Origin of the sequence: Streptomyces sp. NBC_00448 (assembly GCF_036014115.1) — a bacterium.
GTDB lineage: Bacteria > Actinomycetota > Actinomycetes > Streptomycetales > Streptomycetaceae > Actinacidiphila.
This window is the reverse complement of the sequence record NZ_CP107913.1, coordinates 9110858-9226200: the sequence shown is the minus strand read 5'-3', so window position 1 is coordinate 9226200 and position 115343 is coordinate 9110858. Positions and strand designations below refer to the sequence as shown.

The following is a 115343-nucleotide window of genomic DNA, read 5'->3' as shown; positions in this document are numbered from 1 at the left end:
GGCACCCAGCGCTGGCCGGCCGTGCACGCGCTCGACGCGGCGGTCCTGTTCCGCCTGGCCCTCGAGTCCGCGCCGGCCGGGACGTCCTGGCACGCCGTCGGCGACGAGGGAGACGCGGTGCGGGACATCGCCGCAGTCATCGGGCGGCGACTGGGCCTGCCGGTCGAGGAGGTTCCGCAGGAGAACTTCGGCCCGTTCGGCCCGATCTTCGCCATGGACCAGCCGGCGTCCAGCGCCCACACCCGCGAGGCGCTCGGCTGGCAGCCGACCCACTCCGGCCTCCTCGAGGACCTGGAGACCATTCAGCCCTGAACCACGCCGGTTCGAGGGGACCGCCCGGCTCGTCCACCAGCCCGCCCGACGGCGCGGCCCCCGGCGCCCCCGCCAGGGCCCCGGGGCCGAATCGCCGTGTTCGATCCGGTGGACGAGCCGGGCGGGTCGGGTGACTTCGCCCGGAGGGCGCGGCCACCGGCAGGGGTGAGGGCGAGCGCCTTGCGCAGGAAGCCGAACCCGACCCGGCGCGCCTGGTGGTCGACGGCGAGGATGCCGAGGCGCACACGCTGGTCGACCACGCCGTCAAGGGCGTTGACCGGTGCCGATCGGGCTCGGCGGTCGTGACGCGTCGCGCTGACGGCGCCGCCGGGTCAGGCTCCTTCGGAGGAGGCCCGCAGGGCGAGGACGACCTCGTCGATCTCGGCGCTCCGCGCGTTCGCGTAACCCCGTTCGGTGCCGGTGACCACGAACCCGCACTTCTCCAGCACCCGGATCGAGCCGGCGTTGTCCGCGGCCGCGCGTGCGTGCAGGGGGCGTTCCGGCACCTCGGCGAGCAGTGCGCGCAGCGCGGCGGTGGCCACCCCGCGACCCCAGTGCTCCCGGCCGATCCAGTAGGTCACCTCGCGCTCCTCCGGCGGCCCGAACGCGCCCGCGTGCCCGACGACTTCGCCACCCGCACCGACCACCGTCCGGGTGACGACCGCCGGGTCCCGGCGGATTCGCTCCCAGTGGGCCTCGAACCGGCCGCGGTCCGCCGGGTCCTCGGAGGTGAACGCCGCCATCCACACCCCCTCGGGGTCCGTCATCTGCGCGAAGAAGACGGGCAGATCACCGTCCTCCACCGCACGCAGCACCACGTCCATCGAGCCCTCCCGGCAAGTGATCGTCGGCGCCGGACCCCATGGCCCAGGCGCCCGAGCAAGCGTGGTCGGACCGGCCGCGCGTCGCCGTGGGCGAGCGTACCGACCGGCCGCGCCGCGACCGTACGACCCAGCCGTACGCGCCCTGACGCCCGGAGGCCGCAGCGGTCGCCCGACACCCGGTCCACCACCCTAATCGCACAGTCGTTCGAACATGTGCCAGAATCCAGCCATGCCCCACTCCTTTCCCGACGAACTCGTCCAGGCCCAGCGCGACTGGTACACCACTTACCGCGAGTTGGCGGCGAGCGCGGGCGCGGGCTCGCGCACCACGGTGCTGCGCCGGCGCCTGGTCCGGCTCTCCGTCCGCATCAGCGCCCACCCCTACTGGGCCACCCTCCCCGGCACGGCGCCCGCCGCGCGGATGGAGCTGAAGCAGATGACCTGGGACGCGCGCGCCCCGCGCCGGGCGCCCCACCACAGCCCCGACCAGACCCCCTGACCCCCGGCCGCCGATCCCCGACGGGCCCCGCCCCCTCGGCACTCCGGCCCCGGCAACGGCCCGGCCCTGCCCGGCCACCGCACCGTCGCCCGCCGCAACACCCCCACCCGGCAACGCCCCGCCCCACCCCCGGCCCTTGACCGGACCGTCACCGGCCCGTGACCTCACCCACCCCACCCGCACCAGAGGCCGCCGGTTGCCGCGGATCGGGGAGAGCGCTCTCTCAACGCCTTGACACGGCGCCCCCGGCCCTCCAAGGTACGTCCCAGAGAGCGCTCTCACAGCGGGGCTCACCGCTCGCGCACAAGCGCCCCCGCCCGCCCGCGCACACCGCCCGGGCGTCGCGGTGCCGCCGGGCCGTCCGGACAGAGGTAGGTCGTACGTATGTCATCAAGCAGGGCCGCAGGAAGTGAAGCCCCGGCAGCCGCGCACAGACCCGGGGGCGGGACGGACACCCTGGTCGGGGACACGCTCGGCCGCCGTACGTTCATGACCACCGCGGCCCTGCCCGGCGCCGTACCGGTGACCGGCGCCGCCACTTCCGCGTCCGCGCCCGCTTCCACACCGGCGCCCCCGCCGGGGTCCGCGCGCGACCGCAGCGGGCAGCGGCCCCCGTACGCCCGCCAGTCGCCGCCCGCGGAGCCGGACTTCGGCCCGCACGTGAAGGTCTTCGGCCCGGACACGCCGGTCGGGCAGGTCCAGGCCGCCCTGGACGCGGCCGCGGTCGGCGGCGGCCGGAGCGCCTTGCTGTTCAGGCCGGGCCGCTACGCCGTGGACGTACGGCTCGGGCCCCGCACGTCCGTGGCCGGCCTCGGCGCGCACCCGGACGACGTGACGATCGACGGCACGGTGCGGGCCGCGGACCAGCGCGGGCCGGGCTGCGGCGACCGCGCGGCCACCGACTCGTGGCGCGCCGCGGAGAACCTCGCGATCCTGCCCGCCGGCGGCACCCAGCGGTGGGAGGTCTCCCCCGCCGCGCCGCTGCGCCGGGTGCACGTCCGCGGCCGGCTCCTGCTCTGCCCGGGGCCGGGCGGCGCCTCCGATGACGGGTTCATCGCCGACTCGGTGGTGGACGGGGAGGTGCTCGACACCGCGCGGCAGTGCTCGCTCACCCGGGACAGCCGGGTCGGCGGCTGGACGGACCCGGCCGGGCGGCAGGTCTTCGCCGGCGTCGAGGGAGCGCCCGCGCCGACCTCCCCCGGCCCGCCGCACACGCTGGGCACGACTCCGCAGGTCACGCCGCCGGGCGGCCCGCTCAGTCGCGAGAAGCCGTTCCTCTACGTCGACGAGGGTGGCCGGTACCGGGTGTTCCTGCCGGCGCTGCGGCACGGCGCGGTCGGCGCGAGCTGGGCCGGCGGCAGCACCCCGGGCTCGTCGGTGCCGATCGACCGGTTCTTCGTGGCCCGGCCCTCCGACTCGGTGCGCACCCTCAACAAGGAGCTGTCGCAAGGACGTCACCTGCTGCTGACGCCCGGCTGCTACGAACTGGGCGACACCCTCAAGGTCAAGTGGGCCGGCACGGTGGTGCTGGGGCTCGGCCATGTGACGCTCACCCCGCGCCAGGGCGTGGTGTCGATGACGGTCGCGGACGCGCGCAGGGTGCGGATCGCGGGGCTACGGTTCGACGCGGACGCGGCCGACGCGGACGCGGCCGACGCGGACGCGGCCGACGCGATCGTGCTGCTGGAGATCGGCGCCCGGCGGGGCGGACGCAGCGACCCGCGCGACCCGGCGTCCGTGCAGGACGTGTGCTTCCGGATCGGCGACGCCGGCCGGGCGGCCACCGCGCTCGTCGTGAACAGCGACCATGTGCTGCTCGACCACGTCCGGGTGTGGCGCGCCGGACCCGGCGCCGGCGAGGACCGGGTCACCGGCGGCGCGGCGGCCGACGTGGTGGTCAACGGCGACGACGTGCGGGCCACCGGCCTGTTCGTGGCGCGTTTCCGGACGTCCGGCGTGGCGTGGAACGGCGAGGGTGGGCGCTCGCTCACGGGTACCGGCTGACCGGCGGCCCGCCGGACGGGCCGATGTGATCGACCACGTGATCAACGGTGCCGTGGCCCACCCGGGCACCGGCACCCGCGCCGGTGAACCTGGTGAGGTGCCCGGCGCGTTGACACGTGGCCCATGGGGGTGAGGGGGCCGTTGCCCGGGTGGGCCACGGCCCCCTCACGGTTGTACGGCGAAGGCCGCGCCCGCGGTTCGGGCGGCCGGACGTGACGGCGCTCCGCCCGTACCGACGATCTGACGTTCCGACGGTCTGCCGTTCCGACGAGCCGTCGTTGCGACGATCGGATGTTCTGAAGCGCCGGCATTTCGACAAGCCGCTGTTCCGACGATCCGAACTTCCCATGATGCGAAGGGTTCTCCGGCAGGCGATCGACGGCGGCACTCATCCCACGTAGGATGTCCGATGTTCGGCGATCACGTGGCGGCGGTGTCGCGCGCACGCCGGCCCGGACCCCGGGGAGGGATCGGTGGACGCACTCACCTCGCGGACGCTGCGCGGCATCTGGTCGCCGACGCTGCTGCCGCTCGACGCGGACGACGCGATCGACTTCGGCCGCCTGGAGGAATCGCTGGAGGCGGTGCTCGGCTCGGGCGTGCACGGCGTCTACACCAACGGCACCGCGGGCGAGTTCCACACCCTGGACGAGGGCGAGTACGACCGCCTGCACGCGCTGGTGGCCGCGCGCTGCGCCGCGGCCGGGGTGCCGTACCAGCTCGGCGCGAGCCACCCCGGCGGGCGGCTGTCGCTGGACCGGGTTCGCCGGGCGGCGGCGCTGCGGCCGGGCGCGATCCAGGTGGTGCTGCCGGACTGGCTGCCGCTCCGGCCCGGTGAAGTGGTCGCCGCGCTGCGCGGGTTCGCCGCCGCCGCGGACGGGGTGCCGCTGGTGCTGTACAACCCGCCGTACGCGAAGACGCAGGTCACGCCGGCGCTGCTGGCGCGGATCGGCGAAGAGGTACCGCAGGTGGTCGGGTTGAAGGTGCCAGCGGTGGAGGTCGCTCAGGGCCTGACCGACCGCTTCGCGGTGTTCGTGGCGGGCCACACGCTGGCGTCCGGCCGCCGCGGCGGCGCCGCCGGGTCGTACTCGAACGTCGCCTGCATGAGTCCGGCCGGTGCGGTGCGCTGGTATGCGCAGATGGCCGCGGACCCGCGGGGCGCGGCGGACGTGGAGGCGCGGCTGCGCGGCTTCCTCGACCGCCATGTGGCGCCGCTCGCGGCCGACGGCTACAGCGATCCGGCGCTGGACAAGACGCTGTGCGCAGTGGGCGGTTGGTCCCGCACCGGCACCCGGGTGCGGTGGCCGCACCGCTGGGTGCCGGCGGAGCAAGTGCCCGCGCTGCGGGAGGCGGCGCTGGCCACGGTGCCCGAACTCCTCGCCCACCCGCTGGACGCGAGATGAGCCCAACCGCCCTCGGCACGCGCGCAACGCGGCCAGGCGGTCACGACGTTCACGCCCCGACCCGGAGCGCGTACGTCAACGCGCCGTCGCGGATGGCGAATCGGCCGCACCGCTGGGTGCCGGCGGAGCAAGTGCCCGCGCTGCGGGAGGCGGCGCTGGCCACGGTGCCCGAACTCCTCGCCCACCCGCTGGACGCGAGATGAGCCCAACCGCCCTCGGCACGCGCGCAACGCGGCCAGGCGGTCGCAACGTTCACGCCCCGACCCGGAGCGCGTACGTCAACAGGCCGCCGTGGAAGGCGAGTCGGCCGTATGAAGCACTGACGCGCGGAAGGGCTGCGTTTTCCGCGGCCATCCAGCGGCCACCGGCGATCCCGTACGCCTGGTGGACGGCGGGGCCGGACCGCCCGCGTACCGCCACCACCGCCTCGGCATCCGGCGCGGCACCCGCTCCGGTGCCCCTCCTTCGGCTCGGCCGCCTTGTCACGCGGAGCGGCGTCCTGCACGGGCGGCCCGGCGCCCGGCATCCCCGGACGGTCAAGTGAAGGTAAAATCACGGCAATTGGTCTAGTCCCTTTTCATCTGCGGCAACGCGCGCGGCCCTGCCCGCCGCGCGCCGATTGGTACAGTCCAATTGTTCGTCCGACCCATTGCCGCTCGACAGCGGCCTCGGCTGTCCTGGCTGTGCGATACCCCGACAGTGCGGTGCGGAACGGGAGTCACGCCGTTCCACGCCGCCCTGGGCATCCCCCCACCCCCAAGGAGAGCCGTGTTCACAGGACTCAGAACGCCCAGACCTGTCCGCCGGGCGGCGCGGTTACGCGCCCGGCTGGTCACCGGACTCACCGCCCTGGCCCTCTCGATGGCCGGGCTCGTCGGGCTCAACACCCCCGCCGCGCACGCCGCCGGCGCGCTCACCGCGGAGTTCAGCAGCACCGGCAGCGGCTCGTCGTGGTCCGGCAGCTATGTCGTCAAGAACGGCTCCTCGGCCGCGGTCAACGGCTGGAGCCTGGAGTTCGACCTCCCGGCCGGTGTCACGATCACCGGCGAGACCAACGGCACCAGTTCGGTCACCGGTTCCCATGTCGTCGTCACGCCCGCCTACTACAACGCGACGATCCCGGCGAACGGGTCCACGTATCCGTACAGCTACACGTTCCAGGCCTCGGGCCCGCTCGGCACGCCGACGGGGTGCCTGATCAACGGCGACAAGTGCGACGGCAGCCCGGCGGTGCCCCCGAAGGCGCCGACCGGGGTCGCGGTCGCCGACGCCACCGCGCACACGGTGAGCCTGAAGTGGACCGCGGCGGCCACCGGAGACTTCCCCGTGGCGTCCTACGACGTGCTGCGAGGCAACACCGTCGTGGCCTCCAGCGCCACCACCACGGCGACCGTGCCGAACCTGTCCCCGGCGACGTCGTACCAGTTCACGGTGCGGGCGAAGGACTCCCGCGGCAACACCGGGCCGGCCAGCGACCCGGTCACCGCGACCACCTTCGACCCGTCCACCGACACCGTCCCGCCGACCGCTCCGGGCAACCTGCGGGCCGGCACCGTCACCTCCAGCACCGTCCAGCTGTCCTGGGACGCGGCGACCGACAACATCCGCGTCGCCGCCTACGACGTCTACCAGGGCTCGACGCTCGCCGCGACCGTGCCCGCCGACACCCGCACCACCACCCTGGTCGGGCTCGCGCCCGCCACCGCCTACACCTTCACCGTGAAGGCCCGTGACCTGGCCGACAACGTCTCGCCGGCCGGCAACGCGGTCACCGTCACCACCCTGGAGGCCGTGGGCAACGGCGGTTACGCCAAGGTCGGTTACTTCGTGCAGTGGGGCATCTACGGCCGCCAGTACTTCGTGAAGAACCTCGACACCTCGGGCGCCGCCGGCAAGCTCGACGTCATCAACTACGCGTTCGGCAACATCGACCCGACCAACCTCACCTGCCTCAACGGCGTGACCAAGGGCACCACTGCCGACCCGGAGGACCCGAACCAGGGTGACGGCGCCGGGGACGCGGACGCCGACTACGGCCGGGCGTTCCCCGCCTCGCAGTCCGTCAACGGCCAGGCGGACGACGGCTGGGGCAAGCTGCGCGGCAACTTCAACCAGCTCAAGGAGCTCAAGGCCAAGTACCCGAACCTGAAGGTGGTGATGTCGCTCGGCGGCTGGACGTACTCCAAGTACTTCTCCGACGTGGCCGCCACCGACGCCTCCCGCAAGAAGTTCGTCCAGTCCTGCATCGACATGTACATCAAGGGCAACCTGCCGGAGACCGAGGGCGCCGGCGGCCCGGGCGTCGCCGCGGGCATCTTCGACGGCTTCGACCTCGACTGGGAGTGGCCCGGTTCCCCGGACGGCCACCCCGGCAACCACTGGAGCACCGCCGACAAGGCCAACTTCACCGCGCTGATCGCCGAGTTCCGCACCGAACTCGACGCGCTCGGCGGCGACCACAAACTGCTCACCGCCTTCACCCCGGCCGACCCCAAGAAGATCGACGCCGGCTGGGACCTGCCGCAGGTGTCGAAGAACCTGGACATCGAGAACATCCAGGGCTACGACTTCCACGGCTCGGGCAGCGACAACTCGTGGGAGCCGAACCGCACCGGTGACCAGGCCAACCTCTACCCCGACCCCAACTCGCCCTACCCGAACGACTTCAGCGTCGACAGCGCGGTGCAGACGTACCTCGACGCCGGCGTCAGCCCGCGCAAGCTCACCATCGGCCTCCCCTTCTACGGCAGAGGCTGGCAACAGGTGACCGGCGGCGGCGCGAACGGCGAGTGGCAGAGCGCCAACGGCGCCGCGCCCGGCCAGTTCGCCGAGGAGGCCGGCACCCGCGGCTACAACAACCTGGTCACCAGCGTGCCGGGGCTGACCGTCCACCACAACGACCAGACCGTGGCGACCTACGGCTACACCGGCGAGGGCGGCCAGTGGTGGTCCTTCGACGACGCCTGGTCGATCGGCAAGAAGGCCGCGTACATCAAGTCCAAACACCTCCTGGGCGCGATGATCTGGGAGATGTCCGGCGACACCCCCGACGGTTCGCTGCTCAACACCCTCAACACGGGGCTGCAGAACTGACGGCGGCACCCTGAACGGAGCGCACACCTGCTGGGGCCGTCCGGGAGCGCACCCGGGCGGCCCCGGCGGCTGGAGCCTCCGCCACCGGGCAGAAACTGGCAGGACTGCCAATTGACACGGCCGACACGTTCGCTAGGCTGGGCGCCGTGTCCGCCGCACCCACCGAAGCCGCGTCCGAACCCGGACTGCGGGAGCGCAAGAAGGAGCAGACCCGCCACGAGCTGCGCCGGAGCGCGGCCCGGCTCTTCGCCGTGCACGGATTCGCGGGCACCACGATCGCCGACATCGCCGCGGCCGCCAACGTCTCCGAGCGCACCTTCTTCCGCTACTTCGACAGCAAGGAGGCGCTCCTGCTGCCCGACGGGGTGGAACTGCTCGCCCGGGTGGAGGCGGAGCTGGCGGACCGGCCGGTCGAGGAGCCGCCGCTCGACGCGGTGTGCGGGGCGCTGCTGGCGGCGGCCGACGCCTTCGGCGCCAGCGGCCTGAGCGCGCTCACCCACCCGCTGGAGGGCACCGAGTCCCTGGTGATGGCGCGGCTGGTGCAGGAGTTCGTCCACTTCGAGGACCGGCTCGCCGCGCTCGTCGAGCGGCGGCTGCCGGCCGGCCTGCCTGATCGCGATCTGCGCGCGGCCGTTCTGGCCGGCGCCGCGCTGTCCGCCGCCCGCGCGGTGCTGCGTACCCAGCGCGGCCGGCGTGCGGCCGGCACCGCGGAACCCACCACAGCCAGGCTGCTGCCCGAGGCCCTGGCCCTGCTCGCCCACCTCCCCCGGATCGGAACCGCCGACGCATGACGCCCAGCGACGAGCCCCAAGTACGGCGCGCGGACGCCGAGGACGCGCCCGCGGGTGCGGAAGACGGCATATCCGGTGCGCCCGGTGCGCCTGGCGCACCCGAGGCGGCCATCGAACCCGGCAGCGCGCCCGCCGCGTCCACGGCACCGGATACGGGTGCCGATACGGATGCGGGCGACGCCGACCGCAACCCCGCAGACCGCAACCCCGACCCCGACCCCGACCCCGACGCGACGAAGCTGTGCGAGCCGGCCCCCGCCCTGCCGCGCCGCCGGTTCGGGCCGCGCCGCAAACCGCTGATCGTGGCCACCGCGGTGGTGGCAGGGCTGGCGTTGCTCGCCAGCGCCGCCGACCTGGTCCTCGCGCACACCGCGCGGGAGCGGATCGCCCGCGCGGCCGGCTGCAAGCTCAAGCCGACCGGCCCGGTGTCGGCGGACCTGTCCGGGAGCCTGGCCGGGCTGCGGCTGCTGACCGGCGACGTCGGCACCGTGCACATCCGCGCCGAGGACGTACGGCGTGACGGCCTGGACCTGTCCGTCGCCGCCGACCTGCACGAGGTGACCACCAAGGGCACCATGAGCGGCGGCACCGCCACGGCCACCATCTCCTACGACGAGTTGGGCAAGCGGCTGAACCGCAAGGGGGCCGGGCTGCGGCCGGAGTCCGACGGCCACGGCGGGCTGGTGCTCACCGGCACCCTCGTGGGCATCCCGCTGCCGGTGACCGTGCACACCTCCATCAGCACCAGCAAGGACGCGATCACCGTCACGCCCACCGACGTCGACGTGCTCGGCCGTACCCTCCCCGTCTCGCAGATGACGGGTGGTCAGGGCGGCTCCGCGCTCGCCGCGAAGCTCGCCCCGCGCACCGTCAAGGCCCCCGAACTTCCGCCGGGCGTCGCCCTGACCGGGGCGCGTACGGACTCCCACGGCCTCGGGTTGATGCTGGCCCTGCCGGCGAGCGTGTCCTCGGGTGCCTCGAAAGGGTGCGCCGCGTAACGACCTTGACACGTCACTCGACCGGCCGATCGCCGCTGCCTAGGATGGCGGCTGCCCCCGATGTCGCTCGGCGGCGGTAGTTGCGCAGGGATCAGCAATGTCGTGAGGGGCCCATGCCATCCGGAGACGTGTCGCCCAGTCCCCCGATCGATGTGACGGTGCCGAGTGTCGCCCGCATGTACGACTACCTCCTGGACGGCAAGGACAACTACCCTGCTGACCGCGGCGCCACCGAGGAGCTGCTGGAGCAGGTGCCGAGCATGAAGGTGCTCGCGCTGAACAACCGTCAGTTCCTGCGCCGCGTGGTGCGGGTGCTCGCCGAGGACTACGGCATAAGGCAGTTCGTCGACCACGGCTCCGGGCTGCCCACCCAGGACAACGTGCACGAGATCGCCCAGCGCGTCCACCCCGACGCCCGCGTGGTCTACGCGGACAACGACCCGATCGTGCTGGCGCACGGCCGGGTGCTGCTGGAGCAGAACGAGAACACCGCGGTCCTCCAGGCCGACTTCCGCGACACCGACAGCATCTGGGACAGCCCGGAGGTGCATCGGCTGATCGACCTGGCCGAGCCGGTCGCGGCGCTGTTCGTGTCGGTGCTGCACTGCGTGAAGGCCGTCGAGGACCCGGCCGGCATGGTGCACCGGGTGCGCGACCGGCTGCCTGCCGGCAGCTGCCTGGTGGTGTGCCAGCTGGTCAGCGACGACCCCGACGTACGGTGCGGCGTCAGCGAGTTCATGGACGAGTCGACCGGCGGCAACTGGGGCGAGGTGCGCGAGGAGAGCGACCTGCTGCGCTACCTGGACGGCACCGAGATCCTGCCGCCCGGGCTGGTGGAGGTCTCCACCTGGCGCGCCGACAACGAACTCGCGCTGGTCCAACCCAGCTACGAGTGGATCGAGTTCGGCGGCGTCGGCCGGGTGCGCTGACCGCTACTCGTAGCGGGTCAGTGCCTCCTCCAGCAGCAGCCGGCTCTCCGCCGGGGTCGCCGCCACCGCGCTGAGTTCGTCGAGTGCGGCCCGGTAGCGGTCCAGGTCCTCCAGCCGGTCGAGGTAGACCGCGCTGGTCATGTGCTCCAGGTAGACCACGTCCGGCAGGAAGCCCTGGGCGAAGCGCAGGTAGGTCACGGCCGCGCCCGGGGTCGCGGCGGCGCTCGCCTCGTAGGAGGCGACCTGGAGCCGCACCCCCGGCTGCCGCAACACTTCGAGCAGGTAGACGAGTTGGTCGCGCATCACCTGCCGCCCGCCGACCGGGCGGTGGAGCACGCCCTCGTCGATCAGCGCCCACAGCACCGGCGCGCCCGGCGCGTGCATCCGGCGCTGCCGCTCCAGCCGCAACTGGACCCGCTGCTCGACCTCGTCGGCCGGCGCCAGCCGATGGCCGCTGAGCACGACGGCCTGCGCGTAGGCGGGGGTCTGGAGCAGCCCGGGCACGAACTGGTTCTCGTAGGTGCGGATCACATGCGCGTCGCGCTCCAGGCCGATGAGCTGCTGCAGCCAGTCCGGCACCACCTCGCCGTAGGGCTGCCACCAGTCCGGGCGGGCGGAGCGCTCCACCATCGCGATGATCTGCCGCTGCTCGACCGGGTCGGCGCCGTACAGGGCCAACAGCTCTTCCACGTCACGGGACTTGAGGTTGACGTGGGCGGTCTCCATCCGGCTGATCTTGGAGGCGTGCGCGCGGATGTGGCGGCCGGCGACGACAGGGCTGATGGATTGGCTCTCCCGCAGCGCCCGCAGGTAGTTGCCGAGCACGCGGGCCATCGCCTTGGCACCCATGTCGGGGCGGCGTTCGAGAAGCTGTATGGGCGAGACGAGCTGCGGCGCGGCAGGCATACAGGCTCCCAACACAGTTACTGGACGGACCAGTATTGCACCGGATGGGCATTCGGGGCTGCCCGCCGGCGGCTACCGGCGCGCAGTTCCGTAGGTCACCGTCGCGGGCCGCCGGCCTCAGCCGATGTACCCGTCGAAGTCGCCGTCCTTGGCGCCCTCGACGAACGCGGTGATCTCCGCGCGGGTGTAGACGAGCGCGGGCCCGTCCGGATGGCGCGAGTTGCGCATCGCCACGCTGCCGTCCGGTAGCGCGGCCACCTCGACGCAATTGCCGCTCTGGTTGCTGCGCGCGCTCTTGGTCCAGCGGACCCCGGAAATCGAACTGGCCTGCACACCGTTCTCGAATTGCTGCACTTGGCATCGCTCCTTCGTCGGCCGGGCGGCACTTGGCTACGCTGGCGCACCAGGGGCCACGGCAGTTGCCGAAACACCCTGGGTGCACGTGCTGTTGCAATTTCCGATGCAATTGCAACGGTGTCACTCAAGTCACGGTACTGTCGGTCCGACGCGGTGTCGACACATGCGTGAGCGGCTCCCCCTCGGGGTATGGATTACTGCCGTTTTCGAGACGTTGCAGCTCAGGGGGCCGCAATGTCCCGATCGCCATCGGCCCGCGCGTGCGCGGCAGTTGCACGACCGTACGGGGGTCGTACAACTGCCGCGCATCAACCGCTCGCTCGCGTCCGGTCGGCTCCGGATCTCCGGTTACACTCACGCGCCCCGGCACCCCGGCGGCTCAGGCGTCCCAGGAACTCGGACGACCCGGACGACCCCGACCGCCGCGCGTTTCACGCGGCCCGACGCACCTCGATCAGCAGCGCCTGGCCGGGGTTGAGCGTCGGCATCGGCACTCCGGCCCGCACGAGCACCGCACCCGGCATCCGCACCCAGTCCGTCAGCGCCTCGGTCAGCCAGGCGGGCCCGGACGTCTGGTGCAGCGACGGCAGGCCGAGCTCGGTCCGCACCCGAACCTGGTAACTCCCGTCGGCGGCCAGCCCGGGCAACGGCACCCGGCCGTACTGGCCTTCGGCGGACGTGGCGGTACGCGCCCAGCAGTACAGCGCCGCCGAGCCGTCGAGCGCGACGACGCCGTGCAGCAGCCGCGCCTCGCGGTCCGGGTCGTCCGGCGCGGTCAGGTCCGCGCGGACGCTGCGACCGCCGTGCAGCAGCGGCCGCAACTCCCGGTACATCGCCGTCCACGCGGTGATCCGCGCCAACTCCTCGTCCGTGCACGCCGTCAGGTCCTGCTCGATGCCGGCATGCCCGAACAGCGCCGTCGCCAGCCGGAACGAGTCCGCCGTCGCCCGGTGCGTGGTGTGCGCGGGCGAGGGACCCAGGTGCGCGCCGACCAGCTCCGGCGGCAGCAACTGCCCCGTCCACCGCTGGATCGCCTGCCGCTCCACCGGGTCGTTGCAGTCCGACGCCCACACCCGGTCCGTCCGCGCGAGGATGCCCAGATCCACCCGGCCGCCGCCACTGGCGCAGCTCTCGATCTCCACCCCGGGATGACGCTCCTTCAGCTCGTCCAACAGCCGGTAGAGCGCCGTGACTTGGGCGTGCGCGACCGGGCGGTCATCCCGTCCGTGCACCGCCTCGTGCAGCTCGCGGTTGTGGTCCCACTTCAGGTACGCGATGGCGTTCTGCGACAGCAGCGCGTCCAACTTGCCCAGCAGATACGCCCACGCGTCGGGGTTGGTGATGTCCAGGACGTACTGGTTGCGGGCCGACGGGCCCAGCCCGGCCTTGGGGCCGAGCACCCAGTCCGGGTGCTCCCGGGCCAGATCGGAGTCGGGATTGACCATCTCCGGCTCGACCCACAGCCCGAACTCCAGCCCGCGCGCGCGGACATGGTCGATCAGCGGGGTCAGCCCCCGCGGCCACACCACCGGGTCGACCCACCAGTCCCCCAGGCCGGCGTTGTCCGAGCGGCGGCCGGCGAACCAGCCGTCGTCCAGCACGAACCGCTCGACCCCGACCTCGGCGGCCTTGTCGACCAGCCGCAGCAGCCGCTCCAGATCGTGGTCGAAGTACACCGCCTCCCAGCTGTTGAGCACCAGCGGACGCGGCGCGACCGGATGCTGCGGGCGCGCCCGCAGCAGGGTGTGGAACCGGTCGGCCAGACCGTCAAGACCGTCGGCGGACCAGGCGTACCAGCTCACCGGCGTGCGATACGCCTCCCCCGGCGCGAGCCGGACCTCGCCCGCCCGCAGCAGCTCGCCGCCGCCCAGCGCGGCCGCGTGCACGCCCGCGCCCTCCGGCAACTGCTCCACCAGGAACCGCTGGTCACCGCTCCACCCCACGTGCACCCCCCACACCTCGCCGGACCGGAACCCGAACCCGGGCGTCCCCACCGTCAGCAGATACGGCGAGTCCAGCCCCGGCTTGCCCCGCCGCACCTCCCGCGCATACGTGCCATGCCCCAACGGGCGCCGCTGCGGGCTCCGTTCACGGCTCCACTTACCGGTGAAGTCGAGGATCTCGGCCGCCCGCCGGGGCACCGGCAGCAGCGTCACCGCCTGCGCGAGGTCGTACGGCGCCGCCTCGGCGCCACCGTCGGACGCGCCGGCACGGCGGGTCAGCTCCGCATGGACCCCCAGCACCCCCGACGGCTCCAGGCGATACGTCACCGCCACGTCGAGGCCGGCCCCCGCGTCCGCCAGCGCGATCCGCACCTCGCCCCCGCCGTCCGGGTCCTCGCGGTGCTCGACACCGGACAGGGCCAGCCGCGGCGCACCCGCGCCCCCGGCCAGGTGGCCGTGGTGCGCCGGCGTACCCGACCACCCGTCCGCCTCGGTCGGCCACACCGTGAAGCGCCGCTCCACATCCAGCGCGTTGTTCAGGATCGCGGGCTCGGCCGTCAGGCTCAACGCCGCCCAGTCCGCGCCGCTCAGCTCACCGAGGTCGGCCCCCCAGTGCAGAACTCGGGGCACCGGCTCCGTCAGCTCCACGACAAAACTCGTACCGGCAGCGCGCAGGGCGACGATCCGCGCCGAAGTGCTGGGCATACAAAGGTCCTTCCGGAAACCGGGGTTCAAGGGTCGGGGGTCGGAGGTTCGGGCACCCGGAACTCCGGGAGCCGGGGTTCCGGGAGCCGGGGTTCCGGGAGCCGGGGTTCCGGGAGCCGAACCGCCGCGATGGCCCGGCCGGGCGGCCGGGCCATCGCTCGTTCGTATCAGACGCCGCTGTACGGACCGGGTACGGCACGGCTCAGCCGGTCCGTCCGTGGCTCAGAGCGTGATCTTGTCGATGTCGGAGGAGTAGTCGGTGGGGTTGCCGAAGCCGATGGTGTTCGTGCCCGCCTTGAGGTGCACCGGGACCGTCACGGACTGCGCGGCGCCCCAGTCGTTGTCGTTGGTGCCGGCCAGCGGGAGCTGGAAGGAGGCGCCGTTGACGGTGATCACGGCCGTGCGGCCCGAGGAGCCGTCGACGTAGTCGACCCGCATCAGGTAGGTGCCGTCGGCGGGCGCGGTCACGCCGTTGAAGGTCAGCGTGTTGCCGGTGCCGCCGAGGTTGCCGACCTTCTTGCCGCCGGAGCAGCCCGCGCAGTCCGCGACGCTCGCGCCGCCCGCGAGGGTGTTGCCGGGCGCCTCGGCCTCGTAGGCCACCGGTCCGGCGGCGGACGGCGTGGTGACCGCGACCGCCTTGCTGGGCGCGGAGGTTCGGCCGTGCGCGTCGTGGGCGACGACGGTGAAGGAGTGGCCGCTGCCGGCCGCGAGACCGCGGACGGTCGCGGTGGTGGCGCCGGCGCCGCTGGTGGTGGCGGCCTTCCGGCCGTCGGCGTAGACGGTGTAGCCGGTCGCGGCGGAGCGGCCCGCGTTCACCGCGTCCCAGGAGAGCGAGACGCTGGTCGCCGTGGAGGCGGTGCCGTGCACGGCGAGCGGGGTGCCCGGGCCGTTGCCGGCGTTCTTCGGGGTGATCGTGAACAGCCGCGAGCCGTGCGCGGGCAGGTGCTCGGTGAGCCGGCCGGCGGCGGAGCCGAGGTCGCGGTGGCTCCACAGGTCGCGGACGGACGCCGTGCCGCCGATGCCCAGGTCGGAGAAGTCGGCGGTCACGTCGGCCGCGGCCGAGCCGAGGTTGAACAGCGCGACCGTGACACTGCCGTCGGCGTTGCGGACGTACCAGGTCTGCTGGTCGGTGGCCTGGCTGACCGGCTTGGCCGGGCGGCCGGCCTGGTCGACGGCGATGACCTCGTCGTTGGTGAGCAGCGACAGGCCGTACGAGTCGAGCTTGGTCAGGTCGTCACCGGTGTAGAGCGGCGCGGACTCGATCGCCCACAGCGTGGCGTAGCTCTGCCGTTCGGCGTCGGTGAGGCCGTCGAGCGCGCCGTCGCCGACGTCGAGGGAGTCGAGGTTGTTCCAGTGCCCGGGCCCGGCGTCGGGTATCCACTGCACGACGTCGTTCCAGCGCTGCTTGACCGAGTTGTTCCAGGTGGCGAGGGTGTCGCAGTAGCACTCGACGTCGGTGTCCACCCGCCAGCCGTTGGCGTTCTGCGTCCAGGTCGCGACATGGGGGTGGCTCAGCGACCAGGAGAGGGTGAGCTGGATGGGGCGGCCGGTGCGCTGGAGCGCGGCGTGCCACGCCTGGACGTCGGGGATGTTGTCGTGGGCGGCGTCGCCCTGCCCGGAGCCCGGGCCGACGCCGTCGATCTTGAGGAAGTCCACGCCCCAGGAGGCGAGTTCGTCGGCGACGGAGTCGATGTACTTCTCCGCGCAGGGGGTGGCGAAGTCCATCTGGTAGGACACGTTGTCCCAGCCGCTGGTCTTGCGCAGGTCCGGATAGACCAGGTCCTTGGTGGTGCAGCCGGGGGCGCCGTAGACCGGCGTCTTCCCGTCGTTGTACGCGTCGATGTACAGGCCGACCGCCAGGTAGACGCCGAACTTCAGCCCCTTCTTGTGGAGTTGGTCGCCGACGTACTTCATGCCGTGCGGGAACTTCGTGGCGTCGCCGACCGGACGGCCGTACGCGTCCGAGGTGTTGTGGCCGTCCGCGTCGACGTTCCAGCCGGCGTCCAGGTTGACGAAGTCGTAGCCGTGCGGCTTCAGCTTCGACGCCACCACGTCGGCCTGCTGCAGGACATGGGCCTCGGTCAGCCACGCCTCGCCGCCGTAGCCCGGCGCGCTGGTCGACTCCAGGCTCCAACTGCTCCATCCCATGTAGGGCTTGGCGGCGAGCACGGGTGCGGGCGCGGGCGCGGGCCGGGAAGCGGGCGCGGACGGGGACGCTGACGCGCTGGCGGGTACGGCGACGGCTGCCGCGAGGGCGGTGGCCGCGGTGACGGCGAGCAGCGGAAGAACGCGAGCGCGGGTGCGGGTGCCGCGGGTGCCCGAGCGCCGTGGGGGTCTTGCCGGACGGGTCATCGGTGTACTCCATCCCGGCCTCGCCGCGCGCGGGCGCGGTCGGCCGCCTCAAAGCGGAGAAGGGTTGGCCCGCGCCCGGAGCAGGTCCCACCGCCCGGGGCGCGGAGTGCGGCGAATCTAGCGATGGTTTCCTTCCGCCGTCAACATATTCGGCACCCCGCCTGCGGGGCGCCCTCCCCCCGGGCTGCCCCCCCTGCCGGTTCAGGGACCATCCGCCGGCGATGGGTTGCGCGCGCAGTTCCCCGCGCCCCTTGAGGGTTGCCCCTCTTCCACGGAAGGAGCCGCACGTACTCAGGGGCGCGTGGGGGTAGCTCCCAGGCCGAGTTCTGGGGGAGGACGGAGCGCGCAACAGGCCACCGGCCGGAGAGTCGGGAATCCGCCCCAACCACAACAGCGCGTAGCCGAAGGGACGCGGGGACCCACCGCCTCCGCAGGCCCACCGGGGGAACCCCGGACCCGCTCAAGCCCCGCAGGGACCTTCCTTCGTTTCCTTCGGAAATGTATCGTCTCGGTATGACGCTCGCCGACCAGCCGCCCGCGGCGTCCCTGGTCTTCCAGACCCTCCTGATCCACGGCCCGCTGACCCGCGCCGAAGTCGGCCGCAGGACCGGCCTGTCGCCGGGCGCGGTCACGAAGGTCGCCACCCCCCTGCTGGCCGACGGCTGGATCACGGAACTCGGCAGCCCGGCGGCAGCCGCTGAGCGTGGTTCCGGCCGCCCCGCCGTGCCGATCGCGGTCCGCGCGGGCCGGGCCCGCTTCGTCGGGGTGAAGGTCACCGGGGACGAGTTGATCGGCGTGCTCGCCGACCTGACCGCGCGGCCGCTGGCCAGCGGCCGCGCCGCGCTGCGCTCCCGCGACGTGGGCACCGTGGTCCTCGCGATCGCCCGCCTCGTCGCCCGGCTGCGCACCGACGCGGGCGCCGCGCGGGACGGTGACGTGCACAGCATCGGCGTCACCATCGCCGGGGACGTCGACGGCCGGACCGGCACCGTGCAGTACTCCCCCTTCCTCGACTGGCGCCGGGTGCCGCTCGCCCAGCTGGTGGAGACCGCGACGGGCACGCCGACCGTGATCGAGAACGACGTCCGCGCCCTCACCGTCGCCGAGCAGTGGTTCGGCGCGGGTGTCGGGCTCTCCTCGTTCGCGCTGGTCACCGTCGGCGCGGGTATCGGCTGCGGCCTGTCGATCGGCGGGCGGGTGGTGTCCGGGGCGCACGGGGTGTCGGGCGAGGTCGGCCACCTTCCGGTCGGTGGCACCGACCGGGTGTGCACCTGCGGCAACACCGGCTGCGTGGAGGCGGTCGCCTCCAGCCACGCGATCACCGAGCAGGCCCGGGAGGCGGCCGGCGACCCGGACCTCGGCCTGGCCGGCGCGGTGCGGCTCGCCCACGGCGGCCACCGCGAGGTACGCGCGGTCTTCGCCCGGGCCGGGCACGCGATGGGGCTCGCCCTCGCCTCGGTCGCCAACCTCGTCGGCCCCGAGCGGATCATCATCTCGGGCGAGGGCGTCTCCTCCTACGACCTGTACGAGGAGCAGATCCGGCAGACCTTCGCCGCCCACGCGTTCGGCGCCGCCGCCGACTGCGACCTCCTGGTCCGCCCGCTCCCCTTCGAGGAGTGGGCCCGCGGCGGCGCGGCGGTCGCCGCCCAACGCCTCTTCGCCCCGTCCAAGTAACGCGCACCCGCCCGACCAACCGACTGCCCGACCAACCGACCGATCACCCGACCGCCCCGGCTCAGGACGCGTTCGGCTCGGCCCGCAGCTCGCCCACCACGCGGAAGCGCTCCAGCACCGCCGGCGTCGCGTCGTCCACCGTGAAGCCGGGGTCGTCCAGGGCCGCCCGCATCTCCGCGCTGTGCCAGAACCGTTCGTGGCCGGCCCGCCATTGGGCGACGCTGGTGTACCCCTCCCCCTCGTCCATGGCGTGCGCGAGGTCGGTCCGCCCGAGCGGGACGACCCGTACGCCGGTCACCTCGATGACCGCGACCGGCCGGTCGTCCGAGTCGACGACCACCGCACGGTCCCCGACCTCCGGCAGCGCCTCCCCCTCGTGCGCGTAGTCGACGACCAGCCCGGTCGTCGAGGTCTTGGAGCCGTCGAGGATCGCCGCGACGAGCTGGTCGCGCAGCGGCCCGGGAAAGCCGAACTCGGCCTTCGGCATCGTCGCGAGGTCTGCGGGCGGCACGAAGTCGGGGGTCATACGGCCACGGTAGCGGCCGGTTCCGGGGACCGCGGCAGGGACGGCGCGGCCCCTCCCGGACGTCCGGGAGGGGCCGTAGTACGGGCGGGCGCCGGCGGAGGGTTACGCCTCGTCGCTGCGGACCAGCAGGACGGATACGTGCGCGGTCTTCGCGACGCCACGGCTCACGCTCGGGTGGAGCAGGGCGGAGATGCCGCTGTAGTGGCCGGGGCCTACCGCGATGAGGTCGCTGCCGAGCTCCTCGGCGCGCTCGGTGAGGATCGCGGCCAGCTCCTCGCGCAGGCCCTCGTCGACCTCGCCGTCCGCGGTGATCCCGTCGCCGCGCAGCCGCGCGACCGCCTCGTCCACGACGCGGCGGCTCTCCTCCTGCTCCTCGACCGGCACCACGGTGCTGGCGATCGCGCCGCCGATGACCTGCGAGGGACGGACGTGTATCACCTGGACCGCCGCACCGGTGAGCTTGGCGAGGGATGCCACGGCCTCGACCACGGCGGTGCCGTGGGACGAGCCGTCGACAGCGGCGAGGATGTTCTTGTACATGGGGTCCAACTTCCTTGTCCGTACGGGGTCTCGCGGTTCGGCGGGCCCTCCGCTTGGTTGAGCGGCCGGGTCCCTTGATCCATTCCCGTTCCCGGAGTGGCGTCGGCCACTCCTTGCGCGCGGCCAGACCGGTGGTCCCGGTCCTGACCGGAGAAGCCCGAGAGGCCCCCCGGGAAGCCCGCGAGAATCCCGCGAAGCCCTCGAACCGTCGGTTTTCGTCCGCGGGGCTCGACGGAGCGGCGGCGCACCCCTTGAATGAGAGGCGGGCCCGACCCGGCCCGGCAGGACGACGGTCGAACGACGACGAAGTCGGGATGACGATGGCGGAGATGGGTGCGCTCAAGCGGCGCCGGACGCTGCTGGAGCACGAATGGGCCCGGGTGGTGCCGCAGTTGCGGTCCGCCGGGCGCGGCTCGGCGGGCGGGCCGCCGGTGCGGGCGGAGGTCACGGAGTCGTGGGCGCGCTCGCTGCCGACCGTGGACCCGGGCCTGGAGAGCGCGCCGCCCGCCGCGGGCGGGGGCACCGCCGGGTGGCCGCGCTCCCCGCTGTACCGGCCGGTCACGGACCTGACCGACGAGCTGGTGAGCATCGCCGAGGACGCCGGTTTCGTCGCCGCGGTCACCGACGAGGCGGGCACCATCCTGTGGACCTGCGGCGGCCGGGTGATGCGGCGCCGCGCGGAACGGGTCAACTTCGCGCCCGGCGGCCGGTGGGACGAAGGCGCGATGGGCACGAACGCGCTGTCGCTGGCGCTGCGCAACGGCCACCCCAGCACCGTGTTCTCCGCCGAGCACCTGGTCGCGGCCCTGCACGGCTGGGTCTGCTACTGCGCGCCGATCCACGGCCCGGACGGCCGGGTGCTCGGCGTGCTCGACCTGTCCACCACCTGGGACCGTTCGCACCCGCTGGCGCTGCCGACCGTACGCACCCTGGCCACCGCGATCGAGGCGCGGCTGCGGGACAGGGCGGAGGCCGGGCAGGCGCCGCCGGGCGTGGAGCTGCGCTGCCTGGGCCCGGCGCGGGTGTCCCGGGCGGGCGCGCGGCTGCACCTGCCGCCACGGCAGGTGGAGATCCTGGCGCTGCTGGCGCTGGAGCCGGGAGGCTTCACCCCGGAGCGGCTGCGCGCGTCGCTGTACGGCGACCGGCCGGTGACCGCGTCCACCTTCAAGGCCGAGGTCTCGCATCTGCGACGCGCCCTGGACGGCGCGGTCGCCACGCGGACGTACGCGCTGACCGCGCCGGTGGTGTGCGACGCCGTCGAGGTGCTGGCGGCGCTGGACCGCGGTGACACCGGGACCGCGGTGGAGCGCTACCGCGGCCCGCTGCTGCCGCTGTCGGAGGCGCCGGGCGTGGTGGCCTGGCGCGAGCACCTGGAGGTGGTGGTACGCGAGGCGGTGCTGGCCGCGGCCCGCCCGGAGTACGCGCTGCGCTACGGCGAGCGGGCACCGTACGACACGGAGGTGCACGAGCACGCGCTGCGGCTGCTCGGACCGGGCGACGTGCGCCGCGGTATCGCGGTGAGCCGGATCGGCGCGTCCCGCCACTGACGGAGTACCGGCCGCCCGCGGGTGGGCGACACCGCCCCGGTCCACGCAGGCCGCCCGCCGACGAGCGCCGCGCCGTGTGAACGGCCGGTCCTACTTGAGCCGGGCCCGTTCGTCCCGCTCCCGACGCAGCCGCCGGACCCGGTCCTCGCGGCGCGGGTCGCTGAACCACCACCACGTGTACGCGGTCGTCGCGGCGGTCAGCACCATCAGGATCGCGACCCAGATGCCGAGCCTGGACCACGACTCGTGCCAGCGCCACCGCGAGTAGGCCAGGAACAACACGTCGAAGACGAGCGAACGCCCGCCTATGGAAAGCGACTTGCGCCATCTCAAAGACACCGGCGCACACTAGGCGGATTCAACTGGTCGTCGCAACACCTTGTACGCATGGAGGTGTTGGATGGTGCGTCGTCAGCAGGCAGCGGACCGGGCTCTGCGTCCAAAGCTGAGGTCTCCGGGGCATCCGAGGTATCAGCGTCATGTCGAGGCGGCGTTCTGGACGGAGATCGCCAAGGGCCTGCTGTCTGAGGAGGCCGCCGCCGTCATCGGCGTGGCGCCGGCGGTCGCGACGCGCTGGTACCGCCAGTGTGGCGGCATGCGACCGTTCGATTCGAAGCCGCCCTCGGGCAGGTACCTGTCGTTTTCCGAGCGGGAGGAGATCGCGTTGCTCAGGGCCCAGGGCAAGGGAGTGCGCGAGATCGCTCGAGACGTCGATCGTCATCCGGGCACGATCTCCCGGGAGTTGCGGCGCAACGCCGCCACAAGAAGTGGGAAGCTCGACTACCGGGCGTCGGTGGCGCAGTGGAAAGCAGCTATGGCGGCCCGGCGTCCGAAGACAGCGAAGTTGGCCGCCAATCCGAAGCTGCACGCCTACGTCCAGGAGAGGCTGTCCGGCCAGGTCACCACATCTGGCGGCATGCCGATCGCGGGACCTGTGACGGATTCGTGGACGGGGCGGAACAAGCCGCATCGCAAGGATCGTGCGTGGGTTCAGGCATGGAGTCCAGAGCAGATCGCGAACCGGATCAAGCTTGATTTCCCGGATGATGAATCCATGCGCATCAGTCACGAGGCGATCTACCAGGCCCTCTACATTCAGGGCCGCGGAGCGCTGAAACGCGAGCTCATCTTGTGTCTTCGGACCGGTCGCGCTCTGCGTGCGCCGCGGGCACGTTCACGGCGGAAGACCTGGGCGCACGTCACGCCAGAGGCGTTGATCAGCCAGAGGCCCGCCGAGGCCGAGGACCGCGCTGTCCCCGGCCACTGGGAAGGGGATTTGATCATCGGGCTGGGGCGTTCCGCGATCGGCACCGTTGTCGAGCGGTCGACCCGGTTCACCATGCTGGTTCATCTGCCCCGCGAAGAGGGATACGGCACGATCCCTCGAACGAAGAATGGCCCCGCACTTGCCGGCTACGGAGCGATCTCCATGAAGAAGGCACTCGCCAACACGATGTCGACGCTTCCCGAGCAGCTGACGCGGTCGCTGACATGGGACCGCGGCAAGGAAATGTCGGCACACACGCAGTTCAGGGTCGAGACCGGTATCCCCGTGTTCTTCGCCGATCCGCGCAGCCCATGGCAGCGAGGCACGAACGAGAATACCAACGGGCTCCTGCGCCAGTACTTTCCGAAGGGCACCGACCTCTCGCGCTGGTCCGCCGAAGAAATCGAAGCCGTTGCTCACGCGCTGAACACCAGACCCCGCAAGACACTTGGTTGGAGGACACCAGCCGAGGCGTTCAACGAGCAGGTACGGTTGCTCCAACAGACCGGTGTTGCAACGACCGGTTGAGTCCAGCCTATCCCTTCACTGCCTCTCCACGCCGCCTTTTCTTCGAACGCGGGGACGAAAGCGGTGGGAGCCCACGGAAGCCGGGCCCTGGCCTCTCCCGAGTCGACGGAGCGGGGGGCGGCCGTACGGCGGGGCCGGCCGTGCCAACCTTTCGCCAACCTCGGGCGGCCACAGTGGTCACGTCGTACCTCTGCGTACTCTCAGGAGCCCCGCCATGGTCTACGCGCAACCCGGCACCGAAGGCAGCATCGTCAACTACGCCGCACGTTATGACAACTTCATCGGGGGCGACTGGGTCGCGCCCGTCGAGGGCCAGTACTTCGACAACCCGTCACCGGTGACGGGGGAGACCTTCTGCCAGGTCGCCCGCTCCACCGCGCCGGACATCGAGGCCGCGCTGGACGCGGCGCACGCGGCGGCCGGCCCGTGGGGCCGTACGTCCACGACCGAGCGCGCGGTGATCCTCAACAAGATCGCCGACCGTATCGAGGAGAACCTGGAGAAGCTGGCGGTCGCCGAGACCTGGGAGAACGGCAAGCCGGTCCGGGAGACGCTCGCCGCGGACCTGCCGCTGGCGGTGGACCACTTCCGCTACTTCGCCGGCGCCATCCGGGCCCAGGAGGGCTCGATCGGCGAGATCGACGCGGACACGGTGGCGTACCACTACCACGAGCCGCTGGGCGTGGTCGGGCAGATCATCCCGTGGAACTTCCCCATCCTGATGGCGACCTGGAAGCTGGCACCGGCGCTGGCCGCGGGCAACTGCGTGGTGATCAAGCCGGCCGAGCAGACCCCTGCGAGCCTGCTGCTGGTGATGGAGCTGATCGCGGACCTGCTCCCGCCGGGCGTGATCAACGTCGTCAACGGCTTCGGCGTGGAGGCCGGCAAGCCGCTGGCGTCCAGCCCGCGGGTGGCGAAGGTGGCGTTCACCGGCGAGACCACCACCGGGCGGCTGATCATGCAGTACGCCAGCGAGAACATCATCCCGGTGACCCTGGAACTGGGCGGCAAGAGCCCCAACATCTTCCTGCCGGACGTGACGGCCGCCGACGACGACTACCTGGACAAGGCGGTCGAGGGCTTCGTGATGTTCGCGCTGAACCAGGGCGAGGTGTGCACCTGCCCGTCGCGCGCGCTGATCCACGCCGGGATCTACGACGAGTTCATGGCCCGCTGCCTGGAGCGCACCCGGGCGATCAAGGGCGGCGACCCGCTCGACCCGGCCACCATGCTCGGCGCGCAGGCCAGCAACGACCAGTACGAGAAGATCCTCTCCTACATCGACATCGGCCGGCAGGAAGGCGCGGAGGTACTGACCGGCGGCACCAAGCGCACCGTCGAGGGGCTGGAGAGCGGCTACTACATCGAGCCGACGATCTTCCGCGGCACCAACGACATGCGGATCTTCCAGGAGGAGATCTTCGGCCCGGTGGTGTCGGTGACCACCTTCGACTCCGTCGACGAGGCGCTGAAGCTCGCGAACGACACGCTCTACGGCCTCGGCGCCGGGGTGTGGACCCGCGACGGCAACACCGCCTACCGGATGGGCCGGGAGATCAAGGCCGGCCGGGTGTGGACCAACTGCTACCACGCGTATCCGGCGCACGCGGCGTTCGGCGGCTACAAGAACTCCGGGATCGGCCGGGAGAACCACAAGATGATGCTGGAGCACTACCAGCAGACGAAGAATCTTCTGGTGTCGTATTCGCCGAAGGCGCAGGGCTTCTTCTAACCCCCACGCGAAGGCCGCCCGACCTGGGCATATCCCAGGTCAGGCGGCCATGCAGAAGATCATCGCCGCCAGGGCGGGATAGTGCCTGTCCTCCCGAAATCTCCCACCGGTATCCCACCTCCGACCAGCCGTTCCGGACCGTTCCCGGTCCAAGACGGCTGGGAGTGAGGCACCTCGGCTTCCCTCCGCGCGCCCCACCGACCCATGGAATCTTCGATCAGACCGTTGGCATGGTCTTGCGCTCCGGTGATGAACTCGGCGTAGTAGCGGAACATGACCTCGATTCCCTGTCCTGCCCGACGGGCGCATTCAGCAGGGTCCACACCCTGAGAAGCCAGCCAGAACGAGATCCCGGCCGAGCGCAGATCGTAGGGGCGCTTCGCCCGAAGGACGGCATGCTCGTCGAGGTCCAGGGCTGCCTCTCGTGCTCTCGCCCACGTCAGTCCGTAGGCGCTGGGACCGATGTAACCGCCCGCCTCGTTGCGGGGACAGCGCCGTTGTCCGTCCATCCCTTCCCGGGGGCGCACAGGGGCCAGCCGTAAAAGCGCAAGGGCACTGCGGCTCGGGCCTACCCGTTCGTGCTTTTGCCCGTGCGGCCGGCGACGGTCGCTTAGGGTCTGCCTTGGCCGGGTACGACCAGCTGCCGCGCCTCGATCTCGGCGAACAGCGTCTCCACCTTGGCCCGGGCGTCCAACAGCCGGGCCGCGCGGGTGGTTTCGTCGGTCACACCGCCCACCGTAGGAGCAGCGCCCGGTCCCGGCAACCGCGTGGACGGAGCCGGGACCGGCACGGCTCAGCCCTTACGGGCGACGCCGCCGTAGAAGCCTATGTGCGCAAGCTGCTCCGGGTCCGGCAGCGGGCCGTCGGGGCGCCACAACGGGGCCTGGACCAGCCCGGGTTCGAGCAGTTCGAGGCCGTCGAAGAACCGCAGCACCTGCTCGTGCGGGCGCAGGGTCAGCGGGGCGGTCGCGCCCTTGGTCCGGTAGATGTCCCGGGCCTCGGCCCAGTTCGCGTCCGCGGGGTGGAAGTCGGCGGTGGAGTGGGTGAGGATCAGGTGGCTGCCGGCCGGCAGCGCGTCCAGGTAGGCGTCGACCAGCGCGGCCGGGTCCTCGTCGTCCTCGACGAAGTGCAGGATCGCCAGGAGCATCAGGGCCACCGGCTGGTCGAAGTCGATCAGCTCGCCGATGGTCGGGTGGCTCAGGATGCTCTGCGGGTCCCGCAGGTCGCCCAGGAAGAACCCGGTGCGGCCCGCCCCCACCAGATGGGCGCCGGCGTGCGTGGCCACGATCGGGTCGTTGTCCACGTATGCCACCCGCACGTCCGGCGCCGCCTCCTGCGCCACCTGGTGCGTGTTCGGCGACGTGGGGATGCCCGTGCCGATGTCGACGATCTGCCGGACACCGCTCTCCACCACGAACCGCACCGCCCGGTGCATGAACGCCCGGTTCTCCTGGGCCATGGGCACGAGTTCGGGGGCCAGGTCGATCACCCGCTGTGCGGCGTCGCGATCTACCTCGTAGTTGTCTCTGCCGCCGAGGTAGTAGTTGTACATGCGGGCCGGGTGCGGCCGGCTGGTGTCGATCTCGTCGGCGGTGAATCCCTGGTCGGCCATGGCCGTGTTCCTCCGGTGTGCTCTCTTGCTGGGCGGTGCGCGTGGCGTGCGGCGGGCACTGGGTCAGTTCTTCACGCCGACACCGCCGTATCCACCGATGCGGGCGAGCTCCCGCCGACCCGGCACCGGGCCGTCGGGCCGCCACAGCGGCGCCTGGACCAGCCCGGGGTCCACCAGGTCGAAGCCGTCGAAGAAGGGCACCAGTTCGGCATGTGTCCTGAGGTTGAAGGTGGCTGCGGAACCTGTCAACGTGATCAAGGCAGGTAGTTCGATCTATTGCTGGGCCGGGATCGTTTGATCGTGGTGTCGGAGGTCGGCCGGTTTGTTGATCCAGGCAGCCTCGGGAAGTTTTGGGGGCTCGGGTGGTCTGCGGACGAACCGCTCGGGGTGTTGTTGATAGGCGCTCGCGAGGACGTCGGCGCGCATCTCGCGGAGCTGGTCGGCGAGACCGAAGTGCACGTCGTAGGGAGCGTGCATCGCTATCCCCGAGTGTCGGTGGGTGAGGTTGTACCAGTCGAAGAAGCCGGTGCACCAGGTGCGGGCGTCCTCGATGCAGCCGAACCGGTCAGGGAAATCGTGCCGATATTTTAGGGTTTTGTACTGACTTTCCGAGTACGGGTTGTCATTCGACGTCTTCGGTCTCGAGTGAGACTTGGTGACACCCATATTGCTGAGCATCTGCGCGACGTTGTGGGCGATCATCGGCGATCCCCGGTCGGAGTGGATCGTCAACTTCCCCCGTTCAACGGGGTACTTGGAGATAGTGGAGGACAGAAACTGCTCGGCGAGCTCCTTGTTCTCGGATGCGGCGATCATCCAGCCGACGGTGTAGCGGCTGTAGATATCAATGATCGTGTAGAGGCAGAAATAGCTGCCCGGATACGGGCCCTTCAGCTTGGTGATGTCCCACGACCACACCCGGTTCGGCGCGGTCGCGATCAACTCGGGCTTCTTGCGCGGCGGATGGACGGCCTGGCGCCGACGCTCACGGACCTCGCCGTGCCGGCGCAGGATCCGGTACATCGTCGCCTCCGCACACAGGTAGGTGCCCCGGTCCAGCAACACCGCGTAGATCTCGGCCGGTGCCATGTCGACGAACTCCCCCGACCGCAACACCGCCAACACCTCCGCTTCCTCGGCCTCGCTCAGGGCCCGCGGATCGCGCTTACGCTCCCGGGTCGGCTTCACCGGCGGTGGGGACGTGCGGTGGTGGCGATACCAGGTCGCCCGGCTCATGCCGAGCGCGGCGCACGCCTTCACCCGGCCGACCAGATGGGACAGCTTGTCCAGGGCAGCCGCGCGGGCCGCCTCGAAGGCCGACCCGCCCAGGTCGCCGGCCACCTCAGCGGCCGCCGCTTCCACCGGGGTCACGTGTTCTCGCCGTTGTTCGTCGTGGCGCTGTCCGTGGCGAACTGGTCGAGCAGCGCGGAGAGTTTTGACTGCACCTCGATGACGGTGCGGGCCTTGCCCAACTCGGCTTGCAGCTTGGCATTTTCGGTCTCGAGCCGGGCGATCTCCTTGTCCCGCGGATCGGCCTTCGGCCGACCCGCCGGCGCGGCCAACGCCTCCTTTGCACCCTTGTCCCGCTGCTGGCGCCAGGTTGTGATCAGTGACGAGTACAGGCCCTCGCGCCGCAGCAAGGCACCCTTGGCCTGCTTGTCGAGCCCCTCATACTCGGCCAAGATCTTTGCCTTGTACGCCGCCGAGTACCGGCGATGACCCGCCGAGCGGGGTGTCACCTGCGGATCCGAGGTCCCGTGGTCGTTGGTACTGGCCACCAAGCACTTCTCCTTCTCCACCCTCGGCTCAATGAATCATCCAGTATGCCTGACTCGACCTACGTTGCCAGAGAGGGGTCCGCCGAGGCCGGAGTTCTGGTCCATCTGCTGACGGGTGCGGCGCTGTATCTCCCGCCCCACGCGGACCCAGGGCACGATGAATATCGGAATCAGCGCCAGCGAGATGACGGCGACAAGCCATGATAGGTAGAACAGCTCAGCGAGAACCATCACGACCACGACCGCGCTGGTGGCCGCCATCAGCATGCCGCTGAACTGCTGCTGTGCCATGACCAGTTCGGTGTGCAACCGCCCGACCAGTACCCCCGTCTGCGTGCGGGTGAAGAACGCGAGCGGCAGACGCCGGACGTGGTCGAGCGCCTGGATGCGAAGGTCGTAGGTGACCTCCTGCCCGATCCGCCCGGAGATGTAGGCGGACACCAGTGACAACGCCGCGCCCAGCAGGGCCAGCGCGGCGGTCAGGCACGCCATCCAGATCACGACCCCTCGGTCGTTCTCGGCGATGCCGTTGTCGACGAGTTCCCGCAGCAGCAACGGACTTGCAGCGACGGCCAGCGCCTCCATCGTGGCGACGACCACGAAGAGCGCCACCATGCGGATATGCGGGCGAAAATAGGTGAGCACTCTGCGCACCGTTCCCGGGTGGATCGTGGTCTGCCAGGGATCGGGATCGTCATCGCCCTTTCTCACCCCCTGGAAGCGCATCACTATCTCCACGCGGGTCCCCTCTCGCACGGCTCACACAGTCAGCGATCTCCATCGTGCTGAATCGCGTCGATGTCCACGAGTGAGTCCAACTGAGGACTTCGGGCACTTGGACGCCTCTGCTCGGTGTCGGTGCCACCTGCGCCGCGGCGCCAGGTGTCAGCGCGATCACCCTGGCGGCCCGGGACTCGTCCGCTTGCCGCCGTGAAGGAACTGCGCGAGGCGGACACCGAGTTCGTCCTGCTCGACGGCACCCTCGCGGAGTGCGACCGGGTCGGCGACAGACGGGCCGGCTACTCGGCCAAGCACCGCCGACACGGCGTGGACGTCCAGGTCGTCACCGACCCGGACGGCCATCTGCCGTTCGCCTGCGCGTGCGGCCGTCAGGGGCAGGGCCGCGGTGGAGGCGGACCGGACAACGGTCACCGGTGCCGAACCTCGCGGCCAACCCGCCGAGGGCGGACCGAGGTTCAGCTCGCCGGGAGACAGTACGCCATCGACGACATCGGTGTCCTGTTCCCCGGCCTGGACGTCGTCCGCGCCCACCGGATCATCCACATCGGCGAGCGCCAGGGTGGCCCGGTGCCGGCCGCCGACCGCGCCTTGACCGGCGCCGGGCCGTGGGTGACGACACTCCTCCCGCGCCTGCCCGGACGCGGGCTGTCGCCGACTCGGCGGACCTTCGAGCTCGCGCTGTCGGTGGCGCGCGGTGCCGATCCGCCCGGGCTCACGGTGTGGCGCTGACCAGGATTCCTCGTCCTGCGTGGAAGCCCTCGAATACGTGCATGGGAAGCGACGCGGAGTCCGCGTTGTGGGAGTAGCCCGACGGATTATGGAACCGTACCGTCTCGCCGTGGACCTCATGAATCAGCACGAGATGCCCTCCCCGTCGCGGTTCGTGGGTGTCGGGGTCCCGGATCTCAGGAGACACGGAAGCGATCAGGGCCTGCCCGGGTCGTACCGCTCGGGCGGATTCCTGGATCGGCGTGTTCTCGACCAGATGGCATGTGAAACCGAATTGTGAGCCGACCCAGTCCATGAACGGCCGGTAGATCATCCCCTGGACCCCTCCCTGGGGTTCCACCACATAGCAGCCCCGGTCGAGGGCCAGCGAAAGGAGTGCACGCATCGGCAATCGGACGTCGGTCCAGCCGTGAAGCAGGGACTGGAGGCATGCCAGGCCGCAGATTTTGCGGGACCAGAAGAGGTACTCCTCGTACGAATGGTATCCGTCGGAGGCCCAGTCGAGAGGGTGCGAGGGATCGGTACGTCCCAGGAAGACGTCCAGCCTCGACGAGGCGGCACGCCGTATGACGACCTCGTCGTTCCGGTCCAGGCTTCCCCATTGCGAGACAAACGGGAGGGTTCCATCATACGATGGGAAAGTCGAAATAGACATCTGGATAGGGCTCGCTTTCCAGCGTGTAGTGCCACCATTCGCAGGCGTAGCGAGCAAATCCGCATGTCTCCATGATGAAGCAAAGGAGCTCGCGGTTCTTCGCTTCGACAGGCGTTATTCCATTTGCTCCGTGATGCGAGATCGGGTCCATGAGGTCGTAGCCGCCACCCATACTGACCATTTCTCCGGTCGTGAGACTGTAGAGTGTGAGGTCGACGGAACTGCCGCGACTGTGGCCTGACTTGGCCGCGACATATCCCTTGTCGAAGAGCTCGACCCGGTCGATTCCGGGGTAGTGGCGCCGCTTCGTCCGGCCGTCCTCCGGCTGTTGCGACCATTTGCGGAAGCAGTCGACGGCGCGTTGCGGACGGTATCCGTCCCAGACAAGCAGGCCGAAGCCGAGGGATGCGGCCTCTTCTTGCGCGTGCCCCAGGGTTGTGCACAAAGCCTTGGAGCCGGCAATCCGATGAGCCAGATACCCGTCCACCGGCTTTCCGGTGAAGTTGTCCGAGGTGGCGTACTTGGCATCCCACCGGATTCCGGGCACCAGTTCGTCCAGGTACACGAAGTCGTCGTTCATCGCTTCTTCTGGTGCAGTGCCATGGACACGAGCCGTTCTCCTGAGCAGTCCGCCTCCGGTATCGACGGTGAACGCGCTGGGTCGCGCCTGCCCGGTACGCCGGCGATCGACGAGATGGCGGGTTCCCGCGGTGAGCGGGTGTGGATCGTGACGATGTCGCTTTGCCGACGCACCTCGCCGATCGACGTGTGGCCGACCGTGGTTCCCGTCTTCGAGACAGCACCGGAGGACGACGCCGGCGCTCGGGTGCGGCGCACCGCCGCTCGGGTTGGTCCACTCGAAATCATATTTTCAAGACAAGAGAGCGTGGAGTTGCCAGAGCGTATGCGTTTTTTGTTACGCCGACGATATGTCGACCGCTGCCCGCGTGACGATCCTCGTATCGATCTTCAAGGACCTCCCCCGCCTCCCCCGCCCCTCGGCGGCCGGAGGACTCAACCCCCTGCACGCTGCCGTTCCACCCCACCGCTCAAAGCGGCCCCGAGGTACGGCCGGGGCGGGCCGGCGACGCGGCTGCCGGTCCCGATGCCTCGACTGCCGGAGCGTTCGGCCGATCCCCACGAGAGCAGCCACACGCCTGCTCTCGTGGGGAGGGGGCCGGCAACATATCGTCGGCGTATCGGAAACCGCATACGCCCCGGCAACATCACGCTCTCTTGTCTGGGCGGTATGACTACCTGCGAACCAACCTCAGTTCCCTTCCACCTCGCCGGCCCGCCTCCGCTCGCCAGCCCGCCTCCGCTCGCCGTCCCGGCGGGCGGCCGGGGCCAGGTGTGCCTCACCGATCCCTGCGCGGTCCGGGCGTGATCCCGCTCAGCCTGGGCGAGATCGCCGCGGTGGTCGGCGGGAAGGTCCAGGGCGACAAGACCGTGACGGTGACCGCCCCGGCCGTGATCGACGGCCGGCGGGCGGAGCCGGGCGGCCTCTTCGTCGCCTTGGCCGGCGCACGCTCCGACGGCCACGACCACGCCTACCAGGCCGGCCGGGTCGGCGCGGTGGCTGTGCTCGGCTCCCGGCCCACGGCGCTGCCGACCGTCGTCGTCGAGGACACCGAAGCCGCGTTGCAGACGCTGGCCGCCCACGTCGTGGCACGGCTGCGCGACGGACTGACCGTGGTCGGGGTGACCGGGTCCCGCGGCAAGACCAGCACCAAGGACCTGTTGGCGGCCGTGCTGTCGAGCACCGCCCCGACGATCGCCACGGGCGGCTCGCTCAACAACGAGCTCGGCGTACCGCTCACCATGCTGCGTACCAGCGAGGCCACCCGCTTCCTCGTCCTCGAGATGGGAGTGCGCCGCATCGGCGACATCGCCAAACTCACCGGCCTGGTCGCGCCCGACGTCGCTGTGGTCCTCAACGTGGGCCACGCCCATCTCAGCTATCTCGGGTCGCGAGAGGCCATCGCCCGGGCCAAGGGTGAGCTGGTGCAGGGTCTGGCGCCCGGCGGCACCGCGGTCCTGGGCGCCGACGATCCCCGGGTGGTCGCGATGCGCTCGCTCACCGATCGCCCGGTTGTGACCTTCGGCCACGCGGAACACTCCGACGTGCGCGTACTCGACGTGGTGCTGGACCGGCTCGCCCGGCCGTCCTTCAACCTGCGGACCGCCACCGGCCGGGCAGGGGTCACCCTGCCGCTCGTGGGCACGCACCAGGCGCTCAACGCGGCTGCTGCCACGGCGGCGGGGCTGGTGGCCGGCGTCTCCCTCGATGCGGCCGCTGCGGCCCTGCCCAAGGTCTCGCTGTCGAAGTGGCGCCTGGAACTGCGTGATCTCGCCGGCGGCGTAAAGCTGCTGGACGACTCCTTCAACGCCGACCCCGACTCGACCCGTGCCGCTCTGGACGCACTGGCGGCGGTCGAGGGCAGGCGCCGCATCGCCGTCCTCGGCGAGATGCTCGAACTCGGCGAGGGCAGCCAGGACGCGCACCGCGCCATCGGGGAGTACGCCGCCCGCCGGGCCGACGTGGTCGTCGCGGTCGGCGCCCGCCCGCTCGCCGAAGCCGCCGGGGAGCGGGCGGTGGCGCTGGCCGACAATGCCGCGGCCGTCGAGTGGCTGCGCGGCCGGCTCATGTCCGGCGATGTCGTGCTCGTCAAGGCTTCCCGCGGGGCTCACCTCGACGAGGTCGCCGCCGCGCTGGTGTCCGCCCCAGCCGAAGTGCTGGTACAGGGACCGAAGAACGACGGGTAGGAGTGGCTGCGGCTGTTGGCGTACGGGTCCGCTGGGCACCGGTCGAACACGGCGCCGCCCGCCTGACGTCCGGACGGGTCTCTCGCAGGCGAGGGTTGCCCTGGGAGATCCGGACGTTCGTCAGGCCCGACCGCCGTCCGTTCGCGCGTGCGCCGGCGCGGCGGGAAGTTCCACCGTGACCCGCAGCCCGCCTGCGGGGCGGGGAGTGAGGGTGAGGGTGCCGTCGTGTGCCTGGGTGATGCTTTTGACGATTGCCAGGCCGAGGCCGACACCTGCGTGACCGGTGCGCAGGCGGTCGGTGCCGCGCCGGAACGGCTCGGTGAGTGTCGAGACCAATTGCGAGGTGAGCTTCTCGCCGGTGTTCTCGACAGTGAGCACGACGGTGTGGGGGCGGACGCTGGTACGCACCCACACGATGCCCTGCTCGGGCAGGTTGTGGCCGATCGCGTTGTGCAGAAGGTTCGTGGTCATCTGCAGCAGGAGCGCCTGCGAGCCGATGGTGTTGCCCATCTCGCCGGAGGTTTCGATGGTGACACCGTGCTTTTCCGCCAGGAGCAGGAGCGTTTCTGTGGCTTCTTCCGCCATCAGGGACAAGTCGACGTGCTCCCTGGTGAAGGACCGCTGGTTGGCGCGACTGAGCAGGAGCAGTGCTTCAGTGAGGTCGATGGCCCGGGTGTTGACCACGCGCAAGCGCTCGACAAGCTCGCGGAAGTCACGTTCCGGATCGTTGTGGGCCACGTCGAGAAGCGCCTGCGTGACCGCGAGCGGCGTGCGCAGTTCATGAGAGGCGTTGGCCGCGAATCGCTGCTGCTCGGCGACGTGGTCTTCGAACTGCGCGAGCATTATGTCGAAGGAGTCCGCGAGCTCGCGGAACTCGTCGCGGCGGCCCGGCAGGTGCAGCCGGTAGGAAAGCGGCCCGTTCGCCACCGCGCGGGTGGCGTCGGTGATCCGGATCAGGGGGGTGAGCATCCGGCCGGCCAGGATCCACCCGCCCACCAGACCGAACACCAGCAGGAACACCAGCACCAGTATCCCCGCCGGGACGAAGACGACCGGGCCGAAATTGTTCGGGTCGAAGACGAGCAGGAAGTCGGACCTATGGGGGACCTGAATGCTGTTCGACCTTCCCCGCAGAAGGAATACCCATACGGCGGAAAGCAGCAAGGTGCCCGCGACCACGAGGAACCCGGCGTAGCTGAGCGTGAGTTTGAGGCGGACGCTCAATCCCTGGCGCCTATCCACGCGCTGTCCGTCCGTCGGCGTCCGCTTCCGTGTCGATGCGGTAGCCGACCCCGGACACGGTGGTGATCAGCCAGGGCTCGCCGAGGCGCTTGCGCAGGGCCGAGACCGTGATGCGCACGGCGTTGGTGAACGGGTCCGCGTTCTCGTCCCACGCCCGCTCCAGCAACTCCTCCGCACTGATGACGCCGCCTTCGGCAGCAACGAGGACTTCGAGCACGGCGAACTGCTTCCTGGTGAGCGCGATGTAGTGGCCCTCGCGGTAGACCTCGCGGCGGAAGGGGTCCACCCGGAGGCCCGCGATCTCCCGCACTGGTGGTCTGTTGTGGGCGCGCCTGCGGTCGAGCGCTCTGAGCCTGAGCACGAGTTCTCGCAGCGCGAAGGGCTTGGTGAGGTAGTCGTCGGCGCCGAGCTCGAACCCGGTGGCCTTGTCGTCGAGCCGGTCCGCAGCGGTCAGCATGAGGATCGGCATGCCGCTTCCGGAGGCGACGATGCGCTTGGCGATCTCGTCACCCGAAGGTCCGGGGATGTCCCGGTCGAGGACGACGATGGCGTAGGCGTTGGTACTCAGCATCTCCAGGGCGGTATCACCGTCCCCGGCGATGTCTGCCGCGATGGCTTCCAGGCGCAGCCCATCGCGGATGGCCTCTGCCATGAAGGGCTCGTCCTCAACGACCAACACGCGCATGGCTGCATACTACGAGCCGGTGCCATATCGTCGGCGTATCGAAAACCGGATATCGGGGAGCCGGAGCCGTCACAGTGGCCACCGAGCTGATTATGTCGGGAGTCACGGTGTTCGTCGTGGCTTCCAGCGAGGACCAGCCAGACGCCTGCACGCGCGCACCGGCCGTGTACCGGGCCGTGTCGCCCACGGTGGAACACCGCCGCACCCGATCACTCTGCGGCCAAAGTCGCCACCCAGTCGTCCAGGCGATCGGCAAACCCGGTCCACAGCCGGGCGTGCTCTCTGGCGAACTCGGCTACCACGCCGTACAAATGCGGCGGGACGCGATGCGCGCCGACCTCATCGTCATCGACGGCGACCCGCTGGCCGAGTTGGGCAGCCTCCGCAAGGTCCGGCACATCTTCACGGCAGGCCGCCCGGTCACCTGAACCGCCCGTTCGGGTGGAAAGCGTCGATGGCTGCGCCCCGGCCCGACCCTCACCGACCCTAGCCTCGATCTTTCGTGACGGCCCGTCGGTCTGCCCGGTGGGCCGTTTCGGCTTGTCGGGGTGGTGGCGGGCAGGCCGATGGTCCGACTGTCGTGTCGGGTGGGCGCCGGGTTCCACGGTTCCGGAGGGATTCGGGTGCTCGTCGGGATGGGTTGATCTTGCTGGTCAGCCAGGGTTCGGTAGCGCTTGCAGCCGGGTGAAGGCGCTGGTGATCGTGTTGGTCCAGGGCCAGTGGCGGTCGAGGCGGAGGATGCGTCGACGGCCGGTGGTGACCAGGCGGGCGGCCGCCGAGAACAGCCTGAGGCGAAGCTTTTTGGGTTCCCAGCGGCGGGCGGCGCCGGTCAGGGCGAGCATCGGCATCCAGGCGAGGAGGTCCAGGGCGAGCTGGACGATCTCCAGCCACAGCTGGTTGCTTGCCGCGTGGTGCAGGGGGAGGTTGCGCAGGCCGGTGGCACGGGCGGCCCGGATGCGGTCCTCGGCTCGGGCGCGCTGGCGGTGCCGCAGTTCCAGGGCAGCGATCGCAGTGCCGGCGGTGTTGGTGGCGAAACACGTCAAGCGCATGCCGTCGGCGTCGGTGAACCGCAACTGGGCCCCGGGGTGGGTGAGTCGGCCCGCAGCGCGGTGCCGGTGTTGCCACCGGTCCGTTTCTGCGGACCGCTCGCCGAACCCGGCGTGCGCGTTTCCACGCACCGGGCTCTCCACGGTCTCTGCCGTCAGGCGTGGTTGGCCAGGATCCAGGGGTTCGGGATCTTATTGCCGCGGTACCGGTACCTTTCGGTTGGCACCCGGCCGAGGTTGAACAATTCGATCCCGTCCGATGAGGGCATCAGCCACCGGCCGGTGTGGTCGGTGAGATGCCTTCGCAGGTCGGTCCAGCTCCAGCGGTGCAGCCGCATCCACCACCGGGCAATCCGCCGCCAGACGAAAATGGCGAGAGTCTGCAAGGTGCTCTTCGCGACTGCATATCTGAAGTAGTTGGACCAGCCGCGCATGATCCGGTTGAGCCGTCTCAGCACGTCCCTGGGTGGCTGTTGCGACAACCTGTGTGTCAGGGCACGAATCTTGTCCTTCAAGGACCGGATGGGCCGGTCAGCTATGAAGGTATAGACGTACCACTTGTCCGTACCTCGCTTGCGTTTCCACTGGAGGCGGAACCCAAGGAAGTCGAACCCTTCGCTCATGTGCACGACGCGGGTCTTGGCTTCGGAGAAACGAAGTCCCAGCGGCGCGAGCACATCAGCAATTTCCTCGCGCAGGACTTCCGCATCGTCACGGCTGCCGAACACGAGCACGACGAAATCATCCGCATAGCGGATGATCCGCCAGTTCGGCAATCCCCTCCGGCGACGGAGGGCGCGACTTACGGGGCTGGCCATCGTCCCGCCCGGCCGCCATGGGCCATGGGCATGCTCATCGAGCACGCTCAGGGCGATGTTGGCTAGCAGGGGGGACAGGATGCCTCCCTGCGGCGTGCCGGTCGGGTTGTCCTCGAAGTGACCGGTTTCAGTCATCACCCCGGCCTTGAGGAACGCCTTGACCAGCAGCAGCACGCGCTTGTCCTTCACCCGGGTCCGCACTCGGTCCATGAGGGCCGTGTGGTCGATCGAGTCAAAGCACGCCTCGATATCCGCATCCAGCACCCAGCGGTAGCCTTTGGTGCCGAAATACTGAATCTCCGCGACCGCGTCGTGTGCCCTTCGCTTCGGCCGGAATCCGTACGAGACCGGCAGAAAGCCGGCCTCGAAGATCGGCTCCAGCACGAGCTTCAGCGCCGCCTGAACGACCCGATCCGCAATGGTCGGAATCCCCAGCTTCCGGACTTTGCCGCTGCCGCCCGGCTTGGGGATCTTACGCTCCCGCACCGGAAGCGGACGAAACGATCCGTCTTTCAGCTGGGTTTGCAGGTCGTCCAGGAATCCGGACACACCGACGCCCTCCTCGATATCGGCGGCGGTCAGGCCGTCGACTCCAGGAGTTTTCGCGCCGGTGTTGCCCGCGACCCGATCGAACGCCGCCAGCAGCGTCGCCGGGTCGTGCACGAAGTTGAACAGGTCGTCGAACCTGCGGCCGGAGTCGGCCGCCGCCCAACGGTGAAGCTTGGCCTGCATCCTCGATACCCGGGCGCGCGGCCCCACCGGGTCCATCGCATTCGCGGCGCCGATGTTCACCGACGCGTCTTTCGACATTGCAGCCTCCTTCCCTTCTCGAAACCGTTGCCGTCCTTCCCCATGTGCCGGGCTTTCCCCGGCTCGGAGTACTACGACGGCTCCGCCCCATCCCGGCCCGATCTGCGGTCGGTGCGCTCAGCCGCCCGGTCGGGTTGGCGGCCCGGCCGGGTGGCAGGACCCGGATGGTTCCCGTGTTCACTGTGATTCGCTCGACGGAGGAGGAGCCCGACTCTGTCCCTGCGGCATCACCACGGCTACCCCGCAGCACTTCACCGTGGTCTCCCGGCCAGCCGTCCTATCCGGCCCAGGAGTTACCCGCCGATATCCGACGGGTTGCGCACCGCCCCCGGCCCATATCCACCAGATTCGAGCCGGTGCAAGATGAAGGGACGTAAACGCCGGTTCCTCTCGTACTCCTTTCCGTCCCGCTCGCCGGACCCGCACCATCTGGCAGTGCTGACACGTCCCGGCTTTGTCAGGGCTGCTTCCCGCCCTCACCGGCACCACCCGGATCAGACTGCCCTCAGCTCCACCGTCCTGCTGCGACAGGATCAGCGACGAAGGTCTCCCACCTCCGTTCGAATCAACAGCGCCTCACGGCGCACGGGGCGTTCTTTGCGGACGATCAGCCGCATCCCGGCAGGCCAGCCCTTCAGGACGTCACCGGCCAGCTCGGCGACCCAGGCGCCGTCGCGGACCTGGCCGCCGGGTTCGACCGCCGGGCTCCAAGCCGAGCCCGGGATCTGGAGGACGGCGTGGTGAACGGCGTCGGTGATGGTCATCCCGACGGAATAGGACAGCCACCGGCCCCGTGCGGTGAGCCAGTTCAGGAACTCGTGGGTGCCGCCCGCGGAGTCGGTCCGGATCAGGGTTGAACGGCCCCGCCGGTGCCGTTTGGGCAGTTGGGCCAGTGCCAGTTGAGTGGTGGTGATGTGGTCGGCGGCGGTATTGCTGCCCGCATTGCCCGGCCGCAGCAGGGCTGCGACCGGTTCCCCGGAACCGGCCGGGCCGTGGTCGATGAACGCGACCAGCGGATGATGCCCGAAGGTCTTCTTCCACGTCGCGGTCGCGTCCTGCTTGTCGGAGTGCGCCAGGACCAGCACCCCGTCGATATCCACGATCACCTGCCCGTCCGCGTCGGGGGCATCGGCGCCGGCCAACGTCCAGACTCGTTCGCGCACTTCGGCCCTGGCCCGGCGGATCGCAGTCACCACACGTGGACCCGCCCCGGCCAGGGTGTCCACCAGCCTGGAGACGGTGGGATCGGAGGCCACCGGCCCGAACAGGGCGGGTTGGGCACGCAGCATCGCCACATCGGACAGGCAGTCCCCGCCCAGCGCGACCGCCATGGCGAGGTCCAGCAGGATCTTGCCCGGGTCGTGCACCGCGCGGGGCTTGCGCCATGGTGCCAGCGCCGCCGATATCGCCGCGTCCAGCCCCGTCTTGCGGACCGTTTCCGCCAGCAGCACCCCACCGGCCTGCGAGACCACTCCGCCCCCGTCGTCCCGCACGCGGACACGCGGATACGACCCGATACGCTTACTCACCTGGAGAGTGCTTCTTTCCCGCGACCGACTGGACCCTAGAAAAGTCCCATCGTTGCAGGTCAGCAGCACTCTCCACTTATTTGATCAAGGACCGGACAAGCCCCTCACGAAAGCCCGAGGCTAGACACCTGGCGCTCCGCCCCGGCCTGACGGCCGGGACGGCCGCGTACCGTCGCAGTCCTCTCGCCACGCGGTGGCGTGCGGACTGCGACGACGTCGCCCTCTCACGTCGCCGACCAACTGACCGTTTTCGACACTTGGACGCGGTGAGGGCAGATCGCGCGGTTCCCGGTGACCTTGTCGACCGGGGCAGGACGGGCAGACGGGCAGGACGGGCAGCGAGCATCACCTGATCACCGACGCCACGGGCATTCCGCTCGCCGCGACCCTGACCGGCGGCAACCGCAACGATGCCACCCAGCTGATCCCGCTCCTCGAGGCTGTACCGCCCGTGCGGGGGACGTGCCGAGGTGCCTCGACGTTCGCCTCCGACTCGTGTTCGGCCCGGCTACGACCATTTCCACTCGGCCTGGTTGAGCAAGTGACCGGATTTGACTCCCTTGTGCGAGCACCATTCCTCGAACTCGGCGATCTGCTGGAGTTGGTAGGAGTCCGGGTTGTAGCTGGTGGCCATGACGTGGCCGAGCCAACTCTCCTCGCCCATCGCGTAGATGTACGCCTCTTCGGCCCCCAGCTCGGTGACGATCGCGCTTGCCTGCTCCGCGTTGGAGCCGGACATTTTGCGGGTATCGCTCATCTTCTTCGGGATCTGTTCGGCGAACAGAGGCTGGTACTGCCAATTCAGCGGCGCACCGTCGCACTCCATGCCGAGGAACGCGATGTCCACCCGTCCGAGATGCTGGCGGACGTAGCGGTAGAGGACCGGATCGAGGCCGGAGGAGTCCGCCCCCACGTAGACGGACTTCCCGCCGAGGCGGATCCAGTAGGTCGACTTGGCGCGGATGTCGAGATCGGCGTGCTCTCCGAAGAACGGAGTGGCGACGATCTTCCCGTCGGGGAAGGCCACCTCGTCGAAGTCGTCCACCTCGATGACGGGGAGCCCGAGGCACTTCAGGAAAAGCGCCAGCGATGGGTCGCACTGATTGCCGCGCGAGCTCCTCGGCACGACGAATGTGCCTACCCGGCCGCGCAGTTGGAGCAGGGTCTCGGTCACGAGATGGTCGGAATGCCCATGCGTGATGAGGACGTAGTCGATGTGGTCGGGAAGGTCGTCATAGGTGTACCGGCCGGTCGCGCGGGTGTCGGCGCTGATGAACGGGTCCGTGAGGATGGACACCTCGGGAGTCTGCAAGAGGAGGCAGGCATGCCCCCAGTAGCGAATCCTGGCTCCGGTCGTGACGTGGCGACCGGCGGTCACCCCCGGCTCTGCGACCAGCAAGCGGGACAGTTGGGCGGCTTCCCCGTCGCTGAGCTCCAGCGCCTCGCGGAGCGCTGCCAAAGTGGTGGGCCGGACCCTGGAGCGGAACAGTTCTTCGATACCCGGGTGCCGGAAGGGGATGTTCAGCTCCAGCACGTCGGGCGAGGGCAGCCGCGGGGTGCTCATCACAAACGGCCGCTCGATGCCGGTTTCCGCCGACAGCTGAACCGACTGGCGGTCCTCCGTGTAGGCCTTGCTCTGGTAGGCGAGGGGCTCCAGGAAGTGCAGCGAGGCCTGGTTGCCGGTGTCATAGGTGACCTCCACCAGGCCCGCCAGCTCGGGGGGGAGCTTCGGGTAGAGCGGCCCGAGGTCGTAGCCGGTCGCCTCCTCCCGTACGGTCCGCTCCGCCTCCGCGATCGCCTCGGCGAACCGGATCATGTCCGCGCGGTCACGCCGGATGGCCGCCAGCAGCGCCTCGACCTCGGCCTTCCGCGCCTCCTCGATACCGACGAAGAACCCGCCGCGGAACCTCGGGTCGCGGCTGCCCGTGAAGTGATAGTCCGGAGTCTGCAAGTAGGACTCCAGCATCGGGATCTGCCGGAAGGCCAGGTTCATGGTGCCGGTCACTGGAGCTGTCGTGTACAGCTGGGCGTAGAACCGGTCGACCAGTGGTTCGATGATGGTGTCGGACCGGAGAAAGAGCTGTTCCTCGGTCACTTCTACTCCTCACGATTGAGTGAAATACCGGGCCTCGCAGGCAGCTCGGTACGGCCGGTTCGCATGACAGCACCGGACGGTCCGCGGTGAAGTGCGTCGCCGGCGCGACCTGATCGTCCGGGTCGGCAGAAGGGGCCTTCCCCTTGCCTCGGCGTCTCCGGTGGGCGGCATCACGACCATGCGGACATCCCCTCTCCGACGTCAGCGGAGTCAGGAGGTCCATGGTGCTGATCGGGCTCAATGTCCACGAGTGGTGTCCAAGCGCGTGATTCCGGCACTTGGACGCGGACGTGAGCCGAACGGGGGCCTCCCCCGCGTCGCCGTCGTGCCCTTTCGCCTTCGGCACATGCAACAGCTGGTGGTCGAGTCTCGTGGTGGACGAGTCACGCGGTGGACGACGCGAGGTGATCCGGGTCGCCGCTCGGACCCCGAATGATTCCCTTGGCGCCACCACGCGCGAGGTGGCTACCGGTCCTTCTCGGTGATCTCGGCGGAATCGTGGACGCGCCGGATCAGAGCGCCAGGGCCCCGGAGACGGAATCCGACAGGAATTCCGGAACTGGATCACCCGGACCGGACCTGGCCCGAGTCCGCTTCGGTCTCCTCGTCGCTACCACGTGCCCCCATGTGGATGGAATTCACCGGCCTGGAACGCCCTTTGGGACGGTCAACACGCTGTCTGAATCGAAAGTCTCCCCCGTCGGCGTGATCTTCCACGGAAACCGGAACTCAGTCTCGGCAGGCCCTGTGGGATGCGTTCCGGCGCCGACGACAGCCCTGCACGCGGGCATGATCGAGGCGGCGCCAGGCCATCCCGCGCAGAGAGCCTCTTCCGCGCGTCCCTCGTCAGGCACGCCTCAACCGCGGCAACTTCGGCTGGTCCGCCTCCGCGTCCCAGGGGGCCAGCGCGATTCGGAATCCCTGTCGAACCCACACCGCTTCAAGGCGGCGGGGCGGCACATATCGTCCGTGTATCGAAAATCGCATACGCGCTGGCAACGTCATGTCGTTTTCCCTGGCTGTATGTCTCGAACCCTGACCTCCGCAAGGACAACGACACGTCGGGTTCGCCGGTCGGTTGTCCGCGGCCCGGGCTGTGCCACATCCACGGGAACGAACCCCGGCAGCACGAACCGCGCACCGGGGCGGCCGCCAATGGCCGCCCGCACAAGTATGGCAATCCCACCGATGACCCGGGAATGCGGCAATGACCGGTGAGTACCTGCGATCAGCGGTGGGCAAGAGCGAGCGAGATCGGACGATGACACCGGTGGACACGGCGGAGGCCGGACCGGGCGGCCTGTCTGCCGAAGACGGTGGAACCCGGCTCGCGGGCCTCTTCCGGCTGGACCCGTGGAAGCGCGGCCCGGTGCTGACGGTGTGTGCGCTGTTGCTGGGGCTGCTTCTGCTGCTGCATGGACAGCTCACGGACCGGGCCGGCCTGGGCAGTCTGGTGGAAACCTTCCTGCCGTGGTTCGGTCTGTTCGTCCCCGTGCTGTTCGCCGGAGCGCTGTGGCGCCGCTCCGCCTCCTCGGTTGTCGCGCTGCTGCTGCCGGTCGTCGTGTGGCTGAACCTCTTCGGCGGGCTGCTCGGCGACAAGTCCCACCGGGCCGGCGACCTCACGGTGGTCAGCCACAACGTGGACGCCGCGAACCGTGATCCGGCCGGCACCGCCCGCGACCTGGCCGCCTCCGGCGCGGATCTGCTGGCGCTCGAGGAACTGACCGACCAGGCCGAGGGCAGGTACGAGAAGGAGCTGGCGAAGGCGTACCCGTACCACGCGGTGCTGGACACGGTCGGGCTGTGGAGCAAGCTGCCGCTGTCCGACACCCGGCCGGTCGACGACCGGCGAGACACGCCCGGGCCGCCGGTCGAGGATCAGCGGCGCGAAGACGTCCCGATGGTCCCGCTGCGTGCGCTGCGCACCACGGTGACGACTCAGAAGGGGCCGCTGGAGGTGTACGTGGTGCATCTCGGTTCTGTCCGGGTGATGCCCAGGGGCGGCTTCTGGACGGACTCGCGGGACGCCGACGCGACGAAGCTCGCCAAGGTCGTCGCCGCCGACCGCAGCGAGCGGGTGCTGGTACTCGGTGACTTCAACGGCACCTTGGACGACCGTGCGTTCGACGGCCTCACCTCGCAGCTGCGTTCGGTCCAGGACGTGGCGGGAGACGGGTTCGGTTTCAGCTGGCCGGCGAGGTTTCCCATGGTGCGGATCGACCAGATCCTCGTCCGCGGCGTGGAGCCGGAAAGCGCGTGGCTGTTGCCGGCCACGGGCAGTGACCATCGGCCGGTGGCGGCCGGCATCAGCTGGTGAGCGCCGCGAGCAGACGGAAAGTGGCATATCGTCTGTGTATCGAAATTCACATACGTCCCGGGAACACCCCACTACATTGACTGGCAGCATGTCCTCCAAGTCTTCCAACGAACCATCCCCTACCACGGTCGGATCTCCGATCGTCAGACCGATCAGCGCCGCCGAGCACCTGGCGTTTGTCCGGGCCCAGCGGTCGGTCAGTTTCCTCCAGACCCCGGCGTGGGGCCGGGTCAAGACCGAATGGCGCAGCGAGTCCCTCGGCTGGTTCAACGGTCAGCACCTGGTGGGCGCCGGGCTCGTCCTGTACCGCCCTGTACCGCGGCTCGACCGTTACACGCTGGCGTATCTGCCCGAGGGCCCGGTCATCGACTGGAGCAGCGAGATCAGTATGTGGCTCGATCCGCTGGCGGCGTATCTCAAGGAGCATGGCGCTTTCGCGATCCGGATCGGCCCGCCGCTGGTAACGGACGCCTGGAGCTCGGACCAGGTCAAGGAGGGCATCACCGACCCGTCGGTCCGGCGGCTGACCGACCTGGCAGGATGGTGGGTCGACCCGCTCGGCGCCCGCGTGAGCGACAGACTCAAGGACGCGGGTTGGCTGCCGCAGAATCCGCAGGACGGGTTCGGAGTGGGGCATCCGCAGTTCAAGTACCAGGTCCCGCTGACCGGCAAGACCGAGGACGATCTGCTCAGGGGCATGAACCAGCAGTGGCGCCGCAACATCAAGAAGGCGGCCAAGGAGGGCGTCGAGGTCACGGTCAGCGACGGGAGTCCGGAGGAGCTGAAGGCGTTTCACGACCTCTACGTCCACACCGCTGAACGTGACCGCTTCACACCCCGGCCGCTGCCCTACTTCGAGACGATGTTCGCGGCGCTGCGCGCCGAGGAGCCCGAGCGGATCACGCTCTACCTGGCCCACCACCAGGGCGACTTGGCGGCGGCCACGGTCATGGTGCGCGTCGGGGCCCACGCGGTGTACTCCTACGGCGCCTCCGCCACCGCGAAACGCGAGGTGCGCGGCTCCAACGCCTGTCAGTGGGCGATGATCCGTGACGCGCGCGCGGCCGACTGCGATGTCTACGACCTGCGCGGCATCACCCCGACCCTCGACGCCGACGACCCGCACGTCGGTCTCGTCCGGTTCAAAGTCGGCACCGGCGGCCAGGCGGTACGGTACGTCGGCGAATGGGACCTGCCGCTGCGGCCGATGATCTACCGGGCCTTCGACCTCTATATGAGGCGCCGCGGGCGTTGAACCGCACTGCCGCCGATCGCGGCACCGAGCGGCCGGCCACGCGAGTGCGGCGGCGGCCTCGTCGAGGTGTGCCCCGCGGGAAGCGTTGACCATCACCGCATACCCGGCGGCGAGTTGGTCACGCAGCCGGTCGGCGGCCGCGTCGCTGCCGGCGAGGTCGCCCCGACGACGGTCAGTGCGTCGTGCAGCCGGGCCACGACGTGGGCGGCGAAGGCGGCGAAGAGACCGCCGGGCTCGGCTTGCCGGCTGTCCAGCAGGTGTCGGTCATGCCTCCCGCCAGGGCAGTAGGGCGTATCGCGGGCATATCGAAAACCACATACGCCCCGGCAACAGCAAGCCGCCTTCACTGGAGGCATGACCCACAGCCAAAAGACTCGCATCACCGTGTACGGGTGCGGTCCGGACGAGGCTTCCCTGTTCCGCGAGCTGGCGCCCGGCCTCGGTGTGCGGCCGATTGTCACCGACGCCCCGGCGTCCGAATCCACCAGCGGACTGGCCGCCGGCAGCCGGTGCGTCAGCGTCAGCCACAAGACGCCCCTCACCCGTGTCGCGCTGCGTGCGCTCCGCGGAGTCGGCGTGCGCTATGTCTCCACGCGGAGCGTCGGGTACAACCACATCGACATGGAATACGCGGAGAGCATCGGCATCCACGTCGAGAACGTCTCCTACTCGCCGGACAGCGTCGCCGACTACACCCTGATGCTCATGTTGATGGCGGTACGCGATGCGAAATCCATCGTCCGCCGCACCGACATGCACGACTACCGGCTGAGTGACGTGCGCGGGAGGGAACTGCGCGACATGACCGTCGGAGTGATCGGGACGGGACGTATCGGCGCGGCGGTGCTGGACCGGCTGCGGGGTTTCGGCTGCCGCGTTCTGGCCCATGACGACCGCCGCGCGGACCGCGCCGGTCCCACCGCTGAGTACGTCTCGCTCGACGAACTGCTGCGGCGGAGTGATGTGGTCACGCTGCACACGCCGCTCACCGCGGCCACACACCATCTGTTGGACCAACGGCGCCTGACGCGGATGAAGGACGGCGCGCTGATCGTCAACACCGGGCGTGGTGGGCTCATCGACACCGAGGCCCTGGTGAACGAACTGGAGATCGGCAGGCTGGGCGGCGCGGCACTGGATGTCGTCGAAGGCGAGGAAGGCGTCTTCTATGCCGACTGCCGGGACAGGCCCATGGAAAGCAAGGTACTGCTGCGGCTTCAGGAGCTGCCGAACGCGCTCGTCACTCCGCACACCGCCTACTACACGGATCACGCCCTGCGCGACATCGTGGCGAACTCCCTCACCAACTCACTGACTTTCGAAAGCAGGAACCAGCATGGCTAAGCTGAAGATCGGCGTCATCTTCGGGGGCCGTTCCGAGGAGCACCCCGTATCCGTCAAGTCCGCGCGGGAAATGGCCCGGAACCTCGATCTCGAGAAGTACGAACCCTTCTTCGTCGGGATCACGAAGAGCGGTGCCTGGAAGCTCTGCGACGGGCCTGACGCGGAGTGGGAGAACGGCGACTGCCACCCGGTGGTGCTCTCGCCGGACAGCGACGTGCACGGACTCCTCGTCCTGGAGCCGGAGGGCATCCGTACGATCCGGCTGGACGTCGTGCTGCCCGTGCTGCACGGCAGGCTCGGCGAAGGCGGCGCGATGCAGGGGCTGCTGGAACTCTCGGGTATCCCCTACATCGGCTGCGACGTCCCGAGTGCCGCTCTGTGCATGGACAAGTCCCTCGCCTACATCGTCGCCAGGAGCGCGGGAATCGCCACGCCGAACTTCTGGACCGTCACGGCCGACGAGACCGTCGATCCCGCCCAGCTCACCTACCCGGTCTTCGTGAAGCCGGCCCGATCGGGATCGTCCTTCGGCGTCACCAAGGTGCTCCGGGCAGAGGAACTCCCGAGTGCGGTGGAGACGGCACGACAGTACGACTCGAAGGTGCTGATCGAAGAGGCGGTCCATGGGCAGGAGATCGGCTGCGCCATCCTGGGCAACGACGCGGATCTCGTCGTGGGCGAGGTGGACCGGATCGCGCTCTCGCACGGATTCTTCCGGATTCATCAGGAGGACTCCCCCGAGACCGGCTCCGAGAACTCCATCGCGATCGTTCCCGCCGACATCCCCGAAGAGTCCCGGCTGCTCGTCCAGGAGGCGGCCAAGGCCGTGTACCGCGCCGTGGGGTGCCGCGGCATCTCGCGGGTGGACATGTTCCTCACGGAGGACGGAGAAGTCGTCCTCAACGAGGTCAACACCTTCCCCGGCATGACTTCGTACAGCCGTTACCCGAGGATGATGGCGGCCGCGGGTCTGTCGCTCTCCGAAGTGATCGACCGAACCGTCTCCCTCGCGCTGACGGGGAAGATCCGGTGAAAGCGGTTGCGGCGGTGGAGACTGCGGAGTCGAGGGATGACGTCTTCGCCTTCGCGGACGACCTGGTGCCCGGAATACGCTGGGATGCCAAGTACGCCACGCGGGACAACTTCACCGGAAAGGCGGTGGACGGCTATCTGGCCAATCGGATCGTCGGAACGACGGCTCTGTGCACGGCGCTGGGAAAGGCGCGGGGCCAGGCCGCGTCACTGGGGTTCGGCCTGCTGCTCTGGGACGGCTACCGCCCGCAGTGTGCCGTCGACTGCTTCATGAGCTGGTCGCAGCAGCCGGAGGACGGCCGGACGAAGTCGCGGCACTATCCCAACATCGACAGGGCCGAGATGTTCGAGAAGGGATACGTGGCCGCCAAGTCGGGCCACAGCCGGGGCAGCACCGTCGACCTCACGCTCTATGACCTGGCCACGGGAAAACTCGTTCCCATGGGCGGCGACCACGACCTGATGGACCTCATCTCGCACCACGGCGCGAAAGGGATCACGCCCGTCGAAACGCGGAACCGTCAGCACCTTCGGTCCGTGATGGAGACCTGCGGTTTCCATGCGTACGAACGCGAGTGGTGGCATTACACGCTCGACAACGAACCCTTTCCGGACACCTATTTCGATTTCCCCATCAGGTAGGAGCCAAGCTCGCGGTCGCGGACCGGGGAACCGAAAAAATTACAGGGGGCGGGGGTTATGGGAACGAAGGCGGAGCGGAAAGGGCGTGAACTCGATGGCACGTCCGCCGCCGTCGGGCCGCAGGACGGCACGAACGGCGGCGCCGGGCATCCGGTGCGGCAGGTGATGGTCACCCGGGTGGGTCTGCAAATTCCCGATCGGCTGACCTATGACGTGTGGGAGCAGGTCGGGCACCGGATCTCCCAGACGCTGGACTCGGTCGCCTGGTGCCTCGGCGACTGGATCAACTATGGCCGCTCCCGCTTCGAGGACCGCTACCGCAGGGCCGTCGATGCCGTCGGGCTGGAATACCAGACCATCCGGAACTACGCGTGGGTCGCGCGACAGGTCGAGGTCTCCCGGCGCAGGGCCGGCCTCAGCTTCCAGCACCACGCGGAGGTCGCCGCACTCGGCCCGGAGGAGCAGGACATGTGGCTGGGGCGTGCCGAAGAGTGCGACTGGTCCCGCAACCAGTTGCGCAGGAGCATCCGAGACGCTCGTCGGCCCGGGACGGCCTCGGCCGAGCGCAACCTCCTGCCCGCCATCACCGCCGCCCCGGAGCGCATCGCGCGATGGCGCTCGGCGGCCGAGCACTCTCACGTCCGACTCGAGGACTGGGTCGTGCTCAAACTCGATGCCGCGGCAGCCGCGGAGTTGGACGTGGACTCGCCACATGACGCCGTCGCCGGGTGACGTCATGCGATCGACGGCTCACGAGGTCGGGACGGCTCGCGGCGGACGGCTCGCACGGCCGGCGTGATCACACCCGGTTCCTCATCGTGCCGGGACCCTGCCGCCGTTCCGGCACCGGGGTTCCTCCGGATCGCCGGGTTGTCCCGCCGGCGGGACAACCCGGCGATCCGGAGAGGCCCCGGTCGAGGCGCCGTCAGCACGCTTCGTCGGCCAGGCGGCCGACGGGCGTCCGCGGGTCGCCGGCCGCCAGTCCTGCCAGCCGGATGACGTCCTTCGAGATCGCCGCGACCGCCGTCCCCTGACCGGTGGGACCGCCGTGGAACGTGCTGAGCCGGGCGCCGCGCGGAGAGGCGTTCACCCGGAACACCGTGCAGGTGATGCCGGTCGGCGCCGCGTACGGCGCCCCCCAGGGCCAACTCCGCTCCCCTGCCGGAAGGTCGGACGGTGCGGCGCTGCCGAGCGACACCTGCAATTGGACGTAGGCGCAGTCCGGCGCATGGAGGAGCTCCCGGTACCCGTCCACCGTCGCGACCAGGTCGGGAATCGCGAGTGACGCGCCGCGCAACGCTGAGAGGAAGCTCCCTCCGAGGCGCTGCGCGAGCACGGTGAAACCCTCGTCGGGGACGATGCGGTACGGCACCGGGCGTTCGTTCACCAGGTTCGTCACCAGGCGTTGGTGCTCCGGCGCCCTGCGGGTGGACACCGGAGTGACCAGTGCGCTCGACCGGACCCCGGTCCGTGCCCACAGGGCGGTCGCGTACAGGGCGGCGCCGACCACGAAGGGACTGGTCGCCGTGGCCGCCGCGAGATGGCGCAGCGCGTCGTGCAGCGCCGGTCCCGGCTCGTGGATCTCCCAGCACCTGGCCTCACGGGGGGCGTCGGCCGCGGCCTTCGAGCCGAGGCCGGTCAGGGGCCGGCAGCCCCGCAGTGCGCACTTCCAGCGCTCGATCTCCCGCCGCCTGACCTGTCCGTCCGCCAGAGCGGCCTCCTGCTCCCGGCAGTAGGCCGCGTACGCCTGGGGCGCGGTGTGGGCGTCGGCGGCGGGTCCGCCGCCGGTCAGCAGGGACGAGGTGTCGCGCACAACGAGTTCACGCGCGGCGGCGTCGCACACCAGGTGGTCCACCGCCAGGATCAGGCGGTCGCCCGCTCCGTCGGTGTGCCGACGCACGGTCGCCCGGGCCCCGGTGGAGCGGTCGAGGCGGAGGTGGCGTAGGCGATCGAGGCGGCTTTCGATGTCGCCGCCGGACGACGGGGCGAAGGAGTGGACCTCGACGTCCCGCCGCCCGGTCTGCTGGCGTGTGCCGTGGGCTCCCTCAGCCAGTGTCGCGGTGAGGGCGGGGTTCCGCTCGGCCAGTCGCTCGACGGCGTGCCGGACGGTTCTGTTCGTGGTGCCGCGGGGCACCTCCAGCGAGGCGACGAGGTTGTGCAGGATGCCGGGACCGAGGAGGCGGTCCATGTGGAGCATGCTGCGCTGCTCGGAGCTGAGCGGGAATGTCTCGGTCAACGGAACCCTCCATGACGTGGCAGGTGGTCGACGTCCTTACGCCGCGATGGGTTCAGCACGCGGACGGACGGGAGCGCTCGGAGGCGGCAGCGGCCGGGGCCGCGGGCAAGGTGCGAATCTCGCGTGTGGCGAGCATGGCCGCGGAGCCTGCCAGCGCGGCGGCTGCCGAGAGCAGGAGTAGCGGGGTGTCTCCCATGACCTCCGCGAGCGGGCCGGCCAGGGCCCGGCCGACCGGGAGCAGGGCGACCGAGCCCACCACGTCGTAGGCGTAGATTCGGTTCAACACGGCCTTCGGCACGTGCAGTTGCTCGGTGCTCCCCCACAGGACGCTCCACACCGAGCGCCCGACGGCCCCCAGGCAGACAGTCCCCGCCAGCAGCGGGATCCCGACGCCGCCCGCCAGCGCCAGGACCTGGGGGATCGTGAGGAGCAGGACGCCGGCCGCCACCTTCAAAGGCCGCCGCGGTCGGATTCTCGTGCCCAGGAAGCCACCGCAGATCGCTCCTACGCCCTGGAGGGCGACCACCATGCCGTAGGTCTGGCTGCCATGGTGCTCGGTGATGGTGGAGGCGCTGAGGACGTAGAAGGGGCCGAAGACGAGCAGACCGAACAGGCCGAAGATCACGATGACCGTCCACAGCCAGCGCCGGGACGTGAACTCGTGCCACCCTTCGACGAGGTCGGACCTGACGAAGCCGCCTCTCGGCGCCTGCGCCGCCTTCCGCCCGGGCAACCGGAGGAACAGAAGCAGCACGCCGCTCGCGGCGAACGACGCCGCGTCAACACCGACCACGGCACCGGGACTCCACACGGTCAGCGCGAGCCCGGCGACCGCGGGCGCCAGCATCGTCACCATGGCCTCAGACGTCCGCAGCAGCCCGACCGCCTGCTGGACCTCCTCTGTCAGATCGGAGACGATGCTGCCCACACCGGGCTGGAAGAAGGCGGTGCCGATGCCCGAAAGCACCTGCATCACCACCAGGAGCACGAGGGGCGCGTGCCCCAGCAGGATCGCCGTCGCCAGAATTCCCTGGCCGACGAAACGCATCAGGTCGGAACTGACCATCATCGGCAGCGGGCCGATCCGGTCGGCGAGGACACCGCTGAAAAGCATCAGCGAGACCCAGGGGACGAGCGGCGCGGCGAGAACCAGTCCCACCCCCGTGGCGCCATAGCCGTCGTTGAGCACGGCGACGGTCAGAGCCACCGGAAGCATGGCATCGCCGGTAAGGGATATGGTGCGGGCAGCGAAATAGCGTCGGAATCGGGGGAGCGCCAGCGGCTTGTTCGTGCTCTGCTGGGTCGCCTCGGTTGCGTGCGGCATACGGCGCCGAATCCTATGTGCGTGGCGGTCGGAACAAGATTCGAGCACACCTGGCCGACGACCGCGGAAAAGGCGGTCCGCGGGCGGCGTGAGCGGTACAGGAGCATCGCGCGTCCCGGTAGTGCTGTCAACCACGCCTTAAAGCAACGGCGTTGACGCCCCTTGTCGCTGACCTATCGCTGTCCTTGACAGCCGCACCGGTCGCGATTACATTCCCCGCTTTGAGGCGCGCTCCGCCTTTCGGTGTGCAATCCGCACGACTCCTCATCTCCGATCCGCAACTGCGAAGTCCGGCCGGATCGTCTTGTCCATCTCACGGACTTAAGGACACGACCATTGGAACAAATCTGGGACGAGCGTTTTGAAACGGTGATACGTGACAACGTCAAAGGGCTGAGCCCCGAGAGATCACTGACTCCTGATCTCGATCTGACGGCGCTCGGCCTGAGTTCGCTGGGAATGGTGCAACTCCTCATGGCGCTGGAGCACGCGTACGGCGTCCAGGTGGCCGACGAGCACCTCGAATTCCGAGTCTTCACCAGCCTCTCGGGGCTCTGGCGGGTCCTGGAGGAGAGCCGGCGCTCCTCCGACACGCCGACGCAGGCGCGCCCATGAACGACCGGGCGGAGGCCGGCTCGTGGGAGGCAGCGCTGGCCCGCGTGCTCCCGGTGCTGCGACAGGGGGCCGGCGAAGCGGACGACCGCAGCTGCTTCCCGCACGCCTCGATGAAGGCGCTGCGGAAGGAAGGGCTGCTGGGGCTCATCGTGCCCGCGCAGTTCGGCGGTCGGGGGGCCTCGTTGCGCACCTTCGTGTCCGTGGCGGAGAGGATGGCGGGCGCCTGCCTGTCCACCGCGCACCTGTGGACCATGCACTGCTTCCAGGTGGATGCCATCACGCGGCACGGGTCCACGGCGCTGAAGGATGCGCTCCTACCGCGCGTCGCGGCCGGTGAGGTGTACATCGCCTCGGTGACGAGCGAGCGCGGCCGGCCCTCGGACCTCTTCAGCGCCAGGGAACCGCTGCGTGTCGACGGCGACCACCTGCTGGTGGAGCGGTCGGCTCCGGTGGTGTCCGGCGGCGCCCAGGCCGAAGGGTTCCTCCTCACCATGCGCGCCGCCGAGGATGCCACCGAGCAACAGGTGTCGCTGGTCTACGCCGACCGGCGCGATCTGCGCGTCGACGAAAACGGCGGCTGGGACGTCATGGGCATGCGGGCCACCGCGAGTGGGGGGTTGGAGCTGTCCGGTCGGGTGCCGGCGGAGAACGTGGTCGGCCCGCCCGGGGGATTCGCCGAGATCGCCCGTACGAGCATGATCCCCTTGTCGCACCTGGGCTGGTCCGCCTGCTGGCTCGGTGCGGCCCGCGGCGCCCTGGCCGACTTGGTGGCGTGGTTTCGCGCCAACGGGTCCAGCACCCCGGGAGAGCTGTTCTACGAACGGCTCGCCCGCATCCGGGTCGAACTGGAGTTGGTCAGCGCTTATCTGCACCGGGTGCTCGAGCAGGTGGAACAGGCCCGGGCCGAGGGCCGCTCGCTCGCGGAGCCCCGGGCCCAGCTTCAACTCAGTGCCCTGAAGGTGATCGCGTCCGAGCACACGTTCCGCGCGGTCGACCGGATGGTGGAGATGGGCGGCCTGCGCCTGGGGTACGGACGGAGGTCTCCGGTACCGCTGGAACGGCACTTCCGCGACCTGCGTTCGGCGAGTCTGAATCACGCGAACGACGCTCTGTGGACGGGAATCGGCGCGCTGACCCTCCTCGACCGCTCCGTCAGCCTCATCTGACCCACATCACGGAGGCGCAATGCCCAGTCATCGGATACCTCTGCGCAGTGCGGTGCCCGCCGACAAGAAGGCCGAGTTCGAACAGCGCCTCTACTACGCCTCGTCGGTAATCGTGGACTACGCCCTGGTCGAAGAGGCCGGCGAGGTCGTCGCCGTCGACGTGGCGACCGAGCCGGATGCCGATCCGGCGGAGCTGGCCCGCAAACTCGATCTCCTGATCGCGAACGACGTGCTGCCGCAGCGCAGACGGCCGAGCGCGGTGGTCTGGCGTTCCCGGCACGAGGCTCGCCAGGGGGAGCCGGAGGTGTGGGACGAACTGCGGGACGCCTCGGCGGTCGTGGAGATGGGTGAAGGTCTCTACGCCACCGGAGGCTTGTTCACCGAACTGCTGACCGCGCTCGACCAGATGGTGTGCGACATCGCCGTCGACGCCTTCGGCGCGGTCGCCTACCGCTATCCCACGCTGATCGCCACGGACGCCCTCCGCCGCGGCGGCTACCTCGACGCGTTCCCCCAGTTCCTGATGACGGCCAGTCGCCTGCACTGCGACGCCGAGGTCTACGACGCCTTCCTTTCACGTCTGGGGGACGCCTCGGACACCGGGCGTCATCTCGACATGTTCAGCGAACACCTCGGCCACTGTCTGCCGCCCACCATGTGCTTCCACACCTACCGGCAGTTGCAGGATCGGCAACTGACCGCGGACAGCGCGGTGTTCACCGCTCGGGGGAAGTCCTTCCGGTTCGAGTCCCGCTATCGGCGAGGAGTGGAACGGCTCTGGGACTTCACCATCCGGGAGATCGTCTTCGTCGGCGACCGGGAGGGGGTCGCCGAACAGAGAAGGCGCTTCATGGAGCAGACCTGGCGTCTGATGGACGCGCTCGCACTGCCCGGGCACGCCGAAGTAGCCCATGATCCGTTCTTCTCCGGAAAGTCGACCTCCGAACGGGTCCTGGCGCAGGAGCTGATGGAACTCAAGTACGAGCTGCGCCTGCCGGTCGAAGGGGGGCGCTCGGTCGCCGCCGGCTCGTTCAACCTCCACGGGGACAAGTTCGGTTCGGCTTTCCACATCACCCTTGATGACGGGGCGACCGCCCAGACGGCCTGCGTCGGATTCGGGCTGGAACGCCTCACCTACGCGTTCCTCAGCCAGCACGGGCTCGACATCGAGCAGTGGCCGGCCCCGGTCCGGCTCCGGATGAACAGCCGGAGCCCGGTATGAGGGATCACTACGGGAGACCTGAGGAGAACAGAGTGGACGGGCACGCATCCCGGATCGGGGACCCGGGTTGGGATCTGCTGCGGCGCATATCGATCGCCGACCCCGGCAGCGCCGCGTTCGACGAGGCACGGGCGCTGGCGTCCGAACTCCCCGACCCGGACGATCTACTGGCCCAGGCGGCACGGCACGCGTTGGTCCCGAGCCTGGCGGACTTCCTGGTGCAGGCCGAGCTGCTGCCGTCGATGCCGCACCACGCCCAGCGGCACCTGCTCGGCACCCTGCACTGGAACCGCTTCAAAACCCGCCGGTACGCGATCGAGGCGGCCCGCGTCACGGCGGCCCTCGCCGACGCGGGCGTGCGCGCCGCCTGCACCAAAGGGGTCGTCTGCCAGGCATCTCTCTATGACGGCCGCGGCATCCGCCACTTCGGCGACATCGACCTGATGGTGCCGCCGGAACACCGCGACAGGGCGGCAGAGGTCCTCTACCGGTTGGGCTACACCGGAGCGAAGAAGTTCGACCACCGAACCGGCGAACTGCTGGACATCTCGCGGTCGCTGCAACTGATGTACCAGCTCTACCCCGATCATCTGCCGCACTTCTTCCGCGTCCCCGCGGATGATGACGGCATCCCGTACTTCATGGTCGACGTGGCATACAACCTCACCTGGTACGGGAGCAGTTGGCAGATCCTCACCGCCTCGGCGCTGGAGCGCGTCGTCACCGTGAACGGCGTGCCAGAGCAGGACGACCGAGCCGAACTGCCCTCGCTCGACACGCCGTACGGCTTCCTCTTCGTCGTACTGCACCTCTTCCGCGAAGGGTGGTTCGAGCGGACCATCCGTGAGAAGGACGTACGCCTCGGGCAGTGCGCCGACGTGTGGCGCTACTGGGAGCGCTTGGGTCGCGACCGTGGTGACGAGATCAGGAATATCATCACGGAGCACTTCCTGGAGCCGGCCGTGGCCTGGGTGTGCCGTCACGTGGACGACGTGTACGGCAGCTCCCTCACGGACGAACTGGCACTCGGCGATTACTGCGACGACGGTTGGCTCCACAGCGCGGGCGCCGTGGACGGCGGCTACCTGGTCTGGCGAGGCAGCTTCAGCGAACGGCTCCGCGACCGGCGTCCTCTCCTGCTCGAACCGGGCTCCGAACCGCCCTTCGCCGCCGCGGCCCGCGTCCGCTCGGTCTGAGACCGGCGGTGGGTCCGCCCGCACGGCCCGATCCCCCGCCCCGCATCCACCTTGGAGAGTGACATGTCACGCCCCCAACAGCCCAGCAGCCTCGACAACGGTCGGGTCCTGCTTGTCTCCGGCCTCTGGCCCTACGACACGGTGGACGAGAAGAAGGCCGTGGGCCGACTCAACATCTTCCACAATCCCGAACTGCGCGAAGGGATCACCGAACTGGTCGGGGCCACCTCGGTCTACGACATCGCACTGCGCGGTGAGGAAGACGACCGGCCGCTCTTCCGCCCCAGCACCGCCTCGGAACCGACCCTGGTTTCGGTGGCCCTCAAGTCCTTGTTACCCGAGGACACGGAAGTCACCGACTGCGAACTGGCCGATCTGCTGCACTGCGACGGGAGCGCCGACAGTGGTCTGCCGGCCGCGGCGCGGAACGCGGTGTGCCTGCTGTCCACCAGCTATGTGACGAACTTCCCGGACCTGCGGAAGGTCATCGACCGACTGCGGGAGATGTCAGCGGGCTACATCGTGGCCGGCGGCTACCTGGCGACCCGCAACCCGGAGACGGTCCTGGACTGCGGCGCGGACGCGGTCGTGGTGGGCGATGCGGAGGAGTCGATCCCTGCTCTCCTGCGGTGCCTGCCCAGGATGGACGACTGGAGCGGAGTGCCGAACCTCTGGTACACGACCGAGGGCGGTGGCAAGGCGTACACCTTCGATCGCATGGTCCCGCTCGACAGCATCCCCGTCACGATACCGGGCGGTGACCTCTCAGGGATCTCCGTGCCGTACGAGTCCATGCGTGGCTGCCCGTACAAGTGCGCCTTCTGCTCGTACCCGCTCGTCTCGACCAAGTGGCGGTTCAAGAGCGCGGAGAAACTTCTGGCGGACTGGCAGGCCATCGAGCGAAGCGGCGCCAAGGAGATCATCGCCCTGGACTCGACCTTCACCATCCCGCCGAAGCGCCTGCGGGACTTCCTCGACCTGTACCACGAGGCCGGCCTGACCATCCCCTGGGGCGCCTACTCCAGGGTGACGCCGCTGCGGAACGAGGAGACGGTGATCCAGTTGAAGCGGGCCAACAACCGCTGGCTGTCGATCGGCTTCGAAAGCGGCAGCCAGCGGATGCTCGACCTCATGAAGAAGGGCACCCGCCTGAAGGATGCCTACCCGGCCCTCGCCCACCTGCGCAGACACCGCGTCTCGCCCTGGTCGAACTTCATCATCGGCTATCCGGGCGAGACGGAGGAGACGATCGAGGCCACCACCTCCTTCATGTCGGAGCACATCTTCGGCTTCTACGGGATCTACGTCTTCAACATCCGTGACCGGGCCATGCCGGTGCTCAGCGACCCGCTCGCCAACGTCCACTGGGAGGACGTCGGCAGCGAGTGGACGCACTCCACCATGGACAGCGGCCGGGCCACCGAACTGCGCTGGCGGGCCTACGTCCGTGTCTGCCTGGCCAATCCCGACGCCATCAACGTCGACGTGTTCCGCGGCAGCAACGTGGAGAAGGAGTACGGCGTCTGGGACCCGGCCTTCAGCGCACTCAAACACATCGAGGCGTGGGCCCTGCGCCGGATCGACCCGGCGGCGGTGACGGCCGAAGCCGGGGACGACATCGAAGCGACGGAACGGGCGCTGCGCCGCAGGCTCGTTCCTCTCGGCTGAACGGGAGCGGCGCGATGACTGCCAACCGCCCGGTCGGAGTGCTCGCCGGTGGCCGGGACCTCCTGCGGAAGTCGTCGGAAACGCTGGCCGACCGGGTCGCCGAACTCCTGGAGTCGTCCGGCATCGAAGCCACCGTACTGCTGTACGGCACCGAGGAGTTCGCCGCCGCGCTCGCCCGCCGGAAGCTGCGTCTGCTACAGGACCTCACCTACGGCGTCTACGGCAGAGCGGAGCCACTGGCTGCCGCTGCCGGTCTCGCCTTCGTCGGAACCGGAGCACTCGAGGCCGAGGTGTACGACAAGGTCCGGCTGAAGACGTTCCTCGCCCGGAACGGGTTCGGCACACCGCCCCATGTGGTGCTGGACAACCACGCGCCTGCGTCCAGCTGGTCGGCCATCGGACTGCTGGAAGGCCCCGTCGTCCTGAAACCCGCCACCGCGGACATGCTCAGCGCCGGAGTGCGGTTCTTCGACAGCGCGGACCCTCGGCGGGCGGACCTGAGGGAGCACCTCGACGGCCTGTTCGAGATCGATCAGACGGTTCTGGTGGAGCGTTACGTGCCGGGCCTGGAGGTCTGCGTCGGCTACGAGGCGTCGTCCCGCGGTCTTGACCTGTACCCGCCCCTGTCCGTGGCCAAGGACGCCGTCCTCTTCGACCACGCGGTCAAGATGTCACGGCAGTACGCCTTCACACCGGTGGACCTCCGGCCGGCGACACTCGACCGCCTGCGCTCGCTGGGGCGTGCCATGGCCGAGGAGTTCGACCTGGCTGGATGCTTCTACATCAACGCCATCATCACCGCCGACGGCGAACCGGCGGTCTTCGACGCCGGCGCCACGGTCGGACTCACCGAGCACAGCTACTTCCCCGCAGCCGCCGCCATGCGCGGCGAGAGCCTGGACGCCCTGCTGACCCGGCAGTTCGTCCGGCCGGTGCGAGCACTGCTCCACCCGGACGGCGTCTCGTCGCGGGAACCGGACGTGGAAAGGACACGCTGAGTGGACGCCTGGCTGGACGGCGGGATCGTCGCCGAGGAAACGGTGTCGCTGCATGTGAACAGTGTGTCGTCGGCGCTGGGGACAGCCTTCTTCGAGGCCATGCGCTGCTATCCGGTGCCCGGCCGGGGCACCGCGGTGTTCCGCTTCAACGCGCACTTCCGGCGGCTGGCCCGCTCACTGTCGGTGGTAGGCGCCAAGCTCCCCCTCACGGCCGGAGATCTGCTCACCGCCGTCGCGGACATCGTCCGTGCGAACTCCGCCGAGGACGACACCTGCTACCTCAAGGTCATGGTCTACTGGGACGCCGTTCTCGCGGGCTCCTCGCTGGTGGACCTCGGCGCGCTCACGCCGAGGGTGGCGGTGTTCCTCCGCAGGACGCCGCCGTCCTTCTTCGACGGCTGTCCCCGACTGCGCTGCCGGATCACCTCCTGGCGCCGGATCGACGACAGCAGCATGCCGACCCAGGCCAAGGCCACCGCCAACTACTACAACGCGCGTCTGGGTCTCACCGAAGCCCTTTCCACCGGCTACGACAACGTGATCTTCCTCAACGGCAAAGGAGAGGTGACGGAGGCCGCGGAGGCCAATGTCTTCGTCGTCGATCGGCGCACGATGTCGGTCGTCACCCCTCCTCTGGACAGCGGCGTGCTGCCTGGAGTCACCCGGGACTCGGTTCTGGAGCTTCTGCGCGACGACGGCCGGTTCCGGGTCGCCGAAGGACGGCTGCTGCCGATGGACCTGTACGCGGCGGACGAGGTGTTCCTGACCAACACCGCCCACCTCGTCCGACAGGTGGGCGAGTTGGACGGGCGCCCGCTGGCCGCCGGCCCGAACACCCTCGCCGCGTCGCTGAAAAGAGAGATCGCATCCGGCTCGCTCAGCACCGATCGGCGTCCGGAGTGGTTCACCACCCTTCCCGTCAGCTCCACGGAGGACGCATGAATCGGACATCCGAGCAGAACGACGTGCTCATAGAAGGGCTCGCCCGTCGCTTCGAACTCCAGAAACCCGCCGTCGACTACATGGCGGAACACTTCCGCGGTCCGGTGGCGGACTTCGGCTGCGGCAACGGCATTCCGCTGTCCTACCTGGCCGAACGCCATCCGGACCTGTTCTTCGCGGGGGTGGACCACAGCGCCGACATACTCGACCGGAACACCGCCCGGCACCGGCCCAACGTCCTGCTCGTCAAAGCCGGCTTGGAAGACCGGACCTTCCCCGACGAAAGCCTGGGAAGCGCGGTGTTCAACCGGTCGCTCCACGAGGTGTACTCCCTGTCCGGCGAGGACGGGCTGAAGGCCGCCGTGACCGCGGCACGGGACGCCCTGCGCCCCGGCAGGCACGTCCTGGTCTACGAGAACGCGGTCCCCAGCCGGGACAGGGTCGCCCTGCGCATCGTCACGGACGAGGTCCGGGACCTGTTCGGCCGCTTCATCCGGGACTACTCCGTGCGCCCGGTGCCGTGGACGCAGAAGACCGTGGACACGGTCGTCCTCCAGGAGGACGACGCGCTGGAGTTCCTCACGAAGTACCGCGACCCCGACTGGGAGTCGGAGATGCGTGAGGTGCACTTCCTCTACTCGCTGGAGGAGTGGGACGCGGTTCTCACCGCCTGCGGTCTGGAGAGGGTTGCGGTGAGGCGATTCGACGACCGTCAGATCCTTGCCCTGGACGGAGTGGAACCCGGCTGGGAGATCGCCGACTTCAAGCATGTGCTGGTCTACCGGCGGCCGGCGTGACGTCGACCGGCGCCTCCCCCGCCGTCTCCTGGGACCTGACCCGGCAACGGGACAAGGCGCGGGAGATCCGCGAACAGACGCTCAGGCTGTCTCACGGCAGACCGCACCACCTCGGCGGGCAGCTGTCCTGCGTGGAGATCCTCGTGTCGATCTTCTACGGTCACGCGCCGACGCTGCCCGACACCCGGTTCGTCCTGTCCAAGGGACACGCGTGCATCACGCTGTACGCCGTGCTCGCCGATCTGGGGCTGATAGCGTCCGAGGACCTGGACACGATCATGGAAGCGGGCGGCCCGCTGCTCGGCCATCCGTGCCGGACCACGACCGGAGCGGTGGACGTGTCCACCGGGTCGCTGGGCATGGGGCTCTCCATGGCGGCGGGCATGGCGCTCGCGGCACGGGCAACGGGGCGCGAGGTCCACGTGCACGCGGTCCTGGGCGACGGCGAGATGCAGTCGGGACAGGTCTGGGAGGCACTGATGTTCATCGGCCGGCACCAGCTCGACACCGTCCACACGGTCATCGACTGCAACGGCGCGCAGGCGGACGGTGCCACCGCCACCATCATCGACGTGGAACCGCTCGCGTCGAAGATCGAGGCGATGGGCCTCGAAGCCGTCGACTGCGACGGGCACGACCTGGCCGCTCTCGACCACGCGCTGTCCGCGCCCGGCTGCGGACGTCCCCGGGTGATCGTCGCCCGCACCGTCAAGGGCAAGGGCGTACCGGCGATGGAGGGCGACAACACCTGGCACAGCGGCTCCCTCTCCTCCCGGCAACTGGCGCACGCCCTGTCCTCCCTCTATTGAACGGAGCGCGGTGAAAAGGTTTTCGAGGCTTCTGCTCGACGTCATGCGGGCGGACTCCGCGGTCGTGGTCCTCGACGCGGACCTGTCCCGCAGCAGCGGATCGGCGGCAGTGAGCGCGAACTGGCCCGATCGGTTCGTGAACACCGGCATCGCCGAGCAGAACACCATGGGCCTCGCGGCCGGCATGGCGCTGATGGGGCTGAGGCCGCTCGTGCACACGTTCGCGACCTTCGCGACGATGCGGGCCTGTGAGCAGATCCGCACCTCGATCGCCTACCAGGGCCTCAACGTCACGATCTGTGCGAGCAAGGGAGGGCTCGCGGCGTCCCGTTCAGGGCCGACGCACCACGCGACGGAGGACCTGGCAATCATGCGCGCGATCCCCGGCATGACCGTGCTGGCGCCCCGCGACTTCCGCGATCTGACAGCCGTTTTCCCCCAGGCGCTGGCGCTTCCCGGACCGGTGTACGTACGGATGCCCCCGGAGCAGGAGCCTGACGACCCGGACGGCACCGCCCCGCCCATCGGAGCCGGTGCGGTGCTGCAACCGGGCGACGACGTGGTCCTGGCGTTCACCGGCAGCATGACGCGGACGGTCCGCGAGGCCGCCGAGCGCCTCACCGCCGCGGGCCTGAGCGTCGGCATCGTCTACCTGCCGACGGTGAAACCGCTGGACAGCGGCCTGATCGTGGAGTGCGCCGCCACCGCCCGACTGATGCTCACCATCGAGGAGCACAACGTCATCGGCGGTCTGGGATCCGCGGTGGCCGAGGTGCTGGCCGGCCGCCGGGCAGCACCGCCGCTGCTTCGGCTGGGCATCGAAGACCGCTTCTGCTACGCGTCGGGCAGCCACGCGGAGTTGCTGGATGCCTACTGTGTGTCAGCGGACGATCTGGTGCACCGAGTTCTGGAGCGTTGCTAGATGAAGCCACTACCGACACGCGAAGCTCGCGCCGCGCAGCAGGCAGCAGACGGGGTCCGGGCCGAGCTGGCGGCCCTGGTCGGGACCTACCCGGAACTCGCCGACTTCCACCGCGAGATCGTCGAGGCACTGCCCGACGCCTGCTTGCCGGCACTGCGCCGTACCGCGTTGGCCGTGGTCCCGCCTGACGGACTCATGCAGGGGGTGCATCAGCGGCTGCTCGGCGAGCACGGCGAGCACGTGGTGGCCTTCCGGTTCCGGACACTGACCCCCCGGCTCGCGGAACGCGTCTACCACGACGGGCTGGTGACCGAGGTGCCCGGGCGCCACATCCGGTCGTGGTGGATCAAGCGCAAGGTGTTCGACCTCGGTGAGGCCCTCGTCCTCCTGCTGCGCCATCCCACGGACCCGTCCTTCCAGCAGACCGTCACGACCGCGAAGGGCGCCTCCGACCCGCAGCTCGCCCAACCGGGCTCCTACCGGGCGGACTACCGCACCCCGAACAAGACCTTCGGCCTCCTGCACAGCTCCGACGACCTACTGAGCATGCTGTACGAGGCGAGCGTGCTCTTCGAACCGCGGGAACTCTCACGGCTGTTGGCCGGACCGCACTGGGGCCCGGCGGAACGCGCCGTGGTGTCCGGCTACGAGGCCGCGACCACCGTGCCGCGGATCGAGTCCTACCGGGTGCTCTACCGGTTGAAGCGGCGCCTGCTGGCCGAGACGGCGATGGAGGGGCTGCTGCCGCCCCGAGTGCTGGAGGCGGCTGACACCCTGTACCGCTCGGCGATGAACGTGGTGGACGCCGATCCCGGACACGGCCCGGAGACTCAGGCCATCGCCCGGCACCTGAAGCAGGAGCGCGACCTGCTCCAGGACGCTGCGCCGCCCGGCGGAAGCGTCGCACAGCGGTCGGACGAATGCGGGCGGACCACCGAACCCCGAACCGCGTTCGCCTGCCTACGGATGCTCGCCGAACCGGCGGCCATCGACGCTGACGGCTTCACAAGCCTGAAGTCCTCGCTCGATGCCCTGGGCATCGGACTGGGCCCGCTGGAACGCACCGTGCTGGAGAGCCTGTTCTTCTTCTCCGGCACCGGAGGACCGCGCCCTTCAGCGACGACACCGGTCCATGAACCCCGGAGGAGAGCCGGCATGTCCACTCCGTACCAGCAGGTGCTCGACGCCGCCGAGTCCCGCGAGGACTACCCGCTGTCTCTTTCCGATGTCGAGGAACTGGGTCGAGCGGGTCTGACCCTCGCGGCAGACCAACTGGCCTTCATGATCATCACGCCTGACGCCGTGCACAGAGGGAAGCACGCCGACATTCTCGCCCACGTGCACGACGCGGGCTTCCGTATTCGCGCGCACCGGACCCGGAACCTGCGAGACAGCGACATCGAGGAGCTGTACAAGTACGGTCTGCGCGCCAAGATCCTGGATCACCAGCGCACGCATTGGCACCTGACCCGCAAGGGACTGAGCATGGGCACCTCTTTGGGGCTGCTCCTCCAACACCCCGACGGCGCAGCCTGCGAGAGACTTCTGCGGTTGAAGGGCGCCTCGAAGCCGGCCGACGCAGCTCCCGATTCCATTCGTGGCGGACTGCGCAGTTACTCCAAGATCCTGGCCCTGGTGCACAGTTCGGACGACAGCGCAGCCGCGCTGCGCGAGTGTCTCCTGTATTTCAGCCCGAGGCAGCTACTCGATGTCCTGCCGCAATACGTCACGAGCCCGTCGCCACGGGGGAAACACCTCTCATACGTAGCCGAGGCCCTCAGTCCGACTACTGCCGAGGACGACCCCTTAACGGTCCTGTACGCGCTGAAGACCCGCATCTCCCACGCCATCGCGTCCCATCCACTCGCTGCCGCCCCTGCGGCGCAGCAGCTGCTGCGTGAGCACCTTGCGGAACTACGGACGACCCGGGACCGGCTGCGAGACGGCGTCGCCTCGTGGAGATCTCAGGTGCGGGTCGTGAGCCGGGCACTTGAGCGTGAGCACGTGCTGCTCACCGACGACCGGCTCGCGTGCTGCCCGGAGTCCTTTCCGAGCGTGACCGGGCCGAAGGAGGACCTCGAACGGCTGGCGTGGCACCGGCTCCTACTCACCGCGCGACAGTTGGCCGATCAACAGTGTTTCGAGGAGCTCGACATGAACCAGGTCGAGGCGGCTGTGCGAGCCGCGCACGTCCATTTGACACCTTGGGAGGCATTGCTGGTGGAAAACCTGCTCTTCTTCTGGGATCTCTGACGGTTTCTGCACTTCCTGTCCGGCTCGAACGGAGGCCGTAGGCCCACCTGCGGCATCTCCTCACGGCCATCACCGCCGAGGCGAACACCGCACCTGTATGCCGGCGGCCACCCTGCACGGGCGACGGGGGTAGTCGCATCCGCAGCTTCCTTGGGGCCCAGGAAGCCGCCCGGCCCAGGAGTGCTGTCACCGCTCCCGACGGTGCCGCAGCGCCGCGCCGTGCACGGCACCGGTGCGGGCAGAGCGGTGCGGCACCCACCCGAACCGCCGTCCTGGTGCGGGGAGCGGGATCGGGGGGCCGGACGGCCAGCGCCCGGCACCGTGAGCCGGCCCAGCCCCGCGTCCTCGTCGTTCAGCGCGGCCAGGACGAGTTCCGCTGTGGTGCTCCAGCGGCGGTACAACACGGACTTCCCGGTGCCGGCCCTCGGCGCGATCTTCTCGAAGCTCAGCTCCTCGAAGCTGCTTGCGGCCAGTTCCTCCAGCGTCGCCCGGTAGATCGCCTGGGTCAGCTCCGCACCGCGGCGGCGGGTTCCCGGGGCTCTGGCGGCGGGCGGCGGAGTGGGGGGGTGCTGGAGACGCGGTCACCCTTCCCGTTATAGCTCCTGACCTCCGCACGCGTCGATCGACCGGGCGGCGTAGCGTGGCATTAAGAAACCATATCGTTCTCTATTCACGCGAGCTGTGAACCCATGGACGCACGCCTTGAGGACCGCGCGGCTATCGCCGATCTGATGACCGGCTGGATTCACCGCGACCTGGGCGAGTGGGATCAGTTGCGCGACCTGTTCCACCCGGGCGCCACCGTCGAGATCACCTGGTTCGACGGCCCGGCCTCCGACTTCATCGAGGGATCGGCGCGCACGGGGGCATCCGATCTGCGCACCAAGCACGTCATCGCCGGGCCGTCGATCACCTTCAACGGCAACCGCGCGCTGGCGCAGACCAGCGCGATACTCCTCGCCGAGAACACTGCCCTGGAGCTCGGCGCCACCGCGCACAACCGCTTCTGGGACCGGGTGGAGAAGCGTGACGGCGCATGGCGCATCGCCAAGCGCCAGAGCTTCTACGACATGAGCTCCTTCAACTTCCTGACCAAGGTCCACGAGATCGACGAGAAGGCGGTGCGCAGCTTCCCGCGGGAGTACGCCGCACTGGCCTACCTGCTGGAGAAGTCCGGTTTCCCCGTCGTGCGCGAGTTCCCCACCCGCGGCAGCGCCTTGGAGACCGAGATCAAGGCCGCCGGCAGCGCCTGGCTGAACGAAGCCTGATCCACCCCCTCAGCCGGTCGGCCCTCGCCCCACGTCCGCCCGCCGCCGCGGCCACGTCGGTGCCTGAGCAACGCGCGGCGGTTCAGCGTCTGCCAAGCGATCGGCGAGATCCGCCAGTTGGTCACGTCGACCGCCAGGACCCACTCCTGACCTTCAGAGGGTGGAGATCGTACGGCCCTCGACCTGAGACGGAGGTCGAAGGACAAGCTCAGCCGCGGTACATGAACCCGCTCGCCGGCGGGATCGGCGCGGCGGAAGGCGGTCACCGGCCGACGCCCTCGCCTCGCCGCGCCGATCCCGCCCTCTCCCCTGCGCTGCCGGTACCGCGTACGCCGGTCCGGTGGCCCGGTGGCCCGGTGGCCCGAGTGCCCAGCCGCGCAAGGGAGTTGGCTCGGTGCGCGGCCGGGTCCCGGGCTGCGGGCGGCAGACGGCAGACGGCTCAGTACAGGGTCGGCCACTTCGACCGCGGCCAGGCGAGCACCGCGTAGATCTGCGCCGCGGCGGCCTGCTGGATCGACTGCGTGGTGCCGCCGCTGTCGAAGTGCACCAGGCCGGTCTTCGGGTCGCGGGCGCTGGTCCACACCCAGTCGGCGTACGCGGCCGTCGCCTGCTGGTACCTGTCGCCGCCGGTGACGGACTCCAGCAGCAGGAGGTTCTTGAAGAAGATCGAGTTGAAGTAGATCGGCTGGCCCTTCAGCCGGTCGCCGGTGACGAAGTAGTCGTACGCCGCGTCGGCGATCCGCTGGGCCCGCGCCAGGTACGTGCGGTCGTGCGTCACCTGGTAGAGGAGGACGTTGACGCCGATCGGCACCCCCTGGTTGTAGGACCAGATCGTCCGGTCGATGTCGCCCGTCAGCTTGACGTTGTCCCAGTACAGCCCGTTCGGGCTCTGCAGGTTGGCGTCGGTCCAGTCGTAGAACCGCTTGGCGTTGTCCAGATAGCTGCGCTTGCCGGTGATCTGGTAGAGCCGCAGCCCGAGTTCGGCGGCGGGCATGTTGGAGACGGTGTTGCGGTCGGTGCTCCAGGCGGCCTGGGTCCAGAACACGCCACCGGGTGCGGGATGGCTCGGATCGGTGTCCCATCCGGACTCGACCAGCGAGAAGATCTGCTCGGCCCGCGACAGCGCCGAACGGTCGTGGTGCCGGAGGTAGTCCTGGACCTTCTCCAGTCCCACCCACTCGTTGTCGTCGTAGAACAGGTCGCCGCCCGCTCCGTACGGGGCGATCACGTAGGAGTCGTAACCGGCCACCCCTGTCGTGCCGCCGGCGGCGTTCCAGTAGTGCTCCTGGGCCTGGTCCACCGCGGCCAGCTTCGTCCGGAAGCGGGGGTCGACCGTCGAGATGTCCAGGGCCGCGACGTGGACCTGGGACAGCGGCCACTCGTACGAGTACGGGTTGTCGCCCGCCGCCACCGGATACTGCTCGTGGAAGAGACCGGAACCGTCCGTCGTGCCCAGGTACTTCTCCAGTGCGGCGTAGGTCGCGGTCGCGCGGGCCGCGTTCACGCGGGCCGTGCTCGCGGCGGCCGTGCTCGCGTGGGCCGGTGATGCCACCCGGTGCGAGTCCGCGGGGCGGGCCGCGCCGGGAGAGGCCGCGGCGGTGGTTCCGGCGGCGAGTGCCGCCACGACAGCGCCGGTCAGGGAGAGTTTCAGACGGCGTGAGCGCATGAAGAGCGCCTCCATTCTGCCTGCCGCGGGGCGCGGCAGGACGTCGTGACAACGTTGTCCAACCGAACCGTCGTTGCGCGCGTGCGAGGGGACGGGTGGGCGGGTTGGCCGGTTCTCGATGCGTCGCCGACTGATCTACCTCCACGGCGGTCCCGCCAAACCTCCGGTCGGGCGCCAAGTCCCGTGCCGCGCCCGCCTCGTCCCCGATCCGCCGGCCTCGTCCCCGATCCGCCGGTGCGCACCCGCGAGGGCGCCTCAGATCGCTACCTCCAGGCACTCGCCGCGCTCCAGGCCGGCACGGCGGAACAGGGCGACCGACTCGCCCCGGCCGTCCGCGCCGCGATCAAGCGGCAGGATGAAGGGCTGCGCGAACGCCAGGCGCCGGAGGAAGCCTTCGGCGATGGCCGGGCCGCGTCGAGGAACTGCGTGCCCAGGCGGAAGGCGGTGGGTTCAAGCTTTCTGGAGGGGTCTCGTAGCCGAACTCACGGATCGTGCCTCTAGAACGGTACCGGAGCACCCCTGGGTTCCTCCGGGCCTGCCGAACCGAGGGGCACCGACGGAGAACCCGCTGACCAGCGGGTAGCCGGCTGGTCGTCAGGTGTTCGTCTCCTATCCTCATACGGGGTTGTCCGTGAGGTAGAGCGCAGCGAGGCGGGGCAGTCGGCGGTGCATCTGCTCGTCGTCGTCGAAGTCGAAGTCCTCGCCCATGTCCTGCTCGGCCCGCTCATGAGGTTGGGCCTTTCGGTACTGGTCCCATGCCTCGTAGAAGTCGTGCCTGTCACCGGTCAGTCGCCCGAACGCATCGGATGCGGCGTAGTTCACTTCCTCGTCGAAGAGGATGTGGTCCTCGCCCGCCTCAGCTGTTGCGGCGACGAGTGGGTGCTCTGCCAGGCTGTCGGGATTGGCGGCTACGCGCTCATACCAGGCCCGTCCTTCGGCAATGACGCCCGCGCGGAAGTCGGTGAAGCTGTCGTCAGAGCAGCCGCCGCCGATCAGGTATGCCGCTGCCCAGACGTCCCAGCGATACAGTGCGCCACGGAGTGCGTCGAAGCGCTCCTGATACTCAAGGATCTCGCGCTTCGAGCGTGCTGTCAGTGTTTCGACCAGTGTCCGGTCGAAGGAGCCTTCCGCCGTGGTGCGCGAGCGTGCGGCCTGTATAAGGTGCCAGAAGGCTTCCGTTTCCATGACCGGCCACTCTGCCATCCAGGTCCGACAGACGCCCGTGGGTCCGTTGCCGGGAAAAGTGCCCTGTCCGCACCAGCCGGACTGGACTGGGTCTCGCTCAGCTCAAGAAGCCTCTGCGGTTCGGCGAGTTCATGAATTCGGTGCGCGCCTCAAGGAAGGCGTCACGAGCCCCAGACAGGTCGGCCAACGTCTGCTGGTACCTCTCGGGGTCAGAACGCTTCCACTCCGGGGGGACCTCTACGTAGGCCGGGGGCTGGAGCCGTTGTCTGGGGCGTGCATGCTGTCGAGTTCGTCGATCAGTCGGCGGAGGCTGTCCATGAACGTAGCGTGGGCGTCCGCCAGCTCAGGATCGCTGGGCCGGTTTCCCGCAGAAGGGAACGGTGTATCGCCGGGCCCGCCAACGGCGCTGCCCCTGCGGGGAGCAGTTCCTCAGATACGGGAAGCCCCTCATCGCATCCCGGGGCGATGACGCCGTGGACGCTCGGGGCTCAGGGCTGCGCGCCGGCCGTCACCGCCGCAGGCTCTTCGTGGATCTGTGCGGGAGCGGTGCGGTGGGTGCGTTCGACGGCCTGTCCCCAGTAGATGCCGATGATCATGAGTGTCGCTCCGAGGGCCGCCCAGAAGGTCAGCCGTTCACCGCCGAAACCGATTCCGATGGCCACGGCCCAGATCGGTTCGGTGCCGAGCAGCAGACTCGCGCGGCTGGCGGAGGTTCCCTGCACGGCCCAGGTCTGGGCGAGGAAGGCGAGGACGCTGCAGAACAGGGCGAGGTAGACCAGTTCGATCCAGGTGGCGGAACTGCTGTGGGCCAGATCGGAGGCGTGGAAGGCAGCGGGCACCAGGAACAGGGCCGACCCCAGGACGGTCTGCATGGTCGTCAGGTGCAGCGGGTCCACGGATCGACCCTCCGTCAGCCGTCCGACGAGGGTGACATGCCCGGCCCGGACCACCGCGGCGGTGAGCATCAGTGCGTCTCCGAGCCGCGGGGTGTGGAATCCGGTGCTCGAGGTGAGCAGCCCGACGGCCAGGACGCAGAGGCCGGCGCTGAGGAAGAACGTCCAGGGCAGCCTCCGCTTGCCGGTGCGATCCAGCATCGGCGTCAGCACAATGGTCAGGCTGATGATCAGCCCGGCGTTCGCGGCGCTGGTACGCGCCACCCCGAAGGTCTCCACCACGAGCACCAGCGCCTGCGTGACTCCCAGCAGCGAGCCGAGACGGACCTCCTCGCCGGTCCAGCGGCGCGTTCGGCGGCGCGTTCGGCGGCGTGAGGCGACAACGGCGCCGCACGCGAGCGCGGAGATCGCGTACCGGGCGAACAGCACCGTGATGACCGGGAGCGCGGCCGTGGCCGTCTTGGCCGCGAGATAGCTGGAGCCCCAGACAAGCGCGACCAGCAGAAGTACCGCGTCGACGCGGCGGGAAGCGGGCATGCTCCCACGCTTCCTCATCCGGACATTGAAGGGTAGGACCACCTTCTCAAGTGAAGTTGTAGGAGCCCTACACTCTTGCGGATGGATGAACGTCAACTGCGAATCCTGCGCGAGCTGGGCGAACTGGGCAGTGTCAGCGCGGTCGCCGAGGCTCTGTATGTGACACCGTCGGCGATCTCCCAGCAACTGCGGCTGCTCCAGCGCTCGGCCCCCGTCCCGCTCACCGAGCGCGCCGGACGCCGGGTCGTGTTGACCGAAGCCGGGCAGGCGCTGGCCGCCGCGGCGATCGAGGTGGAAAGCGCCCTGGCCCGGGCGCGCCGTACGATCGACGACTACACCACGCAGGAGGACGGTGCCGTCTCGGTTGCCGCCTTCCACAGCGCCGCCTCCGCGTGGTTCCCCTTCCTGCTTCGCAGCCACGCGGGCCAGGACCGCCCACGCCTGACGCTCGCCGACGAAGACGTCGCGCAGGACCGCTTCCCCGCGCTGACGCGCGGCTACGACCTGGTGATCGCCCACCGCCTCGACCACGGGCCGCCCTGGCCGGTCACGGTCGTCTCCGGCACGCTGCTGCGCGAGCCCCTCGATGTCGCGCTGCCCGTCGGCCACCCGCTGGCCGCGAAGTCGTCGCTCACGCCCGGAGACGTGGCGGACCAGCCGTGGATCGCGGTGCACGACGGCTACCCGCTGATGGCGACCATCGAGGCGATCGCCGGTGCCGCCGACCGCCGGCTCGACATCGTCCACAGGATCAACGAGTTCGCGGTGGCGGCGGAAGCCGTGGCCGCCGGCGGCGGCCTGGCGTTGATGCCCCGCTGGACCGCCCGGGTCCACCCCGAAGTCGTCCTCAGGCCGCTGGACGGAGTGCCCGCCCGGCGCCGCATAGACGTTCTCCACCGACCCGAGCGTGTCGCCCGCAAGGCCGTCCGCGCGGTCCTTGCCGAGCTGCACCGCGCCGCCTCGGCGATCCAGCAGCGGGATCGACCAGGGGACTTCGTCGAACCCAGGTAGCGCACTCCGTGTGGCGCCGGCCGGCGAGCGTTCCTTCTCACCGCTCGGGTCCGCACCGCCGTGCCGCCGGAACCAGCCCACGCCGTCCGAGGTCCGAACCTTTGTCGATCCGCCTGGAGGGGATGGAGAGACGTTGCCCGCCGGTCCCTCCGCAAGACCTCCGAGGACTGGTGGGACCCTGGCCACCCTTGCGTCACAAGCCTCGCCGCCCACCCCGGGGACCGGAAGAGCGCGCCCACCGCACGGGCAGCGCAGGGAGTTGAGTCCAGACGCTTGACGCACCCCGGATGGCGTGACATTCTTTCAAAGATCGGATGACAACGTTGTCAACTCCCCCATCCTTCCCGTTTTTCTCCACTGTCGACGTACCAGCGTGCTCACCACAGAACCGTGACCGGGTTGCTCCGGCGGGAACGCGGCGCGCGGGTCACTCCGTCGGCGCCGGCCTGAACCCGACGCGCTCATCCGTTCATGTTCCCGCATTCACGTTCTTGACGGCTCCGGCGCAACAGTCAGAGGGGATCGCGATGAGTGGCATCGACCGACGGAATTTTCTGACCGGCGGCATGGCTGTGGTGGGCGGCGGTGTGCTGGCTGCCGCCGGCGACCCCGCGACGGCGAGCGCCCAGCCGGCTGTCGCCGGGTCGGCCGATGCCCGGCCGGCTGGTCACGTGCAGAAGGGCGGACTCGTGAGCGGCGAACTCATCGCAGGTTCCTGGACGTTCCAGGCGACCAACGAGATCCCCGCCGCGAGCGGCGAGCAGTTGGCGAGCGGCGCGGAAGTGAAGACGATGGCGCCCGCGGTCGTCCCGGGCACCCCACTCACCAGCGTGATCAAGAACGGCACGTATCCCGACCCCTTCTACGGCAGGATCGTCACCGATGCGGTGCCGGACACCCTCAAGGACACCGACTACTGGTACCGCACCGAGTTCGACGTGCCGGAACTGGTGCCGGGGCAGCGTTTCTGGCTGCGCTTCGACGGCATCAGCTACAGCGCGCGGATCTGGCTGAACGGCACCTCGGTGGGGAGTATCGAGGGGGCCTTCCATCGTGGCGTCTTCGACGTGACCGAGCTGATCGCCAGGGCCCAGCAGGGTCACTCCACGGCAGGCCGCACGGCCTACCTGGCGGTGCGTATCGGCAAGCTCGACTTCACCGACCCCCCTTCGTTGCCGAGCTACACGAGCGGGGTGACGCGCGGCGGTCGCAACGGCGGCTCCACCGGTGCCACCCTCAAGAACGGCCCGTCGTTCTTCTGCACCGCCGGATGGGACTGGCTGCCGACCATCCCGGACCGCAACATGGGGATCTGGCAGCCCGCCTCCTGGTTCACCACCGGCGAGATACGCCTGAAGGACGTATCGGTCGACACCACGTTGAGCGACGACCTGGGCAGCGCCGAGATCGCGCTCACCCTCACCTGCGACAACGCGGCCGGCAAGGCGGTGGCCGCCACCGTGACCGGGTCGATCGACAAGATCCGGCTCCGGCACGAGATCACCGTCGAGCCCGGGACGACGTCGGTGAGCCTGACCTCCGCCGACATCCCCGGGCTCAGACTCGCCGCTCCCAAGCTCTGGTGGCCCAACGGCTACGGCGAGCCCTATCTCTACACCCTCCAGCTGGAGTTGGCGGCCGGCGGCGCAGTGTCGGACCAGCGCGAGCTGAAGTTCGGCGTGCGGCGCATCGAGTACGTCAACGCCGACCAGCAACTGCGCATCAGGATCAACAACCTGCCCATCCTGGTGATGGGGGGCAACTGGGGGCTGGACGAGGCGCTGAAGCGGACCCCGCGGGAACGGCTGCGCAACCAGGTACGGCTGCACCGGGACGCCAACCTCAACCTCATCCGCAACTGGAACGGGCAGAGCACGACCGAGGACTTCTTCGCGGCCTGCGACGAGTACGGCATCCTGGTCTGGGAGGAGTTCTTCTTCTCCTCCGAAGGTCCGGCCGCCAGCAACATCCAGCGCGACATCGACAACATCCGCGACTGCATCGTCAACTACCGCAACCACCCCTCGATCCTGCTGTGGTGCGGCGGGAACGAGAAGTCGCCGCCGCAGGAAATGGTGGACGCCCTCGACCGGTTGGTCCAGGAGCTCGATCCGCAACGGGTCAGCCTGACGAGCTCGGCGGGCGACACGGGAACGAACGCGATCAAGGGCTTCTCCTCGGGAGGGCCCTACCAGTGGGAGACGCCCAGCTCCGAGTTCAGCCTCGCCCGCACCAGGTCGACCCAGTCCAACCCGTTCCGCAACGAGATCGGCTCCTACTCGATCCCCACGCTGGAGTTCATCCAGTCGATGCTTCCCGAGTCCTCATGGGAGACGCCGGACGACTACTGGGCCGACCGCGACGTCAACGGGAACGGCGGGAACGGCGGCGGCGCCGGCTACATCGCCCTCACCGAGAGCCGTTACGGCGAAGTGCGGAACCTGCCCGACTTCGCACGCAAGTCGCAGCTGATGAACTACGAGTGCACCAAGGCCATCTACGAGGCACCGTCATCGATGATGCTCGGCCCGAGCTCGACATCGGTCCCCGACCCCGCCACCGGCGTGATCATGTGGATGACGAACCCGGCGCAGCCGAGCTTCGTCTGGCAGATGTACAGCCACGACCTCGAAGCGCACTCGTCATTCTACGCCGTGCAGCACGGCTGCCGCCGGGTCAACGTCATCATGGACGCCTCCACCCGCGACCTGGTCCTCGCCAATCACACCGCTCAACCGATCAGCGGCAAGGTCACCGTCGAGATCCGCGATCTCGACGGCAGCGTGAGCAGTTCCACGGTGGTCGCGGCCAGTGGCGTGCAGCCGGCGTCCGTCAAGACGGTGGCGAACCTGTCGTCGAGCATCAGCGCGGCGTCCACTGCTGTCTGTTTCGTGCGCCTCACCCTGACCGACCCGCACTCGGCCGTCATCGCCGAGAACTTCTACTGGTACGACAGGTCCGGTGGCGACAACACCTATACCGACCTCGACACGATGAAGCCGGCGGTGATCTCCGTCTCCGCGTCGGCCAGGGACGTCGACAAGGCACAGACGGAAGTCACCGTCGTGGCGAAGAACGCGGGTACCTCGGTCGCGCTGATGACGCACCTGCAGGTCTTCGACAAGAAGACCGGGGCGCGGGTCCTTCCCGTGTTCTGCACCGACAACTACCTCAACATCGTGCCCGGAGGGACCGCGCGGGTGAAGATCTCCGTTCCGGGGATGACCGACGACCTGCGCGAGAGCCTCGCGATCCGTGTCGACGGGTGGAAGCTCGACACGGCGCGGTCCACGCTGCACGGTGACGGCGTACAGGTGGTCTTCAACGAGAACGCTCTGGCGACGAACCCGGCCAAGAAGACGTTCAACGTGTAGGCGGCGCTACGGGAACCTGACCGGGCTTCCGTCACCAGGGCGCCGGCTCCCGCGAACGCGCCGCGCTCGTCGTCGAGGAACCGGCCCGGCGCTGTCCGGGACCGGCTGCGCCGCCGGCACGGCGACCTGGAGGGCGTCCACCGCGACCATGCCCTGTCAGGCGCCGGCCGCCGCGGCGTTCTCCTCGACACGGGCGCGCACCCAGGCGAGGAACGCCCGGACCTGCGGACCGGGCAGGGGCAGCGCGGCGGCGCGTGGACGTTCGAAGCTGCGGACCGCGGCCTCGATCAGCGGACGGAACTCCTCCTCCGCGGCGGCGACCTGCCCGGCCGCGTCGCGCTTGGCGAACCAGCGCCCGGTGCGGCAGTAGACCACGGAGCGGCAGCCGTTGAGGACCCCCGGTTGTCGGCGAGATGCCCCTCACCGTCGCCGTGTTCGCGCACCGAGTCCCGGATCGCGGTGTACAGGTCCGTCGGCCGGGGCGCCGCGATCACCTCCGATGCGGGCGGGCCGTAGAGCGCGATACCGTCCTGGTGGGCCACGGAGCGGTCGATGACGTACCAGAACGACGGGGCCCCGCCCGTGTCGAAGGCGGCCCGGCCCGGCAGTTGGGCGCCGGTGTTGAGATCCAGCAGATAGCCGGCCGCCCCGGACGGGACACGGGCGAAGTCCGCTGCGTAGACGACCAGTTCCAGCCCCGCCGCCGGGCAGGGCAGCCGCCGGTGATCGAGTGCGTCGGCCAGTGCCCGCAGGGCCGCGGCCGGAGGCGGGCCCTCCACGACGACCGTGACGTCGATGTCACTGCGGCCGTGCCGGTAGTCGCCGAGCGCGAGGGAACCGACCGCGACCACCCCGGTCAGCCGGGGGCCGCACACCTCGCCCGTGCGGCGTACGAGCTCTGTCAGGTAGGGCCGAACGTCGGCGGGAACGGCATGGAACAGCTCGGTCTTGGCGCCCATCCGGCCAGTATGGAACATCACCCGGCAGGGAACATCACCGAAACGGGCGAAGCCGCCGGTGCCGGCGCCGGAAGGAACCCAAGTCCCCAAGGTCCGAGCCGCACACGCAGGTGGCGAAGGTGCGGATCAGCGTCGGTGGACTTGAGGACCCTCCGGCTGGCGGCCACGGCGGCGGCCAGGCCGATGACGGCCGCCAGTACGAGGCTGATGCGCAGGCCGTGTTGGAAGCCGGCCGCGCCGGTGATCCGTGTGCCGAAGACGGCCACGGCCAGTGCACCGCCGAGCTGCCGCTGATGGCGTCAGGCCGGCACAGGGTGCGGCGCTCGTCCGGCGTCACTTGCCGCCGTAGACGGGGAAGACGCTGTGCTCGCCGTAGTCGACGTCGCGCAGGCCCCGCAGGACGTCCATGTCATCGCCGGAGATCTCGAAGTCGACCTCGGCGTTGGACCGCATGTGGTCGGGGTTGGCCGTCTTGGGCAGCGACACGGTGCCCAGCTGCAGGGTGTAGCGGATGCACAGCTGGGGGACGGACACCCCGTACTTCGCTGCCACCGCCTGGACCTCGGCGTTCTGCAGGATCGAACCGTGGGCGATCGGGGAGTACGCCTCGACGAGGATCTGCTTGCTCTCGCAGTAGGCCAGCAGCTCGAAGGGGGTGTTGCCGGCGTGCACGAGGAGCTGGTTGACGTGCGGGACGACGGTCGCGCCCTGAAGGATGTTCTCGAGATCGTGCTGCTGGAAGTTGGAGACACCGATGGATCGGACCCTGCCGGCCCGGTGGGCCTCCTCCAGGGCACGCCATGCCTCGCGATTGCCCTGGTCGTAGCCGTCGCCGCCGAAGTCGTCCCAGGGCTGCGGGCTGTGGATCAGCATCAGGTCGATGTGGTCCAGGCCCAGCTTCACGAGAGAGCCGTCGATCGCGGCGACCGCCTGGTCGTGGTCCTTGATCTCCGCGGCGAGTTTGCTGGAGACGAACAGCTCGTCGCGGGGCACCGGAGAGGTGCGCACGCCCTCGCCGACACCGCGCTCGTTGCCGTACGCCTGGGCGGTGTCGATGTTGCGGTAGCCGATCGCCACGGCTGCGCGGACCGCGTCGGCCGCCTTGTCGTCGTCGATGAACCAGGTGCCGAGCCCCAGCCGGGGAATCTCGACCCCGTTGGACAGGGTGTAGGTCTCGTCCAGGACGCTCATGAGTTCGCTCCGTTCTTCGGCAGCTCGCCGTACGCCTCGTCGGTGACGGGTTCGAGCCATTCGTTGCTGACGTCTTCGCCCGGGGTGATGAAGGCGACGTGGGAGAACCACGCGTCGGCCTTCGCGCCGTGCCAGTGCTTCGTGCCCGCCGGGACGCGGACCACCATTCCCGGTTCCATGCTGACGGGATGCTCGCCCTCGGCCTGGTACCAGCCGCTGCCCGCCGTGCACAGCAGAATCTGATCCCCGCCCCCGGCGGTGCCGTGGTGGATGTGCCAGTTGTTCCGGCAGCCCGGCTCGAAGGAGACGTTACTGACGAAAACGCTCCCCGAGGCGAGCGGAGCCAGGTAGCTCTGGCCGACGAAGTACCGCGCGAAAGCGTCGTTCTTCTCGCCGAGGGGGAAGATCTGGTCGAATCCGTTGCTCGCCATCTCGTTCTTTCCTTTGGTTCAGCACGCCCCACCGGCCGTGCGGGGTGTCGTCGCCCTGCTCGCGCCGGTGGTCAGGCGGTGTGCCCGTCGGCGATCTTCTTCAGCTGGGTGATCGCGGTCATGGCGTTGGGCCAACCGGCGTAGAAGGCCAGGTGCGGCGCGGGTCAGTGCGCAGGAGTTGAAGTGTTCGGTCGCGACGTCCGTCGGCGCCCAGTCCGGCGGTCGAGTGCACGATGGTGGCGATCCTGGAGGCGCCCAGGACTTGTGCCTGGTCGGGCGGGGCGGCGTAGCGGGAGATCGGGCACTTGACGCGACGCGGGTTGACACGTGCCCGGCGGGGCGGGAGCAGGTTGTGCAGTACTGCCGATGCGATCTGGCCTGGTCCGGTCTCGGGCACTATATCGGCGGCGGCGATGACCTGGTCTTTCGCGGTCTCCAGGGCGACGGTGAAGGAGGCGCGGTCCGGGTCTGCGCCGGGGACTGTTTCGACGGCCTCGACCATCGCCCGGCGCAGTGCCTGGTAGACGGTCAGGTGAGCCCATAACTCCTGCTGGATGCCGGCCGCGTCCTGGGAGCGCAGTACCAGGCCGCACTGCAAGGTGTGACGGAGCGAGTAGAACGCCGATTCGATCTCCCAGCGCTCGTGGTAGAGCTCCACGAGCTCGGCGGCGGGATAGCGGCGGTGATCGGTCAGCGTGGTGGCCAGCCGGTAGTGGCCTTCCAGCCGCAGCCCTTTGGCCGTGGTCACCGTGATGCGCGCGTCGATGATTCTCAGCTTGGTCCCGTTGATCCTGGTCAGGAACGTCCCGTCCGGCAACGGCGCCCAACGGGCAGGTGTCCGGGTGCCCTTGAGCCGTACCAGTAATTGGGCGCCGGTGGCCGCGGCCTTCGCGAGGAAGTCGTCGGAGTCGAAGCCCCGGTCGTTCAGCAGCAGCATGCCGTCGTCCAGCAGCGGAAGCAGTTGCTCGGCATAACCGGTCTCTTTCTCGGGCGTCGGTCCGAAGACTGCGCCGAGCAGGGCCCGGGTTCCGGTCTCGCACAGCACCATGATCTTGAGCATCGGGTATCCGTCCGTGCCATAGCGGTGCTTGTGCTTGCCCAGCCACGCACAGACTCGCGGCCGGTCAGGGGCCTTGGTGGAACTGCACCCGTCGAAGGCGACCGTGCGCCAGCATCGGTATCTCACTCCGGGTGTGTTCGGCTGTGCCACGGGGCCGGCCAACGTTTCGAACAGCAACCGGAGCGGTGCGACCCCCAGCCGCCTGCGGACCTCTCGCAAGGCCTTCTCCGAGGGCCCCGGGGAAGAAGCCCGCGCAGCCCGGCGGTGAGCTTGTCCCACACGCGCACGTACCCCAGCGTCGGAAAGAGGACCAGTGCCAGCACGAAGTACACGCCCACCCTCGAGGGCAGCAGCCGCAGCCTCCGCTGGGCACCGCCGACGCGTTTCAGCACGTCATCGATGAGTTCGAAGGGCAACTGCCGGGTCAGTTCGCCGAGATGCCCCGGAGCGAAGACACCATCGGCGACGGTAATCGACGACGTGAGCGTGACGGTGGAACACTGAACGGACAACGGGGCTCCTTCGAGCGGGAAGACCTTGGTCGGCTTCCCTGCTCTACCAGGAGCCCCGTTGCCCTGACCTGCGCTTCCTCGAAATAGCCCGATCCGGTTGACAGACACGGATCGGCCCTAACTCCGCGGTCTTGGGGTACTTACGGGGTGCTGGCATTGCTCGTGGTTCTCCTTACGCCCGGAATCGTAACCCAGGCTTCAAGGACTCCACGAAGATCAGTGCAGCTCAAACCAGCTGGGCGAACGTCGCCGACGGCAAGGGGTCACGCAAATGTCGCCGATCTCGACGCCCAAGGCATGTCCACGCGTACGGCGCTCCGGGACTGCTTCAGTTCCCGTGTGTGGTGGGTGGTTGCCGGACGCCGCAGGCGAGAAGGTCGCGGAGGAACGCGCATTCTGACGGTTCAACCCCGGTAGGAGTTGTGCGAGCCCTTGGCCGACGATGTTGTCGGCTGTCTTGAGTGCTCGTGCTCCGGGGGCGGTGACAACCACCTGGCTGTGGCGGCGGTCGGCCGGATTGCGCCGGCGTTCTGCGAGCCCGGCTTCTTCGAGGCGGTCGACCGCGATGACGGCGATACCGGGTGCCTTGCCGAGCAGCCGGGCGAGTTGCTGCTGCGCGTCCGGAGCATCGGTGGCGAGGGTCAGGAGGACCGCGTAGTCCCGCCCGGTCAGCCCGCTGGGGGCGAGCCATTCGTCGGCGGCGGTCTCCAAGGTGGTGCCGATCCGGGCGAGGAGCAGCGAGAGCCGTGCCCGCGCCCACGTCTTTCCGTAGGCAGCGGAATCGACGTAGCCCCCTGCCGCGTTGCGGAAGATGCGCCCACCACCGCCATCCATCCCGCGACCACACGCTGGCCTGGTCCCATTGGCGCCGCCGGCACCAAGCACACGCACGTCGTTGCCACTACAAACAGCGCGGACACACCTTCGTGCGACCTCCCCGCGGAACTGCCCCCGGCCCCGCAGCAGCCCGGCTTCGCTCACCGCCACCAGGCCGCTGACCAGGACATACGGAGCGCTCTCACTGGAGTGCTAGGCGAGCGGTCCCAGGATCTCCTGAGACTCCACGAGCGCCTGCTCGCTGGGGGTCCTGCCGTCGTCGAGAACGCGCGCGGCCTGCCGGGCCCGGAGGTCGGGATGCGCGGCGGCGGGGCTGGCGAAGCCGTGGCGGGCGCGGGCTTCGGCAGGCGTCAGCACCTCCTCGCGGCACGGGGGGATGCCGAGCTTCACCGGTGCGACCACCGGCACCGTGGACGGGGAAAGCCTTGCCAGCAGCCGCAGTTCGAGCCGTGGGCTGAGGTGCACCACCGCGAAGGCGACCTTCATGACGGGCACGATCAGCAGGTCGAGGAGAGCCGACTGCCGGATTCCCGCCAGCTCACGCATCCAGCGCGGCATGGTGGCGATGGTGGCGATCCGCTGTGCCTTCGCGGCGACGAGGTCGGCCGGCCTCGCCCAACGGGACGCCGGGGGCAGGACGTTCTCGCTCTTCAGCAGATGCCGCATGGCCTGCCGGGCGATCGGGCTGGCGGACAACCGCGGCCGTATCCGCTCGAAGTACGCCCGGACGCCCTCACGAGTGCGGGGAACGTCGTCGGAGGAGCACGTCTGCAACTCCGCGGCGACCGCACACGCCTGCCAGTACTCCTGCTCCTCCTCGTCGGTGAGCTTCCCCGGCCCGTACCGCTCGTAGGCGTAGAGGATGGAGTGCCAGCCGGTGAGCTGTATCCACAACTGCGAGGCGGGGTCGTTGGCGTCGTAGGTCCCGTCGCCGTAGGGCAGCCGGCCGATCGCCTTGGAGTGGACCTTGACCAGGACGTCCGCGGCCGTGCACACGTCGCGCGAGCCCGCGAAGGCCACCATCGCGAAGTAGCGCAGGGTCCGGTCGTAACGCGTGCGAGGGCGCCGGTAGATCCCCTGGGTGTGGTGGACCGCGGCGACCAGGGGCGGGTCGAGTTCCTCCACCACCACCGCCCGCTGGAAGCCCACCGTCAGCGACGTCGGGTACCCCCACACCTTCCACACCACCGAACCAGGGCCGAAGAAGCCGTAGTCGTCGTGCGGTTGTACCTCGCTGCGCCTCAGTCCGGCCATGCTGCCACCCATCGATTACGGCACTGGTGACTTAAATTAAGTCACACGTGTCGTAAACTGCCAAGGTGTCCGCGTCCGCCTCTTCAGAAGCCACCCCGCGCAAGCGGCGCCCCTACGCCCCGCGCGTGCCGATCGCGGAACGCCGGGAGCAACTGCTCGACGCCGCCCTGGCCGTGATCGTGAGCGACGGCTACCAGCGGGTCTCCGTCGATGCCGTCGCCAAGCGCGCCGGCGTCACCCGCTCGGTGGTCTACGGGGCCTTCGACAACCTCGACGCGCTGCTGGGCGCGCTGCTCGACCGGCAGCAGGCCCGCGCCTTCGCCGCCCTGCTGGAGACGGTTCCCAGCAGGGCGGACCTGCGCGACCCGATCGCGTTCGCCTCCGAGGCGGTACGCCGGATGTCCGCCATGCTCCGCGAGGACCCGGACACCTGGCGGCTGATCCTGCTCACACCGGGCACCACGCCCGCCGTCGTCCGCGACCGCATCGACGCGGACCGGGAGCGCTTCCGGCGCCAAGTCGAATCCTGGCTCTCCGTCGTGCTGGCCGACCGCGGCGAGTCCGCCCTCGACCCGCAGGTTCTCGCGCACGCGCTCGTCGCCTGCGCGGAACACTTCGGCCGCATCGCCCTCACCCAGCCCGGCCGATTCGACCTCGCCCACCTGCTCGGCCAGGTGCGGGCGATCCTGAGCGCCGTCCTGCCGGCCCGATGACGCCGGAACACCGGCCCCGATCGGGCGGTGCGCTGCGGGTCAGGCGGCATCGGTGCGCGGGAAGACATACTCGTCGAGCACGATCCCGAGGGCGACGGCCGCCGGGATCGCCACCAGCCCGCCGATGACGCCGAGCAGGGAGCCGCCCGCGAGCACCGCGACCACCGTCACCACCGGATGGACGTCCACGGCGAACTTCATCGCCCGCGGCATGATCAGGTAGTCCTCGGCGATGCGGAAGCCGACGTAGAACGCCGCGGTGGCCAGCGCCACCGGGAAGGAGACGATCAGCGCGACGAGACTGACCACGATGCCGCCCACTGTGGAGCCCACGATGGGGACCATGTCCATCAGTGCGACGAAGAAGCCCAGCGCCGCGGGATAGGGCACGCCGATCGCCGCGCACCACGCGAACGTGGCGACACCGGCGATCGCGGAGGTCGCGATGTTCCCCAGCATGTACCGCCCGACCTGGCTGAGGATCTCCTCGGTGACGGCCTCCACGCGCGGCCGCCGGGAGCCCGGCACGAACCGGTGGCAGAACTGCTTGATCGTCGGCAGCGCGGCCATCAGGTACAAGGTGACGGTGATGACGATGACGGCGGAGGTGACGACGTTGATCACCATCTGCCCCGCGCCCACCACACCACCGGCCACCTCGGAGGCACCGCCTGAGCCGAGTTGCTGCTGCGCCTTCTCGATGACGTGGTAGTGGTCCTCCAGCCGACCCAACGTGGAGTGGTGGTCGCGCAGTTGGCGGCGCCAGCGGGGTATGCCGGTGGTGAGCGCGTCGACCGCGGCGGTGACCGGCGGGATGAGCAGCGCGAGGAAGCCCGCCAGCAGCGCCGCGAACCCGGCCACCACCACTGCCACCGACCAGCCGCGGCGCAGCCCTCGGCGCACCAGCCCGCCGACCAGCGTCTCCAGGCTCACCGCGATGAACACCGCGAGCAGCAGCAGCGTCAGCAGCTCACTCAGCCTGAGGACGGTCCGCGCCACCAGCCACGCCAGGATCGCGCCCAGCGCCAGGCCGAAGCCCGTCCGGAACCACGACTGCCCGGCCGCCGCCATTCCGACGAGGCGGCGCGGCCGTGCGGCGCGCCCGGCCGGTGTGCCGGCGGCCGCGGTGTCGTCCACAGCCGCGACGTCGTCGGTGGCTGCGGTCCCGCCGGTGCCGGACGACCCCGCCGAACGGCCCGCGGCCCGAACGATCTTCGGCCCGCCGGCGTCCGACTCGCCGGTTCCCGCTGCCTCGGGGTCCGCCTCTCCCGTGCCGAGCGGGTCCGGCGCCTCCAGGCGCGGTCCCGCGGGCGTGGGCACCGCCTGGGCGGGTGTGTCATGCATGTGCGGTCCCTCCCTCGCCCGGGGCCGGCTACGGGTGTTCACCGGGTGGCGCCTGGCGGATCAGTCGTCCTTGATGACGTCCTTCACCGCGTCCTTGGCCTTCTCGACGGACTGGCGCGCGTCGCCCTTGGCCTGGTCGCCGCGGCCTTCGGCTTCGAGCCGCTCGTTGCCGACCGCGTGCCCGACGGTCTCCTTGGCCCTGCCCTTGATCTGGTCGACCTTGGCGTCGGTCTTCTCGCTGCCACCCATGACAACTCCTCGGTAGAAGCGTCGGTCCGCCACCGCGTCGCGGTAGCCATCCCTTCACCTGTCCCGTGCGGCGCGGTTCACCCCTCACGGATGTCTCCTTGATCGACCGGAGGAGGAAAGGTGCCCGCGCGGAAGAGACCGGATGCCGTGACGGGCCCTCCAGGTACACCCACCGTTCGGCGGACACGACCCGGGCACGGAAACGTCCGGATCTGCGAGGCGAGGCTACTGACGGCGAGAGCGGAAAAGTGGACAGGCTCCCCGTGGGGGTGGGCTCGCCCCTCTCGTGGCCGACCCCTGGCGGAGGTGTTTCCCGACCACCGGGGCAGACGGCAGGGCATGGACACCCCTGACGCCACGCACCGGTTCCCGCGCCGGGCGGCCCGGCCGCTTCCGCTGATCGTCGCGCTGACGGCCGCCCTCGCCGTGATCGCCGCGGTCGTCCTCACCGGCCGCGGGCCGCACCACGAGTCGGCCGACCCGGCCGGGAACCCGGGTCCCGCGGCCACGGGCGGGCCAGGACATCCGACCGCCTTCCGCACCGCAGGCGCCGATCTTCTCGTCCTGGACGGTGTCTCCGGCCGGGTCCGGATCGCTGCCGACGCCGACGCTGACGGTGTGTCGGGCACGTTCGCGCGTGCGGACGGGTCCCGCGCGCGTATCACCGCCCGCACCGGCCGGGGCCCCGCCGGGAGCACGGTCACCGTGGTCTGCGCGGACGGCACGGGTACGGCGGTGCCGTGCGCGGGCGACCTGTCCGTCACCGTGCCGAGCCGCACCGGCCTGCGGCTGCGCCAGACCTCCGGGCAGACCACGCTGTCCGGGCTCGGCGGCCGACTGGACGTGACGGTCGCCTCGGACCGTCTGGCCGCGAGCGGGCTGCACCCGCGGCAGGCCGGCCTCACCGTCACCTCCGGCAGCGCGGACATCGGCTTCTCGCACGCGCCGGACCGGCTCAGCGTGAACGCGACGTCCGCCTCGGTGGCCCTGCGGGTGCCGCCGCTCGACGGTTACTCCGTCACCTCGGCCGCGACTTCCGCCGACGTACGGGTGGAGGTGCCGCGGCACGGCGGGGGCCCGCACGTCATCGCGCTGCGGACGGTGTCGGGCTCGATGGCCGTGCTCCCCGCCTGACCGCGCCATGCCGGCACGAACGGCGCCGCAGGGGCGGCGATTGAGGCGGCGAACCGGATTTCCTCATGCCGGTCCCCCAGATCCGACGACCGCGGATCGATACGCGGACTCACTTCCCGCATCGCCTGCCGTCACCCCGTCAAAACCTCGGCGAGGCAGGGGAGCCGGCGGCGCCGGGTCCGGAATCCCGGCCGTCGATCGGCGAATCCGCCGTGATTCCGGGACGGGTGCAAAGCAGCGCACGGGTGGCTCGAACCAGCCGTTTCCCACCGGGGAAGCAGGGCAGCGGAACGGTCAACGCAGCTTTTCCACTCGATTTCCCAGCAGGCCGATCCAAGGGAGGCCGTGATGCACGGATACCAGGAAGCCTGGAGGAACTACGCCGTATTCAGCGGGCGCACGTCCCGATCGGAATACTGGAGCTTCATCCTGATCAACATCCTCATCTCCGCGGCGCTGGTGGCCGTCGACACCGCGATCGGCAGCAGGCTGCCGGACGTGCTCTACGCCCTGGCCGTGATCGTCCCCAGCCTGGCGGCAGGGTGCCGCAGGCTGCACGACACCGGCAGGACCGGCTGGTGGCAGTTGCTTGTGATCATCCCCGTGCTCGGCTGGATCGCCCTCGTGGTGCTGGAGGCCCTCGACGGCGACCACGGCGCCAACCAGCACGGCCCGGACCCCCGCCGGCGCGCGTTCCACGGAGCGACCCACCCCGCCTGACGACGTACCCGGCAGAGCATGAGGGTGGTGCGGTAGGAGACGGCGGCAACCACCCGTTGCCTCCGGAAGGTCCCGGCCTCCCGCGCTCGCTGCGCCGGTCGGCGTCATCCGTTCGCCCGGGGGCCCTCCGGACGTCGGGTGGGCGGTGCCCGCCGGGGTGCCGGGTGGCGCCGCGGCGGTGTCGGAGAGAACAACCTGCGCGACTACCTCGGCCGCAGCCTGCGCGCCGCCGGGGACGACTGGTACCAGCTGTAGGCCATGGCCGGGCCTCGTTCCGGCTCCGTCAGATCCGCATCCTCACGCACCCGTCGCGAGCGAGCATCCGGTCAGATCGGGCTGCTGATCTGACGAGAAAGCCCTTCGAGGAACTCCAGGACGCTGGCTGCGGCGAGGTCGAACCGATCGAACCACGAGGCGGTTGTCGACCTCCAGATCCGCCCGGAGCCTGCCAGTGCGAACAGATGCCCGCCGCCCTCGCTGGCGAAGACCAAGGCAGGCTCTTCCCCGTCGATCTGGACAGCCCCGTACTCGCGGAAGTGGTCCGCGACCAGCGGGAGATCGCCGCGGCATGGTCCTCGCTGCGGCTCGGTGGCCGTCCAGCACGGGCTGATCGCCGTCGGGTCCGATCTGGTCGACCGCGACCTCGTCGCCAAAGCTCCGAACCGGACCTGGGTCGCGGACTTCACCCACGTCGCGGCCTGAGCCGGCATGGTCTACGTCGCCTTCGTCGTCGACACCTTCTCCCGCCGCATCGTCGGCTGGTCCGCGGCCACCACCAAACACACCGAACTCGTCCTGGCCGCAGTCGAGATGGGCCTGTGGCAGCGCGACCGAGAAGGCAACCGCCACCAGCCCGGCCAACTGGTACACCACAGCGATGCAGGGTCGCAAGGCGGATTCGACTGGTCGTCGCGACCCTCTTTCGCCCTCGCCGAACACTTGCACCGCGAGGGCATCGCAGCCTCCATCAGATGCGTCGGTGACGCCTACGACGACGCGCTGATGGAGTCCACGATCGGTCTCTACAAACCTGGCCGACGCCGCTGGTCACGCTGGTGCGCCGCGAACACCAAGATCCCCACAGATTCAAGCCTGTGCTCAAGGGATTGACACGAGTTCAAGTAGTTAGGAAACTTTCCTAACGAAATCGAGCTCGCCCACGCCCCCCTCGCCCCCTTGGGAGCACTGATGGCTCACTTTCTGCGAAAGCTTGTGGTGGCCACGGCCTCGGCCGGTTGCCTCGCCCTGGGCACGACGGTAGCGGGCGGCGGCCCCGCCGTCGCTGCGACCACCCCCGCCAACCCCTTCCCGACCCACGTGACTTACCGGACCGGCGTCATGCCGTCGGCGTCCGCGGCCACCCGCGACACCGCCGTCAAGAAGCAGTACGACGCCTGGAAGAGTGCCTATCTCGTCCAGGGCTGCGCCTCCAACGAGTACTACGTATCCACCAAGGGCGACGGTGACGCCCCCCACAACGGCCCGGTCTCGGAGGGCCAGGGCTACGGCATGAACATCGTGCCCCTCATGGCCGGTTACGACGCGAACGCCAAGGTCGAGTTCGACGGCATGTGGCAGTTGGTCAAGGACCACGAGGACCAGTACGGCCTGATGCAGTGGCAGCTGGACGGCACCACCTGCAAATACACCGACAGCGGCACCCCGGACTCTGCCACCGACGGCGATCTGGACATCGGCTACGGCCTGGTCCTCGCCGACAAGCAGTGGGGAGGCTACACCAGCGACGCCAAGGCGTGGCTCGGCCGGATCTACGCTCACGACGTGGCTGCCGACGGCCACCTCAAGTGCGAGGACGACGGTCCGTCCACCGACACCCGGCCGTCTGACATGATGCTCGATCACCTGCGGGCCTTCGCCGCGTACGACACCGCACACGACTGGAACAAGGTCGTCTCCCGCACCGAGGCGATCATCAACGAGTTCACCGGTACGTACTCCGCCACCAAGGGACTGCTGTCGGACTTCGTGGTGAACGCGAACACCACCAGCCCCAAGCCAGCCCCCGCGAACTACCAGGAGAGTCAGCCGGACAACATCGTCGGCTACAACTCCATCCGCGTGCCCTGGCACATGGGGACCGACGCCCTGCTCAACGGCACCACCACGGCCGCCACGGCCTACAACGATGCCAAGAAGTGGTCGGCCTGCGCCAAGTCCGTCTCCGGGAGCGACCCGAAGAAGGTCTACCCGCACCTGAACCTGAACTGCACCGCCTACTCCACCTCCGACCAGGCCGAAGAGGCCGGCGACTCGGTGGGCCCGGCCGCCATGGCCGCCGGAGACCAGGCGTGGACCGACACGATCTGGAACCAGCTCGCCACCAACCCCTTCGGTGACGGTTACTTCGGCGAGACCATCAAGACCCTCGTCTACATCGTCATGGCCGGCGACTACTGGAACCCCGCCACGACGACCGCTCCGGCGAACGACTTCTCCGTCGCCGTCAGCCCCGCCTCAGGAACCGCTGCTACTGGCGGCTCGACGACCGCCACCGTCACCACGGCAGTCACCTCCGGCTCCGCGCAGACGGTCACGCTCAGCGCCACCGGTGCGCCCGCCGGCGTCACGGTCTCCTTCAACCCGGCCTCGGTGACCGCCGGCGGCAGCGCGACCATGACGGTCACCGTCGGCACCGGAACCACAGCGGGCACGTATCCCCTCTCCGTGCTGGGCGCAGCCGCGTCCGGCAGCCACACCGCCGCTTACACCCTGACCATCGGCTCCACCGGCGGCGGTTGCACGGCCGCGCAACTGCTGGGCAACGCCGGCTTCGAGGGCGGCGCCACCGTCGCGCCGTGGACCCAGAGCTCGACGCTTGGCTTCGCGCCTATCAACAACGACACCGCTGACGAGCCCGCCCACTCCGGCGGCTGGGACGCCTGGACGAACGGCGACGGCAAGGCCGACACCGACACCGTCGCACAGACGGTGACCATCCCGGCTGCCTGCGCCGCCACCCTCTCGTACTGGCTGCACGTCGACACCACGGAGAACACCACGACAGCCACCCCCGACACCTTCAAGGTGCAGTTGCTCGACCAGGCCGGCACCGTCCTGACGACGCTGGCGACGTACTCCAACCTCAGCCACAACACCGGCTACACGCAGCACTCCCACGACGTGACGGCGTACGCGGGGCAGACCCTCACCGTGCGGTTCACCGGCACCGAGACCGACACCAACGGCGGTACGACCTCCTTCGTCGTGGACGACACCGCGCTCCAGACCCGCTGAACCCAGCCTGAGTCACATCTGATGCCCGGTTCCAGCCACAGCGCCGGCGCTTCCTGCGCCGACCCGGCTGGAACCGGGCGTCACCACATGCCTCTGGTGTCCCCGGAGGCCTGTGGCGCACCACGACCAGGGCCATCCGACAGTGCGGGCTTTCGGCCCGCAGTCTCGTATCCCACGCCGCAGACGGACCACCCGGAATTCGAACATCAAAACATCCCCGGCGACGGCGAGGAATGCTCATGAGCTCGTGCATGGTTACCCGTGGCGCTGCGGCTTCAGACTCTGGCCGACGTGATCGCCCAACTCGTCCCCCACCGCTCAGACCGCGATCATCGGCGTCGGCGAGATCCGGGTTCGGCGCCCCGCCGCACGACATCCCGGATGGACAAGGTTCATCTCCGGCAAGAGCCGGATGAACGCGATGAAGGCCCTATCCTCTGAGGACGGGTTCCGCGCGTATCCCGCGCACCGCGTCCGCCGGCCCCACCCACGGCTCGTCCGTCATTGCTGCTGTCCCCCGGCTCGCCGCAGCCCTTCTACCGGACCGCTCCCCGCCCTGACTTCACAGGCAGCCGCCACCACCATCAGGCGCGAATGCCGGCAACGCCGTGGTGCCTGACCTGACCTGGCCTGATGTCGGGTCGGGCGCATCTTCGCGGCCGTCAGCGGCGAGGAGAACGGACACCCTGAATCCTCCCGATTCCGTCCACTGGTGTCCCGCTCCGGCCCAGTTGTTCCGGGGCATTACCGGACCGGATTCCCGCTCCCTCACCGATACCCGCGGTACGGCGGTCCCACTGGCGCATGGACTCCTCGATCAGCCCGTTGGCGTGGTCCTGGGTCCCTGCCGGGAATTTGGCGCAGTACCTGAAGAGCGCTTGGATGCTCTGCCCGGCCCGGCAGGCGCACTCGGCCGGGTCAAGGTACACCACGATGGCGAACGTCAGGGCTGTCCGGCGGTCGGCGCACCCCGCAGATCACGTCGTGCCGTCCGACCACGACCAGTACCGGCAGGTCCACCGCCACCATCGCCTCGTCGGTGCTGATGGCCGGGATCGTGGCGAACACCCGCATCACTGCGGGGAGTTCGGGATGCCCCGCGTGCGCCGGGCGCTCCTGGCCGGGGCCCCGGAGGCTCGGGGAGCCTCCGGGGACCCGGCGTCACGCGGCGCGCCGGACAGAGCGGTTCAGGCCGCGGCGGCTCAGGTGCACTTCCCGGCGGGGCGGTCCCGCTTGACCAGGTTGGTCCACCCGGTCGTGCCGTCCAGCCACAGCACCCGCGTTCCGGTGTCGGCGGCGGGGAAGACCTGGTCGCCGCGGTCGCAGGAGACCCGCTGCAGGCCGCCCGCTCCATCCGGGGCCATCTGGTAGAGCTTCGGCAGCGTGTCGTTGTCCCACGTGGTGGCCGGTGGCACGCTGAGGACCGTGACCGCGTCGTCGGAGGCGGTGAGGGAGTAGCCGTACAGGGGCGTTCCCCGGGTCTCCGGGCTGAGGGTCACGGGGTCGGAGCCGTCGAGGTTCGCCCGGTCCAGCGAGACCCTGCCGCCGTCGGTGGGGTCGGTGTCGGCCATCCAGTAGACGCTGTCGGAGGTGACGGCGGTCTGGCCGATCGCGACGGTCCTGTCCTTGTCGATGGGCATCAAGGTGACCTTGCCGGTGTTCAGGTCCGTGGTCTCCACGCCCAGTTTGTAGCCGTCGGACTCGGGCCACGACTTGGCGTAGGCGATCACCCCGTCGTGCACCGAGGGCAGCGCCGTGCCGAGTTGGTACCGTCCGCCGTCCACCCACGTGCCGACGCCGGTCTTGATGTTCTGGTAGCCGACGTGCTGGTTGCCGTACGGGTCGGCCTCGGTGAACACCACGTAGTCGCCGTCGATGGCCACCGACGTGATGTCCGTGCCGGAGCCGTACACCGTCTTCACCGGGCCGCCGGCCAGCGGACGCACCTTGATCGTGATCGCGGTGGGGCCGAAGTCGGCCCAGGCGACGTTCTTGCCGTCGGTGTCGGGATAGACGTTGTAGTCGCCGTTGTTGGGGCTGACCAGGGTCGGGGCGCCCTTGCCGCTGGTGTTGCCGGCCCACACGGAGTACGGCTCGCTGCCGTCGTCGTTGCTCAGCGAGACCGCGTACTTGCCGCCGCCCGCGCCGAGGCCGGCCCCCGTGGTGTTCACCTTGGTGATCAGGGTGTCGGCGTCGACGCCGAGCGCGGTCTCCCAGCCGGGCACGATGCCGTGGGCGGCGAAGGCCCGCTTCACCGACTGCATCTGGGCCTTGGTGACGCCGAGTTCCGTCGCGGCGGCGATGACCGCGGCGCGGCCCTGGGTGAAGCCGTCCAGCGGCGTCATGTAGGAGGTCAGGGCCCGGTAGACGATCTGGTCGGCCAGGTCCCCGCCGAGGTCCTGCCGGATGTCCCACAGGGCTCCGGAGAAGATGGTGGAGTTCTCGTGCACCCCGCCGTCGTCACTGCGGTAGCTGACGCCGACGAAGTTCTTCGACGTGGTCGCTCCGTCGTCGAGGTCGCGCAGCGCGCAGTCGCGCGGGTCGGCGGTCACGCAGAGGTTCTCGCCGATCAGCGACGCGTCGGGATCGGTCATCGGGATGTGGTTGGCCTCGACGTCGATGGCGTTGCCGAAGTAGTCGGCGAGCGCCTCGTTCATCGCGCCGGACTGGCCGGCGTACACCAGGTTCGCGGTGTTCTGGATCACCCCGTGGGTCATCTCGTGGCCGACCACGTCGGCGTCCGCGGAGAAGGTCCGGTAGTCGCCGCCGCCCTGGCCGTAGACCATCTTGCTGCCGTCCCAGAAGGCGTTGTCGTACGGCTGCCCCTGGTCGACCACGCCGACGAGGGAGTTGATGGAGCCGCCCTTGCCGTCGAGGCTGTCCCGGCCGAACTTCGTCCGGTAGTAGTCGTAGACCTGGCCGGCCGCCCAGTGCGCGTCCACCGCGCCGTCGTCGGTGTACTCCGGGCCGAGGTCGGGGGTGGACGAGCTGAAGGGCTTGATGCCGCTGGGCCAGGCCCCCGAGGCGCTGGAGACCTCGCGGCCGCGGGCGTCGTAGGTGGTCAGTATGACGTTGCTGGCCCCGGTCCGCCGGCCGTAGTCGATCATCTGGTAGGCGCCGTCGGCGCCCTGGTAGAGGTTCAGCTCGGTCTGCTGACCGTTGTAGCGGACCCCCGTGCCCGGGACGACGAGCGCTTGCGGGTCGGCGCCGGGCGCGGGCGCCGTGCCGTCCTGGGGTGCGGTGCCGGTGGTCGCGGTGTCCGGGGCGGTGCCGGTGGTCGCGGTGTCCGGGGCGAACGTCTGGAGGGCGCTGTACTGGAGGACCGGAAAGCCGGAGCGGGCGTCGACGTACACCTCCTGCCGGACCGGCTCGCCGGTGCGGGGGTTGGTGCCGCTGACGGTGACGTGCCGGGTCAGCACGCCCTTGCCCTGGGGCAGTACGGTCAGGCCGTCCGCCGTGCCGGAGAGCGCGGGCTTCTTCGCCCCGGCCGTCTTCGGGTTCTTCGCCGGCCGGCCCGGGGGGCGGGTCAGGGGAGCGGCGCCGAGCTGCCCGGTGACGGCTCCGACGGCGCGGGTGATCGCGGTGCGGGCCGTGACCCGCGGCGTCGTCGTGGCCAGGTCGAGGGCGGAGAAGTACTGGCCCGAGGTGCCGGTGACGGTGCGTGTGCCGTCGCCGGTCCGCATCCGCACGACGTACTGGCCGCCGAGCACCGGCACGCCCTGGTAGTCCTGTTGGAGGCGGACGGTCTGGTCGTGGCCGCTGCTCTGCGTCGAGACCGTGGTGAGGTCACGGGCCGGGTCGGCGATGTGGTAGCGGCTCTTCTTCCCGGCGAGGTGGCCGCGCGCGGCGTCGGCGGCGCTTCCCTTGGCGTCGACCGCGTCGTGGAGGCCGGTGACCAGGGACGGGGTCTCGGTGCCGGTTTCGGTTCCGCCGCCGGTTCCGGTGCCGCCGCCGGTTCCGGGCAGCGCGGACGACGGCGCGGACACCGGTGCGGACTGCGCCTGCGCGTGTGCGGCGGGCATGGCGGCCATCACCAGCCCCGCGGCCGCGACCAGCGTCGCGATGCCCCTCCCGACGGCGGCGCCACCCGAGCGGTTCCCTGCTGTTCCGCCTGCTGCGACGGGTCTCCTGCGTGCCGGACTGCCCACGGTGCTGCCTCCGATGCCACGGGTTCGTGAACGGACGCGGCCATGAAAGTCGCGCGGCCGGCACCCGAACAAGGCTTCACCGGTACGGACTTGTGGACCTGCACACTTGTGTGGCCCGGGTGTGAGGACGAAGATCGTCGTCGTGGCATGGGAGGGAGTACAGGGCGACTGGGCGGCCCTCGGGCTGGGAGCCGACGAACTCGGCGTCTACGAAGCGCTGTGGGAGGTCCCCGCGTACCCCTCACATGACGCCCTGGCCGCGGCCCTCGGCCTGTCCGGCCGCCGTCTCACGGACGCTCTCGACCGGCTCGGCGCGTACGGCTTCACCCTGCCGCCCGCCGGCGGCTCCGGCCTGCCCCGCGCCGTCCCGCCGGCCACCGCGCTGCGCAACCTGATCCACCGTCGCCAGGCACACCTGCTGCGCGAGTCGGCCGACCTCGAGACGCTGGCCGGCTCGGTGGACCGGATCGCCGCCCAGCTCCTGAGCGCCACCCGGGCCGCCCCGGCCACCGGCATCGAGACGCTCCACGGCCGGGAGGCGATCGCCGAGCGGGTCAACTCGCTGCTGCTGTCCGCCCGCGAGGACCTGGCCCTGCTGGACCGGCCGCCGTACGCGGCCAGCGCCCCGGGCGGCATGCCGGCCCCGCTCGGCGTCGCCGACGCGGTACGGCGCGGCGTGCGGGTCCGCACGGTCGTGGACCGGGACGGCCTGAGCTATCCCGGCCGGGCCCGGGGGCTCAACGACCTCGCCGCCCAGGGCGTCCACCTCCGGTTGGGCACCAACCTGCCGACGAAGCTGATCACCGTGGACCGGCGGGTGACGCTGCTGCCGCCCACCGACGCGGCCGACCCCACCGCATCGGCGCTGGTGGTCAGTGACGCGCTGCTGAGCAACGCCCTCGTGCCGCTGTTCGACGCGGTGTGGGAACGCTCCATGCCGATCGGGGCGGCCCCGGGGGACGGGATCACCGAGCAGGACCGGGAGTTGCTGACACTGCTCACCTCCGGCCTGAAGGACGAGGCGATCGCCCGGCGGATGGACCTGCACGTCCACACCGTGCGGCGCCGGATCAGCCACCTGCTGCGGGCCCTCAACGCCGAGACCCGCTTCCAGGCCGGGGTCCAGGCCGCGCTCAGAGGATGGCTCACCACCTGAGCGGGGCGTCACGGCGGGGCGTCGAAATTACGTCATGACGTGCTCTCGCCTGCCCCAAAGCCCCCATGCGGAACGGGAGCTGGCGAATCTGGTGCTCACCCGCACCCGACGCACCCCTCCCCCGACGCACTGGAGAACATCCATGAGACGCACCAGACGCTGGCGGCCGATCGCCGCCTCGATCGCGGCAGCGGCCCTGATGGCGGTGGGGGCCACAGCGGCCACCGCGGCCGCGCCCACAGCCACCGCCACCGCCACCGACGCGGCGGACCGGACGTCGCCGGCGACCCCCGCCGGGACCGGCCGCGCGGTGTCCGTCACCTTGGTCACCGGCGATGTCGTGGACGCCCGGGTGGACAGCGGCGGCCGGGTCCTTTCGGCCGCCCCGCGCACGGTCACCGGCACCGACCACCCGGCCGCCGTGTGGCAGGACGGCGAGCGGACCTACATCTTCCCCGCGGGCGTCGAGAAGCTCATCGACGCCGGGCTCGTGGACCCCGAACTCTTCGACATCGGCAAGCTCGTCTCCGACGGCTACGACGACGCGTCCACCGGCACGATGCCCGTCATCGTCCAGTACGCGGGCGGCAAGGCGGCCCGCGCCGCCGTCCCCGGCGTCTCCACCACGTCGACGCTGGACTCCATCGGCGGCGCCGGCCTGGCGGTCACCAAGAAGGAGGCGGTCGATGCCTGGCAGGTCCTCGCCCCGAACGGCAGCAGGACCGCCCGCTCGGCCGGCGGCGTCACCAGGATCTGGCTCGACGCCAAGGTCACGGGCTCGGCCGTGACCGACCTGCCCGGCCCCACCGTCCCGCTGACCGGCGCCGCCACCGCGCACCGCGCCGGGCTCGACGGCTCCGGCGTCAAGGTCGCCGTCCTGGACACCGGCATCGACGCCGACCACCCGGACCTCGCGGGCCGGATCGCCGAGACGAAGGTGTTCGTCAACGGCGCCGACTCCGACGACCGCACCGGCCACGGCACCCACACCGCCTCGACGATCGCCGGCACCGGCGCCGCCTCCCACGGCACGTACGCGGGCATGGCTCCCAAGGCCGACCTGCTCGTCGGCAAGGTCCTCGGGGACGACGGTTCCGGCACCACCAGCGACATCATCAACGGCATGCAGTGGGCCGTCGCCGAGGGCGCCAAGGTCGTCTCCATGTCGCTGGGCGCGTCGGGTTCCGGCAGTTGCACCGGGCCCGACGTGGACGCCGTGCAGAGCCTGAGCGACAAGGCGCTGTTCGTGATCGCGGCGGGCAACGACGGCGTGCACCAGAGCGTCTCCACGCCCGGTTGCGCCCCCGCTGCCCTGACCGTCGGCGCGCTCGACCGCGACGACAGGACGGCCTCCTTCTCCAGCCGCGGCCCGTCCGTGGACGGCAAGAGCGCCAAGCCCGACATCGCCTCGCAGGGTGTCGACGTCGTTGCCGCGCGCGCGGGCGGCCGGGGCGACCTGGCGTACCAGACGATGTCCGGCACCTCGATGGCCACACCGCACGTCTCCGGCGGCGCGGCGCTGCTGTTCCAGCAGCACCCCGACTACACCCCGGCCCGCGTCAAGGCGTTGCTGACCTCGTCGGCCGCCGCGACCGACGTGCCCGTCCTGGAGCAGGGCGCCGGCCCGATGGACGTGGCGCGCGCCGTGACGCAGCCGGTCGTCGGTGACGCGCAGCCGCTGCTGGGCGACTTCGCGTATCCGCAGAAGGACCTCGACCCGGTCACCGAGCCGGTCACGCTGACCAACCTCACCGCCAAGGCCGTCACCCTCTCGGTCGGCGTCACCGACGTGCGCGGCGACGACGGTTCCCGCCTGGCGGGCTTCGCGCGGGCGGGCAAGGGCCTGGTCACCGTGCCCGCGCGCGGCACCGCCGACGTCCCCGTCGTCCTCGACCCCGGTGCCCGTCTCGACGCCGGCGACTACGGCACGGTCACCGGCCGCCTGGTCGCCACCGGTGCCCACGGGGTGCGGGTCACCGTGCCGTTCGGGGTCTCCATGGAGGCGCCGTCGGCGAACCTGACCGTCAAGGGCATCGACCGGCACGGCGACGCGGCCGCGTCCCCCTCGACGTTCCAGCTCTTCGACGATCACCACGACACCGCCGCTCGCTACGAACTCGGCTACCCGGCCGCGGGCGCCACCACGATCCGTGTCCCGCTGGGCAGTTACTCGCTCAGCGGCCTGATCATGACGCGTGACGTCGCCGGCGACGTCGGCGACGTCGCCTCCGTCTCGCAGATGTACGACCCGAAGGTCACCGTCTCCGGCGACACCACCGTCACCCTCGACGCCCGCGACGCCGACCGGATCTCCTGGAAGACCGACCGGCCCGCCCAGGCGCAGGGCTACGCCATCGGCGTCGCCGTCGCCCTCGACGACGCCCGCCAGCGCAAGGCGTCCTACATCGAGTCCGTGCCCGCGTACGTCAAGGAGATCTACGCGCAGAAGGTCTCCCATGCCGCTGACCTGACGTTCCTCGCCGCCGCGCGGGAGACGGCGCCGCTCGCCGCTCTCGTCACGGGCGGTGGCCGCACCCTGGACACGCTGCCCGTGCAGATGAGCACCGAGTTCGACGGCAAGGGCTCCGCCGAGGTCGTGCCGATCGGCTCGGGCTCGGACGCCGACTTCGCCGCCGCCGACCTCAAGGGCAAGATCGCCCTGGTCGACGCCGGGACCGGGGGCGGCAACGGCTACACCTGGCAGACGGCCGCCACCAAGGCGGGCGCGGCCGGTGTGCTCGCCGCCGTCCCCGACACCCAGGGCCGTTTCCAGGTCACCGGCAGCACGGGCGTGCCCGAGGCCACCATCACCTGGGACGACTCGCTGGCCCTCAAGGCCGAGGCGGCCGGCGGCACGGCCACGGTGAGCTGGTCGGGCACCGCGAGCGCCATGAGCCCGTACCTGTACAACCTGGCCACCACCTCGCAGGACGCCATCCGGCCCGGCGAGATCCGCACCCGCGACAAGGACCTGTCGCGGTCCGACGCCCGGTACCACGTGCAGAGCGCGTCGGACGCCACGTACTGGTCGGACGTCGAGGTCGGTGTCCCCGGCATCGCCTCCACCTGGGCGGGCGGCACCACGCTGCCGCTGCACGCGCCGCAGGAGCGCACCGAGTTCTTCACCCCGTCAGGCGACAGCGGCCTGGTGTGGACGACACTGATGCGCCGCGACCTGAGCCCATACGGCAGCACCGGCTACGACGGCCCGCACGCGTTCGCCACGGGCAGTTCCGACGCCGAGTGGTACAAGTCGCCCTACGGGCCGGTACGCAACACGTACAGCGCCCCGCTCATGACCCGTGACAGCGACCGTCTGACCTTCTCCATGGCGCCGTTCGGCGACGCGGGCGGCCACGACAACACCATCGGCTCCAACGACCGCGGCACCAGCCAACTCCTCATCGACGGGGTGCCGCAACCGTCCACGGCGGGCGTCTTCACGCTGCCGCAGGACAGCACCGAGCTGACGTTCCACCGGAACTGGCAGCGCCCGGCCACCGCCACCGACCGGGTGGGCCTCGCGTACGACACGACGTGGACGTTCCGGTCCGGCGCCGAGACCCAGGGCACCCAGCGACTCCTGATACCCCAGGTCGACGTCCCCTCCGACCTGCGCAACACGCGTCCGGCCGGTGTGGCGACGACGATCGGCCTGGGCGCCGTCGTGGACGGGACGACCGGTCCCGTCGCCCTGGACGACGTGACCTTGGAGTACGCCTACGGTTCCGAGACGACGACGGACGCGGTCGCGGACTGGCACGCCGCCACCGTCAAGCGCGTCCACGGCACCTGGCAGGCCTCGCTTCCGGGTGACGCCGCGGCGGGTGGCTTCGTCCACCTGCGCGTCACGCTGGCCGATGGCCAGGGCGCGACGGTGACCCAGACGATGATCCGGGCGTACGAGGTGAGTTGACGCCCGATCACCCCGGCAGGCCCGGTTCCGCTTCGGCGGGACCGGGCCCGTGGTCCGACGCCGGACAGCTCCAGACGGCGGGCGGGCGCCGGACGGCACGTCGTTCACCGGCTTCCACCGCCTCGCCGCCACCTCGACCGACGCCCGCCGCTACCCGGCCTCGGCCCTGGTCGCCCTCGACCACCAGCGGTGGGAGCACGAGTCCGCGTATGTCCCGCTGCGGCACACGTCCCGGCCCCGCGCCACGCCCTGTTCGTCCGCGGCGCGGGGCCGGCTCTCACCGCCTACGGCGGTCAGTACCGCAGCACCGCCGCCACACCGTCGGGGAGCGTTCCGTCGGGCACGAACATCACCCGGGACTCCGCCAACATGGCGTTCTCCACCAGTTGTTCGACGATGTCGGTAGCCACGCCGGACGCGCGGGCCGGCGGCTCCACATCCGGCTTCGGGTCCGGCAGCGTCACCGGTTCGGGGAACGGCACGACCTCCAACTCCCGCCCGTCGCCGCCGACCCTGCCCGCGAGCACCAGACTCTCCTCCACGACCAGTCGGCGCACCCGTTTGTCGGCGACCGCGGTCCACACCTGCGGGGCCCCGCTCGCGTACTTGTCCTGTGCGCGTGCCGCGTCCAGTTCCGCGACGGCTTCCGCGACCTGCCGGGCGTGGAAGTCCGCGAGGAGCGGCTCACACCGCTCCGCCACTTCCGCGGCCGGACGCGTGTTCATGCCGGTCAGCGGCAACGCGCCGGCGATCAGGTGTGCGTGGCCGTTGAGTCCCTTGAACGCCGAGAGCATCTTGTCGCTGCCGATGACGAACAGCGGCGCCCCGTTGTACTCCTTCATCACCGGCTTCAGCCGGGCGTCGACGGTCCGCAGATACTGCTTGACCCGCTCGCCGTGTCCCTCGTAAGGCGCCGAGTGGGGAATGGGCCCGGGCAGGGAATCCTCGGGTGAAGGGATCTGCGGCGAGTCGGGGAAGCCGTGCTCCCTCACCTCCACCAACTGCCGGTCCGACCCTCTGTACAGCCGGCACATCTCCTGATCGAGGACGAGGACCAGGTAGGGCTGCGAGCGCTGCTCGGCGGCCACGAGGTAACGAGTCAGGAACACCGTGGCGAACTCCACGCGCGGCGTGAGGGGCGACGTCAGTTGCCACACCTGGACGTCCTCCCCCGGCGTCACATAGATCACCAGCGCGTCGTGGGCACGGACCGGATCGGTCGCGTCCTCGATCACGTCAGGAACCAGCATGCGGTCCCGCAGCTCCAGCGCCGCGCCCCGCTCCACGTCCGGGTCTTCCGCCAGCTGTCGCCTGGCCTCGATGGTGAGGTCACGCAGCATGATGCGGTCCTTCTCGCCGAACGGGAAGTCCCGCTCGGTCGGCATGGCCAGGGTGATCGCGGGATACGGCCTCGGGGTGCGCAGGGCGGCCAGGATTTCGGGTGTCAGATCAGATATGTGAGCCATGGCGAGTCACGACGTCCAGTGGCCGTTGGGCTGCCGGTGATCGTGCGGGCGGTGACGTTTGTCGAGAATCTGGTCTTTGGACTCCCGCACCACATGCGCGATCTGGGTGTGGAAGTAGAGCAGCTTTCCCTGTCCCCGCGCACCCAGACCGTGGTGGCCCTTCACCTGGGAGTTCTTACTCATACGCGTCAGCTCCTCACGCTGAGGAATCCTCATCGCGGCTTTCCGAACGTATGCTCCACGCTACGCCCGCCCCGGCGGCCCGGCGAATGCGCGATTGCCGGCGCTACGACGTGAACGCGTGGGCTACGTTGCGCGGTCGGCCCGGGCAGGTCGGGAAGGGCTCGGGGTGTGCTCAGTCGCGTACCTGGACGTGGATCAGGATGTCGCCCCGGCCGCCGACCCTGAGATGGGTGGCGCCGAGATGGGCGAGCCGCAGGGTCTGCTCACCCGGGCCGCCTCCGACGTCGACCTCGACCGTGCGGGCGGGGCCAGTTCGAGGAGCCGTCTCCTCGACTGTGCAGCCGTATCGGCGAGTTCCTCCTGATCCTCGTCGGTCTCGCCGCTCGCCACCAGGCGCATGCCGGTTGCGGCCATGTCGTCCCCCACGGTGTCCTTAGCTTCCAGTCCGGAAGCCGGAGATCCCGGTGACAGGACGCCGTTCTCGCATCGTCCGCGGGCCGGGTCTGTGTGGCGAACGGCTCTGTTCCGTAGTCGGTGTGACGGTGAGAAGCCAAGGAGGTCAGGTGTCGGCGCATTCGTCGACGACGGCGCAGGCGAGGCGGATGCCGCCCAGGTAGGTGGAGATGCCGTCATCGCCGCGCATGTGGGGCGCGTCCTGGAACCACTGCCGCCACAGGCCGCCCTCCTGGAGGAGGCGCCCGGCCCGGTCGCCGTGCAGGACGGAGTCGGCGTACGCCAGGGCGCCCATGGCCGTCGGCTGGTCGTAGGCGAGGTCGGGCCGACGCAGGTAGCGATCCAGGTAGGCGGCGAGCAGGTCGGCGTCCCGTGCGGTGCCGAAACTCGCCAGCGCGACGCAGTAGGCCCCTCCCGCGCAGCAGACCTCGCTCTCCAGCAGCAGCGCTCCCAGCCGCTCGCGGAAGTGGTCACGGCGCGAGACGGCGGCGAACCACGCCGCGGTGCGCCGCTCCCGCCAGCTGCCTTCGAAGAGCGTGGTGAGCTCGGCGTCGGTGACAGCCCTCGCATCAGCGGCCAGGGCGTGAACGAACGGCTCGTACTCCTCGCGCGGCATGCGAAGGACCGCTCCGCCGAGCTTCAGATAGCGCCGCGCGGGGAGGCAATAGCGGCGGTACAGGGCCTGCATCTCGGGGTCGTGGCGGATCACCACCACATCCTCTCGCAACAGGCACCCGCAGCTGAGGCAGGCAAGGGATCAGAGCGGGCACGACGGGGTTCCCGGCGACGCCGAGTCCGAGCAGAGTGCACCCCACGACCGGCACCGAGGGGGCCGCGCCATGAGTCGTCGAATGGGGCACTACTCCGCGAAGAAGCGCGGATTCGTCCGGAAACCCCTGGAAGATGCGCCCGGCCCGGCCCGCCCCGGCCCGCTGCCGGGGCGGGCGCATCTTCGCGGCCGTCAGCAGGCCGCGTGCGTGGCCGCACCGGCGGTGGGAGGGCCGAAGTCCCGCTGGATAAGCCGCAGTTCAGCGGCCCTTCGTACGTCGAGCGATCAGGACCTCGATTCCGTCCAGGATTCGGGTCAGGCCGAAGTCCACGTCGTCGTCGCCGATGGCGTCGTCGTATGCGTTGTCCGTCATCATGGCCGCCAGAATGGGATATCCGTGCTCATGCAGGAGTGGTTGAAGGAACTGTGCCACGGCGGCCGACTGGACCGGCGCCGCACTGCTGTTGCGCACGTCGCGGCGGGCACTGGCGATGCGCCGCGCGTAGCCGTCGAGCAGCAGCGCGCACCCTAGCGATTCGGCGGTGCTCAGCCCGGCGCCGGTGAGCGCTTCCAGCAGCACCTCCGTCCAGCGCAGCAGGTTCGGGGTCGCGGGCGCCCCGCGGATGGGCAGGTCGGGCAGCCACGGATGGGTGTCGCATCGCTCGATCATCGCCCGGGTCCACCTGGCGGCCGCGGCTCGCCACCGGTCCGTGCCGGTTTCCAGCTCCGTGCCGGTTTCCAGCTCCGGTGCCGGACCCCACGCGGTCTCGGCGACGAGCACCAGCAGTTCGTCCCGCGAGCTGACGTACCGGTAGACCGCGTTGGCGGTGAGCCCCACCCGCTTGGCGATGTTCGGCATGGACAGGGCCGCGAAGCCTTCCGCGTCGGCCAGCCCGACAGCCGCTTCGACGATTCCCTCGACGCTCTGCGAGGGCTTCCGGCCCAGCCGCCCGGTCTTGGCGGTCAGCCCCCACGCCAGGGCGAGGCCAGGTGGCAGCCGCTCGTCGTCACTTGTCGGCATCGGGCCCATCTCCGTGTCTCGTCCGCGGGGCATTGACTTCGTGGGTGCCTCACACTTTATATTAGTGTGGACCCCACACGAACTGTTTGAGGAGGAGAACGTCGATGAATCCCACCGGCCAGCCCACCGGCCAGCCCACCGGCCAGCCCACCGGCCAGCCCATCAAGCGGCCCACCGAGCAGGAGTTCTCACCAGGCCATCGCAGGTCGCAGCCCTCCCCGCGGTCGCGCTTACGGGACCTGCTGACCGCTCTGCTCTGCGGCGCCGTGATCATCGGCGCGGCCGGATGCTCGCAGGCGGCCCATCACACCGGGGGTGGCCAAGCAGGTCCCGCCACCGTGGTCAGGACGGACACCGGCTCGGTCGAAGGCCGACTCGGCACGGACACCCGGATGTTCCAGGGGATTCCTTACGCCGCCCCGCCGGTCGGGCGGCTGCGCTGGGCCTCGCCCCAGCCGGCCGCGTCCTGGTCCGGCGTACGGAACGCGACCGAACCCGGCAACCGGTGCGCACAGGCAGCAGGGCTCATCGACCAGCAGAGCAGCAGTGAGGACTGCCTCTATCTGAACGTCACCACGCCGGTGCGCAGCAGCGCCCGCAGTCTGCCGGTGATGGTGTGGATTCACGGCAACGGCTTCATCAACGGCGCCGGGAGCCTTTACGACGCGCAGCGTCTGGCCGCCATGGGCAAGGTGATCGTGGTCAGCTTCAACTACCGGCTCGGCGTCTTCGGATTCCTCGACCATCCCGCGCTCGACCACGGTCCGGCCAAGCACCTGTCGGGCAACTTCGGCCTGGAGGACCAGCAGGCCGCGTTGCGGTGGGTGCGGCGCAACGCGGCGGCATTCGGCGGCGACCCGGCGAACGTCACGCTCTTCGGCGAGTCGGCCGGCGGTACCAGTGTCTGCGCGCATCTCGTGGCGCCGGGGTCGGCGGGCCTCTTCCAGAAGGCGATCCTGCAAAGCGCCCAGTGCACGGGGCGAAAATGGTCACCGGGTCCGGCGACCTGGTTCCCGCTGCCGCGCGCGGAACGCGAGCGGCACGGGCTCGACCTGGCGGCCAAGGTCGGCTGCTCCGACCGCCGGACAGCAGCGGCCTGTCTCCGCGCCGTACCCGTGGACGAACTCGTCAAGTGGTCCGACTACGGGCTCGGGTCCGGACCGGCGGTCGGCGGTGGCGTACTGCCCGTGAGCCCGGAACAGGCGTTCGCCACCGGCCACTTCAACCGGGTCCCCGTCATCGAGGGAACCACCCGGGACGAACACCGCCTGTTCACCGCGGCCATCGAAGCCGCGACCGGCCAGACGACGACCGACGCCGGCTACCGGCAGCAGATCCGGACCCTCTTCACCCCGAGCGACGCGGCCCGCGTCCTGGCCCGCTACCCCGCCGACCGCTTCCACTCCCCCGGCGAGGCGCTGTCCACCGTCATCACCGACTGGGCCTGGGGGTGCACGGTCCTCGACCGGGACCGGACCCTGGACCGGCACGTGCCGACCTACGCCTACGAGTTCGACGACGCCGAAGCTCCCTGGTTCGACACCCTCAAGAAACCCGATTTCCCCACCGGGGCGTTCCACGGCAGCGAGCTGGAGTATCTCTTCGACGACGAGCAGTTCCCCGGTCCGGCCACACCCGCTCAGCACCGACTCGCGGACACGATGGTGCGCTACTGGGCCCGGTTCGCCTACACGGGCGACCCGAACGGCCACGGCACGGCGCCCTGGCCCCGATTCGGAACCGGCCGGCACGTCCAGTCACTGCAACCGGGGAAGACGGAACCGGTCGATCTCGCCCAGGAACACCAGTGCGGCTTCTGGAAGACCATCGACGGCTGACGGCTGCCACGGCGTCCCTCCTCGCCGCTGAGGCACCTCGCCTTCGGCGCCCTTCCGCTCACCGAAGGGCGCCGAAGTGCGCCGAAGTGGCCCGCAGTTCGCCGAAGGACAAAACGTCGCCACATTCGGCAAGGGCGACAACTGCGCCGAATTCGACTTCGCGTTCCATGCCGCGAGCCGTAGATCACTGCAGCAAAACGGCACCAAAACGACTTTGCGCAGTCATTGCACAGGGGGTAGACGTCGCCCCACCACCCTGCTTTCATTCCTACCGTCCACTTTTCCAACGTTGGAAAGATGGCGGTGGCGGCATATACCTCCGCCGTTCCTCCGCCGTTCCCTGGACGCCGAGTTCTCCCACGGAGAGGTGTATCCGCAGTGAGATCAGGCAGATTCCGCCCACCGAACCGACGCCGACTCGCCGCCCTGGTACCGCTGCTGCTGGGCGCGGCACTGCTCGTCCCGACCACCGCGGGCGCCGCGGAACCGGCGTCCGCCGCCCGGTCCGCGGCGCCCGTCGCCGACACCCCGCAGGGCCTGCGCGCGGACTACTACCTCAGCTCCGACGCCACGTCGCTGGACTTCGCGCAGTACAGCAGCACCGGCGTCGAGAACTCCCTCAACGTCCCCGACCTGCTGCCCACCCTGCGCGACTACGCCGGTTCGACCCTGAACGTCGCCGCGCACTGGACGGGCCAGCTCGACGTCCCGGCCGGCGGCACGTACACGTTCTACATCAAGGGCGACAACGGCTTCCGCATGTCGCTCGACGGGTCGAGCGTGATCGACCACTGGACGACCGACTGGGACGTCCAGACGCAGTCCGAGCCGATCACGCTGACCGCCGGCCCGCACACCCTGGCGTTCGACTACAACCAGGGCGACGGCGGCGCGTACATCACCACCGAGTGGTCGGGCCCCGGGATCACCCGGCAGGCGATCCCCGACTCCGCGCTGCACCTGCCGGCCGGCTTCACCGCGCCCACCGTCGACGCCGCGGTCACGTCCTCGGGCAAGACCGCGACCGTGCAACTGCCCGGAGCGGTCAGCTCGCTGCCGTCCGACCTCGGCAAGCACCTTGCGGTCATCGCGGGCAGCAGTCGGTGGACGCCCGACATCGTTGTCAACCCTGCCGACAAGTCGCAACTGCTGCTGACCGCGGGGAAGTCCGACATCCCCGTCGCGCTGAAGGCGAAGGTGCGGATCAGCTACGACGGGCAGGGCGGCCTGGCCACCGCCGCGGGCCCGGTCCCGCTCTTCTCCGGCCTGGCGACCAACAACTCCACCTGGTACTTCGCCACCAGGTGGGCCAAGGACGTCAGCCCCGAGAACGCGCTCCCGGACTACCCCCGGCCGCAGTTGACCCGTGACAAGTGGCAGAACCTCAACGGCACCTGGCAGTTCCAGGGCTCCGCCGAGAACGCCGCGCTGCCGAACGGCAAGCTGAGCGGGTCGATCCTGGTGCCGTATCCGATGGAGGCGCCGCTGTCCGGCGTCGCCGAGCACCACGACTGGTCGCTGTACCAGCGCACGTTCACCGTTCCGCAGAACTGGCGGGTCGGCTCGGGCAACCGGCTGAACCTCAACTTCGGCGCGGTGGACTACGAGGCGTGGGTCTACGTCAACGGCAAGCAGGTCGCCCACCACGTCGGCGGCTACGAGGCGTTCACCGCCGACGTCACCGACGCGCTGGCCGGCCGCGGGCCGCAGACCCTCACGTTGAAGGTCAAGGACACCATCGACCCCAACACGCCGACCGGCAAGCAGTCGAGCGACCCCAGCGGCATCTGGTACACCCCGTCCTCCGGCATCTGGCAGACCGTCTGGATGGAGCCGGTGGCCAAGGCGAGCATCGACTCGCTGGTCCTGACGCCGAACGTGTCCGACGACACGCTGTCCGTCACCGTGCGCCCGTCCGCCGGCACCCCCGCGTGGTCCCTGGTGAACGCCACCGCGTACGCGGGCAGCAAGCCGGTCGGCACGGTCATCGGCACCGTGGGCGGGAAGCTGACGCTGCGCGTCCCGCACCCGGAGCTGTGGAGCCCGGACCACCCGTACCTGTACAACCTCAAGGTCTCTCTCAGCGACGGCCTTTCGTACGACTCGGTGGGCTCGTACTTCGGCATGCGGTCGGTGTCCGTCGCCAAGGTCGGCGGCGTGAACAAGGTCGAGCTGAACGGCAAGCCGACCTACCTGCTGGCCAACCTGGACCAGGGCTTCTGGCCGGACGGCATCTACACCGCGCCGACCGACGCGGCCCTCAAGTCCGACCTGGAGCTGGACAAGCAGCTCGGCTTCAACACGGTGCGCAAGCACATCAAGGTCGAGCCCGCGCGCTGGTACTACTGGGCCGACAAGCTCGGCGTGATGGTGTGGCAGGACATGCCGAGCCGCAACGTCGGGCCCGGCGCGAGCGAGGCCAGCGACAAGGCGTTCAGCGACCAGGCCCACGAGATCGTGGACCAGCACCTCAGCGACCCGTCCATCATCGTCTGGACCATGATGAACGAGGGTTGGGGCGAGCAGTCCAAGGAGGCCACCGGCGCGCTGGCCGACTCGATCAAGCAGCAGGACCCGAGCCGGCTGGTCGATGCCGCGTCCGGCGTCAACTGCTGTGCCTCGCAGGGCGACTCGGGCAAGGGCGACCTGATCGACTACCACGTGTACCACGGTCCCGCGTTCCCGTCCCCGGACGCGACCCGGGCCGCCGTGGACGGTGAGCACGGCGGGTACTCGCTGAACGTGCCCGGCCACATCCTGGGGGTCTCCGGCGGCCAGAACTACGGTGGCGACGCCTCGACCATCGCGGAGCTGACCCAGGACTACGTCGACAACACCAGCCAGTTGCTGTCCGCCGCCGCCGGCAACCTGTCCGGCTCGGTGTACACGCAACTCAGTGACGTCGAAGGCGAGTTGAACGGGCTGATCACCTACGACCGCGAGGTCGTCAAGGTCGAGCCCGGGCCGGTGCGGGACATCAACCGCAAGCTCATCGCGGCCGGTGCCGCGGCGGGAACGTCCTGATCCCTTCCGGCAGTTGACACCTGCCGTCCCACCGGGGACGTCGCCGGCCGGGCCCGGCGGCACCTCGAGTGCCGCCGGGCCTGGCGCGTACTCGGGTGCCGGGCGGGTCGGAAACCCGGTCCGGGGTGCCCTTCGAGGCCGCTGCGGGCGCCCCCGGCTCGGCGCTGGCTAGCGGACGGTGACGTTGAACACCGGGGAAGCCGTGATGCCGCTGACGATGCGCAGGTCGTTCTTGCCCTTCAGACCGAGTTCGACGCCCAGGGAGTAGGAGCCGCTGCGGGTGATGGGCGCGGAGGCGGGCAGGGAGACCCACTTGCCGTGCTGCTTCTGCTGGAGCGTCACCTTGCTGCCGGCCTTCAGACCGGTGGTCTTGCCCGTGACCCGGAACAGCTTCCATGCGGCGACCGAGGTGACCGACGGCTTGGCGGTGATGGCGGCCTTGGCGGGCGCCGCCGACTGCGCGGCGGCCGGGGGCGCGGCGTGCGCGGCCGGGGTGGCCGCCATCGCGGTGCCGGCCACGGCGAGGGAGGCCGCGGTGAGGACTCCGAGGGCGGCGACGCGCAGGGAGTTCCGCTTGGTGATGACCATGAGTCTGTCCGTTCCCTTGTGAAACTTCGCGGTATGAACCAAAGGCGTGATAAGCGCTGTTGGTGTGCTCTCACCGGATAAGACGGCCGATCGCACGATTGCGTTGTGGATGCCTCGTCACCGTCTCGTAACAGCCGGGTCATGGGGTGAGCACTCGAACCGCCCCACCGCCGGCCGCCTGCGGCCCCGCCTCGGAGCACCGGATCTCCTTCCGCCGCTCCCGGCCGTGGGCCATCCGGCCGGACGGGAACCGGTCGACGGAACCGTGGAGCCGGCTCGGTCAGGGTTACGATTCGGGGCCATGGCGCAGCACACGCACACCGTGTCCGGGGACTTCGATCTCACGATGGACGAACTGCGCGTCGTGGCGCGTTACGTGGTGCGGCACGCGGAGGACGTCCTGCCGGTCTTCGAGCAGGCCGTTCCCGATGATCCGCGCCCCCGTGCGGCGATCGACGCGGCCTGGGTGTTCATCAACGGTGCCTCCAGGACGAGACTGCAGCGCGTCGCCTCCTTCGACGCTCATCGGGCCGCCCGGTCCGCGCCCTCCGAAGCCGCGCGCCTGGCCGCGCGATCCGCCGGTGACGCCGCAGCGGCCGCGTACCTGCACCCCATCGCCCAGGCCGGCCAGGTCGGCCACATCCTGCGGGCCGGCGCGAGCGCCGCGCGGATCGCGGAGGTGGAGGCGGGCGGTGATCCCGCGATCGGGGAGGCCCTGCTGGAACGGTCGCGGCGGCTTGCGACACCGGTGCTCATCGATGTGCTGTGCCGCTACCCGCCCGCGCCGGGCGGCAGCAGTCGCGTCGCCCGGCTGATGGGCACCCTGGACCGTTCCCTGCGCCAGGCGGTTGACCGGCCGCCAGGGCACACCGAAGCGAGCGGCGCCGACGCGCACAGAAGGGAGGGCACGTCGTGATCCTCCCGAAGGTCCGCGACCCTCGCTTCGTGACGATCCGCCGTGGTGGGACGCTCACTGACGCGGATCACCGCCTCCTCGCCCTGTGGGCTGCCGCCTGCGCGGAGCACGTCCTCGGCCTCTTCGAGTCGGCCCGGCCCGAGGACCCGCGACCGCGCCAGGCGATCGAGCATGCCCGGGCCTGGGTACGTGGCGAGGTCGGGATGATGCGGGCCCGCGCGGCGGGCGGGCATGCGATGGGGGCAGCCAGGGATCTGCGTGGGGCACCCCGGCATGCCGCGTACGCCGCCGGTCAGGCCGGGGCGGTCGCCCACGTCGCCGCGCATGAGCTCGGCGCGGCCGCCTACGCGATCAAGGCCGCACGGGCGGCGGCACCGGAAGGCGAGAGCGAGGCCGCGGGACGACTCGAGTGCCAGTGGCAGCGCGACCGGCTCCCGGAGGCGATCCGCGCGCTCGTCCTCGATGACCAGCGGCTGCGCAACGACATCTGCTGGTCGGTGTTCGACTGCTGAAGCCGGACCATGAACGGCCTCTCGTGGTCGGCCCAGCGGGGATCACCGGGCGCCGCCGACCAGTTGTCGGGCGCCGCCGTCCAGTGGTGGGCGAACACGGTTGACGTGGAGTTGTTCGGGGTCGGGGCGGAAGCGCCGCCACCTCGGCGGAGGTGGCCGGGTCAGGTCCCGGGCGGTGGGGCGTCCAGGAGGCGGCGGACCGGCTCGAAGACCTCGTCGGCGCCGAGCGGGCGGGGCAGCAGTCCCTGGGCGAGGCAGGCGGCGGCGATCTCCTCGATCGGGCGGCTCAGCCGTTCCAGGCCCGACATCGTGAGCCGTGGCTCGTCGGCCCGGTGAGCCGGGGTCTGACGACGCGCGGCGGCCTGACCCGCGGCGGCCTCCTCCGCGCGGCACAGCAGCGCGTACGCGCCGCGCACGGCCGCCGGCTCGCGCTCCAGGGTCGCCGTCGAGACGGCCACGAGGTGGTTGACCGGGGCGTATCCGTGGGCGGCGCACCACGCCCGGTCCCGCTCGGCGGCCCGGTCGATCACGGGGACGAACTCCTCCCCGCCGGGCAGGTCGTTGCCGAGGACCGCCGCGTCGACCTCGCCGGAGCGCAGTGCCTCGACGGGGCTGCCGGACAGCGTGCGCTCCACGAACCGCGGGTCGTCGTACTCAGGGACGTGCGCCTCGTCCTGGGTGACCCAGTGCGACTCCTCGGCGCCCAGCCCGAAGTCCTCGGCGAGGTGGCCGCGCACCCACATCCCGGTGGTCTGGGTGTAGGAGCGCACGCCGATCCGGCGGCCGCGCAGCCCGGTCGGGTCGGTGATCGGCCGCGAGCGGTGCGCGATCAGGCATCCGCGCTGGAACCGCGCGGCCACCACGACGGGCAGCACCGCGATCGGGTGGCCGTGGGCGATCGCCTGCAGCGCGGTGACGACGGCCAGTTCGCTGACGTCGTACGCCTGCTCGCGCACCATCGGCGCGAACGCCCGGTGGATCGGCGCCACGTGGACGAAGTCCAGGCCGACGGCAGGATCGGTGAACGTGCCCGCGCGCAGCAGGTCGCCGATGGGGTGGGCGCCCAGCGCGGTACGCAGCCGGGTCTCACGCATCGCCGTTCTCCTTCGTCCTCGCCCGCGCGCCCCAGGAGAAGCGCTCGGCGGTGCCGCCGAAGACGGCCTCGGCGTCCGCGGCCGGCAGGCTCGCCAGCGACGCACGTGCCTGGCCGAGCAGATCGGCCAACTCGCCCTCGACTGAGGGGACCTTGCAACCCCACATCAGACGCGCGGAGCCGTATGCGGACAGCAGCGCGGCCAGGAAGTCCGGCACCGTGGAGGTGCCCTGCCGGGCGGCGCCGATGGCCCGGTGGGTCGGTTTCCGATGCACGCCGGGGAACTCGGCGAGCTCGAACAGCGCCCCGGACCGCCGGTACGGGCGGCCGTCGGACAGGTCGGGGCGCGCGCGGTGGTCGAGCAGCACGCGGGTGCGCGGGAAGCGTTCACGTGCGCGGCGCGGCGCCGGTATCCCCTCGACGGTCATCTGCGGGCAGATCGGCATGTGTTGCGCCTCGGCGTGCTCCCAGGCGGGGAAGGTGTCGGGATGGCCGAGCCAGCCGGCCTGCCCGGGCAGCGTGGTGCCGGTGGTGAACAGCCTGAACCCGGCCAGCCCGCGGGACTGCCCGTACGCGATCCGCGCCACCGCGTCGGGCGCCATCGCGTCCAGCGAGTGGACGCCGACCAGGCGGTCCGGACGGGCGGCGACCGAGTCGGCCGGGTAGCGGTTGTCGTGTCCGCAGACGGTGGAGGCCAGGACGACCACGGCCCGGTCGATTCCGGCGTTGTCCAGGGCGCGGAGCAGCCCGTCGAGGTCGACCGGGTGTTCCCGCGACCAGTCCGACCGGCGCCCGCCGACGGGGTCGATCGGGTAGCGCTCGCCGTCGGTCGAGATGACGTGGGTGCGGGTGTCGATCACCAGCATGAGCGGGCGTGGTGTCCTTTCAGTCGACGTAGCGCAGGCCGCGGGCGCGCAGCTCGTCGCGCATCTGGTAGATGTCCAGGCCGAGTTCTCCGGCCGCGAGCCGGCGGCGCTTGGTCTCTTCGCCGGCTTCCCTGGCCTCGCCGGCCGCGGCGGTCTCGGCGGCTTTCGCGGCCGGTACGACGACCACGCCGTCGGCGTCCGCGAGGATCACGTCACCGGGTTCGACCAGCGTGTTCGCGCACACCACCGGCACGTTGACCGAGCCGGGGGTGGCCTTCACCGTGCCCTTGGCGTGGATCGCCGCACTGAAGACGGGGAAGCTGATCCGCTCCAGCTCGGCGACGTCGCGGCAGCCGCCGTCGATCACCAGGCCGAGCGCGCCGCGGGCCCGCATGGAGGTGGCCAGCAGCTCGCCGAAGAAGCCGTCGTGGCTCTGCGCGGTGCAGGCCGCGACCACGACGTCACCGGGCCGGACCTGCTCGACGGCGACGTGCAGCATCCAGTTGTCGCCGGGCTGCATCAGCACCGTCACCGCGGTGCCGCACAGGCGGGCGCCGGGGTAGATCGGGCGGATGGAGGGGTGCATCAGTCCGAGCCGGCCCATCGCCTCGTGCACGGTCGCCACGCCCAGCGCGGACAGCCGCGCCACGGCGCCGGGATCGGCTCGCTCGATCGCCGTGTGGACGACGCCGAGTTCTCGCATGGTTCTTCCTTTCTCCCGTGCTTCGGTGCCGCATTTCGGTCACGGGCCGGCGTGACGCGCCGTCGGACCGGGGCGCGGCTCAACGTCCTGACGCGCGCAGGCGCGCGTCGAGCCGGGGATAGACGAGTCGGGCGTTGCCCTCGGTGATCGCCGCGAGGTCCGCGGCAGACAGGCCCGCCCGCTCGACGTAGCGGCGGGTGTCGTCGAAGTGGTGCCCGGTGTCCGGGTCGATGCCGCGGACCGCGCCGATCATCTCCGAGGCGAAGAGCACGTTGGCGTGCGGGATCACCTTCAACAGCAGGTCGATGCCCGGCTGGTGGTAGACGCAGGTGTCGAAGTGGACGTTGCCCAGGAGGTGTTCGGCCGGCTCCGGCCGGCCGAGCGCCTGGGCCAGGCCGCGGAAGCGCCCCCAGTGGTACGGGACCGCGCCGCCGCCGTGCGGGATGACCAGCCGCAGCGTGGGGAAGTCGGCGAACAGGTCGCCCTGGATCAGCTGCATGACGGCGGTGGTGCCGGCGTTGAGGTAGTGCGCGCCGGTGGTGTGGAACGCGGGGTTGTCGCTGGTGCTCACGTGCACCATCACCGGTACGTCGAGTTCGACGATCTTCTCGTAGAGCGGGTACCAGGAGCGGTCGGTCAGCGGCGGCGCCGTCCAGTGGCCGCCGGAGGGGTCGGGGTTGAGGTTGACCGCGACGGCGCCCAACTCCTCGACCGCGCGGACGAGTTCGGGGACGCAGCCGGCCGGGGCGGCCCCGGGTGACTGCGGCAGCATCGCGGCGGGCGCGAAGCGGTCGGGGAACAGCTCGGCGACACGGGCGCACAGGTCGTTGCAGCGCCGCGCCCATGCCTCCGACACGGCGAAGTCGCCGATGTGGTGGGCCATGAACGAGGCACGCGGGGAGAAGACCGTCAGGTCGATGCCGCGCTCGTCCATCCGGCGCAGCTGGTTGGCCTCGATGGTCGCGCGGATCTCGTCGTCGCCGATCCGCAGGTCGGAGGGCCGCGGCGGCTCACCGTCGCCGGCCAGGGCCTGGATCTGGCGCTCGCGCCACTCGCCCAGTGCGACGGGAGCGGTCGTGTAGTGGCCGTGGCAGTCGATGATCAACGCGGCCTCTCCTCGCTGGTCGTGAGGGCTGCTGGGGGCGGGCGTTCGTCTGTCGTGTCGCGCTCCGCATGCTAGTCGTCCATCATATTGCTGACAATATTGCCAACGGTGAAGTCGGCAACCGGCTGGGCGATCCAAGGGAGTCCGACCTGGGGGCCGCAGGCCGCGCGGACCCATGAGAGAGGAACGTGGCGACAGGTGACCAGCACGCGAAGGAAGGGGGCGGCCGGGCCACGTCGGCGCCCAGATCCGGCGCGCCCTGTGGGTCGGCGAACTCGTGCCAAGGCAAAGGCTGGTGGAGCAGGACCTGGCCGACCGGCCGGAGGCCTGGCCGTCGCCCAGCGCCAACTGGAGCGGCTCAACACGCAGATGGCGCGCTTCCGGTTCCGCCTCGCGATGCGGCCCACTCCACTCGCGGCCCCCGCCGCCGCCTCAGCTCCGTTTCAGCCGACGACGGACGAGGCAGCACCGTCAGCGGTCGCTCGCAACTCCTCCAGAACGCTGTCGAGATGCGCCCGGGTCGCCTGTTGAGCGGCGTCCGGGTCCCCGGCCACGACCGCGTCGATGATCGCCAGGTGCTGGGGCAGCGACTTGGCGGGGCGACCGGCGCGGGCGGCGAGGCGGAACTGGTGACGCACCATCTGGGCGTTGAGCCGGTCGAGCAGCGACTCGGCCACCGTCTGACCGCTCGCGGCGGCCACGCGCTCGTGCAGGCGGCGGTTGAGGGCGGAGTAGGTGTCCAGGGCTCCTTCGGCGACGGCCGCGCGCATGCGCTCCCCGACGTCGAGGAGCGCCTTGCGGTCCTCGGCCGTCGCGTGGACGGCCGCCCGCCGCGCGCACAGGACTTCGAGCACCGCGCGGCACTCCGTGATCAGCACGGCGTCCTCGACCGAGACCACGCGCACCCGCGCGCCCCGGTTCGGCACCAGCTCCACCAGCCCCTCGGCGGCCAGCTCCTGGAGAGCCTCGCGGACCGAACTGCGGGTGACGCCGAACCCGTCCGACAGCTCCTGCTCCACCAGCCGCTGGCCGGGCACCATGTCCCCGGCCGCGAGCGCCTCGCGGATGCCCCGCCGCACCGCGCTCCGCCCCGCCCGCCCCGACTTCCGGTCCTGCGCCACTGCGACCGCCTCGCTGAGTCCTGCTGTTCTCCGCCTGGAATATATCCGTCCTCTCCCGTGGCACGCCGAAGCCGGCCGGCCGGCGGAGACGGCTCCCGCACCGGACACGGGCCGCGCGCACGCGTGTTAGCCTCCGCTGTGCCGAAGATACGGAAGCTGCTCATGAAGCCGGGCGCCACGCGGGCCTGGGCGGCCCTGGGTCGCTTCCTGGCCCCCGCCGACCGCGTTCTGCTGGGCCTGAGCCGTGGCCGGGTTGGAGTGGGAGCGGCGGCGGGTCTGTCCACCCTGCTGCTGACGACGACCGGCCGGCACAGCGGGCAGCCCCGGCAGGTCCCCGTGCTGTACGTCCGCCACGGCGGCGGCCTCGTCGTGGTCGGCTCCAACTGGGGCGGCGACCGCCACCCCGGCTGGTCCGCGAACCTGCTCGCCCAGCCGCGGGCGGAGGTGACCGCCCGCGGCCGTACGACGGCGGTGACCGCACGGCTGCTCACCGGCGAGGAGCGCCGGAGCGCGTGGGAGAAGGTCGCGGCGTACTGGCCCGCGTACGACGCCTACGCCACGCGGGCCCCCGACCGCGCGATCCGCGTCTTCCTCCTGACCAGGTCACCAGAGACGTCGGTCTGACCGCGACCGGTCCGCGACCGGGTGGCGCGGAGCCGCGCCGGGCGGTGCCGGGACAACCCGCTCGCCCGGAGCGCCAGAGCACCGGAACAGCAGAGCACCGGACCAGCCGCCGGGGTCGGCTACGCGAACTCGCCGCAGCCCAGCACCGGGTTGGTCTCGTCGGAGATGTCCGTGTCGGCGACCCATCCCCAGCCGCCGTCGTCGGACTCCGTGTACAGCCAGCGGTTGGGGTGCGGGCCGCCGCCGTTCCACGGGCCGTTGTCGATCCTGCACTCGAACCAGCTGGGGCTGCTGTACAGGTGGCCGGACACCACGTTGAGGTTCACCGTGCCGTCGGTCTTCGGGCCGGGCCCCTGGCCGCCGTACACCGTGGCGCCGACGACGTTGTGGCAGGTGTGCCAGTCGGGATGGCCTCCCCCGCCCAGCGTGCAGTTCGTCGCGGCCTGTGCGCTGCCGGCGCTCACCAGGACGGCGGCACCGCCCAGACCGCAGGCAGCGAGAACGCCGGTGATCCGTTTGTTCACACGCATGTCTTCCTCCCCGATGGTGAAGATTCGTCCTCGGACGCACCAAGGCTGACACCGGCCCGAACCTCGCGAACAGCCCTTTTCCTCCCACGGAAAACGCGCGGCTGACGGCCCCGAGATCCGCCCGCCGGCCGGCTCCCCGTCGTTCCCCCGCGCGGCGCCCGAAGGGGGGTCGGCTAGCATCGCGTTCGACAGCGCCTAGGGTTCCGGTGCCGGGTGGCACGGCTGGTCCGAGCGGCGCCACCGCGTACCGCCGATCGGGGCGCGGTCATCTCAAAGGACAAAAGCCTGGAGGATCGGTTCCGCTCGCGCCCGCGACGGGACAGAAACGGTCCTCCCGCATGCTCGCGCTGTCCCTTCTCTCGTGCCTCGCCCTCGCCGCCGGCGTCCTCAGCGGCGTCGTCGGCACCGGCTCCTCGCTGGTCCTCCTGCCGGTGCTCGTCGTGCTGTACGGGCCGCGGGTCGCCGTACCGGTGATGGCGATCGCCTCGGTGTTCGGCAACCTCGGGCGGGTGATCGCCTGGTGGCGCGAGATCCGCTGGCGGCCGGTGCTCGCGTACTCGCTGACCGGCGTGCCCGGCGCCGTGCTCGGCGCCCACACCCTGCTGACGATCCCCCCGGCCGCCGTCGATGTCTTCCTGGCCGTGTTCTTCCTGGCGATGATCCCGATCCGTCGCCTGATCCGGCGCTCACGTATCCGTATCCGGCTGTGGCACATGGCGCTCGCGGGGGCGTTCGTCGGTTTCCTCACCGGGCTGGTCCTGTCCACCGGGCCGCTCAGCGTGCCGGTGTTCACCGGATACGGGATGACCGGTGGCGCGTTCCTGGGTTCCGAGGCGGCGAGCGCGGTGCTGCTCTACGCGGGCAAGCTCGCGACGTTCGACACCGCCGGCGTCCTCGCGCCGCCCGTCGTCACCCGCGGTCTCGTCATCGGGGTGGCCCTGCTCACCGGCTCCATGTGCGGCAAGTGGGTCGTACGGCGGCTTCGCGTACGCACCTTCGAGCTTCTCGTCGACGCGGTGCTCGTCGTCGGCTCGGTGGGAATGCTGCTCGCGCTGCGGTGAACGAGCCCGCCCTCCCGCGCGCGGGTCGAGCCGGCGTTCGACGGCCGGCCCGGCGGCCACCGGCCCGGCGCTCGGATTGCCGTATTTCGAGACAGCGGACAGCGCATCCGGAACCTTCGACCATTGCTGCCGAGGATTTTCCGGGCCACGAAATGGGCTGCCCACAAGGGGAGTCGACGCTCCGCCAAGATCGAATGTCAGGAATGGCGCAAATCTTCTTTTGTCTTGAATCCAGCTTTGTGCCATGGCTGGCATGTGGGAGAGTTCCATCCACATCAGCTCACACGGGGAACGTCTCTTTCGAGGGAGGGCACTGTGGCCGGCACATCGTTCCGTGCGCGCCGTGCGTTCCTCCGTGGCACCGCACCGCCTCGCACGTGGTGCGTCGGCCCGCCCCTCACCCGCCGGCCGCGCCCGCGGGGTGGATTTCCCGGGCTATTGGCTCCCATGGCCGTGACATGAACTCCGGCCCGCCTTATCGGC

At 70.2% G+C, this 115343-nt stretch carries 97 protein-coding genes and 4 pseudogenes (1 of these 101 cut by a window edge); 50 read left to right on the top strand and 51 right to left on the bottom strand.

The annotated features are described in order from the left end of the window. Positions 1-312 carry the 3' portion of an SDR family oxidoreductase gene (locus OG370_RS39560; RefSeq protein ID WP_328473064.1) on the top strand. Its footprint begins 570 nt before the window's first position, so only the last 312 of its 882 coding nucleotides appear in the window; its start codon lies off the left edge, out of view; its stop codon occupies positions 310-312. 332 nt (positions 313-644) lie between these two features. On the opposite strand, the gene OG370_RS39555 is transcribed toward OG370_RS39560, so the two are convergent. Beyond that, the gene (locus tag OG370_RS39555) at positions 645-1136 is read right to left on the bottom strand and encodes a GNAT family N-acetyltransferase (RefSeq protein ID WP_328473062.1); all 492 of its coding nucleotides are present in this window, start codon (positions 1134-1136) and stop codon (positions 645-647) included. Positions 1137-1365: 229 nt separating this feature from the next. On the opposite strand from OG370_RS39555, the gene OG370_RS39550 reads away from it, so the two are divergent. The 7 genes from OG370_RS39550 (at position 1366) to OG370_RS39520 (ending at position 10853) form a co-directional block, all read left to right on the top strand. After that, a complete protein-coding gene (locus OG370_RS39550) occupies positions 1366-1635 on the top strand; it encodes a hypothetical protein (RefSeq protein WP_328473058.1) in 270 nt (89 codons plus the stop codon). Between the two features lie 489 nt (positions 1636-2124). After that, the gene (locus OG370_RS39545; RefSeq protein ID WP_328473056.1) at positions 2125-3639 is read left to right on the top strand and encodes a coagulation factor 5/8 type domain-containing protein; all 1515 of its coding nucleotides are present in this window, start codon (positions 2125-2127) and stop codon (positions 3637-3639) included. 473 nt (positions 3640-4112) lie between these two features. After that, the gene (locus OG370_RS39540) at positions 4113-5042 is read left to right on the top strand and encodes a dihydrodipicolinate synthase family protein (protein WP_328473054.1); all 930 of its coding nucleotides are present in this window, start codon (positions 4113-4115) and stop codon (positions 5040-5042) included. A gap of 768 nt (positions 5043-5810) precedes the next feature. Continuing rightward, positions 5811-8135, top strand: coding sequence for a glycosyl hydrolase family 18 protein (locus OG370_RS39535; RefSeq protein WP_443060825.1), 2325 nt, complete (start codon positions 5811-5813; stop codon positions 8133-8135). Positions 8136-8281: 146 nt separating this feature from the next. Continuing rightward, positions 8282-8926, top strand: a complete 645-nt coding sequence (locus tag OG370_RS39530) for a TetR family transcriptional regulator (protein ID WP_328473052.1) — start codon at positions 8282-8284, stop codon at positions 8924-8926. Continuing rightward, a complete protein-coding gene (locus tag OG370_RS39525) occupies positions 8923-9924 on the top strand; it encodes an LmeA family phospholipid-binding protein (protein ID WP_328473050.1) in 1002 nt (333 codons plus the stop codon). Before OG370_RS39530 ends, OG370_RS39525 begins: the two co-directional genes overlap by 4 nt. A gap of 113 nt (positions 9925-10037) precedes the next feature. Beyond that, positions 10038-10853, top strand: coding sequence for an SAM-dependent methyltransferase (locus OG370_RS39520; RefSeq protein WP_328473048.1), 816 nt, complete (start codon positions 10038-10040; stop codon positions 10851-10853). A 3-nt stretch (positions 10854-10856) separates the two neighbouring features. Here OG370_RS39520 and OG370_RS39515 read toward each other — a convergent pair whose 3' ends face one another. The 4 genes from OG370_RS39515 to OG370_RS39500 all read right to left on the bottom strand — a co-directional run bounded on the left by OG370_RS39515 (position 10857) and on the right by OG370_RS39500 (position 17116). Beyond that, entirely contained in the window at positions 10857-11759 is a 903-nt protein-coding gene (locus OG370_RS39515; protein WP_328473046.1) for a helix-turn-helix domain-containing protein, read from the bottom strand. 117 nt (positions 11760-11876) lie between these two features. Continuing rightward, complete coding sequence (locus tag OG370_RS39510; protein ID WP_328473044.1) at positions 11877-12113, bottom strand: DUF397 domain-containing protein; 237 nt, start codon at positions 12111-12113, stop codon at positions 11877-11879. Positions 12114-12547: 434 nt separating this feature from the next. Beyond that, a complete protein-coding gene (locus OG370_RS39505) occupies positions 12548-14764 on the bottom strand; it encodes an alpha-galactosidase (protein ID WP_328473043.1) in 2217 nt (738 codons plus the stop codon). A 222-nt stretch (positions 14765-14986) separates the two neighbouring features. Further along, positions 14987-17116: a fibronectin type III domain-containing protein gene (locus tag OG370_RS39500; protein ID WP_328473041.1), complete on the bottom strand. Its 2130-nt coding sequence runs from the start codon at positions 17114-17116 to the stop codon at positions 14987-14989. Positions 17117-17629: 513 nt separating this feature from the next. On the opposite strand from OG370_RS39500, the gene OG370_RS39495 reads away from it, so the two are divergent. After that, entirely contained in the window at positions 17630-18790 is a 1161-nt protein-coding gene (locus OG370_RS39495; RefSeq protein ID WP_328473039.1) for an ROK family transcriptional regulator, read from the top strand. Between the two features lie 61 nt (positions 18791-18851). Here OG370_RS39495 and OG370_RS39490 read toward each other — a convergent pair whose 3' ends face one another. Continuing rightward, the gene (locus tag OG370_RS39490; protein WP_328473037.1) at positions 18852-19316 is read right to left on the bottom strand and encodes an ASCH domain-containing protein; all 465 of its coding nucleotides are present in this window, start codon (positions 19314-19316) and stop codon (positions 18852-18854) included. A 102-nt stretch (positions 19317-19418) separates the two neighbouring features. After that, positions 19419-19856, bottom strand: a complete 438-nt coding sequence (locus OG370_RS39485) for a universal stress protein (RefSeq protein WP_328473035.1) — start codon at positions 19854-19856, stop codon at positions 19419-19421. A 314-nt stretch (positions 19857-20170) separates the two neighbouring features. Between OG370_RS39485 and OG370_RS39480 the strand changes: the two genes are divergently transcribed. Further along, a complete protein-coding gene (locus tag OG370_RS39480; RefSeq protein ID WP_328473033.1) occupies positions 20171-21403 on the top strand; it encodes a transcriptional regulator in 1233 nt (410 codons plus the stop codon). Positions 21404-21493: 90 nt separating this feature from the next. On the opposite strand, the gene OG370_RS39475 is transcribed toward OG370_RS39480, so the two are convergent. Further along, positions 21494-21742 carry a hypothetical protein gene (locus OG370_RS39475; RefSeq protein ID WP_328473031.1) on the bottom strand — a complete coding sequence of 83 codons (249 nt, stop codon included), beginning with the start codon at positions 21740-21742 and terminating at the stop codon, positions 21494-21496. 61 nt (positions 21743-21803) lie between these two features. Between OG370_RS39475 and OG370_RS39470 the strand changes: the two genes are divergently transcribed. Then, positions 21804-23198: an IS30 family transposase gene (locus OG370_RS39470; RefSeq protein WP_328473029.1), complete on the top strand. Its 1395-nt coding sequence runs from the start codon at positions 21804-21806 to the stop codon at positions 23196-23198. 214 nt (positions 23199-23412) lie between these two features. Further along, positions 23413-24930: an aldehyde dehydrogenase gene (gene adh / locus OG370_RS39465; protein ID WP_328473026.1), complete on the top strand. Its 1518-nt coding sequence runs from the start codon at positions 23413-23415 to the stop codon at positions 24928-24930. Positions 24931-25723: 793 nt separating this feature from the next. On the opposite strand, the gene OG370_RS39455 is transcribed toward adh, so the two are convergent. The 5 genes from OG370_RS39455 to OG370_RS39435 all read right to left on the bottom strand — a co-directional run bounded on the left by OG370_RS39455 (position 25724) and on the right by OG370_RS39435 (position 29058). Further along, on the bottom strand, positions 25724-26542 hold the full coding sequence (locus OG370_RS39455) for an SAM-dependent methyltransferase (RefSeq protein WP_328473024.1): 819 nt from the start codon (positions 26540-26542) through the stop codon (positions 25724-25726). 63 nt (positions 26543-26605) lie between these two features. Next, complete coding sequence (locus OG370_RS39450; RefSeq protein WP_328473022.1) at positions 26606-26791, bottom strand: SAM-dependent methyltransferase; 186 nt, start codon at positions 26789-26791, stop codon at positions 26606-26608. A gap of 24 nt (positions 26792-26815) precedes the next feature. Next, positions 26816-27904 (bottom strand): IS3 family transposase, encoded by a 1089-nt coding sequence (locus OG370_RS39445; protein WP_328459254.1) that lies wholly within the window; start codon positions 27902-27904, stop codon positions 26816-26818. Between the two features lie 5 nt (positions 27905-27909). After that, entirely contained in the window at positions 27910-28320 is a 411-nt protein-coding gene (locus tag OG370_RS39440; protein ID WP_328459253.1) for a transposase, read from the bottom strand. Positions 28321-28356: 36 nt separating this feature from the next. Next, positions 28357-29058 carry an ABC transporter transmembrane domain-containing protein gene (locus OG370_RS39435; RefSeq protein WP_328473020.1) on the bottom strand — a complete coding sequence of 234 codons (702 nt, stop codon included), beginning with the start codon at positions 29056-29058 and terminating at the stop codon, positions 28357-28359. 192 nt (positions 29059-29250) lie between these two features. On the opposite strand from OG370_RS39435, the pseudogene OG370_RS39430 reads away from it, so the two are divergent. Next, positions 29251-29790 (top strand): annotated as a pseudogene (locus OG370_RS39430) (hypothetical protein); the annotation flags it as partial. On the opposite strand, the gene OG370_RS39425 reads toward OG370_RS39430, so the two are convergent. Together OG370_RS39425 and vanX (OG370_RS39420) are read right to left on the bottom strand one after the other, a co-directional pair. Continuing rightward, entirely contained in the window at positions 29774-30103 is a 330-nt protein-coding gene (locus OG370_RS39425; protein WP_328473018.1) for a hypothetical protein, read from the bottom strand. The pseudogene OG370_RS39430 and the gene OG370_RS39425 overlap by 17 nt on opposite strands. Positions 30104-30416: 313 nt before the next feature. Continuing rightward, positions 30417-31025, bottom strand: a complete 609-nt coding sequence (gene vanX, locus OG370_RS39420) for a D-Ala-D-Ala dipeptidase VanX (protein WP_328473016.1) — start codon at positions 31023-31025, stop codon at positions 30417-30419. 803 nt (positions 31026-31828) lie between these two features. Between vanX (OG370_RS39420) and OG370_RS39415 the strand changes: the two genes are divergently transcribed. Continuing rightward, a complete protein-coding gene (locus OG370_RS39415) occupies positions 31829-33211 on the top strand; it encodes a UDP-N-acetylmuramoyl-tripeptide--D-alanyl-D-alanine ligase (protein WP_328473014.1) in 1383 nt (460 codons plus the stop codon). Between the two features lie 120 nt (positions 33212-33331). Here the strand turns inward: OG370_RS39415 and OG370_RS39410 are convergent, their stop codons facing one another. Together OG370_RS39410 and OG370_RS39405 are read right to left on the bottom strand one after the other, a co-directional pair. Next, entirely contained in the window at positions 33332-34435 is a 1104-nt protein-coding gene (locus OG370_RS39410) for a sensor histidine kinase (RefSeq protein ID WP_328473012.1), read from the bottom strand. A 10-nt stretch (positions 34436-34445) separates the two neighbouring features. Continuing rightward, positions 34446-35138, bottom strand: coding sequence for a response regulator transcription factor (locus OG370_RS39405; RefSeq protein ID WP_328473010.1), 693 nt, complete (start codon positions 35136-35138; stop codon positions 34446-34448). 74 nt (positions 35139-35212) lie between these two features. Here OG370_RS39405 and OG370_RS39400 point away from each other — a divergent pair, with 74 nt between their 5' ends. Continuing rightward, entirely contained in the window at positions 35213-35566 is a 354-nt protein-coding gene (locus OG370_RS39400) for a hypothetical protein (RefSeq protein ID WP_328473008.1), read from the top strand. A 225-nt stretch (positions 35567-35791) separates the two neighbouring features. Here OG370_RS39400 and OG370_RS39395 read toward each other — a convergent pair whose 3' ends face one another. The 3 genes from OG370_RS39395 to OG370_RS39385 form a co-directional block, all read right to left on the bottom strand. Beyond that, the gene (locus tag OG370_RS39395; protein WP_328473006.1) at positions 35792-36316 is read right to left on the bottom strand and encodes a transposase; all 525 of its coding nucleotides are present in this window, start codon (positions 36314-36316) and stop codon (positions 35792-35794) included. A 23-nt stretch (positions 36317-36339) separates the two neighbouring features. Beyond that, positions 36340-37812, bottom strand: a complete 1473-nt coding sequence (gene ltrA / locus OG370_RS39390) for a group II intron reverse transcriptase/maturase (protein WP_328460845.1) — start codon at positions 37810-37812, stop codon at positions 36340-36342. Positions 37813-38345: 533 nt separating this feature from the next. After that, positions 38346-39341, bottom strand: a complete 996-nt coding sequence (locus OG370_RS39385) for an IS1380 family transposase (RefSeq protein WP_328473004.1) — start codon at positions 39339-39341, stop codon at positions 38346-38348. 325 nt (positions 39342-39666) lie between these two features. On the opposite strand from OG370_RS39385, the pseudogene OG370_RS39380 reads away from it, so the two are divergent. After that, positions 39667-39859 (top strand): annotated as a pseudogene (locus OG370_RS39380) (transposase); the annotation flags it as partial. On the opposite strand, the gene OG370_RS39375 reads toward OG370_RS39380, so the two are convergent. Further along, positions 39850-41436 carry an MBL fold metallo-hydrolase gene (locus tag OG370_RS39375; RefSeq protein WP_328473002.1) on the bottom strand — a complete coding sequence of 529 codons (1587 nt, stop codon included), beginning with the start codon at positions 41434-41436 and terminating at the stop codon, positions 39850-39852. The pseudogene OG370_RS39380 and the gene OG370_RS39375 overlap by 10 nt on opposite strands. A gap of 1261 nt (positions 41437-42697) precedes the next feature. Between OG370_RS39375 and OG370_RS39370 the strand changes: the two genes are divergently transcribed. The 6 genes from OG370_RS39370 to OG370_RS39345 all read left to right on the top strand — a co-directional run bounded on the left by OG370_RS39370 (position 42698) and on the right by OG370_RS39345 (position 48758). Beyond that, a complete protein-coding gene (locus OG370_RS39370) occupies positions 42698-43753 on the top strand; it encodes an endonuclease/exonuclease/phosphatase family protein (protein WP_328473000.1) in 1056 nt (351 codons plus the stop codon). Between the two features lie 88 nt (positions 43754-43841). Beyond that, the gene (locus OG370_RS39365) at positions 43842-45008 is read left to right on the top strand and encodes a lipid II:glycine glycyltransferase FemX (protein ID WP_328472998.1); all 1167 of its coding nucleotides are present in this window, start codon (positions 43842-43844) and stop codon (positions 45006-45008) included. A 354-nt stretch (positions 45009-45362) separates the two neighbouring features. After that, positions 45363-46352, top strand: a complete 990-nt coding sequence (locus OG370_RS39360; RefSeq protein WP_328472996.1) for a D-isomer specific 2-hydroxyacid dehydrogenase family protein — start codon at positions 45363-45365, stop codon at positions 46350-46352. Continuing rightward, positions 46345-47385: a D-alanine--(R)-lactate ligase VanA-Sc gene (vanA-Sc, locus tag OG370_RS39355; RefSeq protein WP_328472994.1), complete on the top strand. Its 1041-nt coding sequence runs from the start codon at positions 46345-46347 to the stop codon at positions 47383-47385. Before OG370_RS39360 ends, vanA-Sc begins: the two co-directional genes overlap by 8 nt. Before the next feature lie 14 nt (positions 47386-47399). Continuing rightward, complete coding sequence (vanX, locus tag OG370_RS39350; protein ID WP_328474838.1) at positions 47400-48026, top strand: D-Ala-D-Ala dipeptidase VanX; 627 nt, start codon at positions 47400-47402, stop codon at positions 48024-48026. A 57-nt stretch (positions 48027-48083) separates the two neighbouring features. Continuing rightward, complete coding sequence (locus tag OG370_RS39345) at positions 48084-48758, top strand: LmbU family transcriptional regulator (RefSeq protein WP_328472992.1); 675 nt, start codon at positions 48084-48086, stop codon at positions 48756-48758. A gap of 193 nt (positions 48759-48951) precedes the next feature. Here OG370_RS39345 and OG370_RS39340 read toward each other — a convergent pair whose 3' ends face one another. Together OG370_RS39340 and OG370_RS39335 are read right to left on the bottom strand one after the other, a co-directional pair. After that, the gene (locus tag OG370_RS39340) at positions 48952-50262 is read right to left on the bottom strand and encodes a condensation domain-containing protein (protein ID WP_328472990.1); all 1311 of its coding nucleotides are present in this window, start codon (positions 50260-50262) and stop codon (positions 48952-48954) included. Between the two features lie 52 nt (positions 50263-50314). After that, a complete protein-coding gene (locus OG370_RS39335) occupies positions 50315-51586 on the bottom strand; it encodes an MFS transporter (protein ID WP_328472988.1) in 1272 nt (423 codons plus the stop codon). A gap of 336 nt (positions 51587-51922) precedes the next feature. Here OG370_RS39335 and OG370_RS39330 point away from each other — a divergent pair, with 336 nt between their 5' ends. The 12 genes from OG370_RS39330 (at position 51923) to OG370_RS39275 (ending at position 65442) form a co-directional block, all read left to right on the top strand. Beyond that, positions 51923-52201 carry a phosphopantetheine-binding protein gene (locus OG370_RS39330; RefSeq protein ID WP_328472986.1) on the top strand — a complete coding sequence of 93 codons (279 nt, stop codon included), beginning with the start codon at positions 51923-51925 and terminating at the stop codon, positions 52199-52201. Next, a complete protein-coding gene (locus OG370_RS39325) occupies positions 52198-53367 on the top strand; it encodes an acyl-CoA dehydrogenase family protein (RefSeq protein ID WP_328472984.1) in 1170 nt (389 codons plus the stop codon). Before OG370_RS39330 ends, OG370_RS39325 begins: the two co-directional genes overlap by 4 nt. Before the next feature lie 19 nt (positions 53368-53386). Further along, the gene (locus OG370_RS39320; RefSeq protein ID WP_328472982.1) at positions 53387-54589 is read left to right on the top strand and encodes a hypothetical protein; all 1203 of its coding nucleotides are present in this window, start codon (positions 53387-53389) and stop codon (positions 54587-54589) included. 32 nt (positions 54590-54621) lie between these two features. After that, on the top strand, positions 54622-55785 hold the full coding sequence (locus OG370_RS39315; RefSeq protein ID WP_328472980.1) for a nucleotidyltransferase family protein: 1164 nt from the start codon (positions 54622-54624) through the stop codon (positions 55783-55785). 63 nt (positions 55786-55848) lie between these two features. Next, positions 55849-57453, top strand: a complete 1605-nt coding sequence (locus OG370_RS39310) for a B12-binding domain-containing radical SAM protein (protein ID WP_328472979.1) — start codon at positions 55849-55851, stop codon at positions 57451-57453. Positions 57454-57467: 14 nt separating this feature from the next. Continuing rightward, positions 57468-58451 (top strand): hypothetical protein, encoded by a 984-nt coding sequence (locus OG370_RS39305; RefSeq protein WP_328472977.1) that lies wholly within the window; start codon positions 57468-57470, stop codon positions 58449-58451. Then, entirely contained in the window at positions 58452-59393 is a 942-nt protein-coding gene (locus OG370_RS39300; RefSeq protein WP_328472975.1) for an aminotransferase class IV, read from the top strand. Further along, the gene (locus tag OG370_RS39295; RefSeq protein WP_328472973.1) at positions 59390-60190 is read left to right on the top strand and encodes a methyltransferase domain-containing protein; all 801 of its coding nucleotides are present in this window, start codon (positions 59390-59392) and stop codon (positions 60188-60190) included. The genes OG370_RS39300 and OG370_RS39295 overlap by 4 nt, the downstream gene beginning before the upstream one ends. After that, positions 60187-60999: a 1-deoxy-D-xylulose-5-phosphate synthase N-terminal domain-containing protein gene (locus OG370_RS39290; RefSeq protein ID WP_328472971.1), complete on the top strand. Its 813-nt coding sequence runs from the start codon at positions 60187-60189 to the stop codon at positions 60997-60999. Before OG370_RS39295 ends, OG370_RS39290 begins: the two co-directional genes overlap by 4 nt. Before the next feature lie 10 nt (positions 61000-61009). After that, on the top strand, positions 61010-61921 hold the full coding sequence (locus tag OG370_RS39285) for a transketolase family protein (protein ID WP_328472969.1): 912 nt from the start codon (positions 61010-61012) through the stop codon (positions 61919-61921). Next, positions 61922-64174 carry a nucleoside-diphosphate kinase gene (locus tag OG370_RS39280; RefSeq protein ID WP_328472967.1) on the top strand — a complete coding sequence of 751 codons (2253 nt, stop codon included), beginning with the start codon at positions 61922-61924 and terminating at the stop codon, positions 64172-64174. A 689-nt stretch (positions 64175-64863) separates the two neighbouring features. Further along, positions 64864-65442, top strand: coding sequence for a nuclear transport factor 2 family protein (locus OG370_RS39275; protein ID WP_328472965.1), 579 nt, complete (start codon positions 64864-64866; stop codon positions 65440-65442). Between the two features lie 439 nt (positions 65443-65881). Here the strand turns inward: OG370_RS39275 and OG370_RS39270 are convergent, their stop codons facing one another. The 3 genes from OG370_RS39270 to OG370_RS39260 all read right to left on the bottom strand — a co-directional run bounded on the left by OG370_RS39270 (position 65882) and on the right by OG370_RS39260 (position 69723). Then, on the bottom strand, positions 65882-67108 hold the full coding sequence (locus tag OG370_RS39270; protein ID WP_328472963.1) for a glycoside hydrolase family 76 protein: 1227 nt from the start codon (positions 67106-67108) through the stop codon (positions 65882-65884). 615 nt (positions 67109-67723) lie between these two features. Continuing rightward, positions 67724-68293 carry a DUF4240 domain-containing protein gene (locus OG370_RS39265; protein WP_328472961.1) on the bottom strand — a complete coding sequence of 190 codons (570 nt, stop codon included), beginning with the start codon at positions 68291-68293 and terminating at the stop codon, positions 67724-67726. A 488-nt stretch (positions 68294-68781) separates the two neighbouring features. Further along, positions 68782-69723 (bottom strand): DMT family transporter, encoded by a 942-nt coding sequence (locus OG370_RS39260; protein WP_328472959.1) that lies wholly within the window; start codon positions 69721-69723, stop codon positions 68782-68784. Between the two features lie 81 nt (positions 69724-69804). Here OG370_RS39260 and OG370_RS39255 point away from each other — a divergent pair, with 81 nt between their 5' ends. Then, positions 69805-70734: a LysR family transcriptional regulator gene (locus tag OG370_RS39255; RefSeq protein WP_328472957.1), complete on the top strand. Its 930-nt coding sequence runs from the start codon at positions 69805-69807 to the stop codon at positions 70732-70734. Positions 70735-71261: 527 nt separating this feature from the next. Then, the gene (locus OG370_RS39250; RefSeq protein WP_328472955.1) at positions 71262-74108 is read left to right on the top strand and encodes a glycoside hydrolase family 2 protein; all 2847 of its coding nucleotides are present in this window, start codon (positions 71262-71264) and stop codon (positions 74106-74108) included. A 156-nt stretch (positions 74109-74264) separates the two neighbouring features. On the opposite strand, the gene OG370_RS39245 is transcribed toward OG370_RS39250, so the two are convergent. The 9 genes and pseudogenes from OG370_RS39245 to OG370_RS39205 form a co-directional block, all read right to left on the bottom strand. Continuing rightward, positions 74265-74483, bottom strand: a complete 219-nt coding sequence (locus OG370_RS39245; RefSeq protein ID WP_328472953.1) for a hypothetical protein — start codon at positions 74481-74483, stop codon at positions 74265-74267. Next, a complete protein-coding gene (locus tag OG370_RS39240; RefSeq protein WP_328472950.1) occupies positions 74396-75067 on the bottom strand; it encodes a nucleotidyltransferase domain-containing protein in 672 nt (223 codons plus the stop codon). The genes OG370_RS39245 and OG370_RS39240 overlap by 88 nt, the downstream gene beginning before the upstream one ends. 17 nt (positions 75068-75084) lie before the next feature. Beyond that, positions 75085-75333: a hypothetical protein gene (locus tag OG370_RS39235; RefSeq protein ID WP_328472948.1), complete on the bottom strand. Its 249-nt coding sequence runs from the start codon at positions 75331-75333 to the stop codon at positions 75085-75087. A 67-nt stretch (positions 75334-75400) separates the two neighbouring features. Next, positions 75401-76258, bottom strand: a complete 858-nt coding sequence (locus OG370_RS39230; RefSeq protein WP_328472946.1) for an aldo/keto reductase — start codon at positions 76256-76258, stop codon at positions 75401-75403. Then, entirely contained in the window at positions 76255-76689 is a 435-nt protein-coding gene (locus OG370_RS39225; protein ID WP_328472944.1) for a cupin domain-containing protein, read from the bottom strand. Before OG370_RS39225 ends, OG370_RS39230 begins: the two co-directional genes overlap by 4 nt. Before the next feature lie 71 nt (positions 76690-76760). Continuing rightward, a pseudogene (locus OG370_RS39220) lies at positions 76761-76844 on the bottom strand (carboxymuconolactone decarboxylase family protein); the annotation flags it as partial. Then, positions 76838-78261, bottom strand: a pseudogene (locus OG370_RS39215) (IS4 family transposase); the annotation flags it as partial. The pseudogenes OG370_RS39220 and OG370_RS39215, both read right to left, overlap by 7 nt. Before the next feature lie 216 nt (positions 78262-78477). Continuing rightward, the gene (locus OG370_RS39210; RefSeq protein ID WP_328472942.1) at positions 78478-79095 is read right to left on the bottom strand and encodes a MarR family winged helix-turn-helix transcriptional regulator; all 618 of its coding nucleotides are present in this window, start codon (positions 79093-79095) and stop codon (positions 78478-78480) included. A gap of 195 nt (positions 79096-79290) precedes the next feature. Next, on the bottom strand, positions 79291-80352 hold the full coding sequence (locus tag OG370_RS39205) for an oxygenase MpaB family protein (RefSeq protein WP_328472940.1): 1062 nt from the start codon (positions 80350-80352) through the stop codon (positions 79291-79293). Positions 80353-80417: 65 nt separating this feature from the next. Between OG370_RS39205 and OG370_RS39200 the strand changes: the two genes are divergently transcribed. Then, on the top strand, positions 80418-81065 hold the full coding sequence (locus OG370_RS39200; RefSeq protein WP_328472938.1) for a TetR/AcrR family transcriptional regulator: 648 nt from the start codon (positions 80418-80420) through the stop codon (positions 81063-81065). 39 nt (positions 81066-81104) lie between these two features. Here the strand turns inward: OG370_RS39200 and OG370_RS39195 are convergent, their stop codons facing one another. Both OG370_RS39195 and OG370_RS39190 read right to left on the bottom strand, forming a co-directional pair. Next, entirely contained in the window at positions 81105-82409 is a 1305-nt protein-coding gene (locus OG370_RS39195; protein ID WP_328472936.1) for an AI-2E family transporter, read from the bottom strand. 60 nt (positions 82410-82469) lie between these two features. Then, the gene (locus OG370_RS39190; RefSeq protein ID WP_328472934.1) at positions 82470-82658 is read right to left on the bottom strand and encodes a CsbD family protein; all 189 of its coding nucleotides are present in this window, start codon (positions 82656-82658) and stop codon (positions 82470-82472) included. A gap of 339 nt (positions 82659-82997) precedes the next feature. On the opposite strand from OG370_RS39190, the gene OG370_RS39185 reads away from it, so the two are divergent. Both OG370_RS39185 and OG370_RS39180 read left to right on the top strand, forming a co-directional pair. Beyond that, positions 82998-83792 (top strand): hypothetical protein, encoded by a 795-nt coding sequence (locus OG370_RS39185; RefSeq protein WP_328472933.1) that lies wholly within the window; start codon positions 82998-83000, stop codon positions 83790-83792. A 348-nt stretch (positions 83793-84140) separates the two neighbouring features. Next, positions 84141-84512 carry a DUF805 domain-containing protein gene (locus tag OG370_RS39180; protein WP_328472931.1) on the top strand — a complete coding sequence of 124 codons (372 nt, stop codon included), beginning with the start codon at positions 84141-84143 and terminating at the stop codon, positions 84510-84512. A 326-nt stretch (positions 84513-84838) separates the two neighbouring features. Here the strand turns inward: OG370_RS39180 and OG370_RS39175 are convergent, their stop codons facing one another. Then, a complete protein-coding gene (locus OG370_RS39175) occupies positions 84839-85003 on the bottom strand; it encodes a hypothetical protein (RefSeq protein WP_328472929.1) in 165 nt (54 codons plus the stop codon). Between the two features lie 217 nt (positions 85004-85220). On the opposite strand from OG370_RS39175, the gene OG370_RS39170 reads away from it, so the two are divergent. Together OG370_RS39170 and OG370_RS39165 are read left to right on the top strand one after the other, a co-directional pair. After that, positions 85221-85622 (top strand): DDE-type integrase/transposase/recombinase, encoded by a 402-nt coding sequence (locus tag OG370_RS39170; RefSeq protein WP_328472927.1) that lies wholly within the window; start codon positions 85221-85223, stop codon positions 85620-85622. 78 nt (positions 85623-85700) lie between these two features. Further along, the gene (locus tag OG370_RS39165; RefSeq protein WP_328472925.1) at positions 85701-87767 is read left to right on the top strand and encodes a glycosyl hydrolase family 8; all 2067 of its coding nucleotides are present in this window, start codon (positions 85701-85703) and stop codon (positions 87765-87767) included. A gap of 918 nt (positions 87768-88685) precedes the next feature. Here the strand turns inward: OG370_RS39165 and OG370_RS39160 are convergent. Next, the gene (locus OG370_RS39160) at positions 88686-88835 is read right to left on the bottom strand and encodes a hypothetical protein (protein WP_328472923.1); all 150 of its coding nucleotides are present in this window, start codon (positions 88833-88835) and stop codon (positions 88686-88688) included. Between the two features lie 134 nt (positions 88836-88969). After that, a complete protein-coding gene (locus OG370_RS39155; protein WP_443060824.1) occupies positions 88970-91789 on the bottom strand; it encodes a M4 family metallopeptidase in 2820 nt (939 codons plus the stop codon). Between the two features lie 247 nt (positions 91790-92036). Here OG370_RS39155 and OG370_RS39150 point away from each other — a divergent pair, with 247 nt between their 5' ends. Continuing rightward, a complete protein-coding gene (locus tag OG370_RS39150) occupies positions 92037-93071 on the top strand; it encodes a helix-turn-helix transcriptional regulator (protein WP_328472919.1) in 1035 nt (344 codons plus the stop codon). Between the two features lie 142 nt (positions 93072-93213). Beyond that, positions 93214-96987, top strand: coding sequence for a S8 family serine peptidase (locus OG370_RS39145; RefSeq protein WP_328472917.1), 3774 nt, complete (start codon positions 93214-93216; stop codon positions 96985-96987). A 293-nt stretch (positions 96988-97280) separates the two neighbouring features. On the opposite strand, the gene OG370_RS39140 is transcribed toward OG370_RS39145, so the two are convergent. After that, positions 97281-98453 carry a baeRF3 domain-containing protein gene (locus OG370_RS39140; RefSeq protein ID WP_328472915.1) on the bottom strand — a complete coding sequence of 391 codons (1173 nt, stop codon included), beginning with the start codon at positions 98451-98453 and terminating at the stop codon, positions 97281-97283. Between the two features lie 6 nt (positions 98454-98459). Beyond that, complete coding sequence (locus OG370_RS39135; RefSeq protein ID WP_328472913.1) at positions 98460-98636, bottom strand: hypothetical protein; 177 nt, start codon at positions 98634-98636, stop codon at positions 98460-98462. A 166-nt stretch (positions 98637-98802) separates the two neighbouring features. On the opposite strand from OG370_RS39135, the gene OG370_RS39130 reads away from it, so the two are divergent. Next, entirely contained in the window at positions 98803-99000 is a 198-nt protein-coding gene (locus tag OG370_RS39130; protein ID WP_328472911.1) for a hypothetical protein, read from the top strand. A 195-nt stretch (positions 99001-99195) separates the two neighbouring features. On the opposite strand, the gene OG370_RS39125 is transcribed toward OG370_RS39130, so the two are convergent. Further along, positions 99196-99798 carry a DUF6000 family protein gene (locus OG370_RS39125; protein WP_328472909.1) on the bottom strand — a complete coding sequence of 201 codons (603 nt, stop codon included), beginning with the start codon at positions 99796-99798 and terminating at the stop codon, positions 99196-99198. A gap of 319 nt (positions 99799-100117) precedes the next feature. Continuing rightward, complete coding sequence (locus OG370_RS39120; RefSeq protein WP_328472907.1) at positions 100118-100879, bottom strand: TetR/AcrR family transcriptional regulator; 762 nt, start codon at positions 100877-100879, stop codon at positions 100118-100120. A 104-nt stretch (positions 100880-100983) separates the two neighbouring features. Here OG370_RS39120 and OG370_RS39115 point away from each other — a divergent pair, with 104 nt between their 5' ends. Both OG370_RS39115 and OG370_RS39110 read left to right on the top strand, forming a co-directional pair. Beyond that, positions 100984-102717 carry a carboxylesterase family protein gene (locus tag OG370_RS39115; protein WP_328472905.1) on the top strand — a complete coding sequence of 578 codons (1734 nt, stop codon included), beginning with the start codon at positions 100984-100986 and terminating at the stop codon, positions 102715-102717. 378 nt (positions 102718-103095) lie between these two features. Next, on the top strand, positions 103096-105741 hold the full coding sequence (locus OG370_RS39110; RefSeq protein ID WP_328472903.1) for a PA14 domain-containing protein: 2646 nt from the start codon (positions 103096-103098) through the stop codon (positions 105739-105741). A 168-nt stretch (positions 105742-105909) separates the two neighbouring features. Here the strand turns inward: OG370_RS39110 and OG370_RS39105 are convergent, their stop codons facing one another. Beyond that, positions 105910-106329 (bottom strand): hypothetical protein, encoded by a 420-nt coding sequence (locus OG370_RS39105; protein WP_328472901.1) that lies wholly within the window; start codon positions 106327-106329, stop codon positions 105910-105912. 301 nt (positions 106330-106630) lie between these two features. Between OG370_RS39105 and OG370_RS39100 the strand changes: the two genes are divergently transcribed. Continuing rightward, positions 106631-107245, top strand: a complete 615-nt coding sequence (locus OG370_RS39100; protein WP_328472899.1) for a putative immunity protein — start codon at positions 106631-106633, stop codon at positions 107243-107245. Further along, entirely contained in the window at positions 107242-107757 is a 516-nt protein-coding gene (locus tag OG370_RS39095) for a putative immunity protein (protein ID WP_328472897.1), read from the top strand. The genes OG370_RS39100 and OG370_RS39095 overlap by 4 nt, the downstream gene beginning before the upstream one ends. Positions 107758-107918: 161 nt before the next feature. Here OG370_RS39095 and OG370_RS39090 read toward each other — a convergent pair whose 3' ends face one another. From OG370_RS39090 to OG370_RS39070, 5 genes are all read right to left on the bottom strand, one after another. After that, a complete protein-coding gene (locus tag OG370_RS39090; RefSeq protein ID WP_328472895.1) occupies positions 107919-108851 on the bottom strand; it encodes a hypothetical protein in 933 nt (310 codons plus the stop codon). Further along, positions 108844-109716, bottom strand: a complete 873-nt coding sequence (locus OG370_RS39085) for an amidohydrolase family protein (protein WP_328472893.1) — start codon at positions 109714-109716, stop codon at positions 108844-108846. The genes OG370_RS39090 and OG370_RS39085 overlap by 8 nt, the downstream gene beginning before the upstream one ends. 19 nt (positions 109717-109735) lie before the next feature. Next, on the bottom strand, positions 109736-110419 hold the full coding sequence (locus tag OG370_RS39080; RefSeq protein ID WP_328472891.1) for a 4-carboxy-4-hydroxy-2-oxoadipate aldolase/oxaloacetate decarboxylase: 684 nt from the start codon (positions 110417-110419) through the stop codon (positions 109736-109738). A 79-nt stretch (positions 110420-110498) separates the two neighbouring features. Then, positions 110499-111524 carry an amidohydrolase family protein gene (locus OG370_RS39075; RefSeq protein WP_328472889.1) on the bottom strand — a complete coding sequence of 342 codons (1026 nt, stop codon included), beginning with the start codon at positions 111522-111524 and terminating at the stop codon, positions 110499-110501. A 443-nt stretch (positions 111525-111967) separates the two neighbouring features. Then, positions 111968-112645, bottom strand: coding sequence for a GntR family transcriptional regulator (locus OG370_RS39070; protein WP_328472887.1), 678 nt, complete (start codon positions 112643-112645; stop codon positions 111968-111970). 138 nt (positions 112646-112783) lie between these two features. Between OG370_RS39070 and OG370_RS39065 the strand changes: the two genes are divergently transcribed. Continuing rightward, the gene (locus OG370_RS39065) at positions 112784-113269 is read left to right on the top strand and encodes a nitroreductase family deazaflavin-dependent oxidoreductase (protein WP_328472885.1); all 486 of its coding nucleotides are present in this window, start codon (positions 112784-112786) and stop codon (positions 113267-113269) included. A 119-nt stretch (positions 113270-113388) separates the two neighbouring features. Here the strand turns inward: OG370_RS39065 and OG370_RS39060 are convergent, their stop codons facing one another. Next, the gene (locus tag OG370_RS39060) at positions 113389-113799 is read right to left on the bottom strand and encodes a hypothetical protein (protein WP_328472883.1); all 411 of its coding nucleotides are present in this window, start codon (positions 113797-113799) and stop codon (positions 113389-113391) included. Between the two features lie 338 nt (positions 113800-114137). Between OG370_RS39060 and OG370_RS39055 the strand changes: the two genes are divergently transcribed. Continuing rightward, positions 114138-114860: a sulfite exporter TauE/SafE family protein gene (locus OG370_RS39055; protein ID WP_328472881.1), complete on the top strand. Its 723-nt coding sequence runs from the start codon at positions 114138-114140 to the stop codon at positions 114858-114860. Positions 114861-115343 lie beyond the last annotated feature (483 nt).

Bases quoted from the DNA above. Each gene is read 5' to 3' on its own strand.
- OG370_RS39555 (WP_328473062.1), bottom strand. From the start codon at position 1,136: ATGGACGTGGTGCTGCGTGCGGTGGAGGACGGTGATCTGCCCGTCTTC.
- OG370_RS39550 (WP_328473058.1), top strand. From the start codon at position 1,366: ATGCCCCACTCCTTTCCCGACGAACTCGTCCAGGCCCAGCGCGACTGG.
- OG370_RS39545 (WP_328473056.1), top strand. From the start codon at position 2,125: ATGACCACCGCGGCCCTGCCCGGCGCCGTACCGGTGACCGGCGCCGCC.
- OG370_RS39525 (WP_328473050.1), top strand. From the start codon at position 8,923: ATGACGCCCAGCGACGAGCCCCAAGTACGGCGCGCGGACGCCGAGGAC.
- OG370_RS39520 (WP_328473048.1), top strand. From the start codon at position 10,038: ATGCCATCCGGAGACGTGTCGCCCAGTCCCCCGATCGATGTGACGGTG.
- OG370_RS39515 (WP_328473046.1), bottom strand. From the start codon at position 11,759: ATGCCTGCCGCGCCGCAGCTCGTCTCGCCCATACAGCTTCTCGAACGC.
- OG370_RS39505 (WP_328473043.1), bottom strand. From the start codon at position 14,764: ATGCCCAGCACTTCGGCGCGGATCGTCGCCCTGCGCGCTGCCGGTACG.
- OG370_RS39500 (WP_328473041.1), bottom strand. From the start codon at position 17,116: ATGACCCGTCCGGCAAGACCCCCACGGCGCTCGGGCACCCGCGGCACC.
- OG370_RS39495 (WP_328473039.1), top strand. From the start codon at position 17,630: ATGACGCTCGCCGACCAGCCGCCCGCGGCGTCCCTGGTCTTCCAGACC.
- OG370_RS39490 (WP_328473037.1), bottom strand. From the start codon at position 19,316: ATGACCCCCGACTTCGTGCCGCCCGCAGACCTCGCGACGATGCCGAAG.
- OG370_RS39485 (WP_328473035.1), bottom strand. From the start codon at position 19,856: ATGTACAAGAACATCCTCGCCGCTGTCGACGGCTCGTCCCACGGCACC.
- OG370_RS39480 (WP_328473033.1), top strand. From the start codon at position 20,171: ATGACGATGGCGGAGATGGGTGCGCTCAAGCGGCGCCGGACGCTGCTG.
- OG370_RS39470 (WP_328473029.1), top strand. From the start codon at position 21,804: ATGGTGCGTCGTCAGCAGGCAGCGGACCGGGCTCTGCGTCCAAAGCTG.
- adh (WP_328473026.1), top strand. From the start codon at position 23,413: ATGGTCTACGCGCAACCCGGCACCGAAGGCAGCATCGTCAACTACGCC.
- OG370_RS39455 (WP_328473024.1), bottom strand. From the start codon at position 26,542: ATGGCCGACCAGGGATTCACCGCCGACGAGATCGACACCAGCCGGCCG.
- OG370_RS39425 (WP_328473018.1), bottom strand. From the start codon at position 30,103: ATGATCTACCGGCCGTTCATGGACTGGGTCGGCTCACAATTCGGTTTC.
- vanX (WP_328473016.1), bottom strand. From the start codon at position 31,025: ATGAACGACGACTTCGTGTACCTGGACGAACTGGTGCCCGGAATCCGG.
- OG370_RS39405 (WP_328473010.1), bottom strand. From the start codon at position 35,138: ATGCGCGTGTTGGTCGTTGAGGACGAGCCCTTCATGGCAGAGGCCATC.
- ltrA (WP_328460845.1), bottom strand. From the start codon at position 37,812: ATGTCGAAAGACGCGTCGGTGAACATCGGCGCCGCGAATGCGATGGAC.
- OG370_RS39370 (WP_328473000.1), top strand. From the start codon at position 42,698: ATGACACCGGTGGACACGGCGGAGGCCGGACCGGGCGGCCTGTCTGCC.
- OG370_RS39365 (WP_328472998.1), top strand. From the start codon at position 43,842: ATGTCCTCCAAGTCTTCCAACGAACCATCCCCTACCACGGTCGGATCT.
- OG370_RS39360 (WP_328472996.1), top strand. From the start codon at position 45,363: ATGACCCACAGCCAAAAGACTCGCATCACCGTGTACGGGTGCGGTCCG.
- vanA-Sc (WP_328472994.1), top strand. From the start codon at position 46,345: ATGGCTAAGCTGAAGATCGGCGTCATCTTCGGGGGCCGTTCCGAGGAG.
- OG370_RS39345 (WP_328472992.1), top strand. From the start codon at position 48,084: ATGGGAACGAAGGCGGAGCGGAAAGGGCGTGAACTCGATGGCACGTCC.
- OG370_RS39335 (WP_328472988.1), bottom strand. From the start codon at position 51,586: ATGCCGCACGCAACCGAGGCGACCCAGCAGAGCACGAACAAGCCGCTG.
- OG370_RS39325 (WP_328472984.1), top strand. From the start codon at position 52,198: ATGAACGACCGGGCGGAGGCCGGCTCGTGGGAGGCAGCGCTGGCCCGC.
- OG370_RS39320 (WP_328472982.1), top strand. From the start codon at position 53,387: ATGCCCAGTCATCGGATACCTCTGCGCAGTGCGGTGCCCGCCGACAAG.
- OG370_RS39310 (WP_328472979.1), top strand. From the start codon at position 55,849: ATGTCACGCCCCCAACAGCCCAGCAGCCTCGACAACGGTCGGGTCCTG.
- OG370_RS39305 (WP_328472977.1), top strand. From the start codon at position 57,468: ATGACTGCCAACCGCCCGGTCGGAGTGCTCGCCGGTGGCCGGGACCTC.
- OG370_RS39295 (WP_328472973.1), top strand. From the start codon at position 59,390: ATGAATCGGACATCCGAGCAGAACGACGTGCTCATAGAAGGGCTCGCC.
- OG370_RS39280 (WP_328472967.1), top strand. From the start codon at position 61,922: ATGAAGCCACTACCGACACGCGAAGCTCGCGCCGCGCAGCAGGCAGCA.
- OG370_RS39275 (WP_328472965.1), top strand. From the start codon at position 64,864: ATGGACGCACGCCTTGAGGACCGCGCGGCTATCGCCGATCTGATGACC.
- OG370_RS39270 (WP_328472963.1), bottom strand. From the start codon at position 67,108: ATGCGCTCACGCCGTCTGAAACTCTCCCTGACCGGCGCTGTCGTGGCG.
- OG370_RS39265 (WP_328472961.1), bottom strand. From the start codon at position 68,293: ATGGAAACGGAAGCCTTCTGGCACCTTATACAGGCCGCACGCTCGCGC.
- OG370_RS39260 (WP_328472959.1), bottom strand. From the start codon at position 69,723: ATGCCCGCTTCCCGCCGCGTCGACGCGGTACTTCTGCTGGTCGCGCTT.
- OG370_RS39255 (WP_328472957.1), top strand. From the start codon at position 69,805: ATGGATGAACGTCAACTGCGAATCCTGCGCGAGCTGGGCGAACTGGGC.
- OG370_RS39250 (WP_328472955.1), top strand. From the start codon at position 71,262: ATGAGTGGCATCGACCGACGGAATTTTCTGACCGGCGGCATGGCTGTG.
- OG370_RS39240 (WP_328472950.1), bottom strand. From the start codon at position 75,067: ATGGGCGCCAAGACCGAGCTGTTCCATGCCGTTCCCGCCGACGTTCGG.
- OG370_RS39230 (WP_328472946.1), bottom strand. From the start codon at position 76,258: ATGAGCGTCCTGGACGAGACCTACACCCTGTCCAACGGGGTCGAGATT.
- OG370_RS39225 (WP_328472944.1), bottom strand. From the start codon at position 76,689: ATGGCGAGCAACGGATTCGACCAGATCTTCCCCCTCGGCGAGAAGAAC.
- OG370_RS39210 (WP_328472942.1), bottom strand. From the start codon at position 79,095: ATGGATGGCGGTGGTGGGCGCATCTTCCGCAACGCGGCAGGGGGCTAC.
- OG370_RS39205 (WP_328472940.1), bottom strand. From the start codon at position 80,352: ATGGCCGGACTGAGGCGCAGCGAGGTACAACCGCACGACGACTACGGC.
- OG370_RS39195 (WP_328472936.1), bottom strand. From the start codon at position 82,409: ATGCATGACACACCCGCCCAGGCGGTGCCCACGCCCGCGGGACCGCGC.
- OG370_RS39190 (WP_328472934.1), bottom strand. From the start codon at position 82,658: ATGGGTGGCAGCGAGAAGACCGACGCCAAGGTCGACCAGATCAAGGGC.
- OG370_RS39185 (WP_328472933.1), top strand. From the start codon at position 82,998: ATGGACACCCCTGACGCCACGCACCGGTTCCCGCGCCGGGCGGCCCGG.
- OG370_RS39180 (WP_328472931.1), top strand. From the start codon at position 84,141: ATGCACGGATACCAGGAAGCCTGGAGGAACTACGCCGTATTCAGCGGG.
- OG370_RS39170 (WP_328472927.1), top strand. From the start codon at position 85,221: ATGGTCTACGTCGCCTTCGTCGTCGACACCTTCTCCCGCCGCATCGTC.
- OG370_RS39165 (WP_328472925.1), top strand. From the start codon at position 85,701: ATGGCTCACTTTCTGCGAAAGCTTGTGGTGGCCACGGCCTCGGCCGGT.
- OG370_RS39155 (WP_443060824.1), bottom strand. From the start codon at position 91,789: ATGCCCGCCGCACACGCGCAGGCGCAGTCCGCACCGGTGTCCGCGCCG.
- OG370_RS39145 (WP_328472917.1), top strand. From the start codon at position 93,214: ATGAGACGCACCAGACGCTGGCGGCCGATCGCCGCCTCGATCGCGGCA.
- OG370_RS39140 (WP_328472915.1), bottom strand. From the start codon at position 98,453: ATGGCTCACATATCTGATCTGACACCCGAAATCCTGGCCGCCCTGCGC.
- OG370_RS39135 (WP_328472913.1), bottom strand. From the start codon at position 98,636: ATGAGTAAGAACTCCCAGGTGAAGGGCCACCACGGTCTGGGTGCGCGG.
- OG370_RS39120 (WP_328472907.1), bottom strand. From the start codon at position 100,879: ATGCCGACAAGTGACGACGAGCGGCTGCCACCTGGCCTCGCCCTGGCG.
- OG370_RS39115 (WP_328472905.1), top strand. From the start codon at position 100,984: ATGAATCCCACCGGCCAGCCCACCGGCCAGCCCACCGGCCAGCCCACC.
- OG370_RS39105 (WP_328472901.1), bottom strand. From the start codon at position 106,329: ATGGTCATCACCAAGCGGAACTCCCTGCGCGTCGCCGCCCTCGGAGTC.
- OG370_RS39100 (WP_328472899.1), top strand. From the start codon at position 106,631: ATGGCGCAGCACACGCACACCGTGTCCGGGGACTTCGATCTCACGATG.
- OG370_RS39090 (WP_328472895.1), bottom strand. From the start codon at position 108,851: ATGCGTGAGACCCGGCTGCGTACCGCGCTGGGCGCCCACCCCATCGGC.
- OG370_RS39085 (WP_328472893.1), bottom strand. From the start codon at position 109,716: ATGCTGGTGATCGACACCCGCACCCACGTCATCTCGACCGACGGCGAG.
- OG370_RS39080 (WP_328472891.1), bottom strand. From the start codon at position 110,419: ATGCGAGAACTCGGCGTCGTCCACACGGCGATCGAGCGAGCCGATCCC.
- OG370_RS39060 (WP_328472883.1), bottom strand. From the start codon at position 113,799: ATGCGTGTGAACAAACGGATCACCGGCGTTCTCGCTGCCTGCGGTCTG.
- OG370_RS39055 (WP_328472881.1), top strand. From the start codon at position 114,138: ATGCTCGCGCTGTCCCTTCTCTCGTGCCTCGCCCTCGCCGCCGGCGTC.